We start from the raw sequence: 112883 nt of genomic DNA, 5'->3' as shown, positions 1-112883 counted from the left end.
TTGTTGATGCTTATTGTGCGTGTCGCGTCATTCCGCCTTGGCGGGCTACTCTGCAGCTTGTTATTGCTCACTGCGCGTGTCGCATCATCCCGCCTTGGCGGGCTCTAATCCCTTATTGATTGCTGGCTCGGGGCATGCGAAACGCCAAGGGCGTATTCGCATCGCTTCCTGCGGAATCGCCCCTCGACTGCGCATCAAGCGGGAAGCCCACCTGAATCGGCAGAATGATCGCAACACCGCACAGTGAGCCAACACCGCTGGCGACGCGCTAAGTCCGCCAAGTCCGCCAAGTCCGCCAAGTCCGCCAAGTCCGCCAAGTCCGCCAAGTCCGCCAAGTCCGCCAAGTCCGCCAAGTCCGCCAAGTCCGCCAAGTCCGCCAAGTCCGCCAAGTCCGCCAAGTCCGCAGCAGCTTGATCAAATCCAGTCTCGCATGCAAGCTCTCAGCAGCAGTCGGCAGCCAACAGCACCGTCAGTGGCACGTCACTGTTGTCTTCGCGCGAGAAGCCTTGCCAATGTCACTTGGTCCCGACATTCAAGGCCCGCCCGCCGTTCTCCACCTGGCAATGGATTAGACGCGAAGCGGCTCCGCAAGACGCGTTAGCGTTTGCGGTATCCATTGCAAGGTGGGAGAAGAACGGCCACCGCCTGAACCTTCACGTTGGGCGGGGCTGTCGGGACAAGTGACATGACGAGGCTTCGAAGTACGAAGCGACGCCGTCGGGATAAGTGACGTGGCGAGGCTTCGATGTGCAAGCCAAAGTGACATGGCGAGGCTTTAAAGTCCGAAGTGAAGCAATTGTGACTTCGCTTAATGCACTACGCGTTCAAATGTGAATGCCCCATCCTTGAAGTCCACCGGAACCACATCATTCGGCCCAAACTTGCCTTCCAGTATCATTTTCGATACCGGGTTTTCAATGATTTGCTGAATGGCTCGCTTCAACGGCCGCGCACCATACAAGGGATCAAATCCGGACTTGACGATTTCGGCCAAGGCCGCATCGCTGACTTCCAGCCGCATGTCGCGGCTGATCAAACGCTGTTGTAAACGCTGCAACTGGATTCGGGCAATGTTGGCAATGTGCGCATTGTCCAGCGCGTGAAAAACGACAAGCTCATCCACCCGGTTAATGAACTCAGGCCGGAAATGAACTTTGACTTCTTCCATGACCGCCGCCTTGATGACTTCACCGCTTTGACCTGACAAACGCTGAATTTCATGAGAACCCAAATTGGATGTCATCACGATCACTGTGTTTTTAAAGTCCACGGTTCGGCCCTGCCCATCGGTCAAACGACCATCGTCCAGCACCTGGAGCAATACGTTGAATACATCTGGATGGGCTTTCTCCACTTCGTCCAGCAAAATCACGCTGTAAGGTTTTCTGCGAACAGCCTCGGTCAAGTAACCGCCTTCGTCGTAACCCACATAACCGGGGGGCGCACCCACCAGGCGGCTGACCGTGTGCTTTTCCATGAATTCGCTCATATCGATGCGAATCAGATGGTCTTCGGAATCAAACAGGAATCCGGCCAGTGCCTTGCACAGCTCGGTTTTACCCACACCCGTTGGGCCCAGGAAAAGGAAAGAACCCAAAGGCTTGTTAGGGTCGGAAAGCCCTGCGCGTGAACGGCGAATGGCGTCTGAAACCAGCGTCACTGCTTCGTCCTGCCCAACCACACGCATGTGGAGTGCCGCTTCCATTTGCAGCAACTTGTCACGCTCACCCTGTAACATCTTGCTAACAGGAATACCCGTGGCACGGCTGACCACTTCTGCAATTTCTTCAGTGCCCACCTGGGTGCGCAGCAAACGGTTGGGTTTCTGGACACCACCCTCGTTTTCCTTCACATCGTTGAGCTTTTTCTCAAGCGCTGGCAACTGGCCGTATTGCAGCTCTGACACTTTTTGCCAATCGCCTTTACGCTTCCATTGCTCAATTTCAGCGCGAATGTGATCAATTTCTTCCTTGATGGCGGCACTGCCCTGCACTGCTGCTTTCTCGGATTTCCAGATTTCGTCCAGGTCTGCGTACTCGCGTTCAAGGCGTGTGATTTCTTCTTCAATCAGGGCCAGGCGCTTTTTCGAGGCGTCGTCTTTTTCGCGTTTTACCGCTTCACGTTCAATCTTGAGTTGAATGATGCGTCGATCCAGCCTGTCCATTTCCTCGGGCTTTGAGTCGATTTCCATTTTGACCCGTGCAGCCGCTTCGTCGATCAGGTCAATCGCTTTGTCTGGCAAAAAACGGTCGGTGATATAACGGTGTGAAAGCTCGGCAGCGGCCACAATGGCAGGGTCGGTAATCTCCACGCCGTGGTGCAGTTCATAGCGCTCCTGCAAGCCACGCAAAATGGCAATGGTGCTTTCCACGGAAGGTTCGCCCACCAGCACTTTCTGGAAACGGCGTTCAAGCGCAGCGTCTTTTTCAATGTATTTGCGGTATTCGTCCAGCGTGGTGGCACCAATGCAGTGAAGCTCGCCGCGGGCCAGCGCAGGCTTCAACATGTTGCCTGCATCAATGGCACCTTCGGCCTTTCCTGCACCCACCATGGTGTGAATTTCGTCGATGAACACAATGGTCTGGCCTTCATCAGCTGCCACATCTTTCAAGACGGCTTTCAGACGCTCTTCAAACTCGCCACGGTATTTCGCACCGGCCAGCAACAAGGCCATGTCCAATACCAGCACACGCTTGTTTTTCAAACTCTCGGGCACCTCGCCATTCACAATGCGTTGGGCCAGGCCTTCCACAATTGCCGTTTTGCCCACACCGGGCTCGCCGATCAACACCGGGTTGTTCTTGGTTCGGCGCTGCAAAATCTGAATGGCACGGCGAATTTCATCGTCTCGACCAATCACGGGGTCCAACTTGCCCAGGCGCGCCCGTTCTGTCAGGTCAATGGTGTATTTTTTCAGGGACTCACGCTGGCTTTCGCCCTCGGCGCTGTCTACAGCTGCGCCACCACGTACCTGTTCAATCGCGCTATTCAAGGATTGGGCATTCAGCCCGGCTTCTTTCATGACCTTGGCCAAGCCAGTGCTTTCCTGAAGGCAGGCCAGCAAAAAAAGTTCACTGGCGATGAATTTATCACCGCGCTTCTGCGCTTCCTTGTCGGTCAGATTCAGTGCCGCCTGCAATTTGCTGCCAATCTGGATTTGGCCTGCATTGTTGGCCACCTGCGGCAGGTTGTTGACCTCGCCTTCCACGCCCTTGATCAATACCTGCGGATTGCCGCCCGCCTTGCTGATAACACCGCGCACCGACCCCTCGCCTTGCTTGAGCATGGCCAAGAGAACGTGCGCTGGCTCCACGGTGGGGTTGTCTTTGCCGACGGCCAAACTTTGCGCGTCGGACAAGGCTTCCTGAAACTTGGTGGTGAGGCGATCTAAACGCATGTGTGCAAACCCTTCCTGACAGTTTTGAGTCACAATACTCTTGCAATGTATGTGTGGACGAACACCCAGTTTTCAAGGTGGCCCCAAACACAAATGGTAAGTACCCTTTCCTGGCAATTGAACATGCAAATCAAACAACTTCAGGTGGCTTACGCACCCGAACACGATCGAATCTTAATGCGGATCAATTCAGCCGAGAATCAGGAAGTTCGTGTGTGGCTCACGCGCAGAATGGTCCGCATGCTGATTCCCAGCCTCGATGAAATGATGCAGAAATTGCTGGCCAGTGACCGCCCACTGAACGACGAGGGACGCAAAGCCCTATTGGAAATGAGCAGAGAAGTGTCTTTGTATTCAGCCGACTTCAAAAGCCCGTTTCAAGACAAGAACACCACAACACCGCTGGGTGCTGACCCGCTGCTGATTACCCAGATTGAATTGAGACCCAGCGGCGAAGCGCACAACACCGATCTGGTGCTAAAGCTGGTGGCAGGCACTGGCAAAGGGTTCGAGATGCGAATGGCTGAACAACTCCAGCATGGGTTTGCAGACCTTTTGATCAAAACCTGCGGTCAGGCCGATTGGGGACTGCATTTCAAAAGTACATCCAGCATCATTGAAAGGCCCGAAACTCGTCATTTGAATTGAACTCAAGCAATCAACGGGTTTGAATGTCCACTTGCACCCGTTGATTGGCGTACTTTGAAACAGACAGTACATTCACCTGGGACTTTTCTTCTTCGGGCAGCACCACATCACCCAGCAACTGGTGGGCATCGCTCTTGGAATGAATGGTGTCGAACTTGCGGGCAAACTGGCGATCAACCCGGCCGGCCTGTGAATTGGGCACCCAATAAGAAATATTGTGACCGTCTTGCAACACCACATTCCAACCCCTTGGCGCCTTGATCCTGACTTCAATGTCGAACTGCCACTGTTTTTTTTCGGAGTTGGACAGCCCTGCGCTGGAAGAAAAATCTGACACTTCACCCTTTAACCACTGGGCCATGTGATTGATCATGTTCAGTGCAAAACTTTGAGGGCTTTGGCCACCTTGCGCATGGGCCTGCCAGCCTGTAAGACAAGACAGAAGGCGCAAATTCAACACCATGGGCGATACCTTATGAGCCACACCTGCACCAGGTCTGGTTGTATTCAAGTAGTGGGTTAATTTGTTTTTCCAACCCAATCCTGAAATCAGTGTGTCCGCAAAAGCCTCTGGCCCCACGCTTCGACCGTTGTGCAATTCGACCGCCTGGTCATTGCCGTGCAACATCAGATACAGCTTTTGAAAATCGTTGTTGGTCTGCCGGGCCACCTCATGGAGCACACCCTCAAGATTGGCCTTGCCCAGCGTACTGAATGTTTGAACTTTGACGTTTCCGCGGGCTGCCAGGCGTTTGGCCAGACTTTCTGCAGAAGCCTTGAAAGGTGCGGGGTCATTCAACTTGCCAGCCCGATCTTTCCTGACCTCGGAAGGTACCGACACAATTGCGATTGACTGATTGTTCTTGCCTGCTCTCATCCGTTTCCCCCCATTACAACAATCTGATTAAGTTGCAATGGCAGAAATGTGGTTCCAATTCAAACGGATTTGGGCAGGAAAATCATTTGCAAATCATTCAAGAACCGCAAACCCGTTTCAGTGGGTTTCAAGGTGCCAGGCCTTGAATCCAGCAATCCTTTTTTCAAGGCGAGGTTCAGGCCCTTTTGAAGGTCAATCAAGGGGCGGCCACAGCGTTCTTCAAACCAGGCTTCAGGAACACCGTCCAGCAAACGCATGGCATTGAGCATGAATTCGAAGGGCAGGTCACGAACAGCCACGGTGGATACTTCAAGCGGTTGGGCTGCCCCTTCCATTTCATCCATGTAAGCCATGGGGTTGCGGTGGCGGGTTTCGCGTTCAATGCGGTTGGGGTAGCTGATCTTTGCATGCGCGCCCGCGCCAATACCCAGGTAATCGCCAAAACCCCAGTAATTCAGGTTGTGCTGGGAACGGTGACCAGGCTTGGCGAATGCAGAAATTTCGTAGTGCTCAAAACCCGCATTCCTGGCAGCCCCCTGAACTGCCTCTTCAATGTCCACCAAAGTGTCATCATCAGGTAAAGGGGGCGGTTTGGCAGCAAACAGGGTATTGGGCTCCATGGTCAATTGGTACAGGCTAAGGTGCGTAGTGTTCAGCGACAAAGCCTGTTTCACGTCGGCCAGTGCCTGATCTACGCTTTGATGGGGCAAGGCGTACATCAGATCGATATTGACTTCATCAAACAAGGCCACGGCACTGCGCACTGCATCAATGGCCTGACCACCGTTGTGAACACGACCCAGTGCTTTCAAATGCGAATCAGAAAAACTTTGCACGCCGATTGACAGCCGGTTCACACCAGCCTTGCGGTAGCCCTCGAACCGGGCCTGCTCAAAAGTGCCGGGGTTGGCTTCCATCGTGATTTCGCCGGTTTGTGGCATGCCAAGGCGTGCGCGTACAGCCGCAATCAACTCGTCAATCAGCGAGGGCTCAAACAGCGATGGAGTCCCCCCGCCAATAAAAATGGAATAAAGCTTGCGCCCCCAAATTTTGGGCAGCTGCTGGTCCAGGTCGGCAATCAATGCATTGAGGTAACGGCGCTGTAAATCCAGAGGCAGAGACGCTGCATAGCCCTGCTCCGCAGGCTCTGTCGATTCCACAGGTTTCGCATTCAGGGAATGCACTGGCACTGCCACTTCACGGAGCTTGCTTTCTGGCGCCAGGTGGCTGTTGAAGTCGCAATACGGGCACTTGCGCACACACCAAGGCAGGTGAATGTACAAAGCCAGTGGCGGCATGGCGGCGAAACGAAGTTCACTGGGCATGAACACACGGCCCACCAGGTTGTTGGCGGATGTGGCCATGAAGGCCGGGGCGTTGTTGCTTGGGTCCACAGGTTGACTCACGGGCGTGCGCTCACTCAGTCAATGACCCGCAGCCCGGCTTTTCAAACCCAGACGCTGTTCCAATTCCAGCAGCAGGGCCTGCGTGGCTTGCGCCCGGTGACTGTACTGGTTTTTCAATTCCTTCGGCATTTGGGCTGCTGTACATTGGGACTGAGGCAGCCAGAAATGGGGGTCGTAACCAAAGCCATGTTCACCTTGGGGCGTGTCAATCACTTCGCCCCACCACATTTTCTGGGCAATGGTGGGCGTGGGGTCGTCGGCATGGGCCACCCAAACCATGGCGCAAACAAAATAGGCACGGCGGTCTTCAATGCCCTTCAACTGCTGAATCAAACAGGCGTTGTTGTTCGCATCGCCCTTTTCCTGACCAAACAGGGTGGCGTAACGGGCAGACAACACACCTGGGGCACCCTGCAAGGCAGGCACGCAAAGGCCCGAATCGTCGGCCAAGGCTGGCCTGCCAGTCAAACGGCTGGCGTGTCGGGCCTTGGTCAAGGCATTTTCAACAAAGGTGTGAAAGGGCTCCTCGGCGTCAGGTACACCCAGCTCGCCCTGGGCCACCCAGTTCACCCCCCAAGGGGCGAACAGGTCCTGAAATTCACGCAACTTGCCCTTGTTGCCACTGGCCAATACCCATTCCGAATTCAGGGACATCTTATTTCCTCAAGCTTGCAAGGCCGCTTTTTGCAAGCGCACCAATTCAGTTATGCCTTGGGCTGCGGAATCGAGCATCCCGTTCAATTCTTCGCGGCTGAATGCATCGCCTTCGGCTGTGCCCTGCACTTCCACAAAACCACCTTTCTCGGTCATCACCACATTCAAATCGGTTTCGCAGGTGGAGTCTTCATCGTAGTTCAAATCAAGCACCACCTGGCCGTTGACCACACCCACAGAAACCGCAGCCACAAATTGCTTGATTGGGTTTTCAACCAAGGCACCGCTGGCAATCAACTTGCCCACAGCATCGGCCACCGCCACCATGGCACCGGTAATGGACGCAGTGCGTGTGCCACCATCGGCTTGAATCACATCGCAGTCAATTTTCAAAGTGCGTTCACCCAACTTGGTCAAGTCCACGGCTGCGCGCAGGGCACGGCCAATCAAGCGCTGGATTTCCTGCGTGCGGCCGCTTTGCTTGCCGCGAGCCGCTTCGCGATCCATGCGGGAATGGGTTGAACGGGGCAACATGCCGTATTCAGCGGTCAGCCAACCCTGGTTTTGACCTCGCAGAAAACCAGGCACCTTGTCTTCAACCGAACAGGTACACAATACGTGGGTGTCACCGAAACGAACCATGACCGAGCCTTCCGCATGCTTGGTGTAATTGCGCTCAAGGCTGATTGTGCGAAGGTTCTGGGGGGTGCGACCATCGGGGCGGGCGGCGTTTGGGGTTTGGCTGGGGGTGTTGCTCATTCAAATCTCTCCAGTGCATGTCGATTCATCGTGCGGCATTATGGCGCATCTTCAAGGTCGAGAAACAGTTGGGCTTGCCCTTTGGACTTGCGGCTTTCCAAGGCCGCCTGTTCAAGCGCTGCATCGGCTGGGCTGATCAGGTGGCTGGCCTTGATGCCCAACAAGCGAATTGTGGAATGGGCGCCCTTTTGCTCAAACGGGATTTTTTTCAGACAGGCCCGCGCCGCCTGCAAGATGTCATCGGCACTGCCCACCACTGCGCCCGTCGTAATGTCTCGCGTCAAGGATTTGAAATCGGCGAAGCGCACCTTCACCCCAATGGTTTTGGCGAGGCGCTGTTTGCGGGCCAGGTCTTGAGACAAGCGGTCTGCAAGATGAAGCAGCACTTGGGTCAAATTGTCCCTGTGCCTGCGCACGTGCATGTCCTGCTCAAACGTGGTTTCGCGGCTGATGCTTTTGGGCTCGGAATACAGGGTGACTTCACGCCGGTCGATGCCGTGCGCACTTTCGTGCATCCAAAGCCCGTAACTTTCACCAAAGCGCTCTCGAAGCAATTCGAGGGGCTGCGCTGCGAGTTGGGCAATGGTGTTCACACCCATGGCGTTGAGCTTTTCCTGCGCCTTGGGGCCCACGCCATTGATTTTGCCCACCGCCAAGGGCCAAATAATGTCCTGAAAATGCTCGGGCCTGACCACACTCAAGCCATTGGGCTTTTGCAGGTCGGAACAAATCTTGGAGGTCAGCTTGTTCTCGGACAAGCCCACCGAACAGGTCATACCGCCGGTGGCCTGGGTTACAGCAGCCTTCAACTTGAGAGCCAAGTCGATGGCGGCATCAAATTTGCCGCCGGTTTCCTCGGTCAGATCGATGTAGATTTCATCGATGCCACGGTCTTCCACATTGGGTGCCAAATCCCGAACTGCTGTTTTGAACTGGCGCGACAGGGTTTTGTACCAGTCAAAATCTGCAGGCAACAGAATGGCGTGGGGCGCCAGCTTGGCTGCTTTCATGGTGGGCATGGCAGAATGCAAGCCCAGCGCGCGTGCTTCGTAATTGGCCGTAGTCAACACCCCACGCCCTTCGTACTGTGCCAAAGTGGGAAATTGCTGGCCAGCCAAAGGCTGCATGCCCCGGCGACCACCCACGGCCACAGGCAGACCTTTCAAGGCCGGGTTGCGCACCAGTTCGGCATTGGCATAAAACGCATCCATGTCCAGATGGGCAATGATTCGACCCGACAAAAGCACCCTCAGCTAAAACACACCACAACGCAGAGTTTACAATCCATGCAACATCGACACACACGCACAGGCCCCAAATGAGCAAGGACAGTAAAAACACCGCAGCAGTGCACAGCATGACAGGCTTTGCGAACGCCCAGAGCACCACGCGTGCCGGCAACCTGAGCATGGAATTGCGCAGCGTGAATTCCCGTTTTCTGGACTTGAACTTTCGCATGGCCGATGACTTGCGCATGCTGGAACCACTGATTCGGGAAAAGCTGATGAATGCGCTCAGCCGTGGCAAGGTGGAATGCCGCATTTCATGGGGTCGGGCCGAAGGTGAAAAACGCATTCCGAAGGTGGACCTTGAACAGGTTCGCCAACTGGCCGCACTGGAATCAACCATACAGAGCGCCTTGCCCAAGGCGGGGGGTTTCCGGATTACGGATGTCCTCAGCTGGCCTGGCGTGGTGGAAGACAACAGCCTAAGCGGGGAAGAACTTCAGGAAACCATTGCCACCTTGTGCGACCAAGCCATTGAGGCGCTCAAGCAAAGCCGGGAACGGGAAGGTGCTGGCCTGGCTGCCGTGTTGCTCGAAAAAGTGGATGGGATGGAAGCCATTGTGAACAGCCTGTTGCCGATGCTGCCCCAGTTTTTGGCCCACTACGAAGGCAAAATTCGGGAACGCATGACGGAAGCCTTCGACAAAATCATTGCGGACAAGGCCAGCCACCTGACGGTGGAAGACCTGGAAGAACGGATCAAGCACGAAGTGGCACTGCACAGTGTGCGCATTGATGTGAAAGAAGAAGTGGAACGCTTGCAGACTCATTTCACCGAGGTACGGCGCATCCTGAAAAAAGGCGGCGTGATCGGCAAACGGCTCGATTTCGTGACCCAGGAACTGAACAGGGAAGCCAACACCCTGGGCAGCAAGGCCCACGCCATTGCTCAAACACAAGCCAGTATTGATCTGAAGGTACTGGTCGAGCAGTTCCGGGAGCAGGTGCAAAACATTGAGTAAACCCAGCGCACGCATTCTTTCGCAGGCTTACCAGGAAAACCGCTAGCCTGTTAAAAGTTGATCCGCAAGATAGACCAGCCCTGACACCTCACTGACCAGATCCTCGGAAAACTCGGGATTGCCTGCAATACCGTTCTGCTCAAACCGGTCCAGTTTGTCCAGCAAGCCGGTCACCAACTGTCTGTTGGCCTGCAATCTCTGAGGTGTAGCGGCCAGCAGGGTTAAACGGGCCCGATGAGCCAGTTGATCAGAGGCGCCCAAGTTTGCTGGGGGGTGAAACAGCAACTTGTGGGTTCCCAGGTATTCACGGGCCAAGCCCCGAACAGCCTCCATGAAACGGATTGTTTTCTGGACAGAGTTCGGCCTGGTGTCCATCCCATGCAGCACCACCCCCGCAAGGCCGTTGCCCTGAAATCCGTCGACTGTCCCCAAAATGGGTTTGCCAGCAGGTTCGCCCATGCGGAGCGCGCAGCCATGATTCACCTTGTAACCGGCCCCGATCAGTTGCATGGCCAACAGACTGGCCACAATTCGCTGACTGGATTCATTGGCGTGGGGTGAATTGGCCTCAATCATTAGCCGGTGGGGCAGATCAGATCGATAAGCTTCACCAGTCGTCAGATTGACAGCACTGGCCAGATCATGCCGCATACCTTTCAGGATGCTGCAACGGCCTCCCAATGAAGTGCCAGACCAGATACTGCTGGCAGCCTCGCTCATCAAAGGCAGGATGGACGGCATTGGTGCCTGCCGGAACTCCTCGCAGGAATCTTCCCCTTCATACCTTGTTTGTTGTTGGGAAATTTCAAGTCCCCACAACCCACCCTGCATGTTGTATTGAGTGCCGCGATCCAATGGCTGAAACTGCATGACACGAACTCCTTGAAATCTGTTGAGGACGACTAAGTAGCTCCAAAGGGCTCGCGGTTCAGTGAATGTCCGTTCTGCTTTGCCCTTCAACCCCCGCCATTTGGGCGAGAAGCACTGAATGGGCGTGATTTGGCATAGAATCGGGACTTCGCAGATCAATTTGTTGTCAACTGAATGAGCAAGCACGAACAACCTGCACGAAAGCCGCATTACTCCGGCAGCCTTTTCATTGTGAGCGCCCCGTCTGGGGCTGGAAAATCATCTCTGGTGAAAGCGCTGCTGGCCGAAGTTCAGGGCGTTGGGCTGTCCATTTCAAACACCACCAGAAAAGCGAGAATCGGTGAGGTGGACGGCAAGGATTACCACTTCATTTCTCAAACCGAATTTGAAACCATCCGGGATGAAGACGGCTTTCTGGAATGGGCGCATGTGCATGGCAACTATTACGGCACATCACGAAGCTGGGTAGAAAACCAAATGGCGATAGACCGGGATGTGCTGCTGGAGATTGATTGGCAAGGCGCTGAACAGGTGGTTCGAAAAGTGGACAATGTAGTGTCCATTTTTATTTTGCCGCCTAGCATGGAAGAACTGGAAAAACGCCTGCGTGGACGGGGAACTGACAGCGAAGAGGTGATTTTGAAGCGAATGGGTGCCGCGCAACGGGAGATCGAGCAGGCGACACGCTTCGATTATGTTATCCTTAACGATGATTTCACACAGGCCTTGCTTGAGCTGAAATCGATCGTCTTCGCATCCCGTTGCCGTTTCAATCAGCAAATGGCGCGCCACGGGGCGCAACTCAAAAGTATTGGACTGTAAGGACACCAGATGGCCCGCATCACCGTTGAAGATTGCTTGAAAAAGATCCCTAACCGTTTCGACATGGCCCTGTGCGCCACCTACCGCGCACGCATGCTGGCCCAAGGGCATACTCCAAAGGTAAAGTCTGACAAGGACAAACCCACCGTTACAGCACTACGTGAAATCGCTGCTGGCGAAATCGGCATCGAAATGCTGAAACGCGTGCCCATTTAAACCGGGCGCAAATGCATTTAAACAAAGCCCGAGACCGGCACACGGCTCGGGCTTTGTTCGTCAAACAGGTCTTTATTGTTGATTTCCCGAAATTTGACTCACTTGAACAAACCCAGCTCCGCCATGCTTGACATCAAGTTCGCCCGAATCAAGGCGGTGACTTTCGCGTTGCGGCCCGCCCCCCAAAAAGAATCACTTGAAGCACTCAAAAAGCGGCTTGGCCCTACACCTGGCGTGTATTCGGCCGAGCCCGCAGTGCTGGACTTTGGCAGCTGGCCTGAAAATGAATTGACTGAACATGCGGTCGAGCTGAAAGCCTATGCCCAGTTGCTGGAAGCCGCCGGGGTTCACCTGGTGGAAGTGCGCGGCAATTCGGACAATCTGGAGGTGCAGGCTGAAGCACTGGGTTTGCGTTTTGAAAACAGCACTACATCAGTCGAGCCTGAAGAAACTGCGCCATTGGCTGAAACGAGCATTGATGACAAAAGCAAAGCCGCGGTGGATAAGCTACCCGAAACAGACAATTCGCCAGATCAAGCCGAAGCAAACCAAGCTGAACACCCACACGTTCCTGAATTTGACAGTGCGCGTCGCACCCTGGTGATTGACCAGCCCGTGCGCAGCGGCCAGAAAATTTATGCCCAAGGTGCAGATCTGATTGTCATGGGACAAGTGTCTGCTGGCGCAGAGGTCATCGCTGACGGCAATGTGCACGTTTACGGTGTATTGCGCGGTCGTGCCCTGGCCGGGGCAGCCGGCGATACACAGGCCAGAATCATTTCCACCTGCTTTGAGGCGGAACTGGTTGCCGTGGCTGGTTACTACTTAACATTCGAGGGTGGTTTTCCAGAAGAAAACCGTTCAAAACCCACCTTAATTCATCTTGACCATGGCACCGAGCCGGCAGTATTGCGACTCAAGGCCATCAACATCCGCTAGGAGACCATTTGTGAGTCGAGTCATTGTTGTTACATCCGGCAAGGGTGGCGTTGGTAAAACAACGACCAGCGCCAGTTTCTCTGCGGGCCTGGCCCTGCGCGGTTTTAAAACAGTCGTTATCGACTTTGATGTGGGCCTGCGCAACCTCGACTTGATCATGGGCTGTGAACGCCGCGTGGTCTATGACCTGGTCAACGTGATCAACGGGGAAGCCACCCTGCAGCAAACGCTGATCAAAGACAAACACTGCCCCATGCTATCGATCCTGCCGGCGTCACAAACCCGTGACAAAGACGCCCTGACCGAAGAAGGTGTGGAAAAAGTCATCAAAGACTTGATCGAGATGGGTTTTGAATACATTGTGTGCGACAGCCCGGCCGGCATTGAGCGTGGAGCTGTAATGGCACTCACCTTCGCGGATGAAGCCATTGTGGTGACCAACCCGGAAGTGTCCTCGGTTCGGGATTCCGACCGCATCATTGGTATTTTGCAAGCCAAAAGCAAGCGAGCCAAAGAAGGTGGCGAACCCGTCAAGGAACACCTGCTAATAACCCGTTATTCAGCCAAACGCGCTGCTGACGGTGAAATGCTGAGCTACACCGACGTGGCAGACCTGCTTCGCGTGCCATTGCTGGGGGTGATTCCCGAATCAGAAACCGTGTTGCAAGCTTCCAACCAAGGCATGCCGGTGATTCACGCAGAAGACAACGACGCTGCCCTGGCTTACCAGGACTGCATTTCACGCTTTTTGGGTGAAACCAAACCATTGCGATTCGTAGACTATGAGAAGCCCAGTCTGTTGAAGCGCCTGTTTGGAGGTTGAGGCCATGTCACTACTCAGCATGCTGTTTGGCGAAAAGAAAAAATCAGCCAATGTTGCAAAAGAACGACTTTCCCTGATTATTGCCCGGGAACGGATAGATCAGGATGGCCCGGACTTTTTGCCCCAAATGCGGGATGAATTGATGCAAGTCATCGCCAAATACGTCAAAATTGACCAAGAGGACATCAAGTTCAATCTTCAAAAGCAAGGCAACATGGAAATGCTTGAAGTCAATATCGTCTTGCCGGACCAGAAGTAAGCCTGCACAATAGAAGGTCGTAGTAACAGTTGTAAAAATGCGGGGGGCAATGCAAGCCAGAGAACTTCAACCTGAGCCAAACAGACCTGATGTGGTCTCTATCGCACAGCTTATAGGACTTGCCTCCAGTTACTTGCCGGAGGCCGAGATCCGGCGCGTTCGCGAGGCTTACAAGTTTTCTGACGTTGCACACCTGGGGCAATTTCGAGCCACAGGTGAGCCTTACGTTACCCACCCAATTGCAGTGGCTGAATTGTGTGCCTCCTGGCGTTTGGACAGCCAAGCCTTGCAGGCCGCCCTGCTCCACGACGTCATGGAGGACTCCGGCACCACCAAGGAAGATCTCATTGAACGCTTCGGCGCCTCGGTGGCTGACCTGGTGGACGGACTGTCCAAACTGGACAAAATGGAATTCTCCTCGCGTGAAGAGGCGCAGGCTGAGAACTTCCGAAAAATGCTGCTGGCCATGGCCCGCGACTTGCGCGTCATCCTGGTGAAACTGGCGGACCGTTTGCACAATATGCGAACGCTCGACATCATGAGCCCCGCCAAGAAACGCCGCATTGCCCTTGAAACCCTCGAAATTTATGCTCCCATTGCCCACCGCCTGGGTCTGAACGAAATTTTCCGCGAATTGCAGGAATTGAGCTTTCAGCACGCTTACCCCATGCGGTACGCGGTGTTAAAAAAAGCTGTATTGGCGGCCCGTGGTAACCGGCGCGAAGTCGTAGGAAAAATTTTGGAAGCGGTCGAGAAGTGCTTGAGCGACGCACAGATTGAATGCCAGGTCTACGGTCGGGAAAAAGCGCTGTACGGCATTTACCGCAAAATGATTGAAAAGCGCCTGAGCTTTTCACAGGTACTGGACGTGTACGGTTTCCGGGTTGTTGTGAAAGACATGCCCGGCTGCTACATGGCGATGGGTATGCTGCACCAGTTGTTCAAGCCAGTACCTGGCAAATTCAAGGATTACATTGCCATTCCCAAACTGAACGGCTATCAAAGCCTGCACACCACGCTGCTTGGCCCTTACGGCACACCGGTTGAATTCCAGATTCGCACCGAGGAAATGCACAAGGTGGCCGAAAAAGGTGTGGCTTCGCACTGGCTGTACAAAGGTGAAGGCGAGGCACTGAACAACATTCAGACCCAAACCCACCGCCTGTTGCAAAGTTTGCTGGACATTCAGAACCAGACAGGCGATTCAGCTGAATTCCTTGAACACATCAAGGTGGACCTGTTCCCCGATGCTGTTTATGTGTTCACACCCAACGGCAAGATCATGAGCCTGCCGCGCGGTGCCACGGTGGTGGACTTCGCCTACGCCGTGCACACCGACGTGGGCAACCACTGCGTGGCAGCCCGGGTGAACCAGGTGATCGAACCATTGCGGACCATGCTGAAAAGCGGCGACGTGGTGGAAATTATCACGGCACCCCATTCCCGCCCCAACCCGGTTTGGCTTGGGTTTGTGCGGTCAGGCAAGGCCAGGTCGGAAATTCGGCATTACCTGAAGTCGATGAACCTGGAAGAAACCGTTCGCTTGGGTAGCCGGCTGCTTGAACAGGCACTGGAAGCTGACCAGATCAAACTGGAAAACCTGAGCAATGAAGTGTGGGACCGATTGCAAAAAGACTCGCAAGTCAGCACCCGCGACGAATTGCTTGCCGATATTGGCGCCGGGCGCCGAGTGGCGCCAGTGGTGGCACGCCGCGTACTGATTGCTATGGGCCGTGCAGATGCCCGCGTGGATTCCCCTTCTGGCAACACTGGTGAAGCACGTGCCCCCATCATGATTCACGGTGGAGAAGGCATGTCGGTTCAGCGGGCGCCGTGTTGTTTGCCCATTCCCGGTGACAACATCATAGGCTATGTTCGAAAAGGCTCAGGTTTGATCATTCACACCGATGAGTGTGAGACAGCCCGCAAACAGATTCGCAAAGAGCCTGAACGTTGGACGGATGTGCAGTGGTCACCTGAAATTACCCGCCCCTTCGATGTCAATGTGGATTTGCAGGCAGTCAACGAGAAAGGCGCTTTGGCCACCATTGCAGCCACCTTGTCTGATGCGGGTGCCAACATCACCAACCTGACCATGAGCGATGAAACCGCTTACCGCAAGCTGCTTCACTTCACCATTCAGGTAACTGACCGTGTGCATTTGGCACGCATTCTGATGGCGCTACGCCGGCTGGAGTATGTGGAACGGGTTACGCGGGTTAAAGGTCGGGCGTTTGCGAAGCCACGCTTGCCAGTGGTGGGCACAACAGCGCACTAATCGCGCTTCCACTCGACGTGTTTTTGATGCCCACTCGGCGGGAGTTCAAATCGCCAATCGTATTTACTGCCCACTCGGCGAAAATTCCAATCCTTCGCCTGAAAACCTGTTGATCCCTTTTTGAAATTCACATTGACTCAACCCACTCGACAAAACAGATGGTCGATTGGGTTGTCGGCATCCAGCCGAACGTTGCATGTGAATTCAAACGGGCAGGTTTTCTTGAATGGCGAAGCGATTGGAACCTCACTGCCGATTGGGCTTGAAACCGACGGTGATTCATCGCACGCACGAGTGAGCAATCCCGTGACTGCTTGGACACCTGCTACAAGTTGGTAGTCAGGGTTAAATAGACTGCTCCTGTGATGCATCAAGTGGCGTGACCCTGAACTCGCCGTTGAACGTGCGAACAGGCTGCACGAACCTGCTGCTGAAAGGCCTTCCCGGCAGTGCACTTGCCTGTTCCGCACATTCAGGAAAACAGCCCCGTTTGAACAAGGATTGCATGCTCGCGCGTGGCGCGACATCGGAACCCGACCATCTGTTTTGTCGGGTTCCGGTGAATGCAAAGCCTTCGTTCAAAAAGGGATCAGCGGTTTTCTGTGCGGAATCGGGCAAGGCACGCTGGTTGGCTAAAGCTGTGATGGAGGCGCTGAATCAATCGACGATGTATTCAACCTGCACAATTTCAAGTTCATCCCGCCCAGCCGGTGTCATCAACTGCACCACATCGCCTTCCTTGGCCTTCAGCAGTGCGCGCGCAACCGGAGATATCCAACTGATGTGCCCTTTGGCGGTATCCACTTCGTCCACACCCACAATTTTCACGGTCAGCTCTTCGCCTTTGCCGTTGATATACGTCACTGTTGCGCCGAAAAAGATGTTTTCAAGTGCCTGCTGAGTAGCCGGATCAACAATTTCCGCAATTTCGGTGCGCTTGGTCAGAAAGCGAATTCGCTTGTCAATTTCCCGCAGACGCTTCTTGCCGTACAGGTAGTCGCCATTTTCAGACCTGTCCCCGTTGGATGCCGCCCAGGAGACCACCGCCACCACCTCGGGTCTTTCGGTTTTTACCAGGTGTGTCAACTCGTCGCGCAAGCGCCGATAACCTTTAGGTGTGATGTAATTCTTCAGGCCTTGAGGCAGGGCTGTGGCTGTGTCTTCCCCGTCATCATCAAAATCCGAATCATTTTCCTTGGTGAATGCCTTGTTCATGTCATATCTCGTGATTTACCCGACTGGACAGCCTCTGCAGAAGTGTGCAGGATACAGGAAGTTGTCCATTTCCTTGTTTATCACACCTTCAGACGACCCTCAATGATGACTGACCAGGAAGCGCCGATCATTATCGTAGTCGATGACAGCGAGGACGACTTTCTATTGATCAAACGCCAGCTTCTGAAAACCTGGCAAGCAGCCACTGTACGCCACGCCCACTGCGAGAATTCATTGCGCGAAGCCCTGGATGAGCTGGAACCTGACGTGGTGATTTGCGACTATTCCATGCCGCAGTTGACCCACGACCAAACCATCAAGCTGGTGAGCGATCGGAGACCGGATACGCCGGTAATCCTGCTGTCTGGACTGGCCTCGGATGCGCTGGGGGTTCAAGCCATGCACGCCGGCGTGCGGGATTATGTTGAAAAGTCGAAACTTGAACGCCTGATGCCCGCTGTGCGCCGCGAAATTCACACCCATCGACTGCACCGCGACAAGTTGCTGTTGGAGCAGGCCCATCGACGCGCGGTCTACTTTGATACATCCACAGGGTTTTTAAACCGGCAGGGTTTGGTCAAAACTTTGACGGGCCTGCGCGAAAGAACGGGCGAAACCATGTCGCTTTGCCTGCTCAGCATCAATGTGTCGCGCAATCAGGCGCGCCGCCCTGAGGTGGACCGCAGGGTTCGTCGCAACATGCTGGAAAAGATAATCAACCGCCTGAAGGACACTTTTCGGCAGGATATTTTGTGCCGCTGGTCAGACAACGTGTTCGTGGTGATCACCAGCAAGCTGGATTGGTCTGGCTCGCGTTTTGACATCACGGAAGCACTGTGTGGCATTGAGGCGGACCTGAACCGCCCGTTTCAGGTGGACAACATTGCAGTACGCCCCAACATGAGGTTGGGTCTTGCTCGCCCAGGCCTGCATGGTGAGCATGCAGCGGAACTGGTGACACATGCCCAGTCTGTGGCCAATGTGATTGAGTCAGACAATCTGGAGCTGCTCAATGTGCTGGACGATGAGGTACATGACCTGGCCCGACGTAGAAAAACCATTGAACTGGGTTTGGCCAAGGGCATCGAGAACAACGAGCTGGTGCTGGACTTTCAACCCATTGAAGATTTGAAAACAGGACGAATTTGCGGTGTAGAAGCCCTGGTGCGCTGGACACACCCGGAGTTGGGCCGGATCATGCCCTGCGAGTTCATCGGGGTGGCCGAGGATTCAGGGCTGATCGATGCCTTGGGCGAGTGGGTGATTGAATCGAGCAGCAGGAAGTTGCTGGAGTTGCACGCACAAGGCCACATGGTGTGGTGCGCGGTGAACTGTGCCGCAGGGCAGTTGCTGAACCCAGACTTCCCGTCACGGGCCGATCAGATCATCCGCGCAGCTGGCCTCGATCCAAAATGGATTGAGTTTGAAGTCACGGAATCCGCTGCAATCGATGACATGTCGAGAACCATCGACGCTTTGAAAAAACTGAAAGCCAATGGTTCTCAGATTGCGATGGATGATTTTGGTACTGGCTATGCATCGCTGAATTACCTGCGACAACTGCCGGTTGATGTACTTAAAATCGACAAAAGTTTTGTGATGGATTTGCTGGAAGACAAAAACAGCCACATGATTGTGAAAGCAGTGATTGACTTGGCACACGCCCTTGGGCTGACTGTGCATGCCGAGGGCATTGAAACGGCAGCGCAGCGGGAAAGCCTGTTGCAAATGGGTTGCGACCGCTTGCAAGGCTACTGGTTTTCAAAACCAATGGACCTGCAAGCATTGCAAGGCTGGCTGAAACCAGCGCCAGCCCAACCCTTAAATGCGAACCGCTGAACGGCCGCCAATTTTGGACAGATGTTCAAGCAAACGCTTCGCGATCTGATTCAAAGAAACCACTTCATCTGCCGCGCCAAGGGCAATCGCTTCTCGCGGCATGCCAAACACAACCGAGCTGGCCTCGTCCTGACAAATGTTGTAAGCCCCGGCTTTTTTCATGTCGGCCATGGCTTGAGCACCGTCTTTGCCCATACCGGTCAGCATGATGCCCACAATGTTGCGGGGCGATACTTCCTGACCTGATTTGAACAACACTTCGACGGAAGGGCGATGGCGGTTCACGGGTTCTGAATCCGACAACTGGCAAATGTAATTGGCGCCGTTTCGCCCCAGCATCAGGTGTTTGTCACCCGGTGCAATGTAGGCGTGTCCAGGCAGAATCCGCTCGCCATGTGTGGCTTCCTTGACAGTGATGTCACACACCTGATTCAAACGGTCCGCAAAACTTTTCGTAAAGCCCGCGGGCATGTGCTGCGTGATCAGGATGGCCGGGCTGTCTTTGGGCAGTTGCTCAAGAATCACGCGAAGCGCCTCGGTGCCGCCAGTTGAAGAACCGATCAACACCAGCTTTTCTGTGGCTGCGAAGCGATTACCCAAGGCGTTGTTCACAGGCAAGGCTTTGCCAGCCTGTGCTGGCACCACTAGCCCTGTGACAGGGTCCACTTGCGAGCTGGCAGTGCCAGCCGGTGGTTTGGCTGGCAGGCGGTTCAACCGATAACGGGCTGCATGGGCCGCACGAATTTTGTCGGTGATCTCGTTTGCGTAATCAATCATGCCCTGGCTGATATCCAGTTTGGGTTTGGTCACAAAATCCACAGCCCCGAGTTCCAATGCGCGGAAAGTGACATCGGTGCCACGCTCGGTCAAGGTGGATACCATGAGCACTGGCGTAGGGCGCAAGCGCATGATTTTTTCAAGAAACTCAATGCCGTCCATTTTGGGCATTTCAATGTCCAGGGTAATGACATCGGGATTGAATTTCTTGATCTGGTCACGGGCAATAAACGGATCTGGCGCGGTGGCGATGGTTTCCATGTCTTGCTGGGAGTTGATGATCTTGCTCATCAGGTTTCTGATCAGTGCCGAGTCATCCACTACCAATACTTTGATCTTGTTCATTTCAAGGGGCCTCAGAAAAATACAATGTCGCCATTGACCGGGTCTTTGTTGAGTTTGTCGCAATAACGTCGTTCTTGATTCAATGCGGCTGAATTGGCGCTCGCCACTCGCTCCACGCGCACTGCGCTGGTCTGGGTGTTAAAGCGAATTCGACGGCTGTGTGGCCCGCCAAGGTCTGATGCCACGACCTTGATTTTGTCTTTGTATAAAAAGTTGATTACGAATTCTGCGTTGCGCCGACCGATGTGCTGTGTGTTCAAGGCGCCTGTGATATTGGCACCACCAAACACTTTGGCCACCAGGTGTTCGCGCTTTGCACCCATGGTCAGCAGGTCGTTGATCAGACATTCCATGGAGTACAAGCCATAAAGCAGGGTTTTGGTTTTGTCACTGGGGCCATGGTTATCCGATGGCGAGTCGGGCAACATGAAATGGTTCAGACCCCCAATCCGCCGGCGACTGTCCCACAAGCAAGCAGAAACGCAAGATCCGAGCAAGGTGGAAATTTGTGCTGGTACCCAGGACACATAGTATTCACCCGGCATGACGATTTTGTTCACCAGCGGAAGTGGTGGCTTGACTTGGGGTTGAGGGCTCATGAGTCCGGTGGTCATGCGGTGATGATGTGTTGCTGGCTTTCACCGCTGGGGCCGGTCTTGGCGGCTTTGTCGGTGTTGACGGTGTAAACGGTTTTGCCACGCAGGCTGAAGTAATCTCGGGCCATGGCAAAGTTTTCAGAGTGACCGGCATACAGCAGGCCATTTGGATTCATCAATGGGGCAAAACGTTTGAGGATCTGCATCTGCACGTCTTTTTCAAAATAGATCATGACGTTGCGGCAAAAAATTGCGTCGAAGCCCGGGCGCAGTGACCACACGTTGTCCATCAGGTTGAGCTTGCGAAAGGTCAACAAGGCTTGAACTTCAGGACGCACGCGGATCAGGCCTTCGCTTTCTCCTTTGCCTTTGAGAAAATACTTGCGCAGAATGTCCTCTGGAATTTTGTCAACCTGGTCCATGCGATACACACCTTTTTTGGCGTGGTCCAGCACTTTGGTATCGATGTCGGTAGCCAGAATTCGCACGGGCGGCGTCATGCTGTTAAAGGCCTCCATGGCCGTGATAGCCATGGTGTAGGGTTCTTCTCCAGTGGACGCTGCGCTACACCACAGGTCAATTCGTGAACTGCGTGACAACGACTGCAACTGCTTTTTCAGCAAATCGAAGTGATGCGCCTCGCGATAAAACGAGGTCAAATTGGTGGTCAGCGAATTGGTGAAATGTTCCCATTCCGGGCTGCCCGGATTGGACTCCAGTGCATCGAGATAAGTGGAAAACCGGCTGTGGTTGCAGGCGCGCAATCGGCGAGCAAGTCGGCTGTACACCATGCTTTGCTTGCTGGGTGCCAGTGAAATGCCCGCAATCTTGAGAATCAGCGCGCGTACTCGAGAAAAGTCTTTGTCATTGAACTCGAATTCGCGATCACTGCTGTCGTCGTTCATCAAGGCCCGGTTTACTGTAGCAGCGGCTTGTGATGCACCAGCCACGAGGCTGTTGCGTGGTGTGACTCTGGAAAATTCAAATTTCTGATCGGGTTTGTTCATCAAGGGCCTTTGTCGCAGGGGCCACACAATTTGGTGGGTGGCCCTGTGCGTGTGAGTTCTATACCTTGTCATGTTCCGATAAGATGGATGAAATCATTGAAGGATTAAAACCTTGAAAGGGCGTTATCTCTCGCTTTGATATTGGCTCAACTGAACATCTGCAAAAAGTGAAAAAACAATGAGTGAACCCAAGGGACTTCCCCCGTCATTGCTTGACCTCAGTCAATACTCGGACGATGGTTTGAAAGTACTGGTGGTTGAGGACAATGATTCAGACTTTGAGTTGATGTGCTACCGCCTGAAACAGGGGGGATTGAAATACACGGCCACACGGGTCGACCGGATCGAAGACCTGCGCAGGTGCCTGGAACATGAGGAATGGCAGGTGGTCATTTCTGACCACAACCTGCCAGGCTTTGGTTCAGAAGAAGCGTTGCGCATTGTCCGGGATTCCGGTCTGGATATTCCTTTCATCATTGTGTCGGGCAGCATTGGGGAACACGTGGCGGTTGAAGCCATGCGGGCCGGGGCAGATGATTACCTGATGAAAGACAAGATGGCCCGCCTGGTACCGGCCATTGAAAGGTCGCTGCGGGCGGCAAATGAACGCCGCAGCCTTGCCACTGCTGAACAGGCACAAAGGGAGTCCGAGCGACGTTTCGCAGCGATTGCAGAGAACATTCCAGGCATTATTTTCCAGATGCATTCCGGGCCGTCCCTGCCCCGCCCCACAGTGCCTTTTGTCAGCGAGGGCGTTATTCGACTGTTCGGTGTACCGCCACGCCTTTTTCTGGAAAATCCGAATTATTTTTTTGAGCAGTTTGCAGCTGATGATGCTGCAAGTCTTTTCGAGATGTTGCTTGAGCCTCCACAGGCAGGCGCCCACCTGACATGGGAAGGTCGTCTGAAGCCGCATGGGAAGTATTCCGAGCGCTGGGTGCTGATGAATGCAGTGGCCAAGGCACGGGGCAACATGTTTGTCTGGGATGGCGTATTGCTGGATATTTCAGACCGCAAGGAAGCAGAAAACCATTTGCTGAACGCGCAAACCGAGTTGAGAAGGGTCACCACTGAATTCGAAAAACGACGAGAACAGGAACGCGGTGCGATTGCTCGTGAGATTCACGACGACATGGGCGGCTCGCTCACCAAACTGAAAGCGGACGTAGCGTGGTTGAACAAGAATTTGAGTCTGGACACACCCGCTGCAGAAAAGCTGGACGACATGCTGGAATTGATTGAACATTTGCTGGCCAGCAGTCAGCGGATTGCCAAAGACCTGCGCCCCGGAATTTTGGACTACGGCTTGATTCCCGCGCTAGACTGGCAGATGAAAGATTTTCAGAAGCGCACCCAGATTCAGGGGGAATTTCAGAGCAATGTGGAAGAATTACAACTGGATCCCGAGCTGAGCACTGCCTTGTTTCGCATCCTACAAGAGGCTTTGACCAATATTGTGAAACATGCACAAGCCACTAGGGTTGATGTGGAGTTGTTTGTCACTGAAAATGAACTATCGTTAGAGGTTCGAGATAATGGCCGCGGCATCGAGAATGCTGATAAATTAAAAGACACTTCATTTGGCCTTCGGGGCATGCAGGAGCGGGTTGCCGCTTTTGACGGCTGGGTCGATGTCAGTGGATCAACGGGATCAGGAACCACGGTCATGGTTTCAATCCCAAGAGGCAATCAGACAGACGAGGCAGAAAATGATTAAGGTATTGCTGGCAGATGACCACGCATTGCTTCGGGGCAGCTTGAAGCAGTTGCTGGACGAGACCGGTTTTGTGCAGGTGGTTGCTCAGGCCGGTGAATATTCCGAAATCATGAAAGCCATGACGACACAGCCAGTGGATGTGGCCATTCTGGACATTTCCATGCCGGGCAAGAATGGGGTGGACATTGTCAAGATTTTGAAAGACAAGTACCCTGCCCTGAAAATCCTTATGCTGTCCATGCACCCGGAAGACCAATACGCGGTGCGCTGTTTGAAGGCAGGTGCATCGGGCTACCTTACCAAAAACACGGCGCCCGAAAAATTGGTCGACGCAATCCAGGTGATTGCAGCAGGAAGAAAATACATTACGGCGGAACTGGCCGAATCGCTAGCCAGCCATTTAACGGAAGACTCCGAAAAGCCTTTGCACGCGACGCTGAGTGACCGCGAGTTTCAGACAATCCGCATGATTGCGTCGGGTAAAAAGTTGAGCGAAATTGCGGATGAGTTGTCACTGAGCCCAAAAACCGTGAGTGTTTACAGGGCCAGGATTCTGGAAAAAATGCGGATGAAAACCAATGGTGAACTGACGAGATACGCACTGGAGAATGGGTTGATTTAACTGGCGCTGCAGACTGGTTTGTTGAACTGGATTTGCAGTGTAGCTGCCGCTGTTTTTAGAACTGGATTTGCAGGGTCGCTGCAGCTGTTTTTAAAAACCGAATTTGCAGTGTCGCTACTGCCCGAAAACTTGGCATTTCGCCTTTGCGCTTGTTCCTCGCTAAGCCAGTCCCGACAAAAAACATGGTCGGGTCCTGGCTTTCGCTTCGCGACCGCAAGGCCCTGCGCACAAAGTCGGCAAGTTTTCTGATTGGGCAGCGTGCGAACACTTGCAAATCCAGTTTTACAAACTCACCAGTGACCTTTGCAGTGATCCAGCCAATCAACACCTGCAGTGACGCAGCTCAACGTCCAGTTCAATCAACACTTGCGGTGAGACAGTTCAACATCCCGTTCAGTCAATACCCGCAGTTCTATAACTCAGCTTTTGCGCTCAGAAAACAGCTGAGGGTTTAGGCTTGACCGGTGTTGGGATTGCTCAGCTTTCCTGCAAGAAAACAGCTGGGGTTTGGGCTTGAACGGTGTTGGGATTACTCAGACTGCGCACTTCAAGAGAACCGCCCCGTTTGAACAAGGCTTGCATGGTCGCGCTAAGCGCGACACACAGGTCCGACCATATTTTTTGTCGGGCCTGTGTGAATGCAAAGTCTTCGTTCAAAAAGGGACACAGCGGTTTTCTGTGCGCAGGCTGAGTAACCCTCACTGGGCAAGCACCAAAAACTACAATCTGTTTTCATACACAAGCTGGGCAGACCACGCTGGGTAAGGCAAAACCCTTTAGCTGATGAAGTTGAACAACGTCAGTTTCGATGTGCTGGCAAAGCTTTGCTGCGCCGCCTGAAGCTGTAATTGGCCCTGTGACAGCTCGCTGATGGCCTTGGCATAATCCAGCCCCACCGCTTCGCCTGCAACCCGCTCCAGCTCCAATTGGGCCGCCTGGTTGATCTGCTGCAAGGTTTCCACCTCGCGCAAGCGCACGCCCACTTTGGTTCTGGAAATTTGTACCTGATCAAACACATTGTCCAGTTGTGCGCCTTTGGCATTGAATGCTTTCAGAAATGTATCCTGCGGCGTTGCCCCTTCCTGTCCATTCGGAAAGCCTGGGGTGCGCAACAAGGCCACAGCCTCACGCAGAACCGCAAATGCATCTTCATTGGTTTCAGGGTCGACAAACGCATCCTGACCTGTGATGTTCAGGTTAACGAAACGCCCGCTGGCCACTTGAATTTCACGGCCAGTCACAGCCTCGGCCGCAGCCGCTGTGGTGGTTTCAAGAAAGGTTCCGGTGACAGCGCCGCCTGGGGCCTGAAACGGCTCCTGATCTTGAAAGGTGCCGGAGAACATGTAATAGCCGTTTGCGTCGGTGCGGTTGGCGATACCCCGCAGTTCTTCCATGCGGCCTTCGATGTCTTGGGCGATGATCTCCCGGTCAGCAGCACTGAGTGCAGCGTTGCCGGCCTGCATGAAGGCTTCCTTGATGGACACCATGATGTCTGAACCGGACTGCAAGGCCACATCCATCTGACCCAACTGGTTGTTGATGTAGGTGATGTTGCTCTGGTAGCTGTCAATGGTTTTAACGCCTGCTTTGGCACCCAGAGCCACCGACATGGCCAAGGGGTCGTCCGAAGGTTTAAGCACGCGCTGCCCGGTGGCCAATTGCCCCTGGATGTTGACCAGATCAGTCTGCTGCTTGCTCATGCGGTCAGTGCTAAGCTTGAAATACTGGTTGGTGCTGATTCTGCCGATTGCCATAATTTTTCCTTGAAATCTGATCAGAACATTTGAAGAATTTGATCAAACAATTCTTTGGACAGCGAAATGACGCGTCCGGAAGCCTGGTACGCCTGCTGAAACTTGATCAGGTTCGCTGCTTCTTCATCCATGTTCACGCCCTGCAGCGCATCACGCGAATCAGCAACCTGGTTCAACACGGTTTCCCGCGATTCGGCGGCCATGTTGAATTCACGTGCCTTGTTGCCCACGCGGCTGACCAGTTGGTTGAATCCATCGGAAATGGAAACGCCTGCGGAGTTGTTCGACTGAAACAGAGTGCGCGAATTTTGCAAGGCAGCAATGTCCAGAATGTTCTCGTTATTGCCAATGCTTGGGTTTATTGCAGAGGACGCCGCCACTTCCGAAGGGCGGTCAATCGCTGTGCGCATGTTCAGTGCTGCTTCGCGCACTGGCATCAAAGTAAAACGGTCGCCTTCCTGTGGGGCGGCGTTGTCAAGCTGGAAACTCAACAAAGGGGCACCCGCAGGGTCGCGAATTTCGTAATAATCACCGCCCGGGTCTGCAACAAAGTTGGCGGGTACAAAAGCTGAATCTGAGCCGGCTTCGCGATAACGCGGAACACCGCCCACAATTTGAACTTCGTATTCTGCTGCACTGAGTTTGGACAAGTCCAAACTTCGAAGGCTGACTTCAGTCGGGTTCGCAGTGCTGTTGTTGACGTTGGGGACAACGCGTGAAATGTCTTCCACAAAACTACCGCTGCTGCCAAAGCTGAACAGGGCGTTGCCTGGGTTGCCATCCAGGTCAACACCCGCAGTTTGAATGTCGTTTACGGCCTGACCCACACGTGCCGCCAGCAAACCAGTCGTGTTCTGGTATTCAGTCAACTCGTTTTCACGAAAACTTAAATACCCTGCCAGTGCGCCGTTGCCCAAGCTGTCTGAATCAAAGGCGAGCAATCTTTCCTGACCGTTGACATTGGTGGACATGCCCACCAGCAGGTTTTGCGGGTCTTGCGGATCGACCTGGGTTTGCACTTTGAATTGTGTGGGGCCCACCACCAGCGACTGGCCATTCGCCAGAAACAGGTTGGTAGAACCGTCGGCCATGTCCACGCGCGTGGTTTGTACCTGTTCAGACAACTGCAGAATCAGTTTGTCGCGGCGGTCCATCAGGTCGTTGGGCGGCCCGCCATTGGACGTCTGATTCAGCGCGGTGACAATCTGGTTGTTCAGGGACGCAATTTGCGAGGTGGCATTGTTCAGTTGCTCAACTGTGTCACGCACCTTCAGGTTGGTGGCACCGCGCAGTTCATCCATCACGGTGTTCAAACCATTGAACCGTGAGGCCAGTGTTTCCGAAGAGGACAGAAAGTTCTGTCGCGCAGCCAAATCAGCCGGATTGGTGGTCAGTGTTTGTGCGGCACCAAAGAAGATGCTCAACGCACTCGACAAACCTGAGGCGTCATCGGCAACCATGGCATCTACACGCGCAATCTGTTGCGCTTTGGCGCTGAAGAAGGCGGCATCCGATGTGGCTTTCTGTTCTTGCGAATTGATGAAGTCTGAATACACCCGCTGCACGGTAGCAATGCTGACGCCCTGCCCGATAAAGCCAATGTCGCTGCCTGTTGAGGGGCGCGACTGCTGGATCACCTGCTGGCGATTAAAGCCAACCGTGTTGCTGTTCGCAATGTTGTGCGATGTGGTGGATAGCCCAGCACGGGCCGCATTGAGGCCGCTGAGCGCAATTCCGTAGACCGAGTTCGACATAATTCAGGATCCTTTGGTGTCTTGAACGATTTAACGGTCAGCTTTCGGGAAAGTTGAGGGCAGGTCTTTTTTCACCTGCCCCGGAGGAAAGATTGTTTGCTCGCCTGCCGTGCCTGCACCTGCTTTCAATTGCCGTGCAATTTCGCTGGCCAGGCCCAAACCCTTGCCGGAAAGTTTCTGAACCAGCTCCTGGTCGTACATGCCCTGATAGGTTTTGGTGCTGGAATCGGTGAACAAACCGCCTTCGGGTGTCGCATCGCGCATGCTTTTCAGGGCCATCTGTAAAAAAATGGATTCAAACTGCACTGCCACTTTGTCGACCGAGGCATTGAACTCCTCGCTGCCACGCTCGGCCCGCGCGCCACGCTTGAGGCCTTCCAGGCTGCGTGAGTCCATGGACAGCATTTGCTGGGTATCCACCGGTTTGTTCGACAAGGGGCTCATGATCAGATCACCTCAAGTTCGGCTTTCAAACTGCCGGCTGTTTGCATGGCCTGCAAAATGGAAATCAGGTCGCTAGGTGTGGCACCCAAGGCATTCAGGGCTTTGACCACATCCGACAACTGGGCTGCACCCTTGATTTCGATCAACTCGCCACCCGATTCGGAAATCTGGATGTCGGCCTGTTCGGCCACCACGGTTTGACCTTGCGAAAAGGGCGCAGGCTGGGAAATGACAGGGGTTGACGTGATTTTTACCGTAAGGTTGCCGTGTGCAACGGCGCAACTTTCAAGCATGACAGCCTGGTTCATGACCACCGAACCTGTGCGTGCATTCACAATGACCTTGGCACTGCCAACGGATTTGTTGATGCTCAATTCCTGGATTCGGGATAAAAATGCAACACGATCATTGGGGTTGGACGGTGCGCGTACCTTGATGATTCGCCCATCCAAAGCTTGCGCCACATTGGGGCCCATGCTGGCGTTGATGGCTTCCGCCACGCGAATGGAATTGGAGAAATCGGTGCTGTTCAATTCAAGCTGCAGGGTTTCGCCGAGCAAAAATGGTGAAGCCACTTGACGTTCAACCAAGGCACCGGCAGGAATGCGACCCGCTGACAAGTGGTTGATGACCGTCTTTGAACCACCCGCCGAGGCACCTGCACCACCCACAATGAGTTGGCCCTGGGCCAAGGCATACACCTGGCCATCAGCGCCCTTCAGCGGGGTCATGAGCAGCATGCCACCGCGCAGGCTTTTGGCATTACCAATAGAGGACACAGTGACATCGATGGCCTGGCCTGGCTGTGCGAATGCGGGCAGGTTGCCTGTCACCATGACAGACGCCACGTTTTTCAGTTGCATGTTGGCACCCGGTGGCAAAGTGATGCCCGACTGCTGCAACATCGCCACAATACTTTGGCTGGTGAACGGGGTTTGCGTGGTCTGGTCACCCGTACCGTCCAGGCCAATCACGATGCCGTAGCCATACACCGGGTTGGAGCGTACGCCTGATACGGTGGTCAGGTCGCGTATGCGAGTTTGTGCATCGGCTTGGGTGCCAAAAACCATCACAGCCGCTGCAGTTGCTGCCAATACAAGCACCTTGAGTACCCGGTCTTTCAATTCAGAAAAGGAAATGCGTTTCATGTTGTGTGCCCAGTCAGAAAGGGAGTACGGTCAGGAAAAAGCGGCTCAACCAGCCCATGGTGGTGGCTGAGTCAATGGCGCCCTTTCCGCGGTATTCAATGCGGGCATCAGCCACTTTGGTGCTGGGCACCACATTCCCGGGAAGAATCGTGATCGGATTGACCACGCCGCTGAATTTCAAGTATTCAACATCGCGGTTGGTGCCAATCTGCTTTTCTCCAACCACCTGCAGGTTGCCGTTGGGCAACACACCCGCCACGCTCACGGTGATGGTGCCAGTCAGATTATTGGCTGCTTTACTGGACCCCTGACCGGAAAAATCTTTTTCACTGCTGGCGCTGCCATTGATGGCTTTCAAATCGCCAAAACCGAAAAAGCCCTGAATCAGCGGCACATCAATGCTGGCTGAATCGCTGCGGGAAGCATTCATGGAGTTGGTTTGCGCTGCATTGATCTGCTCCAGAATCTGAATGGTCAGTGTGTCACCCACAAAGCGGGCGCGCTGGTCTTCAAACAAGGGGCGATAGGTGGCAGTGCTGTAAAGGCTGCCAGTTGGCATACCCTGTTGGGCCGGCAAAGAAGGCGCCTGCTGCACAGTGGTTTTTTCAGGCATGTCAACTTTCGGTGCGAAAGTTGAACAAGCCCCTAAAGTTATCGAGAACGCTGCCGTTAAGCCTTTGAGAGTTAATCTTTTCATGCCATGGACTCCATCAGAACACATTCAGTGTGCCCGACGCTTTAAAAATCAAAGCTGCGATAAGCGCTGTAACATCTGGTCTGATGTGGAGATTGCCTTGGAGTTGATTTCGTACGCACGCTGGGCCTGGATCAGGCCGACCAGTTCTTCAACCACGTTGACGTTCGATGTTTCCACAAAACCCTGGGAAACAAAGCCCACACCATTGGTACCCGCCACCGCCTGGGTGGGTGCGCCCGAAGCCGCTGTTTCTGAGTAGAGATTTTGGCCCATGCTGAACAAGCCAGCCGGGTTCACAAAACTGGCCAGCTGTATTTGACCTAATTCCTGCGGCTGCACCTGGCCTTGAACTACGGCTGAGACCACGCCGCTTTGTGAAATCGAAATTTCCTGAACACCTTGGGGAACAGTGACCGGGCCAAGAATTGGGTAGCCGTTGGAAGTGACCAAGGTGCCAGCAGAGTCAATCTGAATGCTGCCGTCGCGGGTGTAGCTGGTGGTGCCATCGGGCATTTGAACCTGGAAGAAACCTTGACCATTGATGGCCACGTCCAGTGTATTGCCGGTTTGCTGCAGGTTGCCCTGCGCAAAATTCCGAACTGTCGACACAGGTTTGACACCCGTACCGATCTGCAAGCCGGAAGGCACCTGGGTTTGCTCGGTGGTTTGAGCACCGGGCTGGCGAAGGGTTTGGTACAGCAAATCCTCGAACACTGCCCGCGAACGCTTGAAACCATTAGTGGCGGTATTAGCCAGGTTGTTTGAAATCACATCCAGCTGGGTTTGCTGGGCGTCCAGACCTGTTTTTGCAATCCACAAAGAACGCATCATGGTGGTGTATCTCCTTAATTCATGCCAAACAGGCTGTTGGCAGCCTGGCCGTTTTCCTTGGCCGTGCTGATCATTTTCATTTGGGTTTCATACTGGCGGGCGGCGCTGATCATTTGCACCATCATGTCCACCGCGTTCACGTTGCTCGACTCGATAAAACCACCGGCAATGCGCACATTCGGGTCTGCGTCAGCGGGGTCACCATTGGCGGCACGAAACAGGCCGTCGTCGCCCCGGTTGATTTCCCCTTCGGGAATATTCACCAGTTTCAACTTGCCAAGCGCCACCACATTGGTGTCGCCAGTCAGAGGAATGGCAGAAACAGAACCATCGCCTTCGAAAGACAATCGGTGATCGGGCGGCACGTTGATCGGGCCGTTGGTGCCAATGACGGAATACCCTTCCTGAGTCACCAGGTTGCCAGTGCCATCCAACTGGAAGGAGCCGTTGCGGGTATACGCCTCGTTGCCTTTCGCGTCATTGACGGCAAACCAGCCCTCGCCTTGAACGGCCACATCCATTTCACGACCAGTGGACTGGATTTGCCCTGGCGTGGTGTCGAAGCCAATGCTGGTTTCCACCGCAAAGCTTCGGGAACCACTGCCCTCGCCGGTGACCGGGGCGCTTTGAAACGCCATGAGTTGTTGCCGAAACCCGGGTGTGTTCACGTTGGCCAGGTTGTTGGCAATGTTCTCTTGGCGAGACATGGTGCCTTTGGCGGCTTGGGCTGCCAGGAAAATCAGTTTGTCCATTCTGTTGCGTCCGCTTCAGTTCAATTTAAAAATTAACGAAGGTTGGTAATGGTCTGGAAAATCGAGTCCTGGGTCTTGATGGTCTGCGAGTTGGCCTGATACACGCGCTGTGCGGAAATCATGGCCACCAGTTCTGCCGTCAAGTCAATGTTCGATTCTTCGAGTGCGCCCGACTGGATGATGCCGAATGCAGTGTCTTCGCTGAGCGATACCAACTCAGGCCCCGACGAGTTGGTGGCCAACCAGCCGTTGGAACCCACAGGTTGCAGACCTTCGGGATTGGGGAAGCGATACAAGCCGACCTGGGCGTGCTTGACCAACTGGCCGTTGGCGTAGCTGATGGTCAACATGCCGTCTGCGCCCACATCGAAACCTGCGAACGGAGAGGACTCAAAACCATCCTGCCCCAGGTTTTGCACCACGAACGAACTGCCGTACTGGGTGGTGTTGCTCATGTCAAACGTGAACTGGTTGGGCGCCACACCGGTTGAAGAAAATGGCACACCGCTGGCGGTGACAAAACGGGACATATCAACCGTCAGGTTGGCATTTGCAGGAGTAACCAACAGGCCATCAACACCGTATTGCAAAGATGCTGCCGTGGATTGCGCAGGGGCCGTGGTCACAGCGACCGGGGAGGTACCAATGTCCACCTGCGTGCCGTCTACTGTGGCGAACACGGACCAATCATTGGACGATTCCTTTCGCATGTAGATGCCCATGATGTGCGCGCCACCCAGCTCGTCGTACACCGTCATGGAGGTGGAGTTGTTGAAAGTATTCAGATTGCCCGGATCAAAAGTCAACGCTGGGTCAATCGCTGTAGCACGTGCATCCAGGTTCAATTCGAGATTACCGCCACGGGTTGCAGCCGGAGGAATGTTGCCACGCGGCACGGTGATGGATTGGGCGACGTCCGAAGGGCGGCCCGTGGTGGCATCAATAGGAAAACCCTGAAGCCTGTCGCCACGGGAGTTCACGATCACGCCTTCGTTGTTCAAGCCCATCTGGCCGTTGCGGGTGTAAATGTTGTCGCCGTTGGCTGCCTGCACCTTGAAAAAGCCGGTTCCACTGATGGCCAGGTCCAGGGGGTTGCCGGTGACATTGATGTTGCCTTGCTTGAAGTTCTGCGTGACTGCAGCCAGGCTGGTACCCAAACCGATGCCATTGGTGGAACGCGCGCCGTTGAAAGCGCGGGCAAACACGTCTGAAAACTCCGCTTCAGATCCCTTGAAGCCGACCACGCTGGCGTTGGAGACGTTGTTGGCAATCACCTCCAAGCCGCGCTGTGCCGCGTTCAAACCACTCAAGCCTTGCTGAAAACTTCCACCTGCTGAAAAAGCCATTTTTGACTCCTTGAAAAATCTTTAAATTAGAAAACCTGCTTGATGTCCGCGAAGGAAACTTCGCCACCGTTGCTGGTCAAAAGTTTGGTACCGTCTGCGCCCGCATTGCGCACACCTTGAACCACGGACAAAGTCAGCGGTGTCACGCTGGCGTCTTTGCCTGCAGCCTTGGCTTCAATTTCGAATTTGTAATTGCCAGCTGGCAATGTGCTGCCGTCATCGCTTTTGCCATCCCACTGGAATTCGTGCGTGCCCTTGGACTGCGCACCCAGGTTGATGGTGCGCACCACGTTGGCACCAGCGTCCAGCACCTTCACGTTCAACACGTCGGCGCTTTGATCCAGCTGCATCGAACCCAGGGCCTTGCCATCGGCCAGGGTCAGGGAATTGCCTTCGGTCAACACCGCGCGGCCCAGCATGCTGGTGGCCTGCACGGTCTGGTTGGCGTTGAGGGAACTGGCCATACCTTCCATGGTGGCATTCAAGTTGTTGATACCGGTTACAGTATTCAACTGCGCCATTTGACTGGTGACCTGGGCGTTGTCCATCGGGGCCAATGGATCCTGATTTTTAAGCTGGGCCACCAGCAGGGACATGAAACGCTCCTGAATGGCTTCAGGACTGTTCTCTTCAGCTTTTTTCTTGGTCGCCGCAGTGCCCGTGTTGTTGCCCAGCGCGGAAGTTACATCAATAGCCATTTTTCATTTCTCCTTACTGGTTGCCCATGTTCAGTGTTTTCAGCATCAGCTGTTTGGCGGTGTTCATCACTTCTGCATTGGTTTGATAGCTGCGCGATGCCGCGAGCATGTCCACCATTTCTTCAACCGCATTCACGTTGGGCATGTAGACGTAACCGTCTTCATCGGCCATGGGGTGTTTGGGGTCGAACATTTTCTTCGCTTCGGTTTTGTCTTCAACGATGTCCTTGACCTGCACGTTCTCCGCCAAGGCAGCCTTGCCGGGTGCAGCCTTTTGAAGCACGGCTTCGAACACCACTTTGCGGGCCTGGTAAACCTCGTTGGGTTTGGCAGCGGCCGTATCGACGTTGGCCAGGTTGCTGGCCACGGTGTTCAGGCGCATGGTTTGCGCTTGCATCGCGCCACCGGCCAACTTGAAGGAATTGAATAGCGACATGTTGTTCCCCTAAGCCTTATTGGTTACCTGAGCCCATGGCCTGCTTCAAGGTCGAGATTCGACCATTGATGGCACGCAAGGCGGCTTCGTATTTCACGGTGTTTTCGGCAAATGCGGCACGTTCACGTTCAATGTCCACGGTGTTGCCATCAATGGCTGCGTTATTGCCCCGGCGAAACTGCAGCATTTCTGCTGTGCTTTGCCCGGCATTGCCTTTGCCTGTGATGTGTCCCTTGTGGGTCACAGCCAGGCCGCCTGCGCCATTGCCAAGGCTGGGTTGTGCAGGTGTGCCCATGGAGCCTTTTTCGCCCGTGGCGGCCTTCAAGGCATCTTCGAACTTGAAATCAATTGCTTTGTAATTGGGTGTATCCACGTTGGAAATGTTGGAAGTCAATACCTCTTGCCGGCGCGCTCTGAGTTTCAGGGCCTCGGCAGAGAACTGCATTGAATCGGTGAGTTTGTCCAACATCTTTTGAATCCTTCATACACGGATGGATGAGAAGATTATTGAATTGATGAGACCAAATCAAAGAGGAGATAAAGCGGGTAAAGGGTGTTCTTTTCCCGCTTAGTGGATGCGCGCGCCCAGCCTACGATGGCAACATCGAAGCGAACATGACCCTTTTGTTCACCTTTACGGCAACTGCACAGAAAACTTAAATGAAATTTCACACTGTCCTGTGTTCATCAAAAAATCGTTTGTTTGGCAAGACGCCAGGCAAAAGGCTGGGTATTGCCCTGCTTTGCGCCAGCGCTTTGACAGGTGCTGTTGCACAGGCCGACGAATCGAGGTGGGTGCCAGAAGACCGGTTGAGTGAACTGGTGGATCCTGCCTTGCTGCCCGCCGGTGCAAACGTGGATGTGAAGTTTGTCAAAGTCGATGAACGGATTGGCAGTGCGCGTTGCCCGGCAGCCCTGTTTGCCAACAGTTCTGGCAACAAGATGTGGGGGCGCACCTTTGTACGCGTGCAATGTGTCGGTTCTGACACGGCCCCGTTTTTCCTCGGTGTGGACGTCAAAGTGTGGGCACCCGTGCTGGTGATCAAGAACATGGTTCAATCGGGTCAAACTGTGGGTGCCGGTGATGTGGAGTACCGGACCATGGATCTGAGTCAGTTGACGCAGGGCTGGGTCACCGACATGACCCACTTGGCCAACAAGACAAGCACCCGGCAGCTGTGGCCGGGAACCCTGTTGAAACACGACCACTTGCGAGGTCAGCCGATGGTCAAGAATGGCGATACGGTGAAAGTGGTCATGAGCGGGCCTGGGTTTGCAATTGGTGGCACTGCGGTGGCGATGGGCGAAGCCGAACTGGGTGAAGTGGTCAAAATCAAGACTGCCCAAGGCAAGATTTTGCACGGTGTGGCCAGAGATGCGCTGGTGGTGGAAGTGAATTTGTAAACGTGTCAGCCTAAATATAGGAATTCTTTTGGGAATTCGTTAAAGTTAGGTGGACTTGAGCCGTTAAGAAAACATACGAAAACCACTTGGGCTCTGCCAAATGCGGAGGAAATTATGAGTATCAATCGAATCAACCCGGGAAGCAGTCCCCTGGACAAACTGGCCAAACCACAAAGCGGCGGGAAATCTGCGCCTGTGGCGGCTGCTGACAAAGCCAGTACGGAAGGCGCAGTGGCCAGGCTTTCTGGCCAGTCCAGCGAGCTGAGTGCTGTGGGTGCCCCATTCAACGCCGAAAAAGTGGCCGAGATCAAGGATGCCATCAGCAAAGGGGAATTCAAGGTGAATGCCGAGGCAGTTGCTGCCAAGGTCATTGAAAGTGCTCGCGAGTTGCTGGGTCAGAAATAACACTGACCAGCCCGCTCGGGAACGACAACTGGGAATATTGAATATGTCGCATGTTGCTGCAGCAAAAAACTTGTACAACAACCTGGCTTATGAATGTGAAACAGCCATGGCGCTGGTGGACATTCTGCTTGAAGAACAGGCTTGCCTGGTCAAAATGGAAACCGGTGCATTGAACAGCCTCGCTACTCGCAAGGAAGCGATGATGCTGGACCTGGAGAAGCGTTACCTGGCCAACATTGAATTGTCCAAAGCCGCAGGCTTTGCACCAGACCTGGATGGCATTGCCTTGTGGGTAGATGTACTGGCAGCCGATGAACCCAGACTGTTCGGCACCTATTCCACACTGCGTTCTACCTTGACCCATGCACAGCGCCTGAACACCACCAATGGTGAGTTGGTCACGGAACAATTGGCAGGTTTGCAGGAACGTATTTCGATTTTGACTGCTGCTGCAGTGGCTGAACAAAAACCCACTGCCAGCGACACTTACGGACCGAAGGGCGGCATGGCCCAGTCTGCATTGACCGGTGGCGCTATGCCCCGCGCGGTAATTCGTTGATGGTCAACCAGTAGGAAACCAGTGCGGAAATTCGGGTCAGGTACTGATCGAATTGCACTGGTTTGACTGCAAAACTGTTGACACCCAATTCATAAGAACGCTTCACATCGCTGATTTCCCTGGACGACGACAACACCACGATTGGCATGGTTTTGAATACGTCATGGGAACGCAGAAACTTCAGCACCTCCAGTCCATCCAGTTTGGGTAGTTTCAGGTCAAGCAACACCAACTTGGGCAAGTTCAATACAGCACTGTTCTCGGGGTGGTCATCCATCAACTGCTTGAAATAGTCAATGGCGCGCTCGCCGTCTTCCAGCAACAGAGTGCTGGAACTTGACGAAGTTTTTCTCACCACGCGCAGGGCGAGGTCCGCGTCGTTGGCGTTGTCATCAACCAACACAACATCAGCCATGGAAATTCCTTTCATTCAGTCAATTCAATTTGATCGGGTAGCGTGAAGGTAAAGCATGCACCCTGGCCCAATTCACCACTGGCACTGATTTCTCCACCGTGGCGTTCGATGATCCGTTTGACAATGGCCAGGCCTACACCAGTGCCGTCAAAATCTTTTTTGTGGTGCAAACGTTCAAACACATTGAACAGCTTGTCCGCGTATTTCATGTCAAAGCCAGCACCATTGTCTTGTACGGTAAAGCGGAAAGTCCGCACCCCTTTTTCGCAATGAATGATCACCTTGGGGTGTTCGGCCTTGCTGCTGAACTTCAGTGCATTGTCGATCAAATTCATCCAGACCTGTTTAAGTAACACCGGGTCTGCATACACCGGTGGCAGGTCACACACCTCGACGATGTTTTTGCGCTTGGCATCAAGCTGATCGAGAATCTGCTCCACCAACTGTTGCTGATCCACCTTGACGCGGGCCACATCGGTACGCAAAAGGCGGGAAAAATCCAGAAGCCCGTCAATCAAACCGCCCATTTGACGGGCATTGTTACTGATTCGGTCAAGCAGGCCGTTGGCTTCAGCAGGCAGACTATCGGCGAAATCTTCTTTCAAGATACTGGAAAACCCGTCAATGGCACGCAGGGGTGCCCGCAAGTCGTGCGACACGGTGTAAGTGAAAGCTTCCAGCTCGGAATTGCTGCGGGTCAGTTCAGCTGTGCGATCGGTAATGCGCTGCTCCAGCGTGCCGTTCAAGCCTTGTAAATCATCTTCGAATACTCGGCGTTCAACACACAAACCCAACAAGCGAATGGCGGTTAAAACCCGAAGTACATCGTCATGACAGGCATGCTCAACGCCCTGCTGAGCCACCATGATCCAGTATTCGGGCTGATTCGGCTCCACGGCTTTTCTGCGGGCCAGCCAAATAGAGGAAATACCCAGCTCGTTTTTCCAGCTGTCATCAAAATAATGTTCGGGCTTCATTTTGCTCAGTCAAACCAGGCCATGCTGGTCATGACCTTCCAGCGGATCGCAGTACTGCTCTGCGTTGTCCCAAAAAGCCTGGCCTTTGTCCAGCGGCATGCGAATCAAGGGGTTGGTTCCGCGAACACGCCAGTGATTTTGTTCGGATTTGTCACGAAATCCTAGCACCACTTCGGCGTGAACGGTCAGGCAGTTTTTCAGTCCGCGGGCGTATGAAGCAGCCAACTCGGGAATGGGCGCAGAAAGCAGAACCCCCTGCAACAGGGAGCGCTGCAATGAAAGCATTTGCTCATTCAAGCGCTTTTGGGTCATGTCCGTTGAAACACCCATGTAACCCAGAAACTCGCCCTTGGGGCCATACAAGGGGCGCCCTGTGGATTCGAAGATGATGCGTTCGGCGTTACGTGGCCAATATTCAAAACTGACTTTGTCAAAAGGCTGGTGATTGTCCAGCAATGCCTTGAATGTGTCCCAGTTGTAACGCGGGTCGATGCAGCTCAAGCCTTCCACTTCCCAGCGCGCCAAGCCGTCGAAGGGCAAGGGTTGGCTGCTTTTCGGTGTGCCGTTCTGATCTTTTCCACGATAAATAATGCGCACGATGGTGTGGGCCGGATCTTGCTGCCAGTACCAGTCGCCCGACAATTCCATCAGGCGGCGCAGCTGGCTTTCAGATTGAACAGATGTCTGAATGATTCCGAGCAAGCCGGAAATCAGCTTGTTGCCCATGAACCAGGCACCAATCGCACCCAACAGCAGGGAAAAGAAAATTGTGAGCAGCCAACCATCGGGGTCGGTGGTGTTGCCTGCCATGTAAAGCCCGGTGAGCGCCAAGGGGCCGATGGCTGTTATGACAACAAGAATCAGGGAACGGTTGACCCGCTTGCTGGATTGCCTGAAGGTTTTCGGTGTTCCTTGATCTTTAGGCTGGGCCATGCAAATTAGTAGTCGCGAAGCTTGGCCTTGAGACGACTGACAGCCTGGGTGTGCAACTGGCACACGCGGGATTCAGTGACCCCAAGAACAGCCGCAATTTCACGGAAGTTTAACTCCTGTTCATAATACAGCCCCATGAGCATTTTTTCACGCTCTGGCAGTTCTTCGATGGCTTGAATCAGCGTGGACCGGAATCGTTGGTCACCCAACAGCTCGAGTGGATTGGCGTCTTCATCACCATCCATCTGGCGATCCAGGTAACCTTCGCCATCACCGTCCTCGGCATAGTCGTCGTAAAAGACCAGTTGGGCACCGCGCGAGTCGAACAGCATGTTCTGGTATTCATCCAGGCTCACGCCCATGACTTCCGCTATTTCCTTTTCGGTGGCAGAACGACCCAACTGTTGCTCGGCCTTTAAGGTGGCCGTTTCGATTTTTCGCTGGGCTTGGCGAACACCGCGGGGCATCCAGTCTGCAGAGCGCAATTCATCCAGCATGGAACCACGAATGCGTTGGCTGGCGTAAGTTTCGAACTGTGCGCCCTGCCCTTCTTCAAACCGGGTGATTGCGTCCATCAGTCCAATGAGACCGGCTTGAATCAAGTCATCGATTTGCACTGAGGCCGGCAGCTTCGCAATGAGGTGGTGAGCAAGTCGGCGCACCAGCGGTATGTACTGGTCGATCTGCTTGGATTTGTTGAGTGTGCCCTGGGCTGTGTACATGGAGTGTGTGATTCCTGTCTTGTTATTACGCCAGCGCGTGTTCATCGAACGAACAAATGGCCTTCGCGATTCGACGCCCCGCCGCAATCATCTCCCGACTGACCTGATTCAGCGCCCTGCCCGGCGCCAGCGCTGGCAAATGCCCCGCGTACTGCAAAGGAGTTGCCAACATGGACGACGTACTTTCGAGCAGATTGGCGAATACATGATCAGCTTCATCCGTGCTCTTCACACCTGCAACAATAACACGGTGTTGAATGTTTTCGTCTACCCCTTTCGAAGAACGAATGGCGTGGAAAGCCCGTGTGACGGACCGCGCGGTGGGTTGCACAACCCAGTACCATTCATCATTCGGAGACAAGGCGTGAGCCAGCTCTACAGCCTCGTAGGGCAAAGTGGCGTAATAGCGGTCACAGTTGACCGGCATGCGGTGCAACTTGCCCAACAAGGCGTTGACCTGCCCCGGTTTTCGGGCCAGGGCCTGCAGGCCCAGTTTGGCGGGCACCAGGTATTGCCTGTCGCCCAACTGCACCACCTGATCTTCCAGGTTCAGCTTGCCATTGAAAAACTCGATAAGATCGTGCCGTGCGCCCTGGGGCAGCAATTGCAGCAGGCCTTCGCTTGAACCGTCAAACAAGGCAGTAACCCGGTCACGCTGTGCTTGTTGTTCAAGTACGAAGCGTCCCAGGCAGGCGGCGTAGTCAGACCCCATGTCACCCAGAATCGGATGAATGACGGCGTGTTGCTGACCCAGCAGGTGTCGAAGTGTATTGGCTTGATCCATATGCATCAGTTCACCATGAAACCTTAAATTCCAGTCGTCGAGACTTGGGCCATTTTCCATTTCAATTCTTCGCTCGAGGTTTGAAATGCCTGGCCGCTGCGCGAACGCAGGGCACGGTGCACCAGCACCTGTGGATTGGCCGGAAACAGGTCTTCGGGCACGCGCTGGCCGGTGGCAATGTAATGCAAGGCCAGTTTGTGACGCATGACCACATCGAGTACACCACCAATCTTGATGGCTTCATCCAGTTTGGACACGATTGCACCGCTCAGGCCCGTGCTTTTGTAATGGCGAACCACGTCATCGAGTGTTTCAGGCTGGCTGGTGGCATTCAGCAGCAGAATGCGTTTGACATGGCTATCGGTCAGGATCTTGGTTTGCTCGGCCACGCGGGAATCGCGCTGGCCCATGCCCACGGTGTCGATCAGGATCAGACGCTTGCGCTGCATGCTGTTGCGCAACTGAAGCAGGTCAGCATGGGTTTGTGCGGTGTAAACCTGCACACCCAGAATTTTGCCGTAAATGCGTAGTTGATCTTGCGCGCCAATCCGGTAGCTGTCGGTGGTGATCAAGCCCAAGGAATCGGCACCGTACTTGACCACACAACGTGCGGCCAGTTTGGCTGTGGTGGTGGTTTTTCCAACGCCAGTGGGGCCAACCAGAGCAAAGGTGCCTCCAGTTTCAACCACGTCCTTGTCGCCAGGAATGACGTTCAGGTTTTTCTTCAATACATTCGTGACCCAGTCCTGAACCTGATTGTCATTCAGCCCGGAAGGCAGCTTTTCAGCCACAGTGCGAGCAAACAAGGGGGAGAAGCCAGACTGGGTCAGCAGATTCCACAATTCGCCACGCTGCGGGTTTTTCTCCAGCGTGTCGCGCCAGGTCATCATGGCCATCTGGTCTTTCAGCAATTGGCGCATTTGACGGATTTCTTCCAGCACAGCGGTGTTTTCCTGCGCCATGGACTCACTGGCTGCCATGGAGCGACGCTTGGCCACCTCCGACAACATGTCGTCATTGGCAAATTCGCGGGCGGCAGCTATGGGTGTGGGCTGTGGCGTTAATACAGGTGCAGGTGCAGGCGCAGGTGCAAACGTTCGATTGATGAGAACATCGCGCTGGGCTGCAACTTGCTGAGCCACTTTTTCAGCGGCAGTGGGCGCGCGCTCGGTGGATTGGCGTTCAGCGGATTGCCGTTCAGTGGCCTGGGCCAACTGGGCCCGGTCTGCCCGTGTCCAGGAGGCGGGTGCAGCCTGTTGCGCAGGCTTTTCAGTGACAGCGTCCAGATCATGCGAGGATGCGGCAAGCACTTCCGTGCCGGCTGCAGTCTGCTTGGTAGACAGAATAATTGCATCTTCACCCAGTTCTGCGCGCAGCTTTTGCAGGGCCTCACGGGTGGTGGGGGCTGTGAATTTTTTCAATTTCATGCTTTCGCTCCTACGACTTGCGCAACGCGGATAGTTCGATTTTCTGGAATTTCACTGTGCGACAGGACCCGCAAATTGGGAGCTGCACGCTTCAAGAGGCGGGCCATGGACAAGCGCAAGGCATCGGGGACCAGCAACACCGGGCTCTGGCCCAGTTGTTCCTGACGGCCTGCGGCCTCTGCGGCCTGTCGGGCCAAAGTTTCTGCCAGATTGGGATCAATGCCCACCTGGTCTTGCCCAGCGGCAGAATGCGCGTGGGTAATCATTTGTTCCAGCTTGGGCTCCATGACCAGTACGTTCAGGTCTTCGCTGGTGCCTGCCAGGGCTTGCACAATGGCGCGACCCAGGGTGATACGTACGGCAGCGGTCAATTCCAGCGGGTTCTTGGTGCGAGCGCCGTTTTCAAGCAGGGTCTCAAAAATACTGCGCAAATCACGAATGTGAACACTTTCATCCAGCAGGCTTTGAAGCACTTTTTGAATGACAGCCACATCGAGCAATTTGGGGGTAAGGTCTTCAACCACCTTGGGCGACGTTTTTGCGCAATGGTCGAGCAACTGCTGGGTTTCGGTGCGGCCCAGCAACTGGGCAGCAGACGTTTGCAAAATGTGCGACAGGTGAGTGGCCACCACAGTGGAGGCATCCACCACGGTGTAACCCGCTGCATTGGCTTTTTCTTTTTGATCATCGCTGATCCACACCGCAGGCAAACCAAAGGCTGGGTCTGTAGTTTGTGGGCCAGGCAATTGCATGGTCACGCGGCCGGGGTTGATGGCCAGGTGCTGGTTCGGGAATACTTCGCCTTCACCCATACACACGCCCTTGAGCAAAATACGGTAAACCGAAGGACGCAATTCCAGATTGTCGCGAAGGTGCACAGCTGGTGGCAAAAAACCGATTTCCTGGGCAAACTTTTTGCGAATCGCTTTGATGCGTTTGAGCAGATCACCGTCTTGCTTGTTGTCGACCAGGGCGATGAGGCGGTAGCCGACTTCCAGTGCAATGGTGTCGATGGGGACCAGGTCGTCCCAAGTAGCTTCTTGCGCTTCCGTTGTAGCGGCCTTGATCTTGGCTTGTTCATCGGTGTTCTGTGCCACTTTGGACACTTCCGGTTTGGAAGCCAAGTGATAGGACAAATAACCGAAACCGGCAGCCAGTGACAGGAATGCGAAGCTGGGCATGCCGGGGATAATGCCCATCAGGGCCATGATGCCCGAGGTAATGCCCACAGCCTGTGGGGACTTGAGCAACTGGCTGGCCAGTTGGGTACCAATGTCCTGCCCCTGACCCACGCGTGCCACAACCAGACCGGCTGCAATGGAAATCACCAGTGCAGGAACCTGTGCAACCAAACCATCGCCAATGGCCAGCAGCACGTAGTTGGTGCCGGCGTCGGCAAAGCTCATGTCGTGCTGCATGACACCGACTGCAAAACCACCAATGATGTTGATGATCAGGATCATGATACCGGCCATGGCGTCGCCACGGACGAACTTGCTGGCACCGTCCATGGAACCGAAAAACTCGGCTTCCTGACTGACTTCGGCACGGCGAGTTCGTGCCTGGTCTTCAGTAATCAGGCCGGCGTTCAAATCAGCATCAATGGCCATCTGTTTACCAGGCATCGCATCGAGGGTGAAACGGGCAGACACTTCAGCAATTCGGCCAGCACCCTTGGTAATCACCACGAAGTTGATCAACATCAGGATCACGAACACCACAATACCGACTGCAAGGTTTCCGCCCACCAGGAAGTGACCAAACGCCTCGATCACTTTGCCAGCTGCATCGGGCCCTTCGTGGCCGTGCATAAGTACCACGCGGGTGGAAGCCACGTTCAAACTCAAACGCAACAACGTGGTGACCAGCAAAATGGTCGGGAATGCAGCGAAATCGAGTGGTTTGGTGGTGTACAGGCTTGCAACCAGCACCATGAGGCTGAGCGCGATGTTGAATGTAAAAAACAGGTCAAGCGCGAATGGGGGAACAGGCAAAATCATCATGACCAGAATCATGATGATGAAGATTGGCGCGCCCAAGGTTTTTACCTTGTCGCCGGCCAAGCCTGCTTTAATGAAGTCCAGTGAGAATGCGGTGGAGGCCACAATTCCGCCCATCAAGTTGTTAACGGTTCAATTATGGAAAACTTTAGGTTTTTTTAATGGGGGAACTGAGGCAGATTTAGGGCTCTATTGCGAGCTGGGTTGCCTGCTTTCGCTGTTGCGGTTATTGCGGCTTTTGAAGGCTGACTAGTCGTGGATAGGCTGATGCGATTGTCGAAGGCTGACTAGTCGTGACTTGCCTGTTCCGCACTGAAAACCGCTTGATCCCTTTTTGAAGCAAGGCTTTGCATTCACATCAACCCGACCAAAAGGATGGTCGGGTTGATGTGTCGCCATCGGTTTCACCGCTTGGCGAACATGCAAGCCTCGTTCAAACGGGGCGGTTTTCTTGAATGTGCGAAAAGGCAAGCCCACTGACCAGGCAGCCCAACAGCGACAGCATGCGCGCACCAGCCACGGCGCTGAAGCCCTAAACATGCAGTGGTACCAGCAGCACCAGACCCAGCTCAAACGCCAGCGGTACAGTCCCATTCAGAGCCACTGCCACACCCAGTCACCGCCGGGTTCAAGGCCAATCGGCAGCGACATCCCGATCGCTTCGCCTTTCAGAAAACCTGCCCGTTTGAATTCACACGCCACGTTCGGCTGCAAGCCGACAACACACTCGACCATCCCTTTTTGTCGAGTGTGTTGAGTCAGTGTGAAATTCAAAAAGGGAAAAACAGGTTTTCGGCAAGCGATTGGGGTTCGCGCCGAGTGGAGCAAAATTGAACCATGGCAGCAGCGCCGAGCGAATGGGCAATAACGCTCATCACGCCGCCGGTCCTGGATCCATGCCTTTCGGAATGTCCGAATCACCTGGCACTTCAACCAAATGCCCCCTGCCCTCGGCCAGCGCATAAACATAAGCCAGCAATTTGGCCACAGCTGTGTACAAGGCACCGGGAATTTCCTGCTCCAGTTCCACATTGGAATACAGGGCACGGGCCAGTGGTGGTGCTTCTACCATAGGTACTTTGTGTTCCTTGCCCACTTCACGAATTTTCAGGGCCAATGGGCCGATACCCTTGGCCACCACGCGTGGCGCACCTTTGCCGTCCTTGTCATACTTCAAGGCCACAGAGTAGTGAGTCGGGTTGGTGACGATCACATCGGCGTTGGGAACAGAAGCCATCATCCGCCGACGAGCTGCTTCGCGCTGCATGCTGCGGATTTTTCCTTTCAGGTGGGGGTCACCCTCAGACTCTTTGGACTCACGCTTGAGTTCTTCCAGATTCATGCGCAGACCTTTGTAGTAGCGCCACAACTGGTAAGGCACATCAATGGCCACAATCAGAAGAAACACAATCGACAGAATCAAAGCGTCTTTGATGGTAATTCGCGCGGTTTCGGCCATGCCATGTTCAAGCGGCATCGCGGACAACTGGGTAAATTCACCAAGGTCCTGCATCAGCAGCAGATACCCGACCCCGCCCAGCAGCACCGTTTTGAGAATGGCTTTCACCAGTTCGGCCAAACCATTGACTGAGAATATATTCTTCAGTCCAGTGATTGGATTCAACTTGGAGAACTTGGGCTCCATGGGCGTGGTGGACCAATTCAGTCCACCCAAAGCCACGTTCGCCAGAATGGCGGCAACCACGACCACCAGGAAAAGCGGCACCAGAATGACCAGGCTTTCCTGCAGCATGGACACCCACTTGAGCCCCATGTATTTGGTGTCAAATGCATGCTCACGCTCAAGCATTAAACCCTGACGCATCAGCTTTTCACTTTGCCCAACCAGCTCACCGCCCATGGCATACAGCAGGCCGACCCCGGACAACAGCACCGCACCACCACCCAGTTCTCTGGACCGGGGCAGATTGCCTTCCTCTCGCGCTTTACGGATCTTCTGTTCCGACGCGGGTAAGTCTTTTTCCTGATCTGTTTCTTCGGCCAAAGCAGCACCTGGGGTATTGGAATGTTCTTATTATGAAAACAGTCCGCCCAAATCAAAACGGCGAATTGAGCAGGTAACATGAGGCTACTTATCTGGAAAGGTTTCCACACATGCACTACGACCCGAGCGCGGCCCTGGCCCGAATTGACAAAGACACGGGTTTGATGACCCTGCTGATCACCGTATTCATCAAGGAATGTCCCAAATACATCTCGAAGCTACAGGCCGCCTGCGACAACCAAGACCTGCATGCACTGGGAGACGCGGCACACAATGTGAAAGGTGCCAGTGCTGCAATTGGCCTGGACGTAGCGTCCAGCCTTGCAGAAGAACTTGAAGTGGCCTGCCGCCAATCGGGTGTCAAAAGTATTGCGAGTTTCGAGACGAGTACAGCCAGGCTGGTCGACATACTGACTCAGTGCCCTGAATTCCTGAATGTCTGGATCAAGAGCAATCCATAAAAAAAAGCCGCAACTTGGTGCGGCTTTAAAACGGACCCCTATCCGCAATTCTCTCGCAGGGCGATCAGTCCTTGATCAAAAGCTCCGGGCTGAAGCCCAAGCGAATTCCACCCCAGTGTTTGCCGTCGATTTCAATGGGCAGTGACAAATCATTCAACACCTCACCGGTGTCACGCCGGTAGGTCTGCAAAAGCCAGGGCATCAGATTCTGCGCAGCACGCAAACCCACCGGGTCGCTGAACATGCGCTTGTCGCGGCTTTCCACCAGGTCTGTCTTCAAATCGCCGGTCAATGGACGTGAATACTTGCTGTTGTGCGTGGGCGCATAACCTTTGCGATCTACACAAAGCGAAAACACCGAACCCGGCACATTGGTCACCAATTGATCATAGGCGCCTTGCAACTGGCGTTCAACCGCTTTGTCATAGCAGGTGCTGTATTTCTGGGGGTTCGAGTTCGGAATGGCCCTGTAGGTCTCATCAAAAATGTCGTGGCCGTTGGACATGGCGTCCACCAGAATCTGCTTGCATTGCTCACGCGCAACAATGGCCTGCTCGATGACTTTTTCATAAGCCCCTTTTCCAATCTTGAAACGCGCCACCAATTCCTTGATTCGGTCAGTTGCGGCAGCCAACTCTGAACTTGATTTTTCCGATTCCTGGGTTTGATTGATGACCGACTGGGCTGTTTCACGAATTTCGGAAGCTTTTCCGGATACTTCTTGATTGATCTGCTTGACCGCCTGAACCTGCTGAGTGACGTCATTGATCTGCACACTCATTTCATCAAAACTTTGAACCATTCCGGAAAACTTGCTCGATGAAGTGCTGATTGTTTTCTGACCTTTCAGGATGCTCTGGTTGATTTCACGGGTTTCGCTCTGGGTTTCATCCACGAGGCTGAGCATGGAAGTGATGTTGCCACGAATTTCGCCTGTGGCAGACTTCACACGCTCGGCCAGGCCGCGCACTTCGTCAGCCACAACGGCAAACCCTCGCCCCTGCTCACCCGCACGCGCCGCTTCAATGGCTGCATTCAGTGCCAGCAAGTTGGTTTGGTCTGAAATATCGTTGATCAGTTTGACAATGTTTTCAATGCCTTTGCCCGTATCGGCCAACTTTTCAACAGTTTGCCCAAAGCTGCTCAAACTGCCTGAAGCCATATTCATTTCTTCTGCAACGGTCAACAACTCGCGGTAGGAGGAATTGACGGTGTGCAAGTGCTCAGCCGTGGCACGGGACAAATAGTTTGCACTGTTGGCCACATTTTCCATGGCATTGGATGCCAGATCAGCCGCCTGAAAAATCTCTGTGGTGATGCTGCCTTGTTTGTCTGCGGTACGGCTGGCGTCTTTAAGGCTGCCGGAAACACGAACCGATTCCATCGACACCTGTGCAGTCATTCTGCGAATCTCATGAATAAGGTCACGCAAGCGAACCATAAAGGCATTGTAGTTTTCAGCCAGCTCACTGAGCTCATCCTGAGTCACTGTGGGCAAATTCACGGAGAGGTCACCCTCACCGTTGGCCAATTGATCCATTCGGTCGCTGAGCAGATGAACCGGGCGAACAATGAGGTGTCGCAGGTAAAAAAATGCGCCCGCACAGGCCAGCAAAGTGGCACTCAGGGCCACGCTGAGCATCCAACGAAAATCGCCAGCCTGTTCAGGCGAGAGCTTGCCTGTAACCCAGCTGTAAATCGCAACATAACCCAGCAACACCACCACAGCGATGGCAGCCATGTTGCCCAATAATTTTCGAGTGAGTGTGTAGAAAAAACTTTTCTCAATCGATCTGTAAAGCGAACCCATCCTGCCTACTCCTCTGCCATTGTGGCTATTTTCGATGTCATTGGCATTCACTGCCCATGATTTGATTATCGAGTAGCTAACCCAAATGCATTAGGTTTAGGAAAAGAGTAAAAACACCCTTGTTCTTGAAGTAACAGTTAAACAATGAAAATTCCCCGAACGGGGTAAAGACTGCAAGTCCGCGTGCGGACTTGCAAAAAGATTTTTTTACAGCTTGCCTTCGATCAGTTCACGTAGTTCGAGCACCAGGACCAGGAGACCCTCGCCCGACAAAGTGGCACCGGCCACGCCTTTGGGCTTGACACCATCCAGCGGTTTGATCATGACTTCGTCCTGACCCACCATGGAATCAACAGCCAGTATGCAGGCCTTGTTGCCGCTGATGGCCAGAACACCCACCTTGGGTGTGGGGCTGCTTTCGCGACCAATCAGTACAGCGAGGTCGAGCAAGGGAATCACTTCGCCGCGCACCACCATTGTGGGCTTGCTGCCGACATACTGAACCTTGTCTTCTTCGATGGGAATGATTTCCCGTACGCAAGACAACGGCAAGGAATAAATCTGTTCCTCCAGCTTGAGCATCAACACAGGCAGGATAGCCAGTGTGAGGGGCAACAAAATGGTGATGGTCGAACCCTGCCCCGGATCAGATTGAATTTCAATACGGCCGTTCAGGCGCTGGATATTGGTTTTCACCACGTCCATGCCCACTCCACGCCCCGAGATGTCCGAGATCTGGTCCTTCGTTGAGAACCCTGGCAGGAAGATCAGCTGCAGGCTGTCCTGCACACTCAACTGCCCTGCTTCCTCGGCGTTGATCAAACCCTTCTCAACCGCTTTTTCGCGAATGATTTCAGGACGCATGCCACGGCCGTCATCCTGAATTTCAATCACGATGTGGTCGCCGGTTTGGCGTGCTGACAGGTTCACAATACCTTTCGGATTTTTACCGCAGGCAATTCGGTCTTCAATGGTTTCAATGCCATGATCAACCGCATTGCGAACCAAGTGGATCAGGGGGTCGTTCAGTTCTTCAAGGATGGATTTGTCCACCTCGGTTTCTGCGCCTTCAATGACCAGTTCAACATCTTTGCCCAACTGGCGAGACACATCACGCGCCAAGCGGCTGTATTTCTGAAACACCCGGCCCACGGGCTGCATGCGGGCTTTCATCACCGCAGACTGCAAATCGGACACCAGCATGTCCAACTGACCCATCACTGTGTCCAGTGATTTGATGGCGTCTTCGTTGGAACCGCTACCCGCAATGGTTTGAAACAGACAATTCAACCTGTTTTTGGTCAAACCGATTTCACCGCTGAGGTTCAGGATCTGGTCAAAACGCGCTGTATCAACGCGTATCGTATTTTCTTTCTGCACAGCTGCAGCCGGGGCTGCGGCTTTGGCTTTGGGGGGTGCTGCTTTGGGGCGCACAGCCGCTGCAGCCTGACGTGAGATGGCAGCAGTGACCATGTCAACACTCAATGCAGCCTGTTCCAGCTCACGGGGTGGAACACCCACGGCCGCCTCGTACAGAGCCGCCCAATCCAGTTCATCTCCAAAGAAATTATCGTGAGCCAATGCGGTTGAACCCAATGGGCTTGCAGGCTCATCAGCGATGAGTGTGGGCTGCAGTTGCTCAACGGGAGCGGCTGCAACTGCGGGCGCAGCGGTTCGCCCATGAATCGCGTCATCCAGCGCATCCAGCAGCTCAACAGGGGCTGCGCCTGGCTGTTGACCATTGCGCATTTCACCAAACATGCGGTGGACTTCACCGGTTGCCGCCATGATGGAATCCATCATTTCCGCATTCAGCAACAGCTTCTTGGCTCGCAGCAAGTCAAACAGGTTTTCTGTCTTGTGACACAGTTCAACCAGGTGGGTGGCCTCTAAAAATCCGGCACCACCCTTGATGGTGTGAAAGCCGCGAAAAACGGTGGCCAACAACTCGGCATCTTCGGGGCGCTGTTCCAGCTCCACCAGTTTGCTGTCCACGTCTTCCAACAAGTCGCCTGCTTCCGTCAGGAAGTCCTGCAGCAGTTCGACGTCACTGAATGCACTCATCTGTATTCTCCCACTTCAGCCTGGTTGTTTGTGTTGTTAGAAGCCGAGGCTTTCCAGCAGGTCATCGACCTGACTTTGATTGCTGCATACATCGGCACGACCTTCCGCGTTGATGGCAGGGCCATTCAGGAATGTTTCTTCAACCTGTTTGCGTTGGTCGGGCGGTGTGGTATCCAGCAGCAGCTGTACCAATTGTTCTTCAAGGCCTTGCGCCATGTTGCCAATGCGGTTGACCACTTGACCTGTCAAGTCATGGAAGTCCTGCGCCATCATGATGTCGGTGAGGTGACCACCCATCTGGCTGCTGTTTCCGGCAATTTCCTTCATGAACTCGCGGTTCTCGCGGGCATGTGACTTGAATTCCTCAAGGCTCATTTCATGGTTGTATAACCGGTCCCATTGCCTGTCCAGTTCAGCAGCGCGGGCGGCCATGTCATCGTTCAGTTTCTGCGAAGCTTCGACAGCACCCAGCACCTTGTCGGCGGCCTTGCCAGTCAGCTCTGCAATGTAATTCAGGCGTGCACGCGCATCAGGCAAAGAATTGACTGCGCTTTCCACGCTTTTGTCGTAGCCCAGTTCGCGAAGCGCATCATGCAGCTTTCGGGTCAGTGAGCCGACCCGGCGAAAGACATCGTGGGGTTCTTCGTTCAAGGGTGTTTCATTGAAGGAAACGCCCGATTCTGGCTCGGCCGACGCAGCGGTTACCTGCGCCACCGGTGCTGGAGCCTCAACAGGGCTGTCGTCCCAAACACGTTGTTCGGCGATTTCATCAAACAACGCTTCCAAGTCGACGTTGTCACCACTTTTCAGATTTTCCGGATTCATCGTTGCGACCTCTCCATTCCTGTTTTATTGGTTTTAGACAGACATCTTCGCGACGATCTTGCCCAGCTTTTCTTCCAGAGTGGCCTTGGTAAAAGGCTTGACAATGTAACCATTGGCACCCATCTGGGCGGCGGTCACAATGTCCTCTTTTTTCGCTTCTGCGGTCACCAGCAACACCGGCAGATGTTTCAGTTCGGCATCGGCTCGTATGTTCTGAAGCAGCTCAAAACCATTCATATTGGGCATGTTGAGGTCACTGACCACAAAATTGAAATTGCCGTTCTTCAGTTTGGCCAATGCGATTGCGCCGTCTTCCGCTTCATCCGCATTGTTGTAGCCAATTTCCTTCAACAGGTTGCGTACGATTCGACGCATGGTCGAAAAGTCGTCAACAATCAGGATTCTCAGGTCTTCGGGATTCATGCTTTCTCCTTAAGCTGGGTGAAGCATTGAGGTAACCATCTGCGCCAGTTCTTCGGGATGGAATTTGCCCACATAGGCATCCACACCAACTTGCTGACCCAACTTCTTGTTTGCCACGGATGACAACGATGAATGCATCACCACTGGAATACCCTTGAAGCGGGCATCCTCCTTGATGTGACGCGTCAACACATAGCCGTCCATCTCGGGCATTTCTGCATCGACCAGAATGAGGGAAACGACATCGCGCAGATCCCGGTTTTCCTGTTCTGCACGTGTGGCAATGTTGCGCAGTTTTTCCCACGCTTCACGACCATTGATGGCGCTTTGGTAAGGCAGGTGCAACTTCTCGAGGACTTCCGTGATTTTCTTGCGGGCGATATTGGAATCGTCTGCGAAAAACACCGGATAAGGATGATCGGGTCGCATTGAATCCATGTTGGGCACGTCGCCTTCACCAATCACTTCACCCAGAATCTGTTCTACATCCAGGATTGACACCAGCTTGCCATCGGGCAGCTCGGTCAAGGCCGTGATCATGGCGCTTTGGGCTTGCCCGATGCTTTGCGGCGACTTCACCTGTTCCCAGTCCACACGAACGATTCGATCCACGTCCTGAACCAGAAACGCCTGGGTGTGTGAAGAAAATTCGGTGATGATCAGCTTGGTGCGCTGCTCGCCATTACCCATGTGCAGGCATTGCGCCAGGTCAATCACCGGCAATATGCTGCCGCGCAGGGAAATAATGCCTTCTACGCCCGGTGGCATGTTCGGTGTGCGTGTGATGGGCAAGGTTTCGCACACTTCACGCACCTTGAACACGTTGATTCCAAACACTTCAGTGGAACCGAGGGAGAACAGAAGCAATTCCATTTTGTTGGAGCCTGCCAGCCGTGCCTTCTCATCGATCATGTTCATCAAGCGGTAATCGTTTTGCATTGTTTGTTACTCCTGACAGTTCATCTGTTTTCGGTTTTCAAATTCATCTTTTTACTGTTCCCGCGGGAACGGCAAGCCTTCGATTTTCGGCACGGGTGGCAACTCAATCTGGTTGGGGTCTTGCCCTTCATCCAGGTTCGCTAGCGCCCTGACTGCGTCTTCTGCACGCTTGTTCATCACTACAATTGCGATACGGCGGTTCACTGCTGCGTAGGGGTCTTTCTCATCCAGCGACACTGAAGAGGCCAAACCAACAACCCGCAACATTTTTGAATCCGGCATTCCGGCCAGGGTCATCTCGCGACGACTGGCATTGGCCCTGTCTGCCGACAGCTCCCAATTGCTGTACCCCTTGACACCCGCCGCATACGGCGCTGCATCGGTGTGGCCTGACAAACTTAATTTGTTGGGGACCTTGTTCAGCAACTTGGTCAAACTTCTTAAAATGTCTTTCATGTAGCTGTTCAGCACGGCACTGCCTGAATCAAACATGGGGCGATTGCGTTCATCCACGATCTGAATCCTCAAACCCTCTGGCGTAATGTCCAGAATGATTTGATTTTCAAACTTTTTCATCAACTCTGATGCGTCGATTAGGCCCTCTATTTCCCCCTTTAATTCAAGCAAGCGACGGGCTTCTGCCCGTTCGAATGCCTCGTTGGCGGAACCGTTGGCCGAGTTCTTTTCATTGCCGCCACTCTTGATTTGTCCCACCGAGCGTGTCAGGTCTGTACCCCCAGCATCAATAATGCTGGTTGCAGTTCCAGATCCGGGACCCCCTACAAGGGCAACTTTCAAGGGGGAGTTGAAATAATCCGAGATGCCTTTAAGATCATCTTCTGCAGTGGAACCTAGCAGCCACATCAGCAGAAAGAAAGCCATCATCGCCGTCACAAAGTCGGCATAGGCAATTTTCCAGGCACCACCGTGATGGCCATGCCCGCCTTTCTTGATCTTCTTGATGACAATGATTGGACGTTCTTCGTCAGACTTCGCCATGGTGCTTGTTTGTCCTTACTTGCCTTTGGTGTTCTTCACGTGCTCTTCAAGCTCGACAAAACTTGGGCGTTCGGTGGAATACAGCACCTTGCGACCGAACTCCACGGCCAGCGCTGGCGAATAGCCATTGAGGCTTGCCAGCAAAGTGGTTTTGACACATTCAAAAGGCTTGGATGATTCTGCAATTTTGTGATTGATGATGCTGGCCAGTGGCCCGACAAACCCGTAGGCCAACAAGATGCCAAGGAAAGTCCCCACCAAGGCTGCTGCGATCATGACGCCCAGCTCAGCGTTGCTGACCTGCCCCACCGAGCCCATCACGTGCACCACACCCATCACCGCAGCCACAATGCCGAAAGCAGGCAAACCATCTGCCATTTGCTGGACTGCCGCCTGCGGTGTGTGTGCTTCCTGGTGGTGGGTTTCAAGTTCACCATCCATCAGGTTTTCAATTTCCATCGGGTTCAAATTACCGCTGACCATCAGTCGCAGGTAGTCGGTCAAAAACTCGACAATGTGATGATCTGCGAGTACTTCGGGGTATTTTTGAAACAGCGGGCTTTGCTCTGGCTCTTCGACATCGCCTTCAATCGACATCAAGCCTTCTTTGCGAACCTTGGTCAGTACTTCATACATCAGAGCCATCAGCGACATGTAGAAGGCCTTGGTGATTGAACTGGGTTTGAATGCGCCGGCCATGGCCTTACCTGTGGCCTTCAGAATGTTGGGAGTGTTACTGACAACCATGGCACCCAGTGCACCACCACCGATGATCAGGATTTCCACGGGCTGCCACAGGGTGATCAAATGTCCGCCCATGAAGGCGAAGCCGCCTAACACACAGGCCGTGACGATCACGAATCCGATTGCTACTAACATGGGCTTGGGTTCTCTGTCTAAAAATGGTTTTTGTGTATAGGTATTGTCGGCAGAATTTGTAAAATCTTTTGTCTGAATAAAGTGGCTTTTCTAGGCGATTTCAAAGCATGGGGCTTGCTGGTGAAACACGACACAATCGTTTGCTCTAGCCGCTTTGGGGGCTATGAATTGAAAAAGGCCAGCAACAATGGCTGGCCTTTACGAGTATGAGAAACCCCCACTGCAGACCCGGAAGAGACAGAGGGTGGGAGGATGCAACCGGACCTTTTGTTGCAGCGGGGGTAAACGGCAAGCCCTGCTCCCGCGGGCTTTTGCCGGACTTTTAACTCAGGCTTCTACGCTGGCTTCTTCATTGAAGAAGCGGTCCGCTGCAGATTGCCTGGTCTTTCCGGCACGTGAGGGCATGTGGCACAGGCCACACACATAATCATTGACCAACTCATAGGTGTGAACCACAAAGCGGCCGTCACATTCCTTGCAGGCTGTGGTGGTCAACATGCCTGCATCAAAAAACTTGACCAAACGCCAGGCGCGGGTCAGGGACAACACCTCGGGCAGTCCCAAATGGGTAACCTGCTCCAAGTACATGCGATAGGCCTTGATAATGGCTTCGATGTCTTCAATGTCGGTGCTTTTGATCAAGGTCTGGTAAATGTTGATGAACAGCGACGAATGGATATTGGGTTGCCAGGTCATGAACCAGTCTGTCGAAAAAGGCAACATGCCCTTGGGCGGCGATTTGTGCTTGAGCTCTTTGTAGAGCTTGAGCAAACGTTCACGGGACAACTGGGTTTCCGATTCCAGCACCTGCAGCCTTGCATCCAGTCGAATCAGCTCGGTGGCCAAACGGATTTGTGCTGCTTCATCAATAATTGATTTGACTTTTGCCATGATTTTCTGACCCCTGTCTGATGTCAAAGTTGGGTGCCTTTATTGTTTTTGTTACACCCTCATTTTTAACTTATTACGCTGTAACGCCAACCGCCTTGCCAGACATGATGATGGCGGCATGCATTCCAGACACGCTGCGATCCTTGGTGTGGCTGGTCAACAGGTTCCAGACCACTTCATCATCAAAGCGGAAGCGACACATCAACATGTTGCTGGAGGCAATTCTCAGCACCTGTGCCGTGGTCAGTTGGTCGATCAGGTCGGCCACTTCCTCGGAAATACCCAGGCGGAAAGTAGCTTCGGCACGGTCTTCGCGAATCAGCTGCTGTGCTAGCAGCAAATAAGAAAGGTTGGTTTCACGAATTTCGTCAAGCAAGCGAGTAGCTTTCATGTGTGTATTCTCCAGTTCAGTCTCAGTTTTACGGCATCCCAATTTCGCACTGTGGTGTCTAGTCACAGTTGCAATTCCCTGATACGAATCATCGTCCTGAAGCCAGTTTTCATGAATCATCCTGCTTCTATTGATTCAGTCACTTCTCTGGCAATCCGCATGTAGGAAAACGTCTTACACCCTCACTATCGGGGAAAGGACTCGGTGAAAGGATCACGGTTTGGGGGGATCCCCCCATCCGTTCGAGTCACAAAGTGTTGCCCCGTCTGAGGTGTTACGACAAACGCACCCCGAACTTTAGGGGGTAAAAAGAATATTTTTTATTTCTCACACCAACCCTAAAGTTTTAATTCCAGCAATCGATAACAGGACACAAGGCAGCGCACAACGGTGCTCGACACTGAAGGCGACTGACCGATGAACTCAATACAATTGCTTGGAGAAATATCATGCTAGGAATCAATACCAACGTTGCATCGCTGACCGCCCAGAAGAACCTGTCAGGTTCAGGCATCGGTTTGAACAACTCAATCGCCCGCCTGTCTTCTGGCCTTCGTGTCAACAGCGCCAAGGACGACGCAGCAGGCCTGGCCATTGCAGAGCGTATGCAAGCGCAAATCAGGGGCTTTGATGTGGCGGGCCGCAATGCCAACGACGGTATCTCTCTTCTCCAGGTCGCTGACGGCGCCATGGGTAAGATGACAGACAACCTGCAGCGCATGCGTGAATTGGCTGTTCAAGCCAAGAACGGCACCCTGAACGACACCGACCGCGTGAACCTGAACCGTGAATACACGGAGCTGGCCAACGAAGTGGACCGCATCACCACAGGCAGCACCTTCAACGGCAACAACCTGTTTGATGCAGCCAACCAGACACTGAGCTTTCAGGTGGGCACGGGCAACGCCACCACCGACACTCTGGAATTGAATTTGACCGACGACGGCTTGAGCACAGGCAACGACCTGACCACCATCCTGACCGGTGCAGCCGCTGACATTCAGGCCAACCTGGGTTCAATCACCGACGTGGCCAACGCCACCACGGCGATTGACACACTGGACGCCTCGATTGATGCGATCACCGGTATTCGGGCAGTGGTGGGCGCGGGCCAAAGCCGCCTGGAACAGGTAGCTTCCTTTGCCGACACCTCCAGCACCAACCTGCAGGCCGCACGCGGACGCATCATGGATGCAGACTTCGCCAAGGAAACAGCGAACCTGACCCGTTCACAGATTTTGCAGCAGGCTGGTACCGCCATGCTGGCCCAGGCCAACCAGTTGCCCAACAACGTACTGAGCCTGTTGCAGTAAACAAGGATTTGATTGAATCACCTGTTGTATGAAGTCCAAGCAGCAACCTGCGATCTGATTCCTGATAGCTGGTTGTTTTAAAGGGGGTGGGAAGCATCCACCCCTCATTTTTTGCTTGCAGCTGCCGGGATACAGATTATCTTTTTCTTATTTAACAATATGAAAAAGATAATCTGTTTTTTTTATTAAATGTAAAAAAACAAATTGAAAAATATTTCAAAAATAAGCTAAATATTCATCCCCCAAAGACGTTATATAAACATCGGTGACAAACACCGAGGCGAACAAGAAGACACCCTCTTCTTACTAATAGTAAAGATTTTTTTGGAGTAATCTATCATGATGGGAATTAATACCAACGCACCTTCACTTGGCGCACAAATGAACCTCAGCAAATCTGCTGGTTCCCTTGAAACTTCAATCTCTCGACTGTCTTCCGGCTTGCGAGTCAACAGCGCAAAAGACGACGCAGCTGGCCTGGCTATTGCGGAACGGATGACCGCTCAGATTCGTGGCTTCGACGTGGCATCCCGCAACGCGAATGACGGTATTTCATTGTTGCAAGTGGCCGATGGCGCCCTGGGCAAAATCACTGACAACCTGCAGCGCATGCGTGAATTGGGTGTTCAATCGAAAAATGGCACCTTGAACGACACTGACCGCGCCAACCTGAACCGCGAATTTTCGGAGCTGGCCAACGAAGTGGGCCGTGTTGCAACAGGCACATCCTTCAATGACAACACAGTGTTTGCATCGGCGAACAAATCAGTTGAATTGCAAATTGGTGCAGGCAACGAAACAACTGACACCTTGGCAGTGAACCTGACTGACGACGGCACAGCGACCGGCAACGACTTGCAAACCACCCTGGGTGGCGCAACACAGGCCCTGATCGCGACAGCCCTTGGCGGTGTGGATTCCGCAGCCAACGCTGAAACTGCGATCGATACAATCGACACCGCGATTGATGACATCACCAACCTGCGTTCTACAGTAGGTGCTGGCTTGAGCCGACTGGAACAAGTGGCCTCCTCACTGGAAACCAACAGCAGCAACCTGAGTTCAGCCCGTGGCCGAATCATGGACGCTGACTTTGCCAAGGAAACTGCGAACCTGACCCGTTCACAGATTCTGCAACAGGCCGGTACCGCTATGCTGGCCCAGGCTAATCAGCTGCCCAACAACGTGTTGAGCCTGCTGCGTTAATCGAAGAGTCACTCCGAGCGACCCCTGGTTTGACAGTGCACCCTGCAACACGCACTGGAAAACCGGGGGAAGTTCAGACCAAGTTTCAAACAAAATGGCCCAATTACGGCACCCCCGCCGCAAACTTGAGGGCTATCAAAAATTCTCTTGAGAAAGTGAATTTTTTCGCATTTTTTTCTAAAGTTCCTGTTTTTTCAAGCGTTAAGGAATCATGAGGCAGCACACACAGTGATGCAGCCCGATGAACTCAACTGAATTGCTTGGAGAAATATCATGCTAGGAATCAATACCAACGTTGCATCACTGACCGCCCAGAAGAACCTGTCTGGTTCAGGTATGGGTTTGAACAACTCAATCGCCCGCTTGTCCTCTGGCCTTCGTGTAAACAGCGCCAAGGACGACGCAGCAGGCCTGGCAATCGCCGAGCGCATGCAAGCGCAGATCAAGGGCTTTGATGTGGCTGGCCGCAATGCCAATGACGGTATCTCTCTTCTCCAGGTCGCTGACGGCGCCATGGGCAAGATCACGGACAACCTGCAGCGCATGCGTGAATTGGCAGTACAGGCCAAGAACGGCACCCTGAACGACACCGACCGCGTGAACCTGAACCGTGAATACACGGAGCTGGCCAACGAAGTGGACCGCATCACCACAGGCAGCACCTTCAACGGCAACAACCTGTTTGATGCAGCCAACCAGACACTGAGCTTCCAGGTGGGCACGGGCAACGCCACCACCGACACACTTGAATTGAATTTGACCGACGACGGCTTGAGCACAGGCAACGACCTGACTACCATCCTGACCAACGGCGCAGCCGATATTCAAACCAACCTCGGTGCCATCACCGACGTGGCCAACGCCACCACGGCGATTGACACACTGGACGCCTCGATTGATGCCATCACGGGCATTCGGGCTGTGGTGGGCGCGGGCCAAAGCCGCCTTGAACAGGTGGCTTCCTTTGCCGACACCTCCAGCACCAATCTGCAGGCTGCGCGCGGACGCATCATGGACGCTGACTTCGCCAAGGAAACAGCGAACCTGACCCGTTCACAGATTTTGCAGCAGGCTGGCACCGCCATGCTGGCCCAGGCCAACCAGTTGCCCAACAACGTGCTGAGCCTGTTGCAGTAAATCAGATTCGCAAAATTGATTTTTGAAATCAAGAAACCTGATTTTTGATTTTTCCAAATTGGATTATCCCCTTTTCATGGGGATAATCCAATTTCGTTTTTGAAACTTAATTTACATTAATTAATAAAAGGAATTAACCCTATACATTTTTGAAAAACATCTCCGTTAGTTGTAGTGTCAGCAAGAGAAGCTGAGCAGGGTTACCTAACCCACACCGACAAAAACCCCTAAACCTGGTTTTGTCAACTCAACCGCAAGGAGGTCCTAAATGTTAGGAATCAACACAAACGCCCCTTCACTGGGCGCACAAACAAACCTGAGCAGATCGGCGGGTTCCCTAGAAACTTCAATCGCTCGCCTGTCTTCCGGCTTGCGAGTCAACAGCTCGAAAGACGATGCAGCCGGTTTGGCGATTGCTGAACGGATGACCGCCCAGATACGCGGCTTTGATGTAGCTTCCCGCAACGCCAACGACGGCATTTCACTGCTGCAAGTGGCAGATGGCGCCCTGGGTAAAATCACTGATAACCTGCAGCGCATGCGTGAACTGGGCGTACAAGCCAAAAACGGCACTTTGAACGACACCGACCGCGCAAACCTGAACCGTGAATTCACGGAACTGGCCAACGAAGTCGGCCGTGTTGCAACAGGCACCACGTTCAACGACAACAACGTGTTCGCAGCTGCAAACAAATCCGTTGAATTGCAGATTGGTTCAGGCAATGACGCTGCAGACACCTTGAACGTCAACCTGACTGACGACGGCCTTGCCGGCGGCAACGATCTGCAAACCACCCTGGGTGGCGCAACACAGGCAGCCATCGTGACGGCTTTCGGTGGCGTGGACACCGCGGCCAATGCAGAAACCGCAATCGACACCATTGACACTGCAATTGACGACATCACCAACCTTCGCGCCACAACCGGTGCAGGTTTGAGTCGACTTGAACAGGTCGTGGGTTCATTGGAAACAACTAGCAGCAACCTGAGTTCAGCCCGCGGCCGAATCATGGATGCCGACTTTGCCAAGGAAACTGCGAACCTGACCCGTTCACAGATTCTGCAACAGGCCGGTACCGCCATGCTGGCACAGGCCAACCAGCTGCCCAATAACGTGTTGAGTCTACTGCGTTAAGGCCAGGGCAAGCGTAACCTTGGACACAATACAGGCATGCCACAAGCGCGCCTGTATTGAACAAAAAGCCCGATGAACCAAGCGCATCGGGCTTTTTTTATTGTTAAAGAAAGACAGTAAACCTGCCGTTAATCAAGTCATGAGGGCTTGTAATGCCCGCTTAGAATGCAAAAGGTGGCGAAAATGAATATTTCAAACATGTCTGATTATGCAACGGCGCTGCAAAAGCCGCAGGACGCCAGCAACGTCAAAGCCATCACAGGCAATGCACCTAAACCCATTCTGGGCGAAGGCGCAGAGTTGACTGTGGAAGAGGTGATTGAAGTCGTTCAAAAAGCCAACGATGCGCTGGCCAGCAACCAATCCAATTTGCAGTTCCTGATTGACAACGACAACGGCAGACCCATTGTACAAATTGTCGATCGGGAAACGCAGGAAATACTGAAACAGATTCCTTCTGTGGAAATGCTGAAAATCGCCAAGGCCATTGAAAAAATGCAAGGCGTTCTCATGTCGCGCGAAGTCTGAGAACCCAACAACGTGAAGGAGCTTTAACATGCCATCGATTTCATCTGCAGGCATTGGGTCTGGACTGGACATTGAGGGAATCATCAGCTCGCTGATGGCCGCCGAGCGCCTGCCCCTGAACAAGGTGAGTACTGAAAGAACGGCGATCAATACCAAGATTTCGATCTACGGTATCATCAAGAACTCATTTGCCGACTTGAAAACGGCTACAGACAAACTCACCAACCTGAGCAACCTGAACCCACTGAAAGCCACATCCACAGACGACAAGGTGGTATCGGCCACAGCCAGTTCGGCCAATGCCAAGGGCAGCTACAGCATTGAAGTCAGCCAGTTGGCCAAAGCGCAAAGCGTAGCCACCCTGGGCGTGGCCACAGCCGACACCGTGGTGGGCACAGGCAGCCTGACCATTACACTGGGCAGTTACGATTCAAACACCAACACCTTCACCGACAATGCCGACAAAACACCGGTAACGATCAATATTGGTGCTGGCCAGCAAACGCTGGAAGGGGTTCGGCAAGCGATCAATGAAGCAAACGCCGGGGTGAACGCCTCCATCGTGAACGATGGCGCAGGCTCACGGTTGGTTTTGACCAGCAAGGACACCGGTGCGGTCAACGGCTTCAAGCTGGAAGTGGCTGACGACGATGGCAACAACACCAATGTGGCTGGCTTGTCACGCCTGGCTTATGACCCCACTGCCCTTGCAGGCTCCGGCAAGAATGCAGACACACTGCAAGCTGCGCAAAATGCCAACTTCACCATCAACAATCTGCCAGTGAGCAAGGCCAGCAACACTGTGAGCGATGCAGTGGAAGGTCTGACACTGAACCTGAAAGCAGTCACCACGACCCCGATCAACCTAGAAGTGGGGCTGGATGACGCTGCCTTGAAGACCACGCTGGATGGTTTTGTGACGGCGTACAACAAAATTCGCGGCAACCTGAAAGACCAACAGCAAAAAGACGCCACGCTGTCCAAGGAAACAACCCCTTCGAGCCTGGAAAGGGGCTTGCGCAATATTTTGCGTGAACAGGTGGCCCAATACGGCATCGGCTTGAGTGACATTGGCCTGAGCTTTGACAAGGACGGTGTACTGTCCCTGAACAAAAGCAAACTGGACACGGCTGTGGCCGCAGACCCTGCCATACTCGAAAAAGTATTTTCAAACACCGCCACGACCACGGATGCGCGGGTGAAATTCCTGGGAGCCACCAGCAAAACGCTGGAAGGCACCTACGCCATCAATGTCAGCAATGCTTACAACGGCAGCAATACGATAGCAGGCACCATCAATGGCGTTGCTGCAACGGGTGTCAGCAGTACGCTCAGCGGTGCAGTTGGCGATGCAAGTGAAGGCCTGCAGTTTTCAGTGGCACAAGATGCTTCCGGCAATATGGGCAGCATCACCTTCAGCAAAGGGCTGGCCGAACGCCTGAGCGACTGGATCAACACCCTGTCTGACGAAGGTGGTGCGTTGTCTTCCAGAACGGATGGATTGAACAGCAGAAAACTTCGACTCGACGACCAGGAAGATCGCCTGAACCTTCGGCTTGAACAGGTTGAGAAACGCTACAGGGCGCAATTCAGCGCTCTGGACAGCATGCTGGCCAGCATGCAGCAAACCAGCTCCTACCTCAGTCAGCAATTGGCCGCACTTTCGAGATAAGGACAAGCCACGAACTGTGCCCTAAAACCCCTGTTTTTAGGTCGATCAAACAGGGGATGCACAGCCTACTATCTGTATAAGACAAACCACCCAGTGAAAAAACCCATGATGTACGGCGCAAAAGCATATGCACAAGTTGGACTGGAGACAGGCATTAACAGCGCCTCTCCCCATGGCCTGATTGTGATGCTCTACGACGGGGCCATTGAGGCCATTCGCAAGGCCAAGATCTACATGGAAATGCGGGACATTGAAATGAAGACCAAATCGGTAGACAAGGCGTTGAGAATCATCAAGGACGGCTTGACTGCCGCCCTGGATGTCAACGCAGGCGGCGACCTGGCCAAACAACTGCTTTCCTTGTACGACTACATTGGCAAGGAACTGATTTTGGCCAATGCCCAGAACAGCGCCCAGCGCATGGACACCTGCATCGGTTTGCTGGATGACTTGCGTGGCGCGTGGCTTGAAATTGGCCAAACCGCCACCAGACCGTAACAACACTTATAGGACCGCTCGACACCATGATTTTCGCGACAGAAAACAACGGTACGATCATGAAGCTTTACGCCGCCATTGCGAACCAGAGCCAGATCATGCTGGACTCTGCAAAGTCTGGCAATTGGGACGAATTGTGTGCAGCCGAAGAACAGTGTTCAAAACTGATACACGAGCTTCAAGCCATCAAGCAGGCGCAACAAACTGAATTGAATGAAAAAGAACGCAGCCAGCACATCGGCTACCTGAAAAAAATCCTGGCCGATGATGCAGCCATTCGCGACATCACTGAACCCCGCCTCAAGCAGTTGGAAGAATTTCTTCGTGCAGCCAACAACTCACAGAAACTCAGCAGCTCGTACGGGTCCAACTAAGCCACGGCATCAACACGGACGGGTGTGAGACATGTCATTGACTCCGGTTAAATCGGCTCCGCCCAGTGTCAATTCCCTGCTGCAATCCAACCCGGGCGACCGGGTCAGTTCAGGCAAGGGGGAAATTGCGCCCGTGGTCGCGATTCTGTCGCGGCAACTCCCCCTGCCCCAGGCGCAACAACTGGCAGGACAAACTGCACTGGTTCGCGTGGTCAAGGGCGGCCCAGGCAATGAGGCCGAACTGGACTTTGCCGGCCAAAACATTCAGGTCAAACTGCCACCAGGCCGATCTCTGACCGCAGGCGAAATGGTCACAGTCAGCTTTGCCTTGGCCAGCAAAGGCGACGACCTGTCAGCTGGTGGGGCCACTGGCACCTCTGGCAACAAGAAAATTCAGGAAGCGCGCAATCTCATCACTCCGACCACTGCGGGTCAGGATGAAGGTGAGGCACAGGAATCGCCCAGCTTTGTCGACCGCTTGTCGGGCTCGGCCCGCCTGATCGGTTTGCTGGAACGACTTGGGCAAGGAACCACCACACAGGTGTCAACCACGGTCATGAGTAGCCTGAAACAACTCAGCACCCAGATTCAAGCCCAACTGGGTGCGGGTAATCCATTGACGCTGACAGACAGCAAAGCCAATATCGAAGCGCAAGGCGCACCGGGTGCGGCCAACCCTGCGGCCAACAACTCTGCCAGGGCTGCACAACAGCTCACCCCGTCAAGCCAATTGAACAACGCACTGGCAGGTGTATTGGCGAGGCAAGTCAGCTCGGCAGTTGAAAACAGTGGCCTGTTCTATGAATCGCATTTGCAACAGTGGGCCAATGGGCAGAGAAGCACCGACGAGATCGCGCGCGAACCTCAGGCCCGTTTTGGCCAAGACCAAGTCATCAGCGAGAAAGGCCTGAGCCCCTCTGCGGTGGATCAATCGGTCAAACTGATTACGGCACAACTGGCCACGCTAGACAACAACCGGATTTCCCTCGCCTTGAACGGCCTGCTCGGTCAGCCAGTACAAATCGACATTGAACCCGATGAACCATCGGGCGAGGAACAACAGGCTGAAGAACAAGGTGCTGAACCAGCGCGCCCCTGGGTTGCGAAACTGAAGCTGGACATGCCTCATCTGGGTGAGCTTCATGTGCGGGTACGCATGATAGGTTCACAGTGTGATGTGCAGATTTCCGGGCAGGCGCACAGCAAATCGGCGATCGACCCACATTGGCATGAATTCCGGACCGCCATGGACAACCAGGGAATCAAACTGGTTCATGGCCAGTTCATGGTGCCGTCGGAGACCAAGATTGACCAGTAAGTTGAACCCGCAGCAGGCTGTTGCACTGGCCTACCTGGAGCACTCGGGTGCCCCCAAGGTCGTGGCCAAGGGCAAGGGGCTGATTGCCGAGCAGATCATACAAAAGGCCAAAGACTCCGGGGTGTTTGTGCATGAAAGCAGGGAACTGGTTTCCCTGCTGATGAATGTAGACCTGGACCAGCAGATCCCCCCCGGTTTGTACCAGGCCATTGCAGAATTGCTGGCTTGGGTGTATCAAATTGAAAACAAAGAATTCAAAACAGAGGGATAACCGTGAATCACAACACCAGCATCGCGCCAGAAAGCGATCCAAAACTCCTTAAAGAATTCAGCTTGAGCGCAGAACCCACGCTGCGCAAACTGCTGACCACCATTGAAGAAGATGAACATGAGTTGTATGTATTCTTGCAAGCCGACCACACCCAGTTTGTCACTGAAATATTGAATATTGACTGGCAAACAGGTTTGATCTGGCTTGGAACACCCTACGAAAAATCATTGAGCGCGGGTTGCAATGGCTCAAGTGCCTATGTCATCGTGGCTTTCCCGGACGGAGTAAAGGTACAGTTTGCAGGAATTGGTATTCTTCAAAGTGAATACCAGGGCGCAGATGCCTTGCGGATTGCCATTCCGAAATCCATTGTTCGCCTGCAACGCCGAAACTATTTCCGGGTGATGGCAGATGAAGAACTGAACCACCAGGTCAAGCTGGAAATTCCGGCATATCCTGACAGACCCAACCTGATTGACCTCAGCCTGGCGGGTTGCGGATTTACGCTGATGGCTCAGGCTGGGCAATTCGAATCGGGCCAGGTCCTGTCTAATGTCCAGTTGACATTGCCTGACGGGGAAAGCAGCCTGCTGGTTGACCTGGTAGTTCGAAACATCAAACCCACTGTGGATAACCCTGACCTGATTCAGCTGGGCTGCGAAATGAAAGCGGCACAACGCAATGCAGAACGGCGTTTGCAGCGGTTCCTGCTGGCCACCGAGCGCAGGCAAAGGGCCAACCTGCACTCGATCGATTAGGCGTCAATCAAGAGGCTTAGCGGCGTTTGCTGCTGCCCAACAAGGAACCAAGAATACCGCGCATCAATTCGCGGCCAACCTGGGAACCGATGCTGCGGGCTGCGCTTTTTGCCATGGTTTCGGCAACACTTTGGCGTTTGCGCCCTCCCGCGCCCGTCGTGCCGAACAACATGTCACCCAGACCACCCAAGGCGCTTTTCTCTTCAGCGGTTTGCTCGCCCTTTACAGCCGTTGTGCTTACGGCATCTTGGGCAGCCATGGCCTGCGCTGTGTGCGCTTTCAACATCTCGAAAGCCGATTCACGGTCCACGGTTTGTTCATACACCCCGGCCACCAGCGAGTTGGCAATCAATGTCTTGCATTGCTCTGGCGTGGCTGGGCCAAACTTGCTGGCAGGTGGGTATACCCAGGCACGGCAGGTTGGGCTTGGTGTGCCTTTGGGGTCCAGGAAACTAACCAGTGCTTCACCCACGGCCAGCTCGGTGATGCTGGCCTCAATGTCCAGACCCGGGTTCGGGCGCATGGTTTCAGCCGCCACTTTCACCGCCTTTTGATCCCTTGGTGTGAAAGCGCGCAAGGCGTGCTGAACGCGGTTGCCCAACTGGCCCAGCACGGAATCCGGCACGTCCAGCGGGTTCTGGGTCACAAAATAAACACCCACCCCTTTGGAGCGGATCAAGCGGACCACCAACTCCACTTTCTCGATCAATGGCTTGGGGGCATCTGTGAACAAAAGGTGGGCTTCATCAAAGAAAAACACCATTTTGGGTTTGTCCACATCGCCCACCTCGGGCAGGTTTTCGAACAACTCCGACAACAACCACAACAAAAACGTGGCGTACAGTTTGGGGGAATTCATAAGCTGGCTGGCCGCCAGAATGTTGACCACACCCCGGCCGTTTGAATCGGTCTGCATCATGTCGTCAATGTTCAGCATGGGCTCGCCAAAAAACTGGTCTGCCCCCTGCCCTTCAAGGGCCAGCAGGCCGCGCTGAATGGCACCCACCGATGCAGCAGAAATATTGCCGTATTCGGTCGTGAATTCTTTCGCATTTTCGCCCACATGCTGCAACATGGCACGCAGGTCTTTCAGGTCGAGCAACAGCATGCCGTTGTCATCGGCAATTTTGAATACCAGGTTCAGCAGGCCTTCCTGCGTGTCATTCAAACCCAGCAAACGGCCCAACAACAAAGGACCCAGGTCTGAAATGGTGGCCCGTACAGGGTGTCCCTGTTTGCCGAATACATCCCACAAAGTCACTGGGCTACCTGCAAATTCAGGCACTGGGATACCCGTCGTTTTCAGGCGTTCCTCGAACTTCGGGGAGGATTGACCTGGTTGAGAAATACCGGTCAGGTCGCCTTTGACATCGGCCATGAATACAGGCGTACCCATTCTGGAAAAAGCCTCGGCCAACACCTGCAAAGTGACAGTTTTTCCGGTGCCGGTTGCCCCGGTAATAAGACCATGGCGATTGGCCAATTGCGGCAGCATGACCAGGTCTGTGGCGCTTTCGGCGCGGTTGTCTCGGGCTATCGGGAAAGGTGCAATCATGGGGTTGGCTCCGGTTCATCGCGGTGTTCGATGAACTGGATTGTGCCACACGCCGATTGCAATTCAGATCATTACACCGGCATGTTCATGATGTCGTTGTAGGCTTGCAGAATTTTGTTGCGCGCCTGAACCACCGCCGTGAATTGCAGGGACGACGTGTTCATGGCAATCACTGTTTCTTCCACCGAGGCAGTAGGGTCGTCCATCTGCAAACGCTTGCCCATTTCAGCAGACTTGTCCGCCGCCATGCTGGCGCTTTCCAGCGCCTTGGAAATGGCATCGGCAAATGAAGCCTGGTCCACCCCCTGTGGCTTGCTGCTCAGCGGTGCGCCCTTCAGCGCATCGGTCACCGCACTGCTTAAAAGGCCACTCACGGCCCCCATTTTGTCAATCATGAATTGCTCCAAAGCAAGAATGTCTGGTTCTACCCTCTCTTTGTACAGCCAAGCGGGGCAAGCCATTGCCACAAACAAGGGGTAAAAGTGCCCCTATTTTTTGAACCGCGATCTCAAGTTTTGGAAATAGCTGCCGTTAAAGGCCCCTTTTTACCGCATTGCCCGCAAGAACGAACACGCACAATGCAGGGGTAGAACAATTCAACTTACACGCAGGTATTACATGGCAGAAGTTCTCAGCAGCCCCGAAGTGATCGGACCCGTTGGCAACAACCCGATTACCAACATGCAGCAACGTTTTGCAAGATTGCCCCAAAAAAACAAGATCGGTATTCTTGTCGGAGTGCCCCTGCTGATCGCCATGCTGGCCTCGCTGCTGATGTGGGCCAATCAGACCAGCTACCGCGTATTGTTCAGTGGATTGAATGATCAGGACGGCGGCGCCATAGTTGAGGCGCTCACCCAGATGAAAGTGCCCTACGAATTCAACACCGCAGGTACAGCGATTCTGGTGCCTTCCGATAAAGTCTACGACACCCGCCTGGCACTGGCCAGCCAGGGCCTTCCCAAAGGCACCGTAAGTGGCTTTGAAGCCATGGACAACCAGAAGCTGGGTATTACCCAGTTTCAGGAACAGGTGAATTACCAGCGTGCACTGGAAGGTGAACTGGTTCGTTCCATTCAATCCATTTCAGCCGTACAAAGCGCCCGCGTGCATTTGGCCATACCCAAGCCCTCGATTTTCATTCGCGAAAAACAAACCCCCAGCGCGTCGATTGTGCTGAATCTGTTTGGCAGCCGCACTTTGTCTGAACCACAAATCAACGGCATTGTTCACCTGGTTGCATCGAGCCTGCCCAGCATGAACCCGGAAGACGTCAGCATCGTGGACCAATCCGGCCGTTTGCTCACGGGTAAAACCCAACTTGAAAGTGGTTTGAACCCCACCCAACTGGCTTACACCAATCAGATTGAACAAAGCCTGACCAGCCGCATTGTGGATATCCTTACCCCCGTATTTGGCAGCGAAAACGTGCGCGCCACCGTGACGGCCAACATGGACTACTCCACGTCCGAGCGCACCGACGAAATTTACAAACCCAACGGTGACGCGACACAGGCCACCATTCGCAGCCAGCAGATCAGTGAATCAAACGACGGCACCAGCAGCAACCCGCAAGGTGTGCCCGGTGTCATGGCCAACACGCCACCCGGTGCAGCAGCAGCCAACATTGGCCAAAACCCGCAACAGGCGCTCGCCAACGGCAACACGGCGCCTGCGCAAACCAACAACAGCAGCCGCAAAGATTCCACCGTGAACTACGAAGTGGACAAGTCGATTCAATACACGAAAGCACAGGTGGGCAAGATCGAACGCCTGTCAGCCGCCGTCGTGGTGAATTTCAAGACCATCACCGACCCCAAGGGTGAAACGCGCCAGGTGCCTTTGACACCAGAGGAAATCACCCAGCTGGACAACCTGGTGAAACAGGCCATTGGATTTGACGAAAAACGTGGCGATGCCGTGAATGTGGTCAACCAGGCCTTCACCAAGGTGGAAGAAGAAACAATCCCCATGTGGGCTCAGCAGGAAACCATGGACTTGGCCAAATCACTGGGCTTGCCGATTGGTATCGCACTGATCGCCGCCATCCTGGTGTTTGGCGTGTTCCGCCCCATGATGAAGCCTGCTGAGATCAATGCCTATGACGACGGCCCCGAACTGCTGCCAGGACAGCGCACACCGCTTCTGGCCAGCCGTGTGGGCGATGACAACGATGTGGAATTGCTGGAACAATTACAACGCGAAGGCACCCTGCCCGGCATGAACCGCCAGGAAAAACTGGAGAAGCTTCGCGAATTGGCGAAAGAGCACCCCCAGATTGTGGCCAACATCGTGAAAAACTGGGTCAACGGCGAAACACAGAACGCTTAAGGCAAACCTTCAGCAGAACAAGGAACAGACAACATGGCAGACAGCGAACTCGGCATCCAGAAAAGCGCAATCCTGATGCTCAGCCTCGGCGAAGAAGAAGCCGCTGAAGTATTCAAATACCTGGGCCCCAAGGAAGTTCAAAAGCTGGGGCAGCAGATGTCCAAGACCAAGGACGTGCCAGTAGACCGCATCGAGGAAATTGCTGGTGAAGTGGTGAACATGGCACAAAGCCAGAGCGCACTGGGACTGGATTCCGACGCTTACATTCGCAACGTGCTGACCAAAGCGCTGGGCGAAGACAAAGCCGGCTTTTTGCTCGACCGCATTCTGCAGGGCAGCGACACATCAGGCATTGAAGGCCTGAAGTGGATGGACCCGGGCACAGTGGCTGAACTGATCAAGAACGAACACCCGCAGATCATTGCCACCATTCTCGTGCACCTTGAACGCGACTTTGCCGCCGCCATTCTGAACCTGTTTGTCGACCGCCTTCGCAGCGACGTGGTGCTGCGCATCGCCACCATTGATGGTATTCAGCCCAACGCCCTGCTTGAACTGAACGACGTACTGTCCAAGGTACTGGCCGGCGGCGACAAGCTGAAGAAAACCACCCTGGGTGGCGTACGTGCTGCGGCTGAAATTTTGAACTTCGTGGGCACCACTTCAGAGAAAACCGTGCTCGACACCATCCGCGAATACGACAACGAACTCAGCCAGCGCATTCAGGATGAAATGTTCACCTTCGACAACCTGCTCGACATTGACGACCGCGGCATGCAGAGCATTTTGCGCGATGTTCAAGGCGACGTGCTGGTCATTGCCCTGAAAGGCGCAGACGAAGCCATTCGCGAGAAAGTGTTCAAGAACATGTCTGCCCGTGCAGCCGAAGCACTTCGGGATGACCTCGAAAGTCGCGGCCCCGTTCGCCTGTCGGAAGTGGAAGCAGCACAAAAGGATGTTCTGAAAGTCGCAAGAAAACTGGCCGATGCAGGCGAGTTGGTATTGGGTGGTGGAGGCGACGATGCGTTCGTCTAGCCGTATCATCCGCGGCCTGGATGCCGCAGAATTGCCCAGTTGGTCAGTGGATTTGATTGGCGATGTCTATCAGAATCCGGTTGAACGGATGATGTCGGACGCAGATCGCCAAAGGGCAAAGAATGCCCAGCCGGCAAAACCCCTTTCAGCCGAGGAAACGCGCCTGAAAGAATGGGAAGACGCGCTGGCTCGCCGGGAAGCACAATTGAAACTGCTTGAACGCGACACCCTGAAAGAAGCCGAAGAAAAAGGCCTGCAAACCGGCTACGAAGCGGGCTGGAACACGGCCCACAATGAACGGGTGGCATTGCTTCAAGCGACCAAAAGCATGGAAGACGAATTCGAGCGGTTCAAGCTTGAACTGTCTGACAAGTTACTGGACCTGGCTGTGCTGGTGAGCAAAAAAGTGATTGCCGACACAGTCACCTTGCAACCCCAACAGGCCGCCCTGCTGCTGAACCAGGTGCTGGACAGCATGCAGTTGTACAGCAAGGCAGTCACACTGCGAGCCCACCCCAATACCCTTCGTGTACTGGAAGCCCAGTTTGGTGACCAGAAAATGCTGGGCAACATTCGCCTGATGGAAGACCCGCAACAACTGCAAGGCGGCTTCATTCTTCAACACCCGGAAGGGGAAGTGGACGCCACCTTGCAAACCCGCTGGCTTCGCGCCATCGAATCTTTGGGCAAAAGCAACCCGATTACACCCGACGACTTGAACAGCGACCCTGAAAAGGACAGTGAATAAATGGCCGAATTGCTTGAATGGATTGATGAGTGCAAATTTCTGGTTGAACACAGTCAGCCACAAGTTGCAACCGGCAAGTTGACCCGCGTGGCGGGTTTGGTGATGGAGGCAGTGGGCCTCAAACTGCCCGTGGGTAGTGTGTGCACCGTAGTACAAAAAGGCGCACCCCCGCTTGAAGCCGAAGTGGTGGGTTTCAACGGCGACAAACTGTTTTTAATGCCTGCGACCGATGTGCATGGCATGACACCAGGCGCCAAAGTGATTGCACAGGAACCCCCTCCCATCGCCCCAAAGCTGGGTGTGAAAGCACACCCCTGGCGCCGCCCGGAAGACAAGACCAAGCACTTGCCTGTGGGTGACAGCCTGCTGGGCCGCGTGGTGGACAGCAATGGAAAACCACTGGACACGCTGGGTGAGCTGAAATTCGAAAAGCGTTGCCCCCTGGCCGCCCGCCCCATCAACCCGCTTGAGCGCGAACCCATTACAGAAACTCTTGATGTGGGCGTGCGCGCAATCAACGCACTACTGACTGTGGGCCGTGGCCAGCGAATCGGCCTGATGGCCGGTTCCGGCGTGGGCAAATCGGTGCTGTTGGGCATGATGGCCCGCTACACCAAGGCCGACCGCGTGGTGGTGGGCTTGATTGGCGAACGGGGCCGCGAAGTCAAGGAATTCATTGAACAGATTCTGGGTGAAGAAGGCTTGAAACGCAGCGTCGTGATCGCAGCGCCCGCCGATGTCAGCCCCCTGCTTCGCATGCAAGGTGCTGCCTACACCCAGGTGGTAGCCGAGCACTTTCGCGACCAGGGCCACAACGTGCTGATGATCATGGATTCACTGACACGCTACGCCATGGCCCAACGTGAAATTGCATTGGCGATTGGCGAACCCCCTGCCACCAAAGGTTACCCACCCAGTGTGTTTGCCAAATTGCCCACGCTGGTTGAGCGTGCCGGAAACGGCCGCAAGGGTGGCGGATCGATCACGGCGTTTTATACGGTGCTGACCGAGGGCGATGACCAGCAAGATCCGATTGCCGATTCCGCCCGCGCCATTCTGGACGGTCACATTGTGCTGTCGCGTCAACTCGCTGAAAGTGGCCATTACCCCGCCATTGACATTGAACAGTCCATTTCCCGCGCCATGCACAACATCGTGCCCCCCGGACACCTGAATGCCGCGCGAGGATTGAAAGCAGCCTTCTCCAAGGTACAACGCAACCGCGACCTGATCACCGTAGGCGCTTATTCCCCCGGGGCAGACCCGCAATTGGACCATTCTTTGGCCCTTTATCCGAAGATTGAAAATCTGCTGCAGCAGTCAATGTTAGAGAGCGCGAGTTTCGATGAAGCCCTTGCGGGCCTTCAATCGCTATTCCCCAATGAATTCAAGAACGACAAACACTAAAAAGCTTGGGTCTTTATGAGCAATGTGCTGCACACCCTGATTGAACAGGCCAGCGAAAAAGCCGATGCCATGGCCAAAAACATGGCGAAAACCCGGCAAAAACTGGTGCATGGCCAGGACAAACTGAACATGCTGCAAACCTATCGCGATGAATGCCAGAACGGCATGCACAGCAAAGCATCAACCGGCATGACCGGGCAGCAGTTGCGCAATCAAACCGCCTTTGTCGGAAAAATTGCAGAGGCCATTGCCCAGCAAACCCGTGAAGTGGAATTCCTGAACACAACACTGATTCACCAGAACACGCAATGGCAGGAAGCCCTGGCAGAGCAGCGCAAATTTGAAGCCTTGGTGGAAAGGGAAAAACTGAAACAGGCCAAGCTTGAAAACAAGCGTGACCAAAAAATGAACGATGAATTTGCCGCACGCATTTACCGGGTTCAAACCGCGGGAGAGGCCCAATGAGCACGAGTACCCAAGCCATGAACAGCATCAACAAAGTGCAAACACCCAACCAGGGCAACAAAGTTGCCTCGGACAAGAAAGGCCCCGATTTGCAATTTGAAGCGCTCTTCAGTTCTGCCATGGGTCAAATCGCCCCAAATGCCCAATGGAATAGCATCGAATCACAACTGCGTGAAAGCCTGTTCAAACAGGACAAACCAAAAAAAGAAACTGACAGCAATATCAATGCTGAAGCGGCTCAAGCCGCCGTGTGGGCGCAACGCAACTGGATGCAACAAGCCAGTGCGCCTGCACCCCAAGCTCAGTCCCTGTCGGTGAGCAACACAACCAGCAGCTCAGTGAGCAACTCAAAGCAGGCCACAGCCGCTGAGCCCGCTGATAAAGCAGAAGCAGCCAATTCACAGAACACAAAAACCAACGCAGAAAACAAGTCAACGCCAGCTGAGCAGGCCTCGGCCGAGGCATCAGCCAACCAGGCCGGGGAACCAACAGAAAACAAGGTCATCGATCAGGAGGCAAGTGCTCAACCCGCAAGCAATGGGCCAGCAAACAGCCGGGAAACCACAGCAGCAAGCCAACAAGCCAACGCCACAGTACCGCCCAGCGAAAGTACACTGACCGCGACCAAGGGTGTGGACACATCTGGATTAATACCCGGCACCACAAGCACAGCAAGTCCAGCCAATGCCCAAGGCAGTTCACAGGCCACAGGCACACCAGTGACCCAGGCTGCCGACACTTCAGGCCAGGTGCGTGACACAGGCAATACTCAAATTGATGCAATGCTGAACGCAGGGACAATCAGCAAAGCAGGCGACCCCGCTACACCCGCACCACCTACTGGCATCACAACAAGCAGCAATGCCAGCGCCGTGGCAGCCCAGCTGGCACCTCAAATTGCCCAGCAAACGCAAGGCATGGAAACAGAGCTGGAAGTTGGGGAACTGAAAGCGGGCCAGAAAATACTGGCTGGCTCGAACCTGCAGGCCGCGGGCAACCCCAACGCCATCGCAGCGGGTACCAACGGGCTGACAGGCCCGAGTGGCGCTGCACAGCAGGCACTGATCAAGACCCCGGTGAACCAACCCGGTTTTGCGAAGGAACTCGGACAAACCGTGCAATGGGCCATTGGCAAAAACATGTCCACCGTGGACATTCGCGTCAACCCGGAAACCTTTGGTCCGATGAACATGCGCCTGGTCCAGAAAGGTCAACAGGTACAATTGGTCATCCGTACCCAGGACGAAGCTTCTGCAAACTTGCTCAGCCAGTCATTGAGCAATTTGAAAGAAGTACTCGCACAAAATGGCCTGCAATTGAACAACGTGCAGATCCAGCACAACAACAACACACCAAGCGCCGGGCAAGGTCAAAACCAGCAAAGCCAGGCTCAGTTTGAACAAAACAGTGGCCAGCAAGGCCGCGGCGGCCAACAATCCGCACGAGGTGGAATGGCTTCTGACGAACAGGGATCCATTGCAACACCAGCACCAGGTCCGAAGGCCACCGGTCAGCTGGATATGTTCGCGTGATGAATGAATAGGGTCTAAAGAACACGGCTTTTCGGGGATTTGCTCAAAAACCTTTCAGACACAATGGTGTTTGAATGTGAAACAAAGCAATTGAACTTACGGAGTCAAGAAAATGGCCAAAGTTGCCCCGGCACCTGCTGCTGCAGCACCTGATGCAGCAGCCCCCGCAAAGGGATCGAAAAAAATGATCCTCATCATTGCCATTGTTCTGGCCGTGTTGGGTGCAGGTGGTGCAGCCGCCTATTTCATGTTGCTCAAGCCAGCAGACCATGCCGAAGAAGAAGTCAAGCCCGTAGAACCTGTTGGCCCACCGACCTTTGTCGTGATGGACCAGTTTGTGGTCAACCTGACTGATCCCGATAGCACCCGCTACCTTCAAATTGGCATCACCTACGAAGTCAGCAGTGCAGCCACTGCCGACGAAATCAAGAATTTCACACCCGTAATTCGCAGCCGAATCCTGCTGGTGTTGTCTGGCAAGAACGTCAGCAACCTCACCTCCATTGAAGGCAAGCAACAACTGATGGATGAACTGGTGGACCTGGCCCGCGTCACGATCAAGGGCGATGAGAAAGACCCCACCCGTGGCATACGCGACGTTCATTTTTCCAGCTTTGTGATTCAATAACAGGACAGCCAGTACCATGCCCGGAGAATTTCTTTCACAAGACGAAGTCGACGCCCTGCTCAGGGGAGTGAACGGCGAAGAAGAAACGAAAGAGCAATCAGAAATTGCAGGTGGCGTACGCCCTTACAACCTGGCGACACAGGAACGCATTGTGCGTGGCCGCATGCCCACGCTGGAAATCATCAACGAGCGCTTCGCCCGACTGATCCGCATCGGTTTGTTCAATTTCATGCGCCGCAGCCCCGAAATTTCGGTGGGCCCGGTGAAGGTACTGAAGTACAACGAATTCATCCGCAACCTGGTGGTGCCCACCAACCTGAACATCATGGCCATGAAGCCTTTGCGCGGCAACGCCCTGTTCATTTTTGACCCCAGCCTGGTGTTTGCAGTCATCGACAACCTGTTTGGCGGCGATGGTCGTTTTCACACCCGGGTGGAAGGCCGTGATTTCACCCAGACAGAACAACGCATTATTGCGCGAATGCTGGAAGTGATCCGCGAAGAATTTGTAAAAGCCTGGGCCCCTGTGTTTCCGCTGAAACCGGAATACCTGCGCTCAGAAATGCATACCCAGTTCGCCAACATCGCCACGCCTTCGGAAATTGTCGTGACCACCTCGTTCTCCATTGAACTGGGTGCAGGTGGCGGATCGCTTCATATTTGCGTGCCCTACTCCACACTGGAACCCATTCGCGACCTGCTGTATTCCAGCATGCAAGGCGACCAAGCTGAACCCGACAAACGTTGGGTCACCATGTTGAAGAAACAGGTGCAGATGGCCGAAGTGGACCTTGTGGCCAGCCTGGCCAACACACAACTGACGGTGGCTGACATCATGGAACTGCGTGTTGGCGATGTCATTCCAATTGAAATCGACAAAGTGATTGAAGCGCGTGTGGACAACGTGCCTGTGTTCAATTGCAGCTATGGCACCAGTGGTGGTCAATACGCGCTCAAAGTTGAAGAGGTGATGTCAGTAAGCAATGAATCGCATGCAGACGCCTTGAACCTGGAAGCCTTGCTCAACCGGGAAAACAAACAGCCTGAAAAGGCTCATCAACAGTAAACAGTAATTACGACAAGGAAGTAACCATGGCAGAACAGCACGAAGAAACAGTGACAGACGCAGCTGACGACTGGGCCGCCGCATTGGCCGAACAAGCCAACACCACCGCTCCAAATTCCAGCGACACGGACAACCTGTTTGCCAAGGCACAGGATGCAAAACCCGCAGCGGGTTTGTTCCAGCCGTTTGCTGGAAGTGTGGCGTCAGGCACTCAGAACGACATCGACATGATCCTGGATATCCCGGTTCAGTTGACTGTTGAGCTGGGTCGGACGAAGATACCGATTAAGCACATACTTCAACTTGCGCAGGGTTCCGTCATTGAACTGGATGGTCTTGCCGGAGAACCGATGGATGTGCTGGTAAACGGCTACCTGATTGCCCAAGGTGAGGTGGTGGTCGTCAACGACAAATTCGGTATCCGTTTGACTGACATCATTACGCCCTCCGAGCGTTTGAGAAAGCTCAACCGTTGATGCCCCTTTGCAGTACAAAGGCATGGTCACAATAAAAAAAGTAAGCACTGTTTTCGCAAAGGGAAAAACCCTTCTGTTTCTGACTGGCACCCTGCTGGCCAGCGGGGCCTGCCTGGCGCAGGAAAACACCACACCCGCCAGCCCTGCTGGCGAGGCTGTAAATTCCACAATGCCTGCCGCCACGGCGGCTGCAGATAACCCCATGACAGGTCACCTGCTGCAAACAACCCTCGGACTGCTCTTTGTGCTGGGGCTTTTGCTCGCACTGGTGTGGTTGCTCAAACGGCTCGGGGTAGGCAATGCACAACGGCGCGGTGGTTTTTACAAAGTACTGGCCACTTCTGCCCTGGGGCCTCGTGAAAAAATCGTATTGGTTGAAGTCGGCGACACATGGCTGGTATTGGGCATGACCAGCAACAGCATCAACACCCTGCACAGCATGCCGGCTGGCAGCATCGAGATAGATTCTGCACAAAACGCCGCCGCCAGTTTTGCCAAATTGCTCGATCGTGTCAAAACAGGCAAGGCCAAATCATGATTCATCAAGTTGTTTCACCCACCCGCCCACTCAAGTGGCTTGGGCTGGCCTTCGGACTGTTTGTCTTCCTGCTTTGCCTTGCCCAGCCCGAAGCACAGGCACAACAAGTGCTGCCAGGTGTCACCGCAAGCCCTGGTGCCAATGGCACCACGAACTACAGCGTGCCCATTCAAACCCTGCTGTTTTTCACTTTCCTCAGTTTTTTGCCAGCGCTGTTGCTGATGATGACCGGCTTCACCCGTATTGTGATTGTCATGTCACTGCTGCGTATGGCGCTGGGCACACAAAACTCACCACCCAACCAGGTCATCATTGGCCTAAGCATGTTCCTGACCTTCTTCATCATGTCGCCGGTGTTTGACCGCGTGTATGAAAACGCCTACCTGCCTTTCAGCAACAATGAAATTGAATTTCAGGAAATGACTGAGCGGGCCAGCGCGCCCATGAAGGACTTCATGCTCAAGCAGACTCGTGAACCGGATCTGGCGCTGTTCATGCGGCTTGGCAAGGTAGAAAATGTACAAAACCCCGAAGACGTGCCACTGCGCGTGTTGATTCCCGCTTTTGTCACCAGCGAGTTGAAAACCGCCTTTCAAATCGGTTTCATGATTTTCCTGCCGTTCCTCGTGATCGACCTGATTGTGGCCAGCGTCTTGATGTCCATGGGCATGATGATGCTCTCGCCCATGCTGATTTCCCTGCCCTTCAAAATCATGCTGTTTGTGCTGGTCGATGGCTGGACGCTCCTTGTGGGCTCGCTGGTTGCCAGCTTTGAAACCTGAACCGGATACTGATTCATGAACAGTCAAACCGTATTGAATTTGGGCCAGAACGCACTGGAAGTGATGTTGATGGTGTCAGGCCCCCTGCTGGTGGTTGCGCTGGTGGTGGGTTTGCTGGTCAGCATTTTGCAGGCAGCCACGCAAATCAATGAAATGACCCTGTCATTCATTCCGAAAATTCTGGCCATTTTCGCCACCCTGTTGTTGCTTGGCCCCTGGATGCTGGCCACGCTGGTGGACTACACCCAGCGGCTGATCATGAACATTCCGAACGTGATCGGCTAGGTCGGCACAACCATGGTCCCCATCAATGGCGAACAACTGGAAATGTGGATCGCCGCATTCCTGTGGCCATTCATTCGCATACTCGCCATGCTGGCCACTGCACCGGTGTTTGACAACCGCACCGTGCAACGCCGCACGCGTGTGGCACTGGCGGCCATGATCGCCATGCTGATGATGCCCATACTGCCGACACCACCCACACTCAGTTCGGCACAAGCCGTTCCCGTATTGATTCAGCAAATTCTGATCGGTGTGTCCATGGGGTTTTCAATGCGGCTGGTGTTCGCGGCATTCGAGATGGCAGGCGACTTGTTGGGCTTGCAAATGGGCCTGGCTTTTGCTCAGTTCATTGATCCGTCACGCGGCACCCAAACCCCTTTGCTGGGCAGTTTTCTGGGTGTGCTGGCCAGCCTGGTTTTTCTGGTGATTGATGGCCACTTGCTGGTTATTGCAGCGGTGGTTCAAAGTTTCGAGTTGATTCCGATCAGCGCTAACCTCTCGGTCGTGAATGCGCAAAACATCGCCATGGCGGGCGGCATCATGTTCACACTTGCGCTACAGATTTCCCTGCCCGTACTTGCAGCCGTGTTGATCAGCAATATTGTGCTGGGTATCCTGGCCCGTGCCGCACCCCAGTTGAACGTGATGTCGATTGGCTTTTCAATCACCATCGGCGTGGGTCTGTGGATATTGTGGGTCAGCCTGCCCTATTTCATCGCCGGCATTGACGGTGCAATTGGCCGCCTGCTCAGCGTGTCCGTGCTGACGCCGCAGTAGGTGCCTGCAGTAGGCGTTCCTATTCGAGAAAGAAGTCGGTGCTCACCTTGACATCTGTGCTGGGGCCGCTTGCTTCCTGGTCGCTAACCCTTGCCATCTGGTATCGGATGACATCAATCAATTGATCTACCTCGAAAGGCTTGATCAGGTAATCACTAGCACCCAGAAAAAAAGCATGTTGCAAATCGCTGGCCTCGCTTCGAGCGCTTAGCAGTACGAAAGGCAATACATGAAGTCCAGGGGTGGTACGCACCGCATGCAGCAGCTCAAAACCATCCATTTTGGGCATCATCAGGTCACTGACAATCATCCGGGGCAAGTTGCCCGGCTCGTTGCTCAGGGCAGCCGAGAGCAAATCAAGTGCCATTCGGCCATCGTGCGCCTCAATCACATCCAGTCCGCTCAATTGCAAAAGCTGAGAGAGATTACTCAGTATGGTCATATCATCTTCAACGATCATGACACGGGGCATGGGCTCTCCTTCATTGAGGGCAGATCGACGCACAACCAGTGTTGATTGCCGCGGCTTTTAATCATAATGCGTCCGTTGATCAAGCGTATCACCCGCTTGGTGAGTAACAGGGTAAACGGCAAGCACTCACCTTTGAACGGCACCACGGTTTCCTCTGTATGGTGCGGTTCAAGTTGCCCGCTTTTAATCATCCAGACTGGCCAGGCGGTCAGCTCGAGACACAAAAACAGGGTCTGGCTATCGGGCATCTTGATGCTGAGTTTGCCTACGCTTGATTCCCTGCTTTCTGCATAGGCCAGCAGTTGTCTCAAAGCCTGAGTGAACACATATTCATCGGAGTAAAAAGAATGATTATCCAGGGTGGGGTCCAGATGAAACTCAAGCCAGTGCTGGCCATGCCGCCTTCGTTGTTCAAACGAGGAAAACTGGTCAAATACACGCCGTACGTCAAGCGAGGTGATGTTCAAGTGCTTACGCGTGAAATTGGCCCCCATGAACATCAATGTTTCATCCACCAAAGCCCGAAGGGAACGCAAGGCACCCCCGATCTGGTCCACATAGTGAAGAGAATTTTCAAGATTGACCGGATCACGTTGCAGGGTACTTTCAAGCAGGGCTTTGGCAGAGCCTATCACAGTCATCGGTGTGCGGATTTCATGGGACAGGTAAGAAACAAACTGGGACTTTCTGGAGGAAAGCAGCGACTCTTCGTCCAGTTCCTCGCGAATTGAGCGCTCCAGGTCCATTTCCTCCGTGCGGTCGTGAATGATGCCAACCGCTTTACTAGGCAGCCCGTAGGCGTTCTTGACGGCCACCAGGCGTATTTCCAGCTTCAACAATGAACCGTAGGGGGTGGAGTATCGAATCTGTACGGCTTCGCTGGGGGTTTGCAAGGTCAGGCAATCCTGCAAGGCGGTATCCAGCGCCTTGATGTCGTCTTCCAGCACGCCAGCACGCCAAACTTCCGCAGGCATCGGACCTTGCTTGACCCGATCCAGACCAAACAAGTGGTGCCAACTGCTGCTGAAGGCCAGTGTTTCCTGCTCGAAGTCCCACTCAAACACACCATCTTCCAGCGTGGCCACGGCCGCAACCAGGCTGTCTACCGACATTTCGTGGTCGTGTTGCACCAGTTCAATGGAGCGTTCAAGTTGCGCAATTCGGGTGCGTTTGAATTCCAGTTCCTCGGAGGCATTGGCCACCCGGGTCAAGGCATCCTGTTTCAAGACCTGCAACTTCTGGTTGTCTGCGCGCAGCATGTGCAGAGAACGCTCTATAAAGGCATACACGTAGCACATCAACACGGAGATCATGATCAGCGCGGAAAAACTGACAAACACTTCAAAGCCAGACCAGCTGGTCCACAACCCGTACCAAGCCAATGGAACGCTGTGGTTACCCACATGGATAAAACCAATGACACTCAGCGCAATCATCTGGTTCAAACCCACAATTCCGAAAATATAAATCATGCGGCTTTGGAGGGGTCGGTACTTTCCCACCGAGGTTTCATGCGCAAATCTGCTTAACAGGGCCATGCAGATGAACAGGAAAACATACATGACCACCAGACCAGACCAGCGCACATCCAGAATTTTCTGGCTGTTGGGAATGAAGATGAATGCCATGTGAATTGCAAACTGAACAAGAATACCCAGCGAGGTGTACAGCAGCATGAACAGGCCAGCCTTTTCCTTCGATGACTGCACCAGGTAGTCGATACAGAGAAACACGGCCACACAGGCAATAAAGGTCAGCACCGTACCGGAGATACTGAACATGGCTTCCTTGGCAGATGGCAAGGTAAGGCCGACAAACGCCGATGCGAAAAACATGGAAATGACATAGAGCGTGATTAACGCGCCCCGACGAATGAGGTAATGCTGGTTGGCGATCAAGGGTGGGTTCTTGATCCGCACTTCAACACCCACTGTCATGGCCAGCAAGGACGCAAAAAAACCAAAGACCAATCCCGAAAGATGGGCCTCTGAGATGATCTGCGCCGCAAACGCGAAATCCTCAACGAGCCAATTCATTAATTTGTTTGCCCCAGTTTCGATTTGTTCAGCTTCTTTGCTGATTTAGTTTTTTAGTGCTGTCAATTAGGCCTGCTCACACAGCATTCCACATAATTTAACAACTTGAGGTGATGCCCCCCTCCCCCTAATTGGGGTAACTACAGCACAAATTACCACCGTAGCTGGGGTCTGGATAAAAAACATCCCAAAGCCAATGCGACCGACATTCCCACAGCACCCTCATACACCGTGTCGGGGAAGCCATAAAACTTCCAGGCCACAGTGACCGAAACACCTGTGACCGACATACAGAGCATGCTGACAGAGCTTAATTGCGCCCCACAAACCTTCCAAATCAAAACCGGAACAAAAGCAGCGCCCAGTGTGCCCCAAGCCCACACCACCAAAGAAAACACGCTTTGCTCACTCACTAGGCCAATGAGCAGAGCAAACACTGTAACGAGGGCTGTAGCCGCTTTGAGCAACCAGCGTTGCTCTGAGGGTGTTTTGGGTAAGTCCTGAGTCAGCGCTGAAGAACAGGACAGTACCAGCGAATCGGCAGTCGACATGGTGGCTGCAAATATACCTGCCAGCATCAGCCCTGCCAGCCAAGGTGGCAAAAGCTCGCGGGCCATGTGTGGCAATGCCATTTCAGGATCGAAACCCGTGTGATCGCCAAAATAAAGGCGGCTGAGCAGGCCCACTGTCGTGGCAAAGCAATAAAAGAGGAGATAGTAGCTGTAGTACCACAGCCGCACCCGGTTCATTTGCCGAGTGTGCTGCAAAGCGAGAAAACGACTGACGATATGAGGCTGCCCCAAGGCGGCTGCGCCAGCAAACATCCATCCGACCACAAATGCCACAGGGCCTGGCCACCCTGTCAACTCAAGACCACTGGGCTTGGCGTCCAAAAAACCGGGAATAGCAGCTGCTTGTTGCAGAACGGCCTCTGTTCCGCCAAGGTGTGACACTGTTGCCCAAAGTAACACCACCATGGAAACCACCATCAGCAGTGATTGCGCGGCATCTGTCCAGATTGATGCGCGCATGCCACCTGCAATGCTGTAAGCAATCACGACGAGCGCAACCATCGACATGCCCACCGCCATGGGTATATCCAGCATGCCTTCCAGTGCCTTGCCACCCGCCGATATTTGAGCCGCTGCGTAGGTACTCAAAAACACTACGCTTACCAAAGCCGCCAATATTTGCCAACTGCGGTGGTGATTTCCACCCCAGCGTGCCAACAGGCTGATGATGCCGTTCGCCTGGACACGCTCAGCCTCGTCTCGCATGCGTTCATGGGCAATTCTTGAGGCAATCAGATCACCAGTGATCCAGCCCACCATCAACCAAATGGATTGAATGCCCACAGCGTGCGTATATCCAATCAAGCCGATGAACATGTAGCCCGAATTGTTGGTGGCCACAGCCGACAAACCCACCAGCCAGGGTGGAACAGTGCGACTGGCGAGAAAGTAATCAGCCGCACTGGCTTTGGCTTGCCGGGCGGAACTTAGTCCGACCAGCAAAACCACTGCAAGGCATACAAAAAAGCTTGCAGCCAAATCAGGCCGGCACGTGGGCCGTCAGGGGATTCACCTGGCGAGCCGCCAGAAACTCGGGGCGAGGCTTGTCGGCCGCATAGGGTGCATTCAGAGCATTGCTGATTGCGTTGTACACGTAAAACAGGTTGGCTCGCAGGTATTCGCTGGTGTTGTTGCCTGCCCCGTGCATCACGTTGCAGTCAAACAGCAGCACCGAACCGGCCGGTGCTACCACTTCCTGCACGCCACCATGTTGCTGAAGTAGATCAAGCAACAATGCAGGGGGCTTGCCCACCGCCTGTTTCTTGAATGCATCCTGATAATTGCTACGGGGTGTTTCACCCGGACACGCCAGGAAAGTCCGGTGACTCCCGGGGATGAATTTCAGCGAACCTGGCGCTGAAATTTCATCGGTCAACAACACCGTGGCACTGATCGCGCGCATGCCGGGCATGCCATCCTCTGCATGCCATGTTTCAAAATCACTGTGCCATTCGAAGCCACTGCCATACTGCGGACTTTTAAAATTCAGGCGCGACTGGTGGATGTAAATCGAATCATTCAGCAAAAACTGGATGACCTCGAGCATGCGGGGATTGCTCGCCGTCTCCTTCAGCAAACCGTCCATGGCATGCACGCCAAACAGTGTTCGCAATTGGGAAGAATTTTCGTTTTGAAGGGCATCCTTGATCAGCTGCCCGGCATGCGCCTGCGCACAGGTTTTGCTGACCCTTTCAGAAGCAGCCCTCAATTCATCCAGCTCGTGGGCAGAAAATACGTCGGTCAACACCAGATATCCTTCACGTTCAAACTGCCTCACCTGCGATTCAGTCAGGGGTGAGTCATCAGTCCATTTGGCGTAAACCACTGGCTCAGCCCGTCTTATCAAGGCACCCTCGGACTTGTCGCGAGTGGGGTATGGATCTCTGACAGCAGAAAAAATCATGAGGTCGCCTCCTTCAATTTTTGACTGTTGACAGGCAGAGGGTACGCACCTGTTTCATCGTGCACCTCGGCACCTGCGACCGGTGGGTTGAAAACACAGGCCATCACCAAGGGTTCATCAAACGCACGCAACACATGTGGATCATGCAGATCCAGCGCATACACGGTGCCTGGCTCGATCGGATAGACTTTGCCGTCCAACCTGCTTTTGATTTCACCCCGGCCGCTAATGCAGTACACACTCTCCAGGTGATTCTTGTAATGCATGGGCAATTCAGCATTGGCGTGAATGGTGGTGATGTGGAAGGAGAAACCCATACCATCATCCCGCAGCAGAAGGCGAACACTGTCCCAACCCTGCGAACGAATATGCTTGTCTGTCCCCTCAACATCACTGAGCTTTCGTACAATCATGCTTTCACCTTTTTGTTGTTTATCTCTTTATCGGCGTTGGCACTGACTGTGGCCACGGCCTGTTCAAGAACTCCCAAGCCATTTTTGAGGTCTTCCATTTCGATATTCAAAGCAGCAAAAACCTTTACAACCTGACCTTCATTGCCGCAGGTCTCGATAATCATGTTGTGCCTGAAGCATTCGGCCACAACAGCATCCGCCAAGGCACCACTTTGCATTTCAATGCCCTGCATCATGCCCCGCCCCTTGACCTGAACTGCGATATTGTCGTTGGCCTGCAAAATCCGGTTGAGGCTTTTATGCACTTCTGCGGCACGTTGTTCAATACCCCGCTCGAATGCCGGGTTGGACCAGTACTTTTCAAGTGATGCAGCCCCGGTGATGAAGGCGTGGTTGTTGCCTCGGAATGTGCCGTTGTGTTCACCTGGTTTCCAGAAATCCAGATCAGGACGAATCAGGGTGATCGCCATGGGCAAACCCATGCCTGAAAGCGATTTGGACAGACAGATCAAATCGGGCTCGATGCCTGCTTTTTCAAAACTGAAAAATGAACCTGCGCGGCCAACACCTGCCTGAATGTCATCCAGAATCAGCATCGCGCCAGCCTTGCGCGTAATTCGGGCCAGGTTTTTAAGCCACGACATGGATGCGGGGTTCAACCCGCCCTCGCCCTGTACACCTTCTACAATTACAGCTGCTGGGGCATCTTGTCCGCTGGATTTGTCAGTCAGCATTTTTTCAAGGTACTCGGTGGTGTCCACCCCTTCGCCCATGTAACCATCGTAGGGATAACGGTCCACACCACACAAGGTGGCGGCAGACGCACTTCGATGGTGGGTATTGGCGGTACATGCCAATGCACCCTGAGTTACACCGTGAAAGCCGTTGGTGAAGGCAATGATCTGTTTGCGCCCGGTGATTTTTCGCGCCAGCTTGATGGCAGCCTCCACCGAATTGGTCCCGGTTGGGCCGGTGAACTGAATGCGGTACTGCATGCCACGGGGTTTAAGGATGTATCGGTTGAATGCATCAATGAATTTGGCCTTGGCTGCACTGTGCATGTCCAGACTGTGTCCGATGCCATCATCTGCGATGTAGTCAAGCAATGCCGATTTCATCTCTGGATCATTGTGGCCGTAGTTCAAGGAACCAGCCCCAGACAGGAAATCGAGATAGTCCTGACCATTCATGTCGGTCATAGTGCTGCCCTTGGCGCGCACAAACAGCGTTGGAAAACTTCGGCAGTAGCTGCGCGCTTCCGACTCGTTTTTTTGAAATGTGCGAATTTTGCTGAGCGTTTGAAAATCGATCGATTTGCTTTGGTCACTCATTGTTTTACCCCTTGTGTTGGCAAGGCGATTTCCACGAGCACTTCGGTGCTGTGACGACCGCTGAAGTGGGACTGATGTTCAAACCAGTCCCGAGATGACAAATCACTGCCCCAATCACGAGCCAATGACCTGAAAAGAGCCCAAGACGCCACATTGTTGGGCGTGATGGAAGTGTGTATTTTGTGAATGCCCCGCTGTTGCGCAAGCAACCAGTTAATCAGGCGTTTGCCCAAGGCCTGACCTCGTACTTTTTCACCAACAGCCACTTGCCATATGAAAAATGTATCGGGGTGGTGCGGAAGAATGTACCCGGATACCCAAGCCACAACTTCGCCCTGCAAACTTGCGACCACACAGGTGGGCGCAAAATGACTGCACTGCAAGAGGTACAAATAGCGAGAATTCAGATCGAGCGGTTTGCAGGCGTCAACAAGACCAAACACAGCAGTACCGTCTTCGAGCACCGGGTGGCGCAAGACAACATCGTTTCTTGACATCTGGATGAGGCGACCCCGTTATTGGCAGGATCACTTGTTATTAAACAATTAATGATTTCCCATCCTTTCGTAAAAGCTCATGAAAACCTTTTCAATCACTTGACGAGTTTTTATGAAAGAACAAAACAATAATAGTTTATTTTATAAACTATTGCAAACAGCACCGGGCAAAAGAATTTGCCTGTGTAACGCGTCAAATTTGGGGGGTTTGCTCTAAGTGCAAGTTTTTCCAACTGCTTCACCTTGTTAATCACTACAATTCATGAAACTGAATCAATTTACCGGGTTGGCGAACATGGACAGCACTCTACAAGACTCACTGATTTCGCTTCGCAGAATTATTCGTGCCACAGAATCGAGCGCCCGCGAATTGGCCAAACAAGCGGACATGGCTACCTCTGAATTGCTGACCCTGCAATCGGTGGCCGACAACCCCGGTATTTCACCTGGAGAGTTGGCCAAGTCGCTGAGTCTTTCCCCAGTCACATCCACCGTAATCCTTCAAAAACTGGAAGGTCGGGGACTAATCGAGAAAATTCGCAGCAATGTGGACAAGCGTCGGCTAGAGGTCGTGTTGACTGAAAAAGGCAAGCACGAAGTGAACGATGCGCCGTCAAGCCTTCAAACACGGTTTGCAGAACGGTTCGGATTGCTGCAAAGCTGGGAGCAACATCTGATTGCATCTGTACTGGGCAGGGTCACCATGCTGCTAGGCGCTGACTCGATGGACGCTGCCCCTATTCTTGATGTGGGCGAATTGGACAAGCCAGTCAAATAAAATTGACAAATTGTTAAATTATTTCAATACTGATTAACAATTCAACGTTGTTATTTTCAAGATTTGATGGGTTTTCATGCTTCATTCGGGTGGTTTTTTTCGCCGCAACAAAACCGCGCTGTGGCTAGGTGTTGCAGCTTTCATGGCGGTATTCGTGTCGGTTCAGTTTGGCAAAGCCCTGTCACAAAAGGATTCCCACTACGGTGAAATTGCAGAATGCAACTACACACACGACGCGCCTGAACTTCAAACCCCCGCGTCGCCTCAGCATCACCTTGAATCACTCTGCCTGAGCAGCGAGACCAAAAGCCATCAACAACAGTACCCGGCTGGTGGTTAAGCCTGCTCCACAATGACCCGGTTTTTTCCAGCCTTCTTGGCTTGATACATCAGACGGTCGGCTGCAAGCAGCAGTTGCTCGAGACTGACGTCTTCAAAAGTGTTCACGACGATCACACCGACACTGGCCGAGACAGGCAACTCGGGACAGGTGTACTGAACCACTTCTGCAATTGCAGCCTGTATACGCTGCCCCAGACTTTCCGCCAGCTCCTGACGCACCGCGCCCACACTGAGCACCACAAACTCGTCACCGGAAACTCGATACACCTTGTCTTCCACGCGCAGCCTCAGAGACAGCTTTGCGCACAGGCGGCGCAAGAGCTTGTCACCAGTGGCATGCCCCATGGTGTCATTTACCATCTTGAAATTGTCCAGATCAAGAAAGGAAATGACAAACGGTTCTCGCGTGTTGAGCACACGCCACACTGCCGCTTCCAGTGCTTTGCGATTCAAGCTGCGGGTCAGGGGGTCGGTCAGGTTTTCCTGCCGCAGCAATTTTGAACTGGCTTGAATCTTGACACTGACACCATAAAACTGAACAGGCAGGATAAGCAGCAGAAAGAGATTGGCCATGACAAGAATGTCGTACCCACCCCAGAATGGCACAAACCAACTCAACAACAGAACGATAACCACGGCCACAGCGGTGTGACTGGCCAACATGCAAGGCCCGTAACGGATGCCACGAACAAGGGCCACCACCGCCAGCAAAGGCGAAAACACGGCGAGGTATTCTCCAGCCACAGCGAGGCCCATGCCAATCAAGGGGAGGTCCAGCAAATAACTGGGAAGCTCGATTTTTTCCCAGTGAACTTCCTGTCGGGAAATCAGCCAGGCCTGCAACATCGCCGCCGAAAAATGCACAGTCAACAGCACCATCCAGGACAACATGACGGGATCGCCTGATATTGCACCCCCAGGCGCAAGAAACAGGACGATCAGAAAAGAAAGCCCTGAAAACACCATGCGCTGCTGAGCACGGGCGGTGCTGTCGGCCAAGTCTAGAACCTGTTTAAATGAATACATCCTTTATTCGCCCCAGAATGATGTTGGACAGATCTGGTTTCTCATGAAGCACGGACAAGGGGCTATCCCCGAGGTGGGTGTTGAACGGCTTTTCACAGCTTGTTTGGACGTACGCTAGCTGCAAGTGAGAGGAAGGTCAAATGCTGGGTCCGGCTAGGTGGAGGCCAGCGCTGATTACTGGGGAAGCCATGGCGTTGCGTTGTAAGCCTCCAGGTCAATTGGACAGCCTGCTTGGAAATCTGTGTTTCCAGCATGCTTCGTGATGCTTGCACTAAAGTCGACTCGCCAAAAAAGGCGAGCTCGACTTTTCACCTTCGGTGAACAGGCCGCATCACTTGCTGCTGGCAGATTTCCTTGAATCGCAGGCCGTGACAATTGAACCTGTAGGCTTTCAACGCCACCGGCTGACGTGAGCACGCCGACAGACGCTACAGACGCTACAGACGCTACAGACGCTACAGACGCTACAGACGCCGCAGACGCCGCAGACGCCGCAGAAGTAGTGAAGCCCGGCTACCCCGAGCACCTGCATTGCCTTCAAGGAAACCTGCCCTTTGGATTGATTCCAGCGCGTGTGCCCAAGGGGCAACACTGAATTCGGCTTTCTTTTTTGCCGAATTCAGTGAGCAATGGGTTCAATCAAAAGGGAATACAGGTTTTCTGGCAATGCAGGTGCTCGGGGTAGCCGGGCTTCACTACTTCTGCTCAACTAACTTAGCCAGGCTGCAAGGTCTAGGCGTATTTACGCCACAGCCGCTGCGGCCACTTCCTCAAGGTCAGAAGGAATGTCGAAGTCGAGCAGACGCTCCACATTCAGCACCAACACAAACTCTTCATCGACCTTGCCAATTCCCCGCAGGAAGTCGGTTCGCACTCCAGCGCCAAACTGTGGTGGCGGAGAAATCGAGTCAGCACCAATATCAACCACGGCGTTCACGGCATCCACCATGAAGCCAACCACCTGGGTTTCTTCGGCCATTTGTGATTCAAGAATCACGATACAGGTTCGGCGGTTTACTTCCGTTTTGCCTTGGCCAAACCGCGCGCTCAGATCCACCACCGGCACCACAGAACCACGAAGATTGATCACGCCACTGATGCATTGCTGCATCATGGGAACGACCGTGATTCTACCGAATTCAATGATTTCCTTGATTCGAAGAATTTCCACAGCCAGCTTCTGACCATGTACCTGGAAGGTCAAATACTGGTGGCTGGCGCTGTCACTCTCCATGGCCTTGGCCAGTTGTTCATTGATGTTGCTCATGTCGACTGTTTCCTTAAAATTCATCAAAGCTGTCAAAAGCGTCTGCTGCGTGGTGTGATGCGCCAGACTTGCCGGTCGAGGGTCTGCGTTCTGCCGGGCGGGCCTTGGCTCGGGGTCGGCTGCTTCCGGTGTCAAAGAAGCTCATGGCATTGTTCAGCATGCTGGCCTGTCCACTCATTTCCTCGGCCGTTGCCGCCAACTCTTCCGAGGCTGCTGCATTCTGCTGGGTTTGCTGGTTCAGGCTCATCATGGCCTGGTTGATTTGTGCAACGCCATTGGTCTGCTCGTTCGATGCAGCGGTAATTTCCTGCACCAAGTCAGAAGTGCGGTTGATTGCAGGAACCATCTCTTGCAGCAAACTGCCTGCGCGCTCCGCCTGCTTCACACTGCTGCTGGCCAAATCACCAATTTCCTGCGCGGCCACCTGGCTGCGCTCCGCCAGTTTGCGAACTTCGGCAGCCACCACGGCGAAGCCTTTGCCGTGCTCACCGGCACGGGCAGCCTCAATGGCTGCATTCAAGGCCAACAGGTTGGTTTGATAAGCAATGTCGTCCACGATGCTGATTTTTCCGGCAATCGCTTTCATCGCGTTCACGGTTTCAATCACGGCGCGGCCGCCTTCCTTGGCCTCTTCCGCAGCCTTGGTCGCAATCTGGTCGGTCACTCGGCTGTTCTCGCTGTTCTGCTTGATGGAGCCTGCCATCTGCTCAATGCTAGCGGACACTTCTTCCACACCCGCTGCCTGGCTACTTGCACCTTGCGACAAACTTTGCGACGTTTTTGAAATTTCGCGTGCAGCATTGGTCAGTGAATCGGCGTTGCCGCGAACATCCTCAATCACGTCACTCAAACGGTCGATAGTGGCGTTCACATCGTCTTTGACTTCACCAAACAACCCCTTGTAGTTGGCTGTAATTTTCTGGGTCATGTTGCCATTGGCGAGCAATTTCAAAACGCGACCCACATCTTCCAGACCCACCGACGTGGTGGTCAACAAACCGTTCACGTTTTGTGCAAGGGTTTTGAAGAATCCGCGCTTGTTGTCTTCACGAATACGTTCACTGAAATCACCTTCTGCTGCGCGAGCCACCACACTTGAAATTTCGGCCTCCATGGCCACTTCGGCAGTTCGATCACGCCATTCCACCACATAGCCCAGACGAGCCCCATGGTCGTCGTCAATCGGATTCACCGTGAGGTCAAAAGTGCAGGAACCCACTTTAAGCTCGGTTTTGTGCGTGCCTTTCAGGTTGGCCAGCATGCCTCGCTGGTGCGACGGATTCTTGTGGAACACATCAATGTTGGTACCCACGATTTTGCTTGCATTGAAATGGGGCAAATCTTTGCGAATATCGCTTTCAGCCCGGCGCAACATGTCAGTCAGCGATGCATTGCCGTACACAATATTGAAATTGGCATCAGCCAACATCACGTTCACTTCAACATTCTCCAGGCCGCCCAGTGCACGCCTGTTGAAGATTGCGCTGAATGTGGCCTGGGTAATATCAGTGGCAAACTTCACTACTTTGTAAGGCTTGCCAGTAGCATCCATGATCGGGTTGTAGCTGGCTTCAATCCAGACCTCTTTACCGCCTTTGCCAATGCGCCTGTATTGACCCGCATCGTATTCGCCCCGGTTCAGCTTGTCCCAGAACTGGCGGTATTCGATCGAACCACTCACTCCAGTGTCGGCGAACATGCTGTGGTGCTTGCCCTTGATCTCGTCAAGCGTATACCCCATGGTGCGCAGGAAGTTGTCATTGGCTGTAATGATGGTACCGTCCATCTTGAACTCGATCATGGCTTGCGCCTTGCTCACTGCGGTCAGTACAAACTCGCATTCGCTCAATTTGCGTTGCATCGCCTCAAGGGCTTCAGTTTGTTCAGTAATCTGTTTCTTGTTGAAAAAATCAAATGCGCCCATTTTTTTATCCTTAATCTATTTACGCGTTGGCCTGTTCAAGGCCATGGCTCAGAACTGCCGGTTGTTCAATGGCATGCCGGCTGGTTTCCAGCTCCGCCGTTTTTGTAGAAATACTGCTCACTTCATTAATCAACTTGGGTACATCGAGAATTAGTGCCACATCTCCGTTGCCCATGATGGTTGCGCCACTAATGGCCTTGTTCTGCTCAAACAGGTTGCCCAGTGGCTTGATTACGGTTTGCGATTCGCCATGCAACTGGTCGGCCACAATGCCCGCCTTCATTCCACCGAAGCTGACCACAATGATGTTCTCGCGCTTCGGTCTTGATGCCCTGGGGTGGAACACCTTGCGCAAACGCACACAGGGCAAAAATTCGCCGCGCAAGTCGTAATGAATATCCATACGGTCGTCGGTGCCCAAGGCATCGGCTGAAAGCTCCAGGCATTCCCGCACATAAGAAAGCGGAATGACGTAAACCGAGCCACCCACGCCGATCAAGAAACCATCAATAATGGCCAAGGTCAGTGGCAGTCGAATCTCGAATGTGCAACCCTGCCCCACGCGTGAACGCACTTGCACAGAGCCGCGCAGCGCCTCGATGTTTCGCTTGACCACGTCCATGCCCACACCACGACCGGAAATGTCGGTCACTTTGTCGGCGGTCGAAAATCCGGGGGCAAAAATCAGCATGTTGACTTCGGCGTCGGTGAGAATTTGCTCAGGCGAAACAATGCCCTTCTCAATGGCTTTCTTGAGAATCTTCTCGCGCGCCAGGCCACGGCCATCGTCTTGAACTTCAATCACGATATGCCCGCTGTCGTGGTAGGCATTCAACTGAAGCTTGCCTGTTGCAGACTTGCCTGCGGCACTGCGTTCTTCAGGGGTTTCAAGCCCGTGATCCAGCGCATTGCGTACCAGGTGCATCAAGGGGTCGCCAATTTTCTCGACCACCGACTTGTCCAGTTCGGTGTCTTCACCTGAAATTTCAAGCTGAATCTGTTTGCCCAGGCCCATGGCCGTGTCGCGCACCACGCGCTGAAAGCGCTGGAAGGTCTCACCGATTTGCACCATGCGCAAACCCAGTGCGCCGTCGCGAATTTCTTCAATCAAACCAGCCACGGCACTGGTGGATTCCAGCATCGCAGTGTGGTTCAGGTGTTTGGCCTGCTCCACAGTGCCCGCGTTGGCAATCACCAGTTCGCCCACCAGGTTGATGAGCGCATCCAGTTTGTCCGAAGGCACTCGAATGAATGAGCTGACCGGAGTGGCTTTGCCAGCTGATTTGGTTTTTGCCAGGTTGTTCGATGCGTTGCCGGAAGAATTGCCAGCAGGCAGTGCAGGCAATGAGACCGCATTTGCAACGGTTGCCAGGGCCATCTGCTCACCTTCAACTGGCACCGCAACATCGTGCTGTAGTTCTGCAGGGCGCACAAAGCCGGCTTGATGCAGCAAATCCACTGCGCGCGTTGGGCCCTCAGGCAACGCATTCACCAAGGCATCCCATTGTTCAGGCGTGCAGCTGTGCGGCAATATGCGCACCTTGCTTTCTTCGGTCAAAAACTCAAAGGCATCTTCAACCCCGGCCAGTCCTTTGTCAGTCTCGAATCGCAACTCGAAGCCAAGGTAGCAAGCTTCCGGGTCCAGATTGGCAAAACCAGGCAAGGCGTCCAGCACTGGGATTACGGCCTGCACATCGCCGTAGCTGTCCATGTAGGAAAAAATGGGGGCCGGGTCAAATCCGTCACACAAGGTGCTGCGGCCCAGTCGCACGGACACATGCCAGGTTTGGCTTGATTTGGCTACAGGTTCCGTATCCACAAGTACTGGCGTTGCGGGTGCAGCCGGCGGCGGTGCATCTTCCTGCAACAGGTAGGCTTTCAGACGGGCAGTCAGCCCTGCTTGCGAGGTGGCCATGTCAGGGCTGACGTGTTCCGCATCACCACCGGCTTCAATGCAATCCACCAGTTCAGAAATGTGGTCGCGACACTCCAGCACCAGGGTGCTCATGTTGGCGTCAAACGAAATTTCTGCATTGCGCACTCGGTCCAGGACGGTTTCCAGGTCGTGCACAAAGTGGGTAATTACCATGAGCCCGAATACGCCCGCACTGCCCTTGATGGTGTGCGCTGCGCGAAACGCTGCATTCAGCACCTCGGTGTCATTGGGGTTTTGCTCCAGCTGCAACACATGACTTTCCACCTCTGCGAGCAATTGCCGCGCTTCGGTGAAAAATATGCCGCGCGAGGCCTCAAGATCCAGTTCAAATGCCATGCCTTAATTCTCCAGAAAGCCAGCGTTGATCCAGGACTGGACACCCAGCCGGGCGGCCTTCATGGCCACCACTTCTGACGGTTTGGTCCAATGCACATGCAGATTCACGGCAGGATCGTTTTGAATCGTCACCAGCAGTTGTATGCCTGTGGTGTCCACTTCCTGGCAATCGCTCAGGTCCAGCACAACGTCATGCCCCTTGCCAAGCGATTGGCGAATATCATCGGCCAAAGCTGCACAATCGGCGATTGTCAAAGTCTGAAGGTTGAGCCGTGTGTGCAGGTGTTCTTCCTGCTGGAATTCAATTGCGCTGTCCATCTGATTCGTTCCTTATGGGCTGTTCAGGCCACCAGTTTGTTGACCGCTGCTATCATCTGCTCTGGCTTGAACGGCTTGACCATCCAGGCCTTCAGGCCAGCAGCCTGTCCCTCGGACTTCAGCTTTTCATCCGATTCGGTGGTCAGCATGATTATGGGTACGAATTTGTAAGCCGCCAGCTTTTTGACTTCGCGCACGAAGGTTAGGCCGTCCATGTTGGGCATGTTCAGGTCGCTGACAATCAGGTTGATTTTTCGGCCATCCAGCTTGGTCAAGGCGTCTTTGCCATCACACCCCTCCACCACATCAAAGCCCTGGCTTTTCAGGGTCATTGACACCACTTGGCGCAGAGAAGTGGAGTCATCCACGATCAGTACGGTTTTGCTCATAGTGTTACTCGTTCTCAAGTTTTCAGAAAAAAGTCAATTCGTCGGGAGCATCGGCAGACTGGGGCCCCGCCTTGCCTGCCTTGCCCGGGCTGCCATGGTTGGTACGCTCCTCGGCCATGGTGTATTTGCGTTCCAGCTCGTGCATCAGCGCAGCCACATTCAATGACTCCACGCCGCTGCCCAACTGGCCTTTCATCTGGTTCAAGCTGTCCTGCACATGCCCCAATATCTGGGACACGCGGTCCTGAAACTGAAAATGCACCACAGCGTTGTTCAGGCTGGATGAAACCTGGTTGGTGTTGGCAATGATTTTTTCACTGGCCAGGTGCAAAGGCCCAGTCACTTGTTCAAACTGGGAAACCACGCCATGCAAGGTTTCACTGGCCTGGATCAACACTTTTTCGTCCGAAGCCTCCATGCGTGCAGCACCATCGCCCGCGCGTTTTGCTGCGGTCGCAATCAACTGCACACGCTGGCGAATCTTCACACCGGTTTCCGCCGACAACATGGACAGTTTTCGAACTTCATCAGCCACAATCGAGAAGCCTCGACCCTCTTCACCGGCGCGGGCCGCTTCAATGGCGGCATTCAAGGCAAGCAAGTTGGTGCGTGCTGCCAGTGTTTCAACCGAAGCGGCCATTTTGGCAAGCTCCTCGGTGGAAGAAATAAACCCTTTGACCTCTTGCATGATGGTGGTCTTCTCGTCGAATGAATGGCGAATACTGTTCAATATTCCATTCAAGCTGTCGGCAACATGGTCAGCCAGACCATTCCCACCACTTGAGGTGTTGCCAAGCACACTGGCCGCGTCAGTGGCCACCGACACGGTGTCATTCAATTTGCTGTGAATTTCAGAAAAAGCCTCAGCCAAGTTCACGATGCCCATTTCCATTTGCGAATTGGCCGTGCCCAGCTGGCTGTTCAAGGTTGGCACCCAAGTACTGGCCATGCGCTGCAATTCAGCATCGGCATCGCCTGATTTTTTCAGTTCCGCCACTTCTGCATTCAATGCGCGAATATCGTCATTCAAGGCTGCGGTTTTCGGCTGCTGTATGAGCGTTATGCCGCCTGCAGCCAGTGCAATAGCACCCAAGCCCATCAACATCGGCCACACACTGCCTGTCAACAGGGCGGCACCCAGCAACAAGGCAATTGCGCCAAGTCCGAATGCGATTGGCACCCACCCCAGTTTCTGCGATGGTTTTTTATTGTGTTTTTTCATGAACAGACATTCCTATCAATTGTTTGACCGGGCACACAGGCTCTTCCGGCTCTGCGCAAGAATGCTCAAATGCCTCAAACCAGCCATGGCAACAGGCACTGCGAACGGCCAGGTAGGCTATTGCTGCCCACTGGTGCAGTACCTGTAGAAGCTGAATTGGGAGGCTTTGCATTGATATCTCCAACGAAGCACTTTTGTTACATGCGATGAAATCAACATTTCACGCTTGTAACCAGTGTGCTCCGATTGGCTTGCCCCCAATTGGGGGAAAAGAAGCGGAAAAAGGCACCAATATCGAATTAATGCTTTCGAGGGAACGTAAAAAAACCCGCTGCTGGAGCGGGTTTCAGAATGGAACACAATAAGCCGGGTTTACTTGGCAGGTTCAGGCTTTAACGTCATTCCCAATGGGCCCTTGATGGTGCCATCGTCATTGAGGTCGTAAATCAGGGTGTCACCATCCTTGGTGATTTTGACTTTCTTGTCTTCAACGGTGTAAGCGGCCTCACGGGTTACACCCATGGTCGACACATACACGGTGCCATTGCCCTGGAACTCGTATTTTTGCAAACCCAGTTCGTCTTTGTACACCCCATTCAGGTTTTGCCCGCACGCGGCCAGCAAACATGTAAAAGCGCCTGCAAAACAGGCTTGACGAATATTCATGCTTCAAATTCCCCTTGTTGTGCGATCAAGCGGACCAAAACTCCTGCAAGGCTTTGGCTGTGCGGATCGGAATTTCAACCATGGGCAGGTGCCCGACTTCGTCAAAAAGTATCACATCTGCATGAGGAATAATGGCCTGGTAGGTATAAGCACCGGTGTAATGTACGAGACGGTCCTTTTTGCCCCACATGATCAGGGTGGGCGCCTGGGTGGCAGACATACCGGGGCCGTCGGGGTTGGGTGCGTTCACAAACATTTGGTGAAACAGGTGGCGATTCACATGACGGCGGCTGATCAGGTCTTGAGCCATCACCGGCGCAAGTGCCAAGGCGATGGCGCGGTTGTGCACGGCCAGGCTCATCAGGGTGTGCGCACCGGCCAGGCTTTCCACAATCATGGGGTTTCGGCCTTCGCGCAAACCAGCCTCAAAACGGGTGTGGTTTTCGCCTTTCCCGCCCGCCGGGTTCATCAGGCACAGTGTTTTGACCAGATTGCCATGGCGGCCGGCCAGCAGGGCCGACACCAAGCCACCAACCGAATTGCCCACCAAGTGGACCGGTCCTGGAGCATGTTGTTCAATCCATGCGGCCACGCGGGCAACCTGATCATCCAGACCATATGGCACATTGGCGTTGAACTGGCTTTCGCCCCAACCGGGCAAGTCCAGCACAAACAGGCGGTGCTGCTTCAGCAAAAATGGCACCAGCGACAACCAGTTTTCCTTGTTGGAGGCAAAGCCGTGCAACAACACCACTGGCGACCCCAAGGGGCTTCCGCCCTCCAGCCACACCAGTTTGTGATCCAGAACAGTGGCCTGTTTGCGCTTCAAACCTGACAGGCCTGCGTGCAACTTATTGATCAAGGGCACGGCGCTTCGGTTTTTCCACTGGCGAATTTTCAAACCATGCGGTGGCCTGGCCAGGCGCAGATAAGTTGGGGCTACATCATCAAGAAACGCAAGCTCCAGGTGATGCATTGCTGCGAATTCCTTGCCTGCTGTCATATTGCCCATGTACCAACTCCTCCAGTGAAAACCAGGTGCTTTGCGCACTATTCTCTTCTCAAACTTTTTACCAAACGTTTGTTTGTTTTATTGAATGTAACATTGACTGATGTAAAGGTAGGAGCAGCATCACACCAAGTCAACGATAAAAATAGAGGGGTTTTTACTAATAAAGCCGCAAAGGCTGAGCCCGCGCGGCTTTGGAGAGAAGATGAGCTTAGTCTTCGTAGGGTTGAATACCGCTTGCAGTAATCAGATAAGCAGCGTCACCCAATTCACTGCTAAATTTTTGAGCAGAGATTTCACCCCAAATCCAGTAGGCCTGCATAGCACCCACCGCCGGTTGCGGTTCACTCAACTTCACGTGAATGATCTGGTTGGCCGGGGGCGGCGGGGTATGAATACAGGCACCGAAATACGGGACCAGCAGCAACTCGTCCACGCCCTTGTCGCTCTGTTCCACCGGGATGGCAAAACCGGGAATTCTGACCTTCTTGCCGACAAGCTTGGGGTTGACCGGTGCGTCATTCCAGGCCTTGCGCATGGTGTCCAAGGCTTCTTGCGCTTTGGGGTCATTGTCTTGAAGTTCGGCAATGTTCATGCCGCGGAAGGCCGCCATGGGATCCCAGTCTGCGGGCATCAAATCATCCCATTGAAGTTCAGGAAATGCCGGATCAAACTCGGCTGCCTTTTTGGGTTCACCTGCTGGCAAACGATCACCCACGGCATAGTCTTCACCATTTGCAGAGGCTTCAGCGGTCAGTTGCGCAAGGGTTTTCTCAAGCTCGGTGGTGCCTTGCTTTACTTGTTCAGGCTTTCCCATGAACCAGGATGCCAACCCATAACCCAGTGCAGTCAGTGTGGCAACAACCAAGCCAAGCACAGCCAGTTTTTTAATATTCATCGACTACAAATCCTGATCAGTTTTTCAATTCAACCTGGGGTTTAACCCATCTTGTAGCTGACTACGATAGGCCTGTACCGCAGGCACCACGCCCAGCAGGCTACCAAACCCGGCAAATGCAGCTACAGCTGCGAGACCTGCTTTCAACTCGAACAAGGGCACCAACTGCAGCCCAAATTGTGCCTGAACCCAGGGCGCAAACGCTGAACCGGCTACAGCAAGCAACAGAATTCCCAATGAAACCCCCAGCAGCATCACCAAAGCACTTTCGAGACACAGCAATGTGAATACGGTTCTTGGCCCTGCACCCACTGAACGCAACACCGCCATTTCACGCCGGCGTTGGCCCAAGGCAACCAGCATTACGCTGACCAAGCCCAAGGCACTGACCAAGGCAACCAGCGCGGCCACGAACAACAATACCTGTTCAACCAGGCCCACGGTTTGCCACAGGCTGCTCAGGGCAACGCCGGGCAGAATAGCGCTCAAGGCCGCATCGGGTCTGTTCTCAAGCTCCCGCTGTATCCGGAACACACCGGCCCGGTTGTTCAAGGCCAACAACACCGCGGTAACCGATTTGGGCTGCAAATTGAATTTGGTCACATATTCAGCAGGAATGTCGGCACCAGGTACTGGAACACCGGCTGCCCAATCCACATGAATGGCCTCCATACCGGCCAGGCTAATGTGCACACTTTGGTCAACCGGTGTGCCGGTTGGCTTCAAAATACCGACCACGGTGAAAGGTTTGTCGGCATGGCTTGGGCCGGTTTGCTGAATTTGCATACCATGGCTTAAGGCAATGCGGTCGCCCAACTGGTGTTTCAGGCGCTTTGCAACTTCAGCCCCCAGCACAGCCTGAAAGAGCACGCCCGCTGGCTTGCCGATCTGGTAATCCTCAAAGGACTGACCTTCCGCAAACTGAAGGTTTTGTCGGGCTCCGTATAGAAACTGTTCAAAATAGGCTGATTTGGTACCCACCACGGCAAAGCCGCGATAGGAATCGCCCAAGGCAATTGGCAAGGCATGTTTCACACGGGGATCTTGTTCCAGGCGTTCAAATTCGGAATACGGCACATTCTGTGTGGCTTGCCCAATTCGAAACACGCTGTACAGCAACAACGACACCGGGCTGGTTTGCGCCCCAACAATGAGGTCAGTGCCAGCCACCGCATTGGAAAAGCTGGCCTTGGCACTTTGCCGGGCCAGGTCAATGCCCAGCAACAGGCAAGTGGACGTGATCACGCTGAGCAACAAGAGCAACAAACTGGCTTTTCTGCTCCAGGCACTTCGGCTGGCCAGCAAAAGAAGGGTTTGGATCATGCGTATCCCCCAGCTTGCCACCTGGACATCTGCTCGCGGCGCTGACAATGCTCGGCGAGCCGCGGATCGTGACTGACCAGAATCACAGCGGTGTTCTGCTGCGCAGCCTGCTTGAGCAACAGCTGAACAAACCGGGCCTGGTGCCTTGCATCCAGCGCCGAGGTGGGTTCATCCGCGATCACCAGGTCAGGCTTGCCAATCAGCGCTCGGGCTGCGGCAACGCGCTGTTGCTGCCCCACCGACAGGGTGCCAACCGGCTGCCTTGCAAAATCGGACATGCCCAGTGCATCCAGCAAATTCACTGCGGCCTGCACCACACTGCCGCACTGCTGCACAGCCTGTTGCCTGCGGCGTTTGGAAAATTTGCAGGGCAAGGCCACATTGTCGAGCACACTGAGATACGCCAGCAAATTGAATTGTTGAAACAGAAAGCCCACATGGTCCACCCGCAAGGCGTCACAGCGGCTGGCCGACAAGTCGTTCAGCTTTTGGCCCATCAAACTGACATGGCCGGTCTGTGGCAACAGCACCCCCGCCATCAGGTTCAGAAGCGTACTTTTGCCACTGCCGCTGTCACCTTCGAGAAACACGGTTTCCCCAGCCTGCATCGAGAATTCAGGCACCTGCAATTCAAAGCCGCTGCTGGCGTACTTGAATGCCAGGTTTTGGCACTGAAGCACGGCTTGTGTCATTTGATTTCCAGGCGGTTTTTGGCAGGTGTCAGGGTTGCGCCCACTTGTCCGCTGGGGAAAAGTGCCTGCACTTCAATTTTCTCAAAACCAGGGAACTGGCGAAATGCGCGCACTTCGATCAGCTTGAGCTTGTCTGGGAATTCGCATTCAAATTCGTAGGTAGCACGCAGATCAGAATGCCCGTGATCCGCATCGTGGTGCTGGTGGTCATCCGAGGGGCCGTGAGAATGGGGATTCAGCACCTCGGAATACAGTTTGTATCCGCTGCGCTTGCACTGGGCCGTGGGCGTAAATGCAAACAGCCCATTGGCCTTAAGCAGTGAAACCACCCGGCGCGCTTTCACTTTTTCTGCATCGGTCTTCGGCGTGTGCTCAAAACCCAATACATTGTGTAAGGGCGTCATCAGGCTGATGAACAAGCCATTGCCATCTTGCACAATTTCCATGTCACCCACGCCGTGTACATGGGCGGCGGTGTTGTGGTCCGCGCCCGCACTTGCAGTCGCGCTGAACGTCATTGCCGCGGCCAACAAACAAAGATTACCCAACAAGGGGCGAACTGCGAAATCTGTCATGAATGTCCTTTCAGTGTTTCAATTGGGTGGAAAGTAGACCTGTCATTCTGTACGGAGGTTCCCGGTTTTCAGCGCAATTCACACCGGGCCGAATTCGCACCAGAAGCCTTTGTAGATGGCCTGTTCGGCATCGCCGCGCTTTTCAAGTGGGCAAGCCAGGCGAACAATCATTTTGTGCGCCAGCTCATTGTAGGCCTGCCAAAACACCTCGGGTTTGGCACCAGGCAAATCCACGAATTCGGACACCTCAATCTGGTCAAAAAACTTGTCGGCTTCTTCCAGCCAGCTTGCAGACACGGTGTTGGCCACCTGTAACGCTACCTCTTCCGCCTTTACGGTATCGACCTTGAACGGCAAGATGATTTCAATGGTGTACAGGCTGAATTGGCCCAACATCGACAGGTGTTTGATGGTTTGAGTCAACACCATGGCATTGGGCACAGCCAGGCGTCGCCCAGTGTATTTGCCCGACATGCCAATTTCAAAAAGCTTGGTGCTGAGCAGATCAATGTCGATGACCCGGCCATTCTGCGTGCCAATTTCGATGTAGTCGCCAATTCGAAAAGGCTTGGACAATGAAATGTTCACATAACCCAACAGGCTGAGCACCACTTCCTTGCCGGTGATGATCATGGCGCCTGCAATGGCCACCACGCTGAGAAACGCCCCGGAAATCTGCGAGGCCCACACGGAGATCAACAGGAAGAATACGGCCATCCGAACCAGGTTTTTCAGGAACACCAGTTGGGAACGCGCCTTTTCAGGGTGATAGGGGTGGAGCTTGCGCAGAGACCAGGAAAGGGCCCGGTTCACGAAGAAGCCACTGGCCATCAAACCAAAGGTGATGGCCAGTTTGAACAGAAACAAAGTGGTGGGATCTTTGAATAATTCCATGCCCCTATGGTAACAGGGGAAGCCCTCCAATCAAGGGCAGGCCCCCGCCCGAGGTATTGCCGGTCTGACAGGCACTGGCGTTCTCGTAGCTGGAATCAATCACCTGGTCGATCCACTGGTTGATCAGGCTCACAGCTTCCGTGTGGACCACACTGCGGGCCAGCGGAGGCATTTTTGCAGCCAGTTCCACTGCTTCCGGCCCCATGCGGTAAGGCACAATCGAATCGCCGGACATGGCGGGGTGAATGTCGTAAGTGCGGGTACCACGACCTTCCGAACCGCTGGCTGTGGGCTTCTTGCAAATGCCATAGGTACTGTCTACTGGGCGGAACACATCCACATAAAACCCGGTGTTAGAGGCCTGGCCGTTCACGTTGTGGCAATGCGCGCAATTCACTTCTAGGTAGGCACGCGCCCGCGCTTCAATGTCGCCTTTTGAATTTGCAGGCAAGCCTGAATCGCCCGGGTTGTTGAACTTAGGTATGTGCTTGACGTTGGTGGCCACCTGCCGCTGGTCCAGGTTAAAGGTGCTGGGGCAACCGTTCATCAGACCGTTATCACACATGTACTTCAACTGGTTCTTGCCATTGACCGGGTGCTGCGATTGCCCGGTGAACAAAGGCGATTCATTCAAATATGCCCTGTTAAGGTTGCGCGGCTTGGGGCCAATCGGTGCAGAACCTGGGTCCACATCGTTGTTGCTGTGGCAAATGGCGCACTGGCTGGCATTGGGGAACATGTAGGCATTGGTACTTCCCATTTGCCGTTTGCCAGAATCCACGTCCACATAGTCCCAGCTTGCAGCCGCACTGCCACCGAACTGCGTCAGCACCGCCTTGCGTTTACCACCGCCAGCATCTTGCCAAATGTATTCCAGCGCCTCCCAGTAATTCTGGCCGTCCTTGCGTTGGCGCTTGATGAGCAGGCGTGTTTCATACGCTGTTTCACGCGCACGCGGTTGGTCCACAAAAGAGAATGTTTTGGCAATGATGGTACCCACCGGAAAATCAATGGTGGAATTCACGCGACTTTGCTCGTCCTCAAGGAAACGGGCCTGCTTTCCTTCAGGTATGAACATGACCCTGTGCTTGACTGAGTAATCGCTGAACAGTTTGCTGTTCAACACGTAAGGCATGCCCTGCCCGTTCGGTTTGCTGGTCGGATTCTGGTCGTCAGCAAACAGGTTGTACTGGGCCAGGTCTGGGCAGTTTACGGCGAATGCTGCTTCGTTCACCACGCCAGCTTTCAGTGGCACTTCACAAAGGGCTTTCACCGCCTCGGCTGCGGGTTCAGGTGCAAACTGCCCACTGGGCTCGAAAGGCTCAAATTCAAAATCGGGCAAGCGTGGCAGGTCAGCACCAAAGCGCGCCATGCAATCGTGTTTGCTGATGTCAAACTCGCTGGGCAACAAGGGAATTCCGGTTGCGATGGATTGAATATATTCCAGCGACAGATTGGCCGTGGGGTCGCTGGTGTTCAGCTTGATCACCGCATCCAGTCCGCGCGTGCCGTGAAAATTCGAGAAAGCCAGACTGTCCGAACCAAACTTGTTGCTTGGGTTGATGCAACTGAACCACCACGCTGGCACCTTGCGTTCACCATTGGGCTTGAACTTGTATTTGTTGTAGCGGCAGCTTGGGTTGGGGTTCTGGTTACCCTGTATTGGCTTGCCATCCGCGTCTACTGCAACGGGTTTGCCACTGCGGTCTTTGGGCAAGTCACAACTGTTGTTCAACACATCGGTGTAACCGTCCCACACAATGTGGGCCCCGCGGTAACCCTGACCACCCAGTGCATTTTTCAAACCCACCACCAAGGGAAATGCACTGCTGATCTGTGCACCCTGTGTGGCGATGATGCTGGCGAAATCGGGTTGCGGCAAATCATTGCCGTTGTTGGTGAAGGTGTTGTTGAAAATGTTCACCGCCTCGGAATACACATCCATGCGGCGGTCGCCGTTTTCACCAAGCAAATCGTAGCTGGTCAGGATAATGCCGGCTGTGCCATTGTTCTCGAACACGTTGTCGTAAATGTCGATCTTGTCGTAAGCCAATGTTATCAGGCCAGAGCCACGCGGCACGTTGGCCACAATCGAGCCGGGCACGGCGAAGTTGTAGGTGTTGTTGTTTCGGGCGATGTTGTTGTAAACCCGGGAACGCGAACCATACTGAGTCAGGTTATCCAGGTCGTAAACCAGAAAGCCGCCTGAATTGCATTCGGCCAGGTTCTCCGAATACTCGCCATCCACCACGTTTTCAATTTCAAACCCGAACACGTTGAATGCCGCGCGGCTTTTGCGGATTTTCGCGATATTGGTTTGGCCAACATAAATGCCCGCATCCGATGCACCAATACTTTCAGTCTCTTCAACCAGAATGTTTCGCGATTCAACAGGGTAAATGCCATAACGGCCTGAGGCAGTGCTCACCGTGTAATCGGGCGAAGTCTTGTCGGTTTCAAGCGGATTGGGGTTGGCGGGGTTGTGTCGTGCAGGGTCCGTACAAGCCACCTTGATTTCCTTCCGGAAATTGGCCGCTGTAATTGCACGTTCTTCGGGCAGTTTTCGACCGCTACTCCAGATGGCACGCACTTTTTTCAAGGTGCCGTGGTTCACGCCTTTCATCTTGAACGCATCACCGGGTGAATCACCAATGGTCAGGTTGCGCACCGTGACACCGCGCACGTTGGAGGCAAGGAACCCTTCCTGCGAGGTGCTGTCCCGGAATGAAAGGAAGGTTTCATCCATGCCGCAGCCTTCAATAATCACGTCTTCCGTGGTCGTGATCTGGATACCGGTTTTCAGGTCAAAAAAGCCGCAATCGAATCGAAGAATGTCTTTGGGCTTGAGCTGCACCATGGCCTTGACCATTTCTTCGGTCGCGTTTGCTCCAGGCTGGATCAGGAACACCCTGCCCGTCGATTCCGCTGGGTTGATGATGGTGCCCCCGCCACCCGATGCAACGGTTGGATCGTCGCTTGAAGAAAGACATCCCCCCAACGCCAGGGTGAATATTGAAACCCATACTGCCTGCAGTGCACATTTGGTGTAAGCCACGCCAAACCTCGTTCTTGTTATATGCATATGAGAAAAAACTGCTTGCCCATGACTGTTACCACGCTAGAATTCAGGCTGGATTCTGCGTTGTGTAAGCTAATTGACACTGCATGCACATTGCTTCATATTCGACGACACAATCGTTGCACAAGCATCGACTCATATAAAAACCAGGAGAGACACCCATGAGTGAATTTCAACAACGCGCCGCACGACTGCTGGTCGGAGCGACGCTCGCTGGCAGCGGTTTTTTGCTGGCAACCGGGGCTGTGGCCAAAGACACAAGCCCGGAAAAAACGCTTCAGGCGGCCAGCCTGGCTGCAACCTGCGCAAGCTGCCACGGCACGAACGGCCAGGGTATTGAAGGCAGTGCAGTCACGGGGCTTGCCAACCTCAGCGCCGAATACATCAAGACCAACATGATCTGGTTCAAGACCGGGCAGCGCCCCGCCACTGTGATGCACCAATTGTCCAAGGGTTACACCGACGAGCAGATTGACATCATTGCCAATTACCTGGGCAAAAAGGACTAAGGAGCGCACCATGCAAAGAAGACAGTTTCTACAAACCAGCGCACTGGCCTCTGCCCTGTTGGGCGGCATGCCACTTTCTGCAACCGCGAAATCAGCGAAAGGCAAAGTCGTTGTGATTGGTGGCGGCTACGGCGGGGCCACGGCTGCAAAATACCTGCGCCTGCTGTCAGGCAACCAGCTGGATGTCACACTGGTTGAACCCAATGCCACATTCGTTTCCTGCCCCATGTCCAACCTGGTGGTGGGCGGTATTCGCAAAATCAGCGAAATCAGCACGCCCTACACGGGATTGACCCGCAACCACGGCATCAAGATGGTGAAAGACTATGTCACCGCGATTGATGTGGACAAGCGCCAAGTCAAGTTGAAAAACGGCAAAACACTGCCCTATGACAAGCTGGTGCTTTCACCGGGCATCGACCTGCAACTCGACAAAATTGAAGGCCTGGCTGCTGCCAATGCAAGCGGACAGATTCTTCAAGCCTGGAAAGCAGGCCCTGAAACAGTTGGCCTGCGCAAGCAACTTGAAGACATGCCCGACGGCGGCACCTACATTCTGAATGTGCCACTGGCGCCCTACCGTTGCCCACCCGGCCCTTACGAGCGGGCCAGCATGGTGGCCAACTACTTCAAGGAAAACAAGCCAAAATCCAAGGTGCTGTTGCTGGATGCCAACGCAGATGTGACATCCAAAGGCAGGCTGTTCAAGGGCGTGTGGGAAAGCCAGTACAAGGGCATTCTGGAATATCGTCCCAACATGAAGGTCACCGGGGTGGATGGCGCTACAAAAACTGTGCGTTTCGAATTTGAAGAACCCATCAAGGGCGATGTCCTGAATATTCTTCCTGAACAACGTGCGGGCAAGCTGGCAGTTGAATCCGGTATTGCCAACCTGAACGGACGCTGGGCCGAAGTCAATTACAGGACCTTTGAGTCCACCGTGGCCCCCAATGTGCACGTGATTGGCGATGCGGTTCAAAGCGCCCCATTGATGCCCAAGTCTGGCCACATGGCCAACAGCCAAGCCAAAGTAGTGGCTGCTGCCATTGTGGCTGAACTCAGCGGATGGGAACCCAATGCAGCCCCGTTGACCAACAACACCTGCTACAGCTATGTGACCACCAAGAACGTGATTCACGTGGCCAGTGTGCATGTGTACAACGCGGAAAAGAAAACTTTCCTGACTGTGGAAGGTTCTGGTGGTGTTTCTACTGAACCCAACGAACTGGAAGGCACTTACGCCTGGAACTGGGCCCAGAACATTTGGGCAGACACTTTGGTGTAAGCGGTTTTGTTCAGCCTTCACGTGTTGTAAAAAAAGGCCAGCGAAAGCTGGCCTTTTTGTTTGACTGGGTTACATCGCACCAAATTATCAACGATCTACAAAGGTTTGCTCACAGACTTGAAATACAGGTCTGACTGCAATTCACGCACATGTACGGTAATCTGGGTTTGAAGTGCATCAAGGGGGTCTCTGCAACTGCGCTCAAGCGCTTTCAGCAGCACTTGCCCCAACAATTCCTTGATTGTGAATTCACGCCCGCTGAGCAAATCGACCGTGGCCGCGACAAAGGCATGGTCACCTGCTTCTGCTGCGGAAACACCAATTCGATAGGAACCAAGGCGATGAATTCGGGTTTTGATGTCTGAATCCATGAAGATACCCAGGCTCAAAACCGCTTTGTTCACCTGCAACAACACCCAGGATTCATCCAGATTGTGCAAATTGGAACTGTATTCAAGGCTGATGTGGGGCATGTTCTTGTTGTTGTGCAAGCGATTGAATTAACACGGGGATTGTGCCAGAAACTCCCCCTCCAAAACATGGAAATTCACGCTGGGTGAAGGTCACGTGTATGACAAACAGGTGAAAGTTCACACGATTGTCTAGTATAAATCACCTACAAATCTACTTGCCGGGCAGGGTCTGGGCGGGGAAAATACTTACATCGAACGCTGTAATGGTGTTCCCCCTCATGTCTCCTCTTCTCCGCAAGTGAGAAAGGTTAAGCCGGCTTCCAAGGAAGTCGGCTTTTTTTTATCCTTTTTCAATGTGATTTAATGTGACTTTCAATCAGGGTTGCCAGAACCTCAGGCTGGTCGTGGTGCACCATGTGACCCGCGTTGTCCACAATCACTGATTTCCAATTGGGCACGCACTCAAAACGCGTTCTGAACGCGTCAAAGTCAACGGGTTCGCCGGCGCGGCTCAACCACAAACCGGCTTCAGTCTGCTTCGCCTCGACGTGTAACACCGGTGCGGCGATATTGGCCCAACAAGCTTGCGCCTCGGCCAGCCTGTAACCAATCGGATTCATGATCTTGTGCGCAGCATCACCCAACAAGCTGTAGCCACCCTGCTCGGCCTTGGACCAGAATTGCGCCAGGTACATGGCTTTTTCATCGACAAGGCGATGATTGGTTTTTTGCAAACGCCGGGCAACCTCCTCCAGGCTGGCGTAGGTTCGAAGTGCCTTGGGCGCCTTGATTTCATCCAGCCAGGTGCCATAGCGCTTCGGGGCTTTTTCTGAAGGCGAATCCAGCATGCCAAACCCTTCCAGGTTCACCACACTTTGAATGCGTTGCGGGCGCACACCGGCATACACCATGGCAATGTTGCCTCCCATGCTGTGCCCCACCAGGTTTACTGCTTCATTGGGTGAGAAATGATCCAGCAAGGCATCAAGATCCGCCAGGTAATCGGGGAACCAATAGGATCGAATACCGGGTGACCCCTGCGCAACGGGCCAGTCGCTCAAACCGAAACCACGCCAGTCTGGCGCGATCACGCGGTAGTCATTTTCCAGCGCATCCACCACAAACTGGTAGCTTGCACCCACGTCCATCCAGCCGTGAACCATCACCAGCAAAGGCGCATCTTCTGGGCCCCAGCAATGCAGGTGCGTGCGCAACCCGCGCAAATCAATAAAACGAGACTCGTGCTTTTTAACCGGAATGTAGGTGTTCACTGCGTGCCCTCTTCGCTGGCAGACGCCCTGTCAGCCAATGCCTGTTGGAAAGTATTCAATACATGGGCAGGCATGTGCACCACCTTGCTCTGCATGTAATTGAAAAATACGAAACCTGACTTGGCCAGCGCAATCAGGCGATTGTCTGCTGGCCGGGTAATTCTGAAAACGATGTCGCAACCGTAGGCATTGAAATCCATCAGCCCGACCTCAAAACGCAACTGGTCGCGAGCATGGGCTTCGCTTTTGTACACGGTGGCCAGGTCGGTGACAATGATGCCGGTTTTGTCGTCGGTCAATTCCTGCACGCCCATTTGAAAAAGAAAACGGGCGCGCGCCTCGGAGATCATGGAAATCATCGAGTCGTTGGCCAAGTGATTGCCGGCATTGATGTCGGTGATGCGCACGGTCAGCGTGGTGTCGTAAATGAAACAGGAATCGGGAAACTCGAGTTGTAGCCTGGCCATGCAAATACTGCTGTCGAATTGAAGTGCTGAAAGTGTATGCGATCTGAATTTGACCCGGCGCTCTAAATGCAGAAGAAAAACAACCGAACTTGAAATTTCAACTTATCATTCATCAAAATTCAACAACAACCGGAGACAAAAATGCCGAAACTGGATGCTGCTTTGATCGATGCATTGGGTGGCCCCATGCCCGAACTTGAACAGCTAAGTGCTGCCAACCAAAAAAAACTGGCTGCTGACCTTGCCGCCGCACACCAGGCCCACGATGCATTCCTGAAACAGAGCATGGACAATGCCCTGGAGCATATCCCCCGCCTGCTGCGCGGTACCGTCAAAAAAATATTGGGGCTGTAAATCATGGACAGAAACACAGAACTACGCCGCCTGGCCCAAGCGCTTCACAAGTCGGCCGAGGAATTGACCTACCTGGACAAACTGGATGCAGTGGCGCTGCAGAAACTGCGCACCAATTTTCAGAACAGCCTGCTGAACAAATTTGGCCCAGTGTTTGAACGCATCGCGGGTGCAGGCAAACTGGCCCCCGATTCCATCAGTGCCACCCTGTGCACCAAGGTGTTTGGCCCTGCGATTACTGCCAACATGTCCTACTTCACGCCGATGAGCAAAGCAGTCAGCCTGTGCAAGCTGTTTGACGCAGAATTCATGGCCGATGTGGCGCGCGAACAGATCCCGGAACGCGCAGTGGACATGCTGGCCGAATTGCCCGTGGAACAACTCAAGAAAGTGACAGCCAAGCTGGTTGAGCAGGGTGACTTCCACGTGCTGGGTGGTTTCACCGATTACATTCCAGAGAAAAAAGCGCTTGAGATCATGGAAGTGATCAAAGACCCGGCTGCCAACCTGCACATCTCCTTTTACGCGCAGCGCAAAGACCGGATTGCCAAGCTGGCGGGTCAGCTCAACGACGATAAGTTGATCGCACTGATTGCTGCCGCATTTGCAGATGCCAACCTGATGGTTGAAGTGGGTTTGATTACTGCTGAAATGGATGCCAAGGCACAGGAACGCATGGCCAGATTGACTGACAAGGTTAATTCCGCTTTCCGCGGTTTGGCCAAGGCCAAGGCCGAAGAAATGGGCTATGCAGACCGCATGAAGGCGTATTTCGCGGCTTGAGGTGGTTCGGCGGGGCGCTGAGCAGGTTCGGTGTGGCGTTAATGGGCTCGGCGTGGCGCCCCCGTTCCGCATGAAAACCACTTATTCCCTTATTGAGCCAGGCTTTGCATTCACCTGGGCGCGACAAAAAAGATGGTCGCACCCAGGTGTCGGCCTGCAGCCGACCATTCAAACTCTGCTCAATCGGGGTGGTTTTCTTTAATTGCGTAACGGGTACAACCACTGCCGACCTTCATTAGCCGCGTAATCGCCCAGCAACACGCCTACGCACTACCGAACTGCACTACGCCACTCAATCCACCTGTTTCGTCGCAAAACACCCGCGCATTCACTCCGCTGTACTCCCACGCACTGCAGAGCTTTCACCGTGCCACACATTGCACTGAACTTCTCACCAGACAAGCTCCACATCAACAACTGGAAAACGCAGTGTTCACAATATTACACAAACAATATTTTTATATTAAACAGTTACTTAAAATTATTAGAATAGAAACTCGAGTACTTTGACACAATGTCAATTGACATTGAGTGCACAACTGTACACAATACAACTCATGCAAACACACAACAGGTTTGCTGGGTTAAAGCGGAAGCCCTGATTTCGCATAAATTGAAAGGGATACCAAAATGAAAAACTTTATCGACTCAGTTGTTCGCACTCCTGGCATTTTGTTTATGGCCATGATGACCACAGGCTTCACGATCAACGCTGGTGTACAGTACTTGAACGGAACCGGCTTGGAAGGTCCCAACATGTTGGCAGCGGCTTGCCTGGTTGTAGGTCAGGTAACAGTGGCAGTGGTTCACCAGTTGCGCCGCATTGGCCAAAGCAACAAACTGACCTTGCAATAATGGGTTTGGTGAGTGCGCGGCAAGGGTTCGCTTTGAATACAAGCGTCTAACCCTGCCGCCTTCGCCGCAGACAATCCGAGAACTACACGCCCCGCAGTACCCCTCCTCTGCTGTAACAATCCCGTCTCAAATCTGTCAAACTCAGGCAATACACACGCCACACACTGCACGCATTGATCACTCATCAAAGCAGAGCACATGCGCGTTTCTATTATCGGAAGTGGATATGTTGGTTTGGTTTCGGCAGCCTGTCTGGCTGAAGTCGGCAACAAGGTTTTGTGTTGCGACATCGACACCGCCAAAATCGACCAACTGAAAAGTGGTTCAAGCCCGATTTACGAACCGGGACTGGACGAACTACTGGAACGTAATCAACGTGAACAACGTCTGGATTTCAGCGCTTGTATTGAAGATGCGGTGAATCACGCCGAACTGATTTTCATCTGCGTAGGCACACCCCCCAAAGAAGACGGCAGCGCGGACCTGCAGCACGTGGTACGCGTGGCGCAACAGATTGCTGAGCACATGAATGGCTTCAAGGTCATCATCAACAAGTCCACCGTACCGGTCGGTACTGGTGAGCGCGTCGCCGAAGAAGTGCGCCGGGTGTTGATTCAACGCAATGCCCTGCACCCTTTCACCGTGGTCTCCAATCCGGAATTCCTGAAGGAAGGCGCAGCGATTGATGACTTCTTGCGCCCTGACCGCATCGTGCTGGGCACTGACCACACACCTGCGGGCCAACGTGCATTGCGCATGATGAAAGCCCTTTACGCCCCCTTTCAGCGCCACCACGAGCGACTGATTTGCATGGACGTACGCTCAGCCGAACTGACCAAATACGCCGCCAACGCCATGCTGGCCACGCGCATCAGCTTCATGAATGAATTGGCGAATCTGGCTGAAAAAATCGGCGCTGACATTGAACAGGTACGCGCAGGCATTGGATCAGACCCACGAATCGGATTTTCATTCCTGTACGCAGGCTGCGGCTATGGCGGTTCCTGTTTCCCCAAAGACGTTCGTGCACTGATTCAGACTGGTGTGGATGCTGGAGAAAATCTGTCCATCCTGCGTGCCGTCAACAACAGCAACCAGCGCCAAAAGCGGGTTCTCGTGGAAAAAATCATTCAGAGATTTGGCGAAGACTTGAGCAACATGACATTCGCCATGTGGGGCTTGGCCTTCAAGCCGGAAACAGACGACATGCGCGAGGCAAGTAGCCGCACCATCGCGGCCGAACTGGTGCTTCGAGGTGCCACCGTGCAGGCCTTCGACCCGATCGCCAATGAAACTGCGCGCCGGGCCATGGACGAGGATTTGACCAACTTCCGTCAAGATGGCCCACTGCTGGGGCATTTTGAAATTGTCAAAACGCAGGAAGACACCCTGATCAATGCGGATGCGCTGATCGTTTGCACAGAATGGCGCATGTTCAAGAGCCCGGACTTTTTGATGCTGTCCAGAACCCTGCGTGAAAAAGCGGTGTTTGATGGGCGAAATCTGTATGACCCCGCACTGCTGGCCGATTATGGCCTGATTTATGAAGGGGTTGGACGTCGTGCCGAGCCGGCAGATCAGGGAATCCCCGTGGAACAAATGCGCCTGGCTTCTTAAAATTTAGCGTCTTTGCCTTTATCATTGCGCAAGAGACAGAACAGACCATCTTCCACCCAGGACGAGCGCAATGATCAAGGTAGCCATCAGCGGCACAGGGCTTTTCGTG

At 53.8% G+C, this 112883-nt stretch carries 118 protein-coding genes (1 of these 118 only partly in view); 50 read left to right on the top strand and 68 right to left on the bottom strand.

Translation table 11 applies throughout. The features are described 5' to 3' along the window. The first annotated feature begins 19 nt into the window (after nucleotides 1-19). On the top strand, nucleotides 20-247 hold the full coding sequence (locus RGQ30_RS05530; protein WP_130556872.1) for a hypothetical protein: 228 nt from the start codon (nucleotides 20-22) through the stop codon (nucleotides 245-247). A gap of 561 nt (nucleotides 248-808) precedes the next feature. On the opposite strand, the gene clpB is transcribed toward RGQ30_RS05530, so the two are convergent. Continuing rightward, nucleotides 809-3397, bottom strand: a complete 2589-nt coding sequence (gene clpB / locus RGQ30_RS05525; RefSeq protein ID WP_130556873.1) for an ATP-dependent chaperone ClpB — start codon at nucleotides 3395-3397, stop codon at nucleotides 809-811. A 123-nt stretch (nucleotides 3398-3520) separates the two neighbouring features. Here clpB and RGQ30_RS05520 point away from each other — a divergent pair, with 123 nt between their 5' ends. After that, nucleotides 3521-4045, top strand: coding sequence for a hypothetical protein (locus RGQ30_RS05520; RefSeq protein WP_298217705.1), 525 nt, complete (start codon nucleotides 3521-3523; stop codon nucleotides 4043-4045). Nucleotides 4046-4055: 10 nt separating this feature from the next. Here the strand turns inward: RGQ30_RS05520 and RGQ30_RS05515 are convergent, their stop codons facing one another. From RGQ30_RS05515 to dinB, 5 genes are read right to left on the bottom strand one after another with little or no spacing between them, the layout of a single operon-like run. Further along, on the bottom strand, nucleotides 4056-4922 hold the full coding sequence (locus tag RGQ30_RS05515) for a hypothetical protein (RefSeq protein ID WP_130556875.1): 867 nt from the start codon (nucleotides 4920-4922) through the stop codon (nucleotides 4056-4058). Between the two features lie 59 nt (nucleotides 4923-4981). After that, nucleotides 4982-6286, bottom strand: coding sequence for a radical SAM family heme chaperone HemW (hemW, locus tag RGQ30_RS05510; protein WP_130557015.1), 1305 nt, complete (start codon nucleotides 6284-6286; stop codon nucleotides 4982-4984). Nucleotides 6287-6346: 60 nt separating this feature from the next. Further along, nucleotides 6347-6982, bottom strand: a complete 636-nt coding sequence (rdgB, locus tag RGQ30_RS05505; RefSeq protein WP_130556876.1) for an RdgB/HAM1 family non-canonical purine NTP pyrophosphatase — start codon at nucleotides 6980-6982, stop codon at nucleotides 6347-6349. A gap of 9 nt (nucleotides 6983-6991) precedes the next feature. Continuing rightward, on the bottom strand, nucleotides 6992-7741 hold the full coding sequence (gene rph, locus RGQ30_RS05500; RefSeq protein ID WP_130556877.1) for a ribonuclease PH: 750 nt from the start codon (nucleotides 7739-7741) through the stop codon (nucleotides 6992-6994). Between the two features lie 38 nt (nucleotides 7742-7779). Beyond that, complete coding sequence (gene dinB, locus RGQ30_RS05495) at nucleotides 7780-8988, bottom strand: DNA polymerase IV (protein WP_420915167.1); 1209 nt, start codon at nucleotides 8986-8988, stop codon at nucleotides 7780-7782. A gap of 71 nt (nucleotides 8989-9059) precedes the next feature. Here dinB and RGQ30_RS05490 point away from each other — a divergent pair, with 71 nt between their 5' ends. Beyond that, a complete protein-coding gene (locus RGQ30_RS05490; RefSeq protein ID WP_130556878.1) occupies nucleotides 9060-9989 on the top strand; it encodes a YicC/YloC family endoribonuclease in 930 nt (309 codons plus the stop codon). A gap of 42 nt (nucleotides 9990-10031) precedes the next feature. On the opposite strand, the gene RGQ30_RS05485 is transcribed toward RGQ30_RS05490, so the two are convergent. Then, nucleotides 10032-10859, bottom strand: coding sequence for a hypothetical protein (locus tag RGQ30_RS05485; RefSeq protein WP_130556879.1), 828 nt, complete (start codon nucleotides 10857-10859; stop codon nucleotides 10032-10034). 174 nt (nucleotides 10860-11033) lie between these two features. Here RGQ30_RS05485 and gmk point away from each other — a divergent pair, with 174 nt between their 5' ends. From gmk to RGQ30_RS05455, 6 genes are all read left to right on the top strand, one after another. After that, nucleotides 11034-11681 carry a guanylate kinase gene (gene gmk / locus RGQ30_RS05480; protein ID WP_130556880.1) on the top strand — a complete coding sequence of 216 codons (648 nt, stop codon included), beginning with the start codon at nucleotides 11034-11036 and terminating at the stop codon, nucleotides 11679-11681. 9 nt (nucleotides 11682-11690) lie between these two features. Beyond that, complete coding sequence (gene rpoZ, locus RGQ30_RS05475) at nucleotides 11691-11897, top strand: DNA-directed RNA polymerase subunit omega (protein ID WP_008251793.1); 207 nt, start codon at nucleotides 11691-11693, stop codon at nucleotides 11895-11897. 102 nt (nucleotides 11898-11999) lie between these two features. Beyond that, nucleotides 12000-12836: a septum site-determining protein MinC gene (gene minC, locus RGQ30_RS05470; protein WP_338284831.1), complete on the top strand. Its 837-nt coding sequence runs from the start codon at nucleotides 12000-12002 to the stop codon at nucleotides 12834-12836. 10 nt (nucleotides 12837-12846) lie between these two features. Then, nucleotides 12847-13659 carry a septum site-determining protein MinD gene (gene minD, locus RGQ30_RS05465; RefSeq protein ID WP_130556882.1) on the top strand — a complete coding sequence of 271 codons (813 nt, stop codon included), beginning with the start codon at nucleotides 12847-12849 and terminating at the stop codon, nucleotides 13657-13659. A 4-nt stretch (nucleotides 13660-13663) separates the two neighbouring features. Next, nucleotides 13664-13918, top strand: a complete 255-nt coding sequence (minE, locus tag RGQ30_RS05460) for a cell division topological specificity factor MinE (protein WP_130556883.1) — start codon at nucleotides 13664-13666, stop codon at nucleotides 13916-13918. A 49-nt stretch (nucleotides 13919-13967) separates the two neighbouring features. Continuing rightward, a complete protein-coding gene (locus RGQ30_RS05455; protein ID WP_130556884.1) occupies nucleotides 13968-16196 on the top strand; it encodes a RelA/SpoT family protein in 2229 nt (742 codons plus the stop codon). A 657-nt stretch (nucleotides 16197-16853) separates the two neighbouring features. Here RGQ30_RS05455 and greB read toward each other — a convergent pair. Further along, the gene (gene greB / locus RGQ30_RS05450; RefSeq protein WP_130556885.1) at nucleotides 16854-17411 is read right to left on the bottom strand and encodes a transcription elongation factor GreB; all 558 of its coding nucleotides are present in this window, start codon (nucleotides 17409-17411) and stop codon (nucleotides 16854-16856) included. Nucleotides 17412-17513: 102 nt separating this feature from the next. Between greB and RGQ30_RS05445 the strand changes: the two genes are divergently transcribed. After that, nucleotides 17514-19250, top strand: a complete 1737-nt coding sequence (locus RGQ30_RS05445; protein ID WP_130556886.1) for an EAL domain-containing protein — start codon at nucleotides 17514-17516, stop codon at nucleotides 19248-19250. On the opposite strand, the gene RGQ30_RS05440 is transcribed toward RGQ30_RS05445, so the two are convergent. The 3 genes from RGQ30_RS05440 to RGQ30_RS05430 are packed head-to-tail and all read right to left on the bottom strand — an operon-like array spanning nucleotide 19233 to nucleotide 21873. Then, nucleotides 19233-20372 (bottom strand): protein-glutamate methylesterase/protein-glutamine glutaminase, encoded by a 1140-nt coding sequence (locus tag RGQ30_RS05440; RefSeq protein WP_130556887.1) that lies wholly within the window; start codon nucleotides 20370-20372, stop codon nucleotides 19233-19235. The genes RGQ30_RS05445 and RGQ30_RS05440 overlap by 18 nt on opposite strands. 11 nt (nucleotides 20373-20383) lie before the next feature. Further along, nucleotides 20384-20971, bottom strand: a complete 588-nt coding sequence (locus RGQ30_RS05435; protein ID WP_298217730.1) for a chemoreceptor glutamine deamidase CheD — start codon at nucleotides 20969-20971, stop codon at nucleotides 20384-20386. 11 nt (nucleotides 20972-20982) lie between these two features. Beyond that, complete coding sequence (locus RGQ30_RS05430; RefSeq protein ID WP_298217827.1) at nucleotides 20983-21873, bottom strand: CheR family methyltransferase; 891 nt, start codon at nucleotides 21871-21873, stop codon at nucleotides 20983-20985. A 280-nt stretch (nucleotides 21874-22153) separates the two neighbouring features. Between RGQ30_RS05430 and RGQ30_RS05425 the strand changes: the two genes are divergently transcribed. Both RGQ30_RS05425 and RGQ30_RS05420 read left to right on the top strand, forming a co-directional pair. After that, complete coding sequence (locus RGQ30_RS05425; RefSeq protein ID WP_130556890.1) at nucleotides 22154-23692, top strand: hybrid sensor histidine kinase/response regulator; 1539 nt, start codon at nucleotides 22154-22156, stop codon at nucleotides 23690-23692. Continuing rightward, nucleotides 23685-24314: a response regulator gene (locus RGQ30_RS05420; RefSeq protein ID WP_130556891.1), complete on the top strand. Its 630-nt coding sequence runs from the start codon at nucleotides 23685-23687 to the stop codon at nucleotides 24312-24314. The genes RGQ30_RS05425 and RGQ30_RS05420 overlap by 8 nt, the downstream gene beginning before the upstream one ends. Before the next feature lie 776 nt (nucleotides 24315-25090). Here the strand turns inward: RGQ30_RS05420 and flgL are convergent. The 11 genes from flgL to flgB all read right to left on the bottom strand — a co-directional run bounded on the left by flgL (nucleotide 25091) and on the right by flgB (nucleotide 34643). Continuing rightward, the gene (gene flgL / locus RGQ30_RS05415; protein WP_130556892.1) at nucleotides 25091-26068 is read right to left on the bottom strand and encodes a flagellar hook-associated protein FlgL; all 978 of its coding nucleotides are present in this window, start codon (nucleotides 26066-26068) and stop codon (nucleotides 25091-25093) included. Between the two features lie 20 nt (nucleotides 26069-26088). Then, nucleotides 26089-27822 (bottom strand): flagellar hook-associated protein FlgK, encoded by a 1734-nt coding sequence (gene flgK, locus RGQ30_RS05410; RefSeq protein WP_130556893.1) that lies wholly within the window; start codon nucleotides 27820-27822, stop codon nucleotides 26089-26091. A 30-nt stretch (nucleotides 27823-27852) separates the two neighbouring features. Then, on the bottom strand, nucleotides 27853-28266 hold the full coding sequence (locus tag RGQ30_RS05405) for a rod-binding protein (RefSeq protein ID WP_130556894.1): 414 nt from the start codon (nucleotides 28264-28266) through the stop codon (nucleotides 27853-27855). 2 nt (nucleotides 28267-28268) lie between these two features. After that, nucleotides 28269-29414 carry a flagellar basal body P-ring protein FlgI gene (locus tag RGQ30_RS05400; protein WP_130556895.1) on the bottom strand — a complete coding sequence of 382 codons (1146 nt, stop codon included), beginning with the start codon at nucleotides 29412-29414 and terminating at the stop codon, nucleotides 28269-28271. A gap of 13 nt (nucleotides 29415-29427) precedes the next feature. Continuing rightward, nucleotides 29428-30027 (bottom strand): flagellar basal body L-ring protein FlgH, encoded by a 600-nt coding sequence (locus RGQ30_RS05395; RefSeq protein ID WP_130556896.1) that lies wholly within the window; start codon nucleotides 30025-30027, stop codon nucleotides 29428-29430. Nucleotides 30028-30159: 132 nt separating this feature from the next. Continuing rightward, complete coding sequence (flgG, locus tag RGQ30_RS05390) at nucleotides 30160-30942, bottom strand: flagellar basal-body rod protein FlgG (protein WP_130556897.1); 783 nt, start codon at nucleotides 30940-30942, stop codon at nucleotides 30160-30162. 14 nt (nucleotides 30943-30956) lie between these two features. After that, nucleotides 30957-31694, bottom strand: coding sequence for a flagellar basal-body rod protein FlgF (gene flgF, locus RGQ30_RS05385; protein ID WP_130556898.1), 738 nt, complete (start codon nucleotides 31692-31694; stop codon nucleotides 30957-30959). 32 nt (nucleotides 31695-31726) lie between these two features. Further along, nucleotides 31727-33040: a flagellar hook protein FlgE gene (flgE, locus tag RGQ30_RS05380; RefSeq protein ID WP_130556899.1), complete on the bottom strand. Its 1314-nt coding sequence runs from the start codon at nucleotides 33038-33040 to the stop codon at nucleotides 31727-31729. A gap of 26 nt (nucleotides 33041-33066) precedes the next feature. Continuing rightward, complete coding sequence (locus tag RGQ30_RS05375; protein WP_130556900.1) at nucleotides 33067-33738, bottom strand: flagellar hook assembly protein FlgD; 672 nt, start codon at nucleotides 33736-33738, stop codon at nucleotides 33067-33069. Nucleotides 33739-33751: 13 nt separating this feature from the next. Next, the gene (flgC, locus tag RGQ30_RS05370) at nucleotides 33752-34174 is read right to left on the bottom strand and encodes a flagellar basal body rod protein FlgC (protein WP_130556901.1); all 423 of its coding nucleotides are present in this window, start codon (nucleotides 34172-34174) and stop codon (nucleotides 33752-33754) included. A 16-nt stretch (nucleotides 34175-34190) separates the two neighbouring features. Then, the gene (flgB, locus tag RGQ30_RS05365) at nucleotides 34191-34643 is read right to left on the bottom strand and encodes a flagellar basal body rod protein FlgB (RefSeq protein WP_130556902.1); all 453 of its coding nucleotides are present in this window, start codon (nucleotides 34641-34643) and stop codon (nucleotides 34191-34193) included. A gap of 191 nt (nucleotides 34644-34834) precedes the next feature. Between flgB and flgA the strand changes: the two genes are divergently transcribed. The 3 genes from flgA (at nucleotide 34835) to RGQ30_RS05350 (ending at nucleotide 36542) form a co-directional block, all read left to right on the top strand. After that, a complete protein-coding gene (gene flgA / locus RGQ30_RS05360) occupies nucleotides 34835-35578 on the top strand; it encodes a flagellar basal body P-ring formation chaperone FlgA (RefSeq protein WP_130556903.1) in 744 nt (247 codons plus the stop codon). 114 nt (nucleotides 35579-35692) lie between these two features. Then, on the top strand, nucleotides 35693-35983 hold the full coding sequence (gene flgM / locus RGQ30_RS05355) for a flagellar biosynthesis anti-sigma factor FlgM (RefSeq protein WP_130556904.1): 291 nt from the start codon (nucleotides 35693-35695) through the stop codon (nucleotides 35981-35983). A 43-nt stretch (nucleotides 35984-36026) separates the two neighbouring features. Continuing rightward, a complete protein-coding gene (locus tag RGQ30_RS05350; RefSeq protein WP_338284830.1) occupies nucleotides 36027-36542 on the top strand; it encodes a flagella synthesis protein FlgN in 516 nt (171 codons plus the stop codon). Here RGQ30_RS05350 and RGQ30_RS05345 read toward each other — a convergent pair. The 9 genes from RGQ30_RS05345 to flhB all read right to left on the bottom strand — a co-directional run bounded on the left by RGQ30_RS05345 (nucleotide 36517) and on the right by flhB (nucleotide 45805). Then, nucleotides 36517-36957, bottom strand: a complete 441-nt coding sequence (locus RGQ30_RS05345; protein ID WP_130556906.1) for a response regulator — start codon at nucleotides 36955-36957, stop codon at nucleotides 36517-36519. The two genes, RGQ30_RS05350 and RGQ30_RS05345, sit on opposite strands and share 26 nt — an antisense overlap. An 11-nt stretch (nucleotides 36958-36968) precedes the next feature. Then, entirely contained in the window at nucleotides 36969-37934 is a 966-nt protein-coding gene (locus tag RGQ30_RS05340) for a sensor histidine kinase (RefSeq protein ID WP_130556907.1), read from the bottom strand. A gap of 9 nt (nucleotides 37935-37943) precedes the next feature. Continuing rightward, nucleotides 37944-38867, bottom strand: coding sequence for a PAS domain-containing protein (locus tag RGQ30_RS05335; protein WP_130556908.1), 924 nt, complete (start codon nucleotides 38865-38867; stop codon nucleotides 37944-37946). Nucleotides 38868-38872: 5 nt separating this feature from the next. Further along, nucleotides 38873-39589: an RNA polymerase sigma factor FliA gene (locus tag RGQ30_RS05330; protein WP_130556909.1), complete on the bottom strand. Its 717-nt coding sequence runs from the start codon at nucleotides 39587-39589 to the stop codon at nucleotides 38873-38875. Between the two features lie 25 nt (nucleotides 39590-39614). Beyond that, the gene (locus RGQ30_RS05325; protein ID WP_338284829.1) at nucleotides 39615-40379 is read right to left on the bottom strand and encodes a P-loop NTPase family protein; all 765 of its coding nucleotides are present in this window, start codon (nucleotides 40377-40379) and stop codon (nucleotides 39615-39617) included. Between the two features lie 17 nt (nucleotides 40380-40396). Continuing rightward, nucleotides 40397-41800, bottom strand: a complete 1404-nt coding sequence (gene flhF, locus RGQ30_RS05320) for a flagellar biosynthesis GTPase FlhF (RefSeq protein WP_130556911.1) — start codon at nucleotides 41798-41800, stop codon at nucleotides 40397-40399. Beyond that, complete coding sequence (gene flhA, locus RGQ30_RS05315; protein WP_130556912.1) at nucleotides 41797-43917, bottom strand: flagellar biosynthesis protein FlhA; 2121 nt, start codon at nucleotides 43915-43917, stop codon at nucleotides 41797-41799. Before flhA ends, flhF begins: the two co-directional genes overlap by 4 nt. A gap of 477 nt (nucleotides 43918-44394) precedes the next feature. Then, on the bottom strand, nucleotides 44395-44535 hold the full coding sequence (locus RGQ30_RS05310; protein ID WP_298217759.1) for a hypothetical protein: 141 nt from the start codon (nucleotides 44533-44535) through the stop codon (nucleotides 44395-44397). 139 nt (nucleotides 44536-44674) lie between these two features. Further along, the gene (gene flhB, locus RGQ30_RS05305; RefSeq protein ID WP_130556913.1) at nucleotides 44675-45805 is read right to left on the bottom strand and encodes a flagellar biosynthesis protein FlhB; all 1131 of its coding nucleotides are present in this window, start codon (nucleotides 45803-45805) and stop codon (nucleotides 44675-44677) included. A 110-nt stretch (nucleotides 45806-45915) separates the two neighbouring features. On the opposite strand from flhB, the gene RGQ30_RS05300 reads away from it, so the two are divergent. Beyond that, on the top strand, nucleotides 45916-46266 hold the full coding sequence (locus tag RGQ30_RS05300; protein WP_130556914.1) for an Hpt domain-containing protein: 351 nt from the start codon (nucleotides 45916-45918) through the stop codon (nucleotides 46264-46266). Nucleotides 46267-46330: 64 nt separating this feature from the next. On the opposite strand, the gene RGQ30_RS05295 is transcribed toward RGQ30_RS05300, so the two are convergent. The 9 genes from RGQ30_RS05295 to flhD form a co-directional block, all read right to left on the bottom strand. Beyond that, a complete protein-coding gene (locus RGQ30_RS05295; RefSeq protein ID WP_130556915.1) occupies nucleotides 46331-48076 on the bottom strand; it encodes a methyl-accepting chemotaxis protein in 1746 nt (581 codons plus the stop codon). Between the two features lie 207 nt (nucleotides 48077-48283). Next, nucleotides 48284-50140 carry a chemotaxis protein CheA gene (locus RGQ30_RS05290; protein ID WP_130556916.1) on the bottom strand — a complete coding sequence of 619 codons (1857 nt, stop codon included), beginning with the start codon at nucleotides 50138-50140 and terminating at the stop codon, nucleotides 48284-48286. 36 nt (nucleotides 50141-50176) lie between these two features. After that, complete coding sequence (locus tag RGQ30_RS05285; RefSeq protein ID WP_130556917.1) at nucleotides 50177-50965, bottom strand: protein phosphatase CheZ; 789 nt, start codon at nucleotides 50963-50965, stop codon at nucleotides 50177-50179. A gap of 33 nt (nucleotides 50966-50998) precedes the next feature. Further along, nucleotides 50999-51388, bottom strand: a complete 390-nt coding sequence (gene cheY, locus RGQ30_RS05280; protein ID WP_130556918.1) for a chemotaxis response regulator CheY — start codon at nucleotides 51386-51388, stop codon at nucleotides 50999-51001. 9 nt (nucleotides 51389-51397) lie between these two features. Beyond that, nucleotides 51398-52327: a chemotaxis protein gene (locus tag RGQ30_RS05275; protein WP_130556919.1), complete on the bottom strand. Its 930-nt coding sequence runs from the start codon at nucleotides 52325-52327 to the stop codon at nucleotides 51398-51400. A gap of 51 nt (nucleotides 52328-52378) precedes the next feature. Then, complete coding sequence (motB, locus tag RGQ30_RS05270) at nucleotides 52379-53326, bottom strand: flagellar motor protein MotB (protein WP_130556920.1); 948 nt, start codon at nucleotides 53324-53326, stop codon at nucleotides 52379-52381. Nucleotides 53327-53341: 15 nt separating this feature from the next. Next, entirely contained in the window at nucleotides 53342-54205 is an 864-nt protein-coding gene (motA, locus tag RGQ30_RS05265; protein WP_130556921.1) for a flagellar motor stator protein MotA, read from the bottom strand. A gap of 327 nt (nucleotides 54206-54532) precedes the next feature. Next, nucleotides 54533-55096, bottom strand: coding sequence for a flagellar transcriptional regulator FlhC (gene flhC / locus RGQ30_RS05260; RefSeq protein ID WP_130556922.1), 564 nt, complete (start codon nucleotides 55094-55096; stop codon nucleotides 54533-54535). 73 nt (nucleotides 55097-55169) lie between these two features. Beyond that, nucleotides 55170-55487 (bottom strand): flagellar transcriptional regulator FlhD, encoded by a 318-nt coding sequence (flhD, locus tag RGQ30_RS05255; RefSeq protein ID WP_130556923.1) that lies wholly within the window; start codon nucleotides 55485-55487, stop codon nucleotides 55170-55172. Between the two features lie 449 nt (nucleotides 55488-55936). Between flhD and RGQ30_RS05250 the strand changes: the two genes are divergently transcribed. The 11 genes from RGQ30_RS05250 (at nucleotide 55937) to RGQ30_RS05200 (ending at nucleotide 65697) form a co-directional block, all read left to right on the top strand. Beyond that, complete coding sequence (locus RGQ30_RS05250) at nucleotides 55937-56800, top strand: flagellin N-terminal helical domain-containing protein (protein ID WP_130556924.1); 864 nt, start codon at nucleotides 55937-55939, stop codon at nucleotides 56798-56800. A gap of 339 nt (nucleotides 56801-57139) precedes the next feature. Further along, nucleotides 57140-58006, top strand: a complete 867-nt coding sequence (locus tag RGQ30_RS05245) for a flagellin N-terminal helical domain-containing protein (RefSeq protein WP_298219570.1) — start codon at nucleotides 57140-57142, stop codon at nucleotides 58004-58006. 273 nt (nucleotides 58007-58279) lie between these two features. Next, nucleotides 58280-59143 carry a flagellin N-terminal helical domain-containing protein gene (locus tag RGQ30_RS05240; protein WP_338284825.1) on the top strand — a complete coding sequence of 288 codons (864 nt, stop codon included), beginning with the start codon at nucleotides 58280-58282 and terminating at the stop codon, nucleotides 59141-59143. Nucleotides 59144-59411: 268 nt separating this feature from the next. Beyond that, complete coding sequence (locus tag RGQ30_RS05235; RefSeq protein ID WP_130558755.1) at nucleotides 59412-60278, top strand: flagellin N-terminal helical domain-containing protein; 867 nt, start codon at nucleotides 59412-59414, stop codon at nucleotides 60276-60278. A gap of 183 nt (nucleotides 60279-60461) precedes the next feature. Next, nucleotides 60462-60806: a flagellar protein FlaG gene (locus tag RGQ30_RS05230; protein ID WP_298219558.1), complete on the top strand. Its 345-nt coding sequence runs from the start codon at nucleotides 60462-60464 to the stop codon at nucleotides 60804-60806. A 28-nt stretch (nucleotides 60807-60834) separates the two neighbouring features. After that, nucleotides 60835-62478: a flagellar filament capping protein FliD gene (gene fliD / locus RGQ30_RS05225; RefSeq protein WP_130558757.1), complete on the top strand. Its 1644-nt coding sequence runs from the start codon at nucleotides 60835-60837 to the stop codon at nucleotides 62476-62478. Between the two features lie 105 nt (nucleotides 62479-62583). Beyond that, complete coding sequence (gene fliS, locus RGQ30_RS05220) at nucleotides 62584-62976, top strand: flagellar export chaperone FliS (RefSeq protein ID WP_130558758.1); 393 nt, start codon at nucleotides 62584-62586, stop codon at nucleotides 62974-62976. Nucleotides 62977-63002: 26 nt separating this feature from the next. After that, nucleotides 63003-63350, top strand: a complete 348-nt coding sequence (locus RGQ30_RS05215; protein WP_130558759.1) for a flagellar protein FliT — start codon at nucleotides 63003-63005, stop codon at nucleotides 63348-63350. A gap of 31 nt (nucleotides 63351-63381) precedes the next feature. Continuing rightward, nucleotides 63382-64668, top strand: coding sequence for a flagellar hook-length control protein FliK (gene fliK / locus RGQ30_RS05210; RefSeq protein ID WP_130558760.1), 1287 nt, complete (start codon nucleotides 63382-63384; stop codon nucleotides 64666-64668). Next, the gene (locus RGQ30_RS05205) at nucleotides 64625-64939 is read left to right on the top strand and encodes an EscU/YscU/HrcU family type III secretion system export apparatus switch protein (RefSeq protein WP_298219551.1); all 315 of its coding nucleotides are present in this window, start codon (nucleotides 64625-64627) and stop codon (nucleotides 64937-64939) included. The genes fliK and RGQ30_RS05205 overlap by 44 nt, the downstream gene beginning before the upstream one ends. A gap of 2 nt (nucleotides 64940-64941) precedes the next feature. Beyond that, the gene (locus tag RGQ30_RS05200) at nucleotides 64942-65697 is read left to right on the top strand and encodes a flagellar brake protein (protein WP_130558762.1); all 756 of its coding nucleotides are present in this window, start codon (nucleotides 64942-64944) and stop codon (nucleotides 65695-65697) included. Nucleotides 65698-65713: 16 nt separating this feature from the next. Here the strand turns inward: RGQ30_RS05200 and RGQ30_RS05195 are convergent, their stop codons facing one another. Beyond that, nucleotides 65714-67252 carry a helicase HerA-like domain-containing protein gene (locus RGQ30_RS05195; RefSeq protein ID WP_130558763.1) on the bottom strand — a complete coding sequence of 513 codons (1539 nt, stop codon included), beginning with the start codon at nucleotides 67250-67252 and terminating at the stop codon, nucleotides 65714-65716. A 71-nt stretch (nucleotides 67253-67323) separates the two neighbouring features. Continuing rightward, complete coding sequence (fliE, locus tag RGQ30_RS05190) at nucleotides 67324-67647, bottom strand: flagellar hook-basal body complex protein FliE (protein ID WP_298219547.1); 324 nt, start codon at nucleotides 67645-67647, stop codon at nucleotides 67324-67326. Between the two features lie 223 nt (nucleotides 67648-67870). Here fliE and fliF point away from each other — a divergent pair, with 223 nt between their 5' ends. From fliF to fliR, 13 genes are all read left to right on the top strand, one after another. Continuing rightward, nucleotides 67871-69583: a flagellar basal-body MS-ring/collar protein FliF gene (gene fliF / locus RGQ30_RS05185; RefSeq protein WP_130558765.1), complete on the top strand. Its 1713-nt coding sequence runs from the start codon at nucleotides 67871-67873 to the stop codon at nucleotides 69581-69583. Between the two features lie 33 nt (nucleotides 69584-69616). Continuing rightward, on the top strand, nucleotides 69617-70618 hold the full coding sequence (gene fliG / locus RGQ30_RS05180) for a flagellar motor switch protein FliG (RefSeq protein ID WP_130558766.1): 1002 nt from the start codon (nucleotides 69617-69619) through the stop codon (nucleotides 70616-70618). Then, complete coding sequence (locus RGQ30_RS05175) at nucleotides 70605-71366, top strand: FliH/SctL family protein (RefSeq protein ID WP_298219544.1); 762 nt, start codon at nucleotides 70605-70607, stop codon at nucleotides 71364-71366. Before fliG ends, RGQ30_RS05175 begins: the two co-directional genes overlap by 14 nt. Then, entirely contained in the window at nucleotides 71367-72773 is a 1407-nt protein-coding gene (fliI, locus tag RGQ30_RS05170) for a flagellar protein export ATPase FliI (protein ID WP_130558768.1), read from the top strand. 15 nt (nucleotides 72774-72788) lie between these two features. After that, a complete protein-coding gene (gene fliJ / locus RGQ30_RS05165; protein ID WP_130558769.1) occupies nucleotides 72789-73238 on the top strand; it encodes a flagellar export protein FliJ in 450 nt (149 codons plus the stop codon). Further along, nucleotides 73235-74770 carry a flagellar hook-length control protein FliK gene (locus tag RGQ30_RS05160; RefSeq protein WP_130558770.1) on the top strand — a complete coding sequence of 512 codons (1536 nt, stop codon included), beginning with the start codon at nucleotides 73235-73237 and terminating at the stop codon, nucleotides 74768-74770. The genes fliJ and RGQ30_RS05160 overlap by 4 nt, the downstream gene beginning before the upstream one ends. Before the next feature lie 112 nt (nucleotides 74771-74882). Beyond that, nucleotides 74883-75398, top strand: a complete 516-nt coding sequence (locus RGQ30_RS05155; protein ID WP_130558771.1) for a flagellar basal body-associated FliL family protein — start codon at nucleotides 74883-74885, stop codon at nucleotides 75396-75398. Between the two features lie 16 nt (nucleotides 75399-75414). Then, nucleotides 75415-76464, top strand: a complete 1050-nt coding sequence (gene fliM / locus RGQ30_RS05150; protein WP_130558772.1) for a flagellar motor switch protein FliM — start codon at nucleotides 75415-75417, stop codon at nucleotides 76462-76464. Nucleotides 76465-76490: 26 nt separating this feature from the next. Further along, nucleotides 76491-76940, top strand: a complete 450-nt coding sequence (gene fliN, locus RGQ30_RS05145; RefSeq protein WP_130558773.1) for a flagellar motor switch protein FliN — start codon at nucleotides 76491-76493, stop codon at nucleotides 76938-76940. A 22-nt stretch (nucleotides 76941-76962) separates the two neighbouring features. Continuing rightward, on the top strand, nucleotides 76963-77478 hold the full coding sequence (gene fliO / locus RGQ30_RS05140) for a flagellar biosynthetic protein FliO (protein ID WP_130558774.1): 516 nt from the start codon (nucleotides 76963-76965) through the stop codon (nucleotides 77476-77478). Next, nucleotides 77475-78260 carry a flagellar type III secretion system pore protein FliP gene (fliP, locus tag RGQ30_RS05135; protein ID WP_130558775.1) on the top strand — a complete coding sequence of 262 codons (786 nt, stop codon included), beginning with the start codon at nucleotides 77475-77477 and terminating at the stop codon, nucleotides 78258-78260. The genes fliO and fliP overlap by 4 nt, the downstream gene beginning before the upstream one ends. Nucleotides 78261-78275: 15 nt before the next feature. Beyond that, nucleotides 78276-78545 (top strand): flagellar biosynthesis protein FliQ, encoded by a 270-nt coding sequence (gene fliQ / locus RGQ30_RS05130; RefSeq protein WP_130558776.1) that lies wholly within the window; start codon nucleotides 78276-78278, stop codon nucleotides 78543-78545. Between the two features lie 12 nt (nucleotides 78546-78557). Further along, the gene (fliR, locus tag RGQ30_RS05125; RefSeq protein WP_130558777.1) at nucleotides 78558-79322 is read left to right on the top strand and encodes a flagellar biosynthetic protein FliR; all 765 of its coding nucleotides are present in this window, start codon (nucleotides 78558-78560) and stop codon (nucleotides 79320-79322) included. Nucleotides 79323-79341: 19 nt separating this feature from the next. On the opposite strand, the gene RGQ30_RS05120 is transcribed toward fliR, so the two are convergent. The 7 genes from RGQ30_RS05120 to ectA form a co-directional block, all read right to left on the bottom strand. Continuing rightward, nucleotides 79342-79794, bottom strand: coding sequence for a response regulator (locus RGQ30_RS05120; RefSeq protein ID WP_130558778.1), 453 nt, complete (start codon nucleotides 79792-79794; stop codon nucleotides 79342-79344). Further along, nucleotides 79779-81830: an ATP-binding protein gene (locus tag RGQ30_RS05115; RefSeq protein WP_130558779.1), complete on the bottom strand. Its 2052-nt coding sequence runs from the start codon at nucleotides 81828-81830 to the stop codon at nucleotides 79779-79781. The genes RGQ30_RS05120 and RGQ30_RS05115 overlap by 16 nt, the downstream gene beginning before the upstream one ends. Nucleotides 81831-81982: 152 nt before the next feature. After that, complete coding sequence (locus tag RGQ30_RS05110; RefSeq protein ID WP_338284823.1) at nucleotides 81983-83344, bottom strand: sodium/proline symporter; 1362 nt, start codon at nucleotides 83342-83344, stop codon at nucleotides 81983-81985. 37 nt (nucleotides 83345-83381) lie between these two features. Continuing rightward, nucleotides 83382-84305 carry a phytanoyl-CoA dioxygenase family protein gene (locus tag RGQ30_RS05105; RefSeq protein ID WP_130558781.1) on the bottom strand — a complete coding sequence of 308 codons (924 nt, stop codon included), beginning with the start codon at nucleotides 84303-84305 and terminating at the stop codon, nucleotides 83382-83384. Then, entirely contained in the window at nucleotides 84302-84718 is a 417-nt protein-coding gene (locus tag RGQ30_RS05100; RefSeq protein ID WP_130558782.1) for an ectoine synthase, read from the bottom strand. The genes RGQ30_RS05105 and RGQ30_RS05100 overlap by 4 nt, the downstream gene beginning before the upstream one ends. Continuing rightward, a complete protein-coding gene (ectB, locus tag RGQ30_RS05095; protein ID WP_130558783.1) occupies nucleotides 84715-86049 on the bottom strand; it encodes a diaminobutyrate--2-oxoglutarate transaminase in 1335 nt (444 codons plus the stop codon). The genes RGQ30_RS05100 and ectB overlap by 4 nt, the downstream gene beginning before the upstream one ends. Then, nucleotides 86046-86546 carry a diaminobutyrate acetyltransferase gene (gene ectA, locus RGQ30_RS05090; RefSeq protein WP_130558784.1) on the bottom strand — a complete coding sequence of 167 codons (501 nt, stop codon included), beginning with the start codon at nucleotides 86544-86546 and terminating at the stop codon, nucleotides 86046-86048. The genes ectB and ectA overlap by 4 nt, the downstream gene beginning before the upstream one ends. Nucleotides 86547-86808: 262 nt before the next feature. Here ectA and RGQ30_RS05085 point away from each other — a divergent pair, with 262 nt between their 5' ends. Both RGQ30_RS05085 and RGQ30_RS05080 read left to right on the top strand, forming a co-directional pair. After that, the gene (locus RGQ30_RS05085) at nucleotides 86809-87324 is read left to right on the top strand and encodes a MarR family winged helix-turn-helix transcriptional regulator (RefSeq protein ID WP_130558785.1); all 516 of its coding nucleotides are present in this window, start codon (nucleotides 86809-86811) and stop codon (nucleotides 87322-87324) included. A 76-nt stretch (nucleotides 87325-87400) separates the two neighbouring features. Continuing rightward, nucleotides 87401-87664: a hypothetical protein gene (locus RGQ30_RS05080; RefSeq protein WP_130558786.1), complete on the top strand. Its 264-nt coding sequence runs from the start codon at nucleotides 87401-87403 to the stop codon at nucleotides 87662-87664. On the opposite strand, the gene RGQ30_RS05075 is transcribed toward RGQ30_RS05080, so the two are convergent. After that, on the bottom strand, nucleotides 87661-88692 hold the full coding sequence (locus RGQ30_RS05075; protein WP_130558787.1) for a GGDEF domain-containing protein: 1032 nt from the start codon (nucleotides 88690-88692) through the stop codon (nucleotides 87661-87663). The two genes, RGQ30_RS05080 and RGQ30_RS05075, sit on opposite strands and share 4 nt — an antisense overlap. Nucleotides 88693-89101: 409 nt before the next feature. Here RGQ30_RS05075 and RGQ30_RS05070 point away from each other — a divergent pair, with 409 nt between their 5' ends. After that, complete coding sequence (locus RGQ30_RS05070) at nucleotides 89102-89287, top strand: hypothetical protein (protein ID WP_130558788.1); 186 nt, start codon at nucleotides 89102-89104, stop codon at nucleotides 89285-89287. Between the two features lie 147 nt (nucleotides 89288-89434). On the opposite strand, the gene RGQ30_RS05065 is transcribed toward RGQ30_RS05070, so the two are convergent. From RGQ30_RS05065 to RGQ30_RS04995, 15 genes are all read right to left on the bottom strand, one after another. Continuing rightward, entirely contained in the window at nucleotides 89435-89959 is a 525-nt protein-coding gene (locus RGQ30_RS05065; RefSeq protein WP_130558789.1) for a chemotaxis protein CheW, read from the bottom strand. A 13-nt stretch (nucleotides 89960-89972) separates the two neighbouring features. Beyond that, nucleotides 89973-91883 carry a methyl-accepting chemotaxis protein gene (locus RGQ30_RS05060; protein WP_130558790.1) on the bottom strand — a complete coding sequence of 637 codons (1911 nt, stop codon included), beginning with the start codon at nucleotides 91881-91883 and terminating at the stop codon, nucleotides 89973-89975. Between the two features lie 19 nt (nucleotides 91884-91902). After that, nucleotides 91903-94155 carry a chemotaxis protein CheA gene (locus tag RGQ30_RS05055; RefSeq protein WP_130558791.1) on the bottom strand — a complete coding sequence of 751 codons (2253 nt, stop codon included), beginning with the start codon at nucleotides 94153-94155 and terminating at the stop codon, nucleotides 91903-91905. Nucleotides 94156-94158: 3 nt separating this feature from the next. After that, nucleotides 94159-94473: an STAS domain-containing protein gene (locus tag RGQ30_RS05050; protein WP_130558792.1), complete on the bottom strand. Its 315-nt coding sequence runs from the start codon at nucleotides 94471-94473 to the stop codon at nucleotides 94159-94161. Between the two features lie 23 nt (nucleotides 94474-94496). Beyond that, the gene (locus RGQ30_RS05045) at nucleotides 94497-94862 is read right to left on the bottom strand and encodes a response regulator (RefSeq protein ID WP_130558793.1); all 366 of its coding nucleotides are present in this window, start codon (nucleotides 94860-94862) and stop codon (nucleotides 94497-94499) included. 22 nt (nucleotides 94863-94884) lie between these two features. Further along, nucleotides 94885-96084: a methyl-accepting chemotaxis protein gene (locus RGQ30_RS05040; protein ID WP_130558794.1), complete on the bottom strand. Its 1200-nt coding sequence runs from the start codon at nucleotides 96082-96084 to the stop codon at nucleotides 94885-94887. Further along, nucleotides 96068-96256, bottom strand: a complete 189-nt coding sequence (locus RGQ30_RS05035) for a hypothetical protein (protein WP_130558795.1) — start codon at nucleotides 96254-96256, stop codon at nucleotides 96068-96070. Before RGQ30_RS05035 ends, RGQ30_RS05040 begins: the two co-directional genes overlap by 17 nt. Nucleotides 96257-96456: 200 nt before the next feature. Next, complete coding sequence (locus RGQ30_RS05030; protein ID WP_130558796.1) at nucleotides 96457-96750, bottom strand: hypothetical protein; 294 nt, start codon at nucleotides 96748-96750, stop codon at nucleotides 96457-96459. 25 nt (nucleotides 96751-96775) lie between these two features. Then, nucleotides 96776-97762 (bottom strand): alpha/beta fold hydrolase, encoded by a 987-nt coding sequence (locus RGQ30_RS05025; RefSeq protein ID WP_130558797.1) that lies wholly within the window; start codon nucleotides 97760-97762, stop codon nucleotides 96776-96778. A 208-nt stretch (nucleotides 97763-97970) separates the two neighbouring features. After that, nucleotides 97971-98657: a DUF3299 domain-containing protein gene (locus RGQ30_RS05020; protein WP_130558798.1), complete on the bottom strand. Its 687-nt coding sequence runs from the start codon at nucleotides 98655-98657 to the stop codon at nucleotides 97971-97973. Nucleotides 98658-98681: 24 nt separating this feature from the next. Then, nucleotides 98682-99980, bottom strand: coding sequence for an ABC transporter permease (locus tag RGQ30_RS05015; protein ID WP_338284822.1), 1299 nt, complete (start codon nucleotides 99978-99980; stop codon nucleotides 98682-98684). Beyond that, entirely contained in the window at nucleotides 99977-100672 is a 696-nt protein-coding gene (locus RGQ30_RS05010; protein WP_130558799.1) for an ABC transporter ATP-binding protein, read from the bottom strand. The genes RGQ30_RS05015 and RGQ30_RS05010 overlap by 4 nt, the downstream gene beginning before the upstream one ends. Continuing rightward, nucleotides 100669-101247: a DUF2796 domain-containing protein gene (locus tag RGQ30_RS05005; RefSeq protein WP_130558800.1), complete on the bottom strand. Its 579-nt coding sequence runs from the start codon at nucleotides 101245-101247 to the stop codon at nucleotides 100669-100671. The genes RGQ30_RS05010 and RGQ30_RS05005 overlap by 4 nt, the downstream gene beginning before the upstream one ends. Nucleotides 101248-101325: 78 nt before the next feature. Next, complete coding sequence (locus RGQ30_RS05000; RefSeq protein ID WP_130558801.1) at nucleotides 101326-102141, bottom strand: mechanosensitive ion channel family protein; 816 nt, start codon at nucleotides 102139-102141, stop codon at nucleotides 101326-101328. 4 nt (nucleotides 102142-102145) lie between these two features. Then, a complete protein-coding gene (locus RGQ30_RS04995) occupies nucleotides 102146-105196 on the bottom strand; it encodes a parallel beta-helix domain-containing protein (RefSeq protein WP_338284821.1) in 3051 nt (1016 codons plus the stop codon). Nucleotides 105197-105381: 185 nt separating this feature from the next. Here RGQ30_RS04995 and RGQ30_RS04990 point away from each other — a divergent pair, with 185 nt between their 5' ends. After that, the gene (locus tag RGQ30_RS04990; protein WP_130558803.1) at nucleotides 105382-105729 is read left to right on the top strand and encodes a c-type cytochrome; all 348 of its coding nucleotides are present in this window, start codon (nucleotides 105382-105384) and stop codon (nucleotides 105727-105729) included. A gap of 10 nt (nucleotides 105730-105739) precedes the next feature. After that, nucleotides 105740-107014, top strand: a complete 1275-nt coding sequence (locus tag RGQ30_RS04985) for an NAD(P)/FAD-dependent oxidoreductase (RefSeq protein WP_338284820.1) — start codon at nucleotides 105740-105742, stop codon at nucleotides 107012-107014. Nucleotides 107015-107109: 95 nt separating this feature from the next. Here RGQ30_RS04985 and RGQ30_RS04980 read toward each other — a convergent pair whose 3' ends face one another. The 3 genes from RGQ30_RS04980 to RGQ30_RS04970 all read right to left on the bottom strand — a co-directional run bounded on the left by RGQ30_RS04980 (nucleotide 107110) and on the right by RGQ30_RS04970 (nucleotide 109165). Further along, the gene (locus tag RGQ30_RS04980; protein ID WP_130558804.1) at nucleotides 107110-107487 is read right to left on the bottom strand and encodes a 5-carboxymethyl-2-hydroxymuconate Delta-isomerase; all 378 of its coding nucleotides are present in this window, start codon (nucleotides 107485-107487) and stop codon (nucleotides 107110-107112) included. A 290-nt stretch (nucleotides 107488-107777) separates the two neighbouring features. Then, nucleotides 107778-108698, bottom strand: a complete 921-nt coding sequence (locus RGQ30_RS04975; RefSeq protein ID WP_130558805.1) for an alpha/beta hydrolase — start codon at nucleotides 108696-108698, stop codon at nucleotides 107778-107780. Next, a complete protein-coding gene (locus RGQ30_RS04970; RefSeq protein ID WP_130558806.1) occupies nucleotides 108695-109165 on the bottom strand; it encodes a thioesterase family protein in 471 nt (156 codons plus the stop codon). The genes RGQ30_RS04975 and RGQ30_RS04970 overlap by 4 nt, the downstream gene beginning before the upstream one ends. A gap of 141 nt (nucleotides 109166-109306) precedes the next feature. Here RGQ30_RS04970 and RGQ30_RS04965 point away from each other — a divergent pair, with 141 nt between their 5' ends. From RGQ30_RS04965 to RGQ30_RS04945, 5 genes are all read left to right on the top strand, one after another. Beyond that, nucleotides 109307-109519 (top strand): hypothetical protein, encoded by a 213-nt coding sequence (locus RGQ30_RS04965; protein ID WP_130558807.1) that lies wholly within the window; start codon nucleotides 109307-109309, stop codon nucleotides 109517-109519. A 3-nt stretch (nucleotides 109520-109522) separates the two neighbouring features. Further along, the gene (locus tag RGQ30_RS04960) at nucleotides 109523-110302 is read left to right on the top strand and encodes a hypothetical protein (protein WP_130558808.1); all 780 of its coding nucleotides are present in this window, start codon (nucleotides 109523-109525) and stop codon (nucleotides 110300-110302) included. 630 nt (nucleotides 110303-110932) lie between these two features. Beyond that, entirely contained in the window at nucleotides 110933-111157 is a 225-nt protein-coding gene (locus RGQ30_RS04955) for a hypothetical protein (protein ID WP_130558809.1), read from the top strand. A 198-nt stretch (nucleotides 111158-111355) separates the two neighbouring features. Then, nucleotides 111356-112774 (top strand): UDP-glucose dehydrogenase family protein, encoded by a 1419-nt coding sequence (locus RGQ30_RS04950; protein ID WP_130558810.1) that lies wholly within the window; start codon nucleotides 111356-111358, stop codon nucleotides 112772-112774. A gap of 70 nt (nucleotides 112775-112844) precedes the next feature. After that, nucleotides 112845-112883: the 5' portion of a beta-ketoacyl-ACP synthase III gene (locus tag RGQ30_RS04945; protein ID WP_130558811.1), read on the top strand. The gene runs 1086 nt beyond the window's last position; the window shows 39 of its 1125 coding nt (coding positions 1-39); its start codon is at nucleotides 112845-112847; its stop codon lies off the right edge, out of view.

It is taken from the genome of Limnobacter thiooxidans (genome assembly GCF_036323495.1).
Classification (GTDB): domain Bacteria; phylum Pseudomonadota; class Gammaproteobacteria; order Burkholderiales; family Burkholderiaceae_B; genus Limnobacter; species Limnobacter thiooxidans.
This window is presented reverse-complemented; position numbering and strand designations above follow the sequence as displayed.

Bases quoted from the DNA above. Each gene is read 5' to 3' on its own strand.
- ectA (WP_130558784.1), bottom strand. From the start codon at position 86,546: ATGTCAAGAAACGATGTTGTCTTGCGCCACCCGGTGCTCGAAGACGGT.
- fliD (WP_130558757.1), top strand. From the start codon at position 60,835: ATGCCATCGATTTCATCTGCAGGCATTGGGTCTGGACTGGACATTGAG.
- flgA (WP_130556903.1), top strand. From the start codon at position 34,835: ATGAAATTTCACACTGTCCTGTGTTCATCAAAAAATCGTTTGTTTGGC.
- RGQ30_RS04980 (WP_130558804.1), bottom strand. From the start codon at position 107,487: ATGCCCCACATCAGCCTTGAATACAGTTCCAATTTGCACAATCTGGAT.
- fliK (WP_130558760.1), top strand. From the start codon at position 63,382: ATGTCATTGACTCCGGTTAAATCGGCTCCGCCCAGTGTCAATTCCCTG.
- RGQ30_RS05420 (WP_130556891.1), top strand. From the start codon at position 23,685: ATGATTAAGGTATTGCTGGCAGATGACCACGCATTGCTTCGGGGCAGC.
- RGQ30_RS04970 (WP_130558806.1), bottom strand. From the start codon at position 109,165: ATGGCCAGGCTACAACTCGAGTTTCCCGATTCCTGTTTCATTTACGAC.
- motA (WP_130556921.1), bottom strand. From the start codon at position 54,205: ATGTTAGTAGCAATCGGATTCGTGATCGTCACGGCCTGTGTGTTAGGC.
- RGQ30_RS05160 (WP_130558770.1), top strand. From the start codon at position 73,235: ATGAGCACGAGTACCCAAGCCATGAACAGCATCAACAAAGTGCAAACA.
- RGQ30_RS05015 (WP_338284822.1), bottom strand. From the start codon at position 99,980: ATGATCCAAACCCTTCTTTTGCTGGCCAGCCGAAGTGCCTGGAGCAGA.
- rdgB (WP_130556876.1), bottom strand. From the start codon at position 6,982: ATGTCCCTGAATTCGGAATGGGTATTGGCCAGTGGCAACAAGGGCAAG.
- RGQ30_RS05295 (WP_130556915.1), bottom strand. From the start codon at position 48,076: ATGGGTTCGCTTTACAGATCGATTGAGAAAAGTTTTTTCTACACACTC.
- fliN (WP_130558773.1), top strand. From the start codon at position 76,491: ATGGCAGAACAGCACGAAGAAACAGTGACAGACGCAGCTGACGACTGG.
- RGQ30_RS05485 (WP_130556879.1), bottom strand. From the start codon at position 10,859: ATGCAGTTTCAGCCATTGGATCGCGGCACTCAATACAACATGCAGGGT.
- RGQ30_RS05040 (WP_130558794.1), bottom strand. From the start codon at position 96,084: ATGAAAAAACACAATAAAAAACCATCGCAGAAACTGGGGTGGGTGCCA.
- flgL (WP_130556892.1), bottom strand. From the start codon at position 26,068: ATGGCAATCGGCAGAATCAGCACCAACCAGTATTTCAAGCTTAGCACT.
- RGQ30_RS05175 (WP_298219544.1), top strand. From the start codon at position 70,605: ATGCGTTCGTCTAGCCGTATCATCCGCGGCCTGGATGCCGCAGAATTG.
- rpoZ (WP_008251793.1), top strand. From the start codon at position 11,691: ATGGCCCGCATCACCGTTGAAGATTGCTTGAAAAAGATCCCTAACCGT.
- RGQ30_RS05060 (WP_130558790.1), bottom strand. From the start codon at position 91,883: ATGGGCGCATTTGATTTTTTCAACAAGAAACAGATTACTGAACAAACT.
- fliI (WP_130558768.1), top strand. From the start codon at position 71,367: ATGGCCGAATTGCTTGAATGGATTGATGAGTGCAAATTTCTGGTTGAA.
- RGQ30_RS05245 (WP_298219570.1), top strand. From the start codon at position 57,140: ATGATGGGAATTAATACCAACGCACCTTCACTTGGCGCACAAATGAAC.
- RGQ30_RS05275 (WP_130556919.1), bottom strand. From the start codon at position 52,327: ATGCAAAACGATTACCGCTTGATGAACATGATCGATGAGAAGGCACGG.
- RGQ30_RS05400 (WP_130556895.1), bottom strand. From the start codon at position 29,414: ATGAAACGCATTTCCTTTTCTGAATTGAAAGACCGGGTACTCAAGGTG.
- RGQ30_RS05490 (WP_130556878.1), top strand. From the start codon at position 9,060: ATGAGCAAGGACAGTAAAAACACCGCAGCAGTGCACAGCATGACAGGC.
- RGQ30_RS05230 (WP_298219558.1), top strand. From the start codon at position 60,462: ATGAATATTTCAAACATGTCTGATTATGCAACGGCGCTGCAAAAGCCG.
- hemW (WP_130557015.1), bottom strand. From the start codon at position 6,286: ATGGCCACATCCGCCAACAACCTGGTGGGCCGTGTGTTCATGCCCAGT.
- flgM (WP_130556904.1), top strand. From the start codon at position 35,693: ATGAGTATCAATCGAATCAACCCGGGAAGCAGTCCCCTGGACAAACTG.
- RGQ30_RS05300 (WP_130556914.1), top strand. From the start codon at position 45,916: ATGCACTACGACCCGAGCGCGGCCCTGGCCCGAATTGACAAAGACACG.
- flhD (WP_130556923.1), bottom strand. From the start codon at position 55,487: ATGAAAGCTACTCGCTTGCTTGACGAAATTCGTGAAACCAACCTTTCT.
- fliR (WP_130558777.1), top strand. From the start codon at position 78,558: ATGGTCCCCATCAATGGCGAACAACTGGAAATGTGGATCGCCGCATTC.
- flhA (WP_130556912.1), bottom strand. From the start codon at position 43,917: ATGGGCGGAATTGTGGCCTCCACCGCATTCTCACTGGACTTCATTAAA.
- fliF (WP_130558765.1), top strand. From the start codon at position 67,871: ATGGCAGAAGTTCTCAGCAGCCCCGAAGTGATCGGACCCGTTGGCAAC.
- RGQ30_RS05395 (WP_130556896.1), bottom strand. From the start codon at position 30,027: ATGCCTGAAAAAACCACTGTGCAGCAGGCGCCTTCTTTGCCGGCCCAA.
- RGQ30_RS05285 (WP_130556917.1), bottom strand. From the start codon at position 50,965: ATGAATCCGGAAAATCTGAAAAGTGGTGACAACGTCGACTTGGAAGCG.
- RGQ30_RS04950 (WP_130558810.1), top strand. From the start codon at position 111,356: ATGCGCGTTTCTATTATCGGAAGTGGATATGTTGGTTTGGTTTCGGCA.
- RGQ30_RS05065 (WP_130558789.1), bottom strand. From the start codon at position 89,959: ATGAGCAACATCAATGAACAACTGGCCAAGGCCATGGAGAGTGACAGC.
- RGQ30_RS05215 (WP_130558759.1), top strand. From the start codon at position 63,003: ATGATTTTCGCGACAGAAAACAACGGTACGATCATGAAGCTTTACGCC.
- fliO (WP_130558774.1), top strand. From the start codon at position 76,963: ATGGTCACAATAAAAAAAGTAAGCACTGTTTTCGCAAAGGGAAAAACC.
- RGQ30_RS05340 (WP_130556907.1), bottom strand. From the start codon at position 37,934: ATGAAGCCCGAACATTATTTTGATGACAGCTGGAAAAACGAGCTGGGT.
- RGQ30_RS05195 (WP_130558763.1), bottom strand. From the start codon at position 67,252: ATGATTGCACCTTTCCCGATAGCCCGAGACAACCGCGCCGAAAGCGCC.
- fliQ (WP_130558776.1), top strand. From the start codon at position 78,276: ATGAACAGTCAAACCGTATTGAATTTGGGCCAGAACGCACTGGAAGTG.
- RGQ30_RS04985 (WP_338284820.1), top strand. From the start codon at position 105,740: ATGCAAAGAAGACAGTTTCTACAAACCAGCGCACTGGCCTCTGCCCTG.
- flgE (WP_130556899.1), bottom strand. From the start codon at position 33,040: ATGGCTTTTTCAGCAGGTGGAAGTTTTCAGCAAGGCTTGAGTGGTTTG.
- RGQ30_RS05155 (WP_130558771.1), top strand. From the start codon at position 74,883: ATGGCCAAAGTTGCCCCGGCACCTGCTGCTGCAGCACCTGATGCAGCA.
- fliM (WP_130558772.1), top strand. From the start codon at position 75,415: ATGCCCGGAGAATTTCTTTCACAAGACGAAGTCGACGCCCTGCTCAGG.
- RGQ30_RS05115 (WP_130558779.1), bottom strand. From the start codon at position 81,830: ATGAATTGGCTCGTTGAGGATTTCGCGTTTGCGGCGCAGATCATCTCA.
- minE (WP_130556883.1), top strand. From the start codon at position 13,664: ATGTCACTACTCAGCATGCTGTTTGGCGAAAAGAAAAAATCAGCCAAT.
- RGQ30_RS05350 (WP_338284830.1), top strand. From the start codon at position 36,027: ATGTCGCATGTTGCTGCAGCAAAAAACTTGTACAACAACCTGGCTTAT.
- RGQ30_RS05445 (WP_130556886.1), top strand. From the start codon at position 17,514: ATGATGACTGACCAGGAAGCGCCGATCATTATCGTAGTCGATGACAGC.
- fliS (WP_130558758.1), top strand. From the start codon at position 62,584: ATGATGTACGGCGCAAAAGCATATGCACAAGTTGGACTGGAGACAGGC.
- RGQ30_RS05055 (WP_130558791.1), bottom strand. From the start codon at position 94,155: ATGGCATTTGAACTGGATCTTGAGGCCTCGCGCGGCATATTTTTCACC.
- flgF (WP_130556898.1), bottom strand. From the start codon at position 31,694: ATGGACAAACTGATTTTCCTGGCAGCCCAAGCCGCCAAAGGCACCATG.
- RGQ30_RS05325 (WP_338284829.1), bottom strand. From the start codon at position 40,379: ATGCATATGGATCAAGCCAATACACTTCGACACCTGCTGGGTCAGCAA.
- RGQ30_RS05425 (WP_130556890.1), top strand. From the start codon at position 22,154: ATGAGTGAACCCAAGGGACTTCCCCCGTCATTGCTTGACCTCAGTCAA.
- flgB (WP_130556902.1), bottom strand. From the start codon at position 34,643: ATGTTGGACAAACTCACCGATTCAATGCAGTTCTCTGCCGAGGCCCTG.
- RGQ30_RS05120 (WP_130558778.1), bottom strand. From the start codon at position 79,794: ATGCCCCGTGTCATGATCGTTGAAGATGATATGACCATACTGAGTAAT.
- RGQ30_RS05105 (WP_130558781.1), bottom strand. From the start codon at position 84,305: ATGATTTTTTCTGCTGTCAGAGATCCATACCCCACTCGCGACAAGTCC.
- RGQ30_RS05405 (WP_130556894.1), bottom strand. From the start codon at position 28,266: ATGAGCCCCTTGTCGAACAAACCGGTGGATACCCAGCAAATGCTGTCC.
- RGQ30_RS05030 (WP_130558796.1), bottom strand. From the start codon at position 96,750: ATGAATATTCGTCAAGCCTGTTTTGCAGGCGCTTTTACATGTTTGCTG.
- RGQ30_RS05235 (WP_130558755.1), top strand. From the start codon at position 59,412: ATGTTAGGAATCAACACAAACGCCCCTTCACTGGGCGCACAAACAAAC.
- RGQ30_RS04960 (WP_130558808.1), top strand. From the start codon at position 109,523: ATGGACAGAAACACAGAACTACGCCGCCTGGCCCAAGCGCTTCACAAG.
- RGQ30_RS04955 (WP_130558809.1), top strand. From the start codon at position 110,933: ATGAAAAACTTTATCGACTCAGTTGTTCGCACTCCTGGCATTTTGTTT.
- RGQ30_RS05020 (WP_130558798.1), bottom strand. From the start codon at position 98,657: ATGAATATTAAAAAACTGGCTGTGCTTGGCTTGGTTGTTGCCACACTG.
- fliE (WP_298219547.1), bottom strand. From the start codon at position 67,647: ATGATTGACAAAATGGGGGCCGTGAGTGGCCTTTTAAGCAGTGCGGTG.
- cheY (WP_130556918.1), bottom strand. From the start codon at position 51,388: ATGAATCCCGAAGACCTGAGAATCCTGATTGTTGACGACTTTTCGACC.
- fliG (WP_130558766.1), top strand. From the start codon at position 69,617: ATGGCAGACAGCGAACTCGGCATCCAGAAAAGCGCAATCCTGATGCTC.
- RGQ30_RS05240 (WP_338284825.1), top strand. From the start codon at position 58,280: ATGCTAGGAATCAATACCAACGTTGCATCACTGACCGCCCAGAAGAAC.
- gmk (WP_130556880.1), top strand. From the start codon at position 11,034: ATGAGCAAGCACGAACAACCTGCACGAAAGCCGCATTACTCCGGCAGC.
- flhF (WP_130556911.1), bottom strand. From the start codon at position 41,800: ATGAAATTGAAAAAATTCACAGCCCCCACCACCCGTGAGGCCCTGCAA.
- RGQ30_RS05010 (WP_130558799.1), bottom strand. From the start codon at position 100,672: ATGACACAAGCCGTGCTTCAGTGCCAAAACCTGGCATTCAAGTACGCC.
- flgC (WP_130556901.1), bottom strand. From the start codon at position 34,174: ATGTCGCTATTCAATTCCTTCAAGTTGGCCGGTGGCGCGATGCAAGCG.
- RGQ30_RS05205 (WP_298219551.1), top strand. From the start codon at position 64,625: ATGGCCAGTTCATGGTGCCGTCGGAGACCAAGATTGACCAGTAAGTTG.
- RGQ30_RS05430 (WP_298217827.1), bottom strand. From the start codon at position 21,873: ATGAACGACGACAGCAGTGATCGCGAATTCGAGTTCAATGACAAAGAC.
- RGQ30_RS05005 (WP_130558800.1), bottom strand. From the start codon at position 101,247: ATGACAGATTTCGCAGTTCGCCCCTTGTTGGGTAATCTTTGTTTGTTG.
- clpB (WP_130556873.1), bottom strand. From the start codon at position 3,397: ATGCGTTTAGATCGCCTCACCACCAAGTTTCAGGAAGCCTTGTCCGAC.
- flgG (WP_130556897.1), bottom strand. From the start codon at position 30,942: ATGATGCGTTCTTTGTGGATTGCAAAAACAGGTCTGGACGCCCAGCAA.
- RGQ30_RS05440 (WP_130556887.1), bottom strand. From the start codon at position 20,372: ATGAACAAGATCAAAGTATTGGTAGTGGATGACTCGGCACTGATCAGA.
- RGQ30_RS05075 (WP_130558787.1), bottom strand. From the start codon at position 88,692: ATGTATTCATTTAAACAGGTTCTAGACTTGGCCGACAGCACCGCCCGT.
- RGQ30_RS05085 (WP_130558785.1), top strand. From the start codon at position 86,809: ATGAAACTGAATCAATTTACCGGGTTGGCGAACATGGACAGCACTCTA.
- motB (WP_130556920.1), bottom strand. From the start codon at position 53,326: ATGGCGAAGTCTGACGAAGAACGTCCAATCATTGTCATCAAGAAGATC.
- flgK (WP_130556893.1), bottom strand. From the start codon at position 27,822: ATGTCGAACTCGGTCTACGGAATTGCGCTCAGCGGCCTCAATGCGGCC.
- RGQ30_RS05250 (WP_130556924.1), top strand. From the start codon at position 55,937: ATGCTAGGAATCAATACCAACGTTGCATCGCTGACCGCCCAGAAGAAC.
- RGQ30_RS05345 (WP_130556906.1), bottom strand. From the start codon at position 36,957: ATGGCTGATGTTGTGTTGGTTGATGACAACGCCAACGACGCGGACCTC.
- RGQ30_RS05290 (WP_130556916.1), bottom strand. From the start codon at position 50,140: ATGAGTGCATTCAGTGACGTCGAACTGCTGCAGGACTTCCTGACGGAA.
- fliJ (WP_130558769.1), top strand. From the start codon at position 72,789: ATGAGCAATGTGCTGCACACCCTGATTGAACAGGCCAGCGAAAAAGCC.
- RGQ30_RS04990 (WP_130558803.1), top strand. From the start codon at position 105,382: ATGAGTGAATTTCAACAACGCGCCGCACGACTGCTGGTCGGAGCGACG.
- RGQ30_RS05100 (WP_130558782.1), bottom strand. From the start codon at position 84,718: ATGATTGTACGAAAGCTCAGTGATGTTGAGGGGACAGACAAGCATATT.
- greB (WP_130556885.1), bottom strand. From the start codon at position 17,411: ATGAACAAGGCATTCACCAAGGAAAATGATTCGGATTTTGATGATGAC.
- fliP (WP_130558775.1), top strand. From the start codon at position 77,475: ATGATTCATCAAGTTGTTTCACCCACCCGCCCACTCAAGTGGCTTGGG.
- RGQ30_RS05515 (WP_130556875.1), bottom strand. From the start codon at position 4,922: ATGAGAGCAGGCAAGAACAATCAGTCAATCGCAATTGTGTCGGTACCT.
- RGQ30_RS05045 (WP_130558793.1), bottom strand. From the start codon at position 94,862: ATGAGCAAAACCGTACTGATCGTGGATGACTCCACTTCTCTGCGCCAA.
- RGQ30_RS05455 (WP_130556884.1), top strand. From the start codon at position 13,968: ATGCAAGCCAGAGAACTTCAACCTGAGCCAAACAGACCTGATGTGGTC.
- RGQ30_RS05000 (WP_130558801.1), bottom strand. From the start codon at position 102,141: ATGGAATTATTCAAAGATCCCACCACTTTGTTTCTGTTCAAACTGGCC.
- RGQ30_RS05050 (WP_130558792.1), bottom strand. From the start codon at position 94,473: ATGGACAGCGCAATTGAATTCCAGCAGGAAGAACACCTGCACACACGG.
- RGQ30_RS05375 (WP_130556900.1), bottom strand. From the start codon at position 33,738: ATGGCTATTGATGTAACTTCCGCGCTGGGCAACAACACGGGCACTGCG.
- RGQ30_RS05310 (WP_298217759.1), bottom strand. From the start codon at position 44,535: ATGGTCGAGTGTGTTGTCGGCTTGCAGCCGAACGTGGCGTGTGAATTC.
- flhC (WP_130556922.1), bottom strand. From the start codon at position 55,096: ATGGCAAAAGTCAAATCAATTATTGATGAAGCAGCACAAATCCGTTTG.
- RGQ30_RS04965 (WP_130558807.1), top strand. From the start codon at position 109,307: ATGCCGAAACTGGATGCTGCTTTGATCGATGCATTGGGTGGCCCCATG.
- RGQ30_RS05080 (WP_130558786.1), top strand. From the start codon at position 87,401: ATGCTTCATTCGGGTGGTTTTTTTCGCCGCAACAAAACCGCGCTGTGG.
- RGQ30_RS05335 (WP_130556908.1), bottom strand. From the start codon at position 38,867: ATGGCCCAGCCTAAAGATCAAGGAACACCGAAAACCTTCAGGCAATCC.
- ectB (WP_130558783.1), bottom strand. From the start codon at position 86,049: ATGAGTGACCAAAGCAAATCGATCGATTTTCAAACGCTCAGCAAAATT.
- rph (WP_130556877.1), bottom strand. From the start codon at position 7,741: ATGAGCAACACCCCCAGCCAAACCCCAAACGCCGCCCGCCCCGATGGT.
- RGQ30_RS05435 (WP_298217730.1), bottom strand. From the start codon at position 20,971: ATGAGCCCTCAACCCCAAGTCAAGCCACCACTTCCGCTGGTGAACAAA.
- RGQ30_RS05330 (WP_130556909.1), bottom strand. From the start codon at position 39,589: ATGTACACAGCCCAGGGCACACTCAACAAATCCAAGCAGATCGACCAG.
- RGQ30_RS05035 (WP_130558795.1), bottom strand. From the start codon at position 96,256: ATGCAAAGCCTCCCAATTCAGCTTCTACAGGTACTGCACCAGTGGGCA.
- RGQ30_RS05520 (WP_298217705.1), top strand. From the start codon at position 3,521: ATGCAAATCAAACAACTTCAGGTGGCTTACGCACCCGAACACGATCGA.
- RGQ30_RS05025 (WP_130558797.1), bottom strand. From the start codon at position 97,762: ATGGGCAATATGACAGCAGGCAAGGAATTCGCAGCAATGCATCACCTG.